At 43.6% G+C, this 115343-nt stretch carries 126 protein-coding genes and 1 pseudogene (2 of these 127 cut by a window edge); 115 read left to right on the forward strand and 12 right to left on the reverse strand.

Going from position 1 to position 115343, the window contains the following annotated elements; genetic code table 11:
- Positions 1 to 242, forward strand: partial view of a HesB/YadR/YfhF family protein gene (locus tag MHH92_RS11530; protein WP_036609218.1) — the 3' portion only. It extends 55 nt beyond the left edge of the window; 242 of the gene's 297 nt are visible here — the last part of the coding sequence; its start codon lies beyond the left edge, outside the window; it ends in the stop codon at positions 240 to 242.
- 56 nt (positions 243 to 298) lie between these two features.
- On the forward strand, positions 299 to 748 hold the full coding sequence (locus MHH92_RS11535) for an NUDIX domain-containing protein (RefSeq protein ID WP_036609216.1): 450 nt from the start codon (positions 299 to 301) through the stop codon (positions 746 to 748).
- 100 nt (positions 749 to 848) lie between these two features.
- On the opposite strand, the gene MHH92_RS11540 is transcribed toward MHH92_RS11535, so the two are convergent.
- The 3 genes from MHH92_RS11540 to MHH92_RS11550 form a co-directional block, all read right to left on the reverse strand.
- Entirely contained in the window at positions 849 to 1361 is a 513-nt protein-coding gene (locus tag MHH92_RS11540) for a hypothetical protein (protein ID WP_036609214.1), read from the reverse strand.
- A gap of 415 nt (positions 1362 to 1776) precedes the next feature.
- Entirely contained in the window at positions 1777 to 2220 is a 444-nt protein-coding gene (locus tag MHH92_RS11545; protein WP_036609212.1) for a DUF441 domain-containing protein, read from the reverse strand.
- 5 nt (positions 2221 to 2225) lie between these two features.
- Positions 2226 to 3224, reverse strand: a complete 999-nt coding sequence (locus MHH92_RS11550) for a YpdA family putative bacillithiol disulfide reductase (protein WP_076249782.1) — start codon at positions 3222 to 3224, stop codon at positions 2226 to 2228.
- 178 nt (positions 3225 to 3402) lie between these two features.
- Here MHH92_RS11550 and MHH92_RS11555 point away from each other — a divergent pair, with 178 nt between their 5' ends.
- The 6 genes from MHH92_RS11555 (at position 3403) to MHH92_RS11580 (ending at position 8696) form a co-directional block, all read left to right on the forward strand.
- Complete coding sequence (locus MHH92_RS11555) at positions 3403 to 3996, forward strand: DUF2087 domain-containing protein (RefSeq protein WP_340907663.1); 594 nt, start codon at positions 3403 to 3405, stop codon at positions 3994 to 3996.
- Positions 3997 to 4528: 532 nt separating this feature from the next.
- Complete coding sequence (rsgA, locus tag MHH92_RS11560) at positions 4529 to 5554, forward strand: ribosome small subunit-dependent GTPase A (RefSeq protein ID WP_442789457.1); 1026 nt, start codon at positions 4529 to 4531, stop codon at positions 5552 to 5554.
- A 56-nt stretch (positions 5555 to 5610) separates the two neighbouring features.
- The gene (locus tag MHH92_RS11565; RefSeq protein ID WP_253507579.1) at positions 5611 to 5949 is read left to right on the forward strand and encodes a L,D-transpeptidase; all 339 of its coding nucleotides are present in this window, start codon (positions 5611 to 5613) and stop codon (positions 5947 to 5949) included.
- Between the two features lie 163 nt (positions 5950 to 6112).
- Positions 6113 to 6652, forward strand: coding sequence for a GNAT family N-acetyltransferase (locus tag MHH92_RS11570; protein ID WP_340903785.1), 540 nt, complete (start codon positions 6113 to 6115; stop codon positions 6650 to 6652).
- A gap of 170 nt (positions 6653 to 6822) precedes the next feature.
- Positions 6823 to 8298, forward strand: a complete 1476-nt coding sequence (locus tag MHH92_RS11575) for an aldehyde dehydrogenase family protein (protein ID WP_340903787.1) — start codon at positions 6823 to 6825, stop codon at positions 8296 to 8298.
- 245 nt (positions 8299 to 8543) lie between these two features.
- The gene (locus MHH92_RS11580; RefSeq protein ID WP_164783094.1) at positions 8544 to 8696 is read left to right on the forward strand and encodes a hypothetical protein; all 153 of its coding nucleotides are present in this window, start codon (positions 8544 to 8546) and stop codon (positions 8694 to 8696) included.
- Positions 8697 to 8818: 122 nt separating this feature from the next.
- On the opposite strand, the gene MHH92_RS11585 is transcribed toward MHH92_RS11580, so the two are convergent.
- On the reverse strand, positions 8819 to 9058 hold the full coding sequence (locus MHH92_RS11585) for a hypothetical protein (RefSeq protein ID WP_074094612.1): 240 nt from the start codon (positions 9056 to 9058) through the stop codon (positions 8819 to 8821).
- A 422-nt stretch (positions 9059 to 9480) separates the two neighbouring features.
- On the opposite strand from MHH92_RS11585, the gene MHH92_RS11590 reads away from it, so the two are divergent.
- From MHH92_RS11590 to MHH92_RS11640, 11 genes are all read left to right on the forward strand, one after another.
- A complete protein-coding gene (locus MHH92_RS11590) occupies positions 9481 to 9801 on the forward strand; it encodes a hypothetical protein (RefSeq protein WP_074094613.1) in 321 nt (106 codons plus the stop codon).
- A gap of 54 nt (positions 9802 to 9855) precedes the next feature.
- Entirely contained in the window at positions 9856 to 13860 is a 4005-nt protein-coding gene (gene essC, locus MHH92_RS11595; protein WP_340903791.1) for a type VII secretion protein EssC, read from the forward strand.
- Between the two features lie 16 nt (positions 13861 to 13876).
- Complete coding sequence (locus tag MHH92_RS11600) at positions 13877 to 14707, forward strand: hypothetical protein (protein ID WP_047842537.1); 831 nt, start codon at positions 13877 to 13879, stop codon at positions 14705 to 14707.
- A 6-nt stretch (positions 14708 to 14713) separates the two neighbouring features.
- A complete protein-coding gene (locus tag MHH92_RS11605) occupies positions 14714 to 15262 on the forward strand; it encodes a WXG100 family type VII secretion target (RefSeq protein ID WP_017689072.1) in 549 nt (182 codons plus the stop codon).
- A gap of 186 nt (positions 15263 to 15448) precedes the next feature.
- A complete protein-coding gene (locus tag MHH92_RS11610; RefSeq protein ID WP_017689071.1) occupies positions 15449 to 15724 on the forward strand; it encodes a WXG100 family type VII secretion target in 276 nt (91 codons plus the stop codon).
- 158 nt (positions 15725 to 15882) lie between these two features.
- Positions 15883 to 17958 (forward strand): hypothetical protein, encoded by a 2076-nt coding sequence (locus tag MHH92_RS11615; protein WP_340903792.1) that lies wholly within the window; start codon positions 15883 to 15885, stop codon positions 17956 to 17958.
- Positions 17959 to 17990: 32 nt separating this feature from the next.
- On the forward strand, positions 17991 to 18743 hold the full coding sequence (locus MHH92_RS11620) for a vWA domain-containing protein (RefSeq protein WP_017689069.1): 753 nt from the start codon (positions 17991 to 17993) through the stop codon (positions 18741 to 18743).
- A gap of 10 nt (positions 18744 to 18753) precedes the next feature.
- Positions 18754 to 19596: a protein phosphatase 2C domain-containing protein gene (locus MHH92_RS11625; RefSeq protein ID WP_036609194.1), complete on the forward strand. Its 843-nt coding sequence runs from the start codon at positions 18754 to 18756 to the stop codon at positions 19594 to 19596.
- A gap of 189 nt (positions 19597 to 19785) precedes the next feature.
- Complete coding sequence (locus MHH92_RS11630) at positions 19786 to 20592, forward strand: SDR family oxidoreductase (RefSeq protein ID WP_017689067.1); 807 nt, start codon at positions 19786 to 19788, stop codon at positions 20590 to 20592.
- A gap of 153 nt (positions 20593 to 20745) precedes the next feature.
- Positions 20746 to 23265 carry an ATP-dependent helicase HrpB gene (gene hrpB / locus MHH92_RS11635; protein ID WP_340903795.1) on the forward strand — a complete coding sequence of 840 codons (2520 nt, stop codon included), beginning with the start codon at positions 20746 to 20748 and terminating at the stop codon, positions 23263 to 23265.
- An 860-nt stretch (positions 23266 to 24125) separates the two neighbouring features.
- Complete coding sequence (locus MHH92_RS11640) at positions 24126 to 24731, forward strand: general stress protein (protein ID WP_017689064.1); 606 nt, start codon at positions 24126 to 24128, stop codon at positions 24729 to 24731.
- A 177-nt stretch (positions 24732 to 24908) separates the two neighbouring features.
- On the opposite strand, the gene MHH92_RS11645 is transcribed toward MHH92_RS11640, so the two are convergent.
- On the reverse strand, positions 24909 to 25301 hold the full coding sequence (locus MHH92_RS11645) for a YidH family protein (protein WP_340903796.1): 393 nt from the start codon (positions 25299 to 25301) through the stop codon (positions 24909 to 24911).
- Between the two features lie 72 nt (positions 25302 to 25373).
- Here MHH92_RS11645 and MHH92_RS11650 point away from each other — a divergent pair, with 72 nt between their 5' ends.
- From MHH92_RS11650 to MHH92_RS11680, 7 genes are all read left to right on the forward strand, one after another.
- The gene (locus tag MHH92_RS11650) at positions 25374 to 26522 is read left to right on the forward strand and encodes an acyltransferase (RefSeq protein WP_340903799.1); all 1149 of its coding nucleotides are present in this window, start codon (positions 25374 to 25376) and stop codon (positions 26520 to 26522) included.
- Positions 26523 to 27036: 514 nt separating this feature from the next.
- Positions 27037 to 27411 carry a helix-turn-helix transcriptional regulator gene (locus tag MHH92_RS11655; protein ID WP_036609188.1) on the forward strand — a complete coding sequence of 125 codons (375 nt, stop codon included), beginning with the start codon at positions 27037 to 27039 and terminating at the stop codon, positions 27409 to 27411.
- 2 nt (positions 27412 to 27413) lie between these two features.
- Positions 27414 to 28421, forward strand: a complete 1008-nt coding sequence (locus tag MHH92_RS11660; protein ID WP_036670444.1) for a Gfo/Idh/MocA family protein — start codon at positions 27414 to 27416, stop codon at positions 28419 to 28421.
- Positions 28422 to 28688: 267 nt separating this feature from the next.
- Complete coding sequence (locus MHH92_RS11665; RefSeq protein ID WP_289392080.1) at positions 28689 to 29129, forward strand: ribonuclease; 441 nt, start codon at positions 28689 to 28691, stop codon at positions 29127 to 29129.
- Positions 29130 to 29143: 14 nt separating this feature from the next.
- The gene (locus MHH92_RS11670; protein WP_127543685.1) at positions 29144 to 29419 is read left to right on the forward strand and encodes a barstar family protein; all 276 of its coding nucleotides are present in this window, start codon (positions 29144 to 29146) and stop codon (positions 29417 to 29419) included.
- Positions 29420 to 29681: 262 nt separating this feature from the next.
- Complete coding sequence (locus tag MHH92_RS11675) at positions 29682 to 30971, forward strand: MFS transporter (RefSeq protein ID WP_340903805.1); 1290 nt, start codon at positions 29682 to 29684, stop codon at positions 30969 to 30971.
- 134 nt (positions 30972 to 31105) lie between these two features.
- Positions 31106 to 31798, forward strand: a complete 693-nt coding sequence (locus tag MHH92_RS11680; protein WP_340903807.1) for an ArsR/SmtB family transcription factor — start codon at positions 31106 to 31108, stop codon at positions 31796 to 31798.
- Positions 31799 to 31988: 190 nt separating this feature from the next.
- Here the strand turns inward: MHH92_RS11680 and MHH92_RS11685 are convergent, their stop codons facing one another.
- The gene (locus MHH92_RS11685) at positions 31989 to 32555 is read right to left on the reverse strand and encodes a TraR/DksA C4-type zinc finger protein (RefSeq protein ID WP_036609176.1); all 567 of its coding nucleotides are present in this window, start codon (positions 32553 to 32555) and stop codon (positions 31989 to 31991) included.
- Between the two features lie 198 nt (positions 32556 to 32753).
- On the opposite strand from MHH92_RS11685, the gene MHH92_RS11690 reads away from it, so the two are divergent.
- The 28 genes and pseudogenes from MHH92_RS11690 to MHH92_RS11825 all read left to right on the forward strand — a co-directional run bounded on the left by MHH92_RS11690 (position 32754) and on the right by MHH92_RS11825 (position 54644).
- Entirely contained in the window at positions 32754 to 33131 is a 378-nt protein-coding gene (locus MHH92_RS11690; protein WP_017689054.1) for a DivIVA domain-containing protein, read from the forward strand.
- A gap of 42 nt (positions 33132 to 33173) precedes the next feature.
- Positions 33174 to 33608 (forward strand): Rrf2 family transcriptional regulator, encoded by a 435-nt coding sequence (locus MHH92_RS11695; RefSeq protein ID WP_017689053.1) that lies wholly within the window; start codon positions 33174 to 33176, stop codon positions 33606 to 33608.
- A gap of 34 nt (positions 33609 to 33642) precedes the next feature.
- The gene (locus MHH92_RS11700) at positions 33643 to 34140 is read left to right on the forward strand and encodes a metallophosphoesterase family protein (protein ID WP_340903810.1); all 498 of its coding nucleotides are present in this window, start codon (positions 33643 to 33645) and stop codon (positions 34138 to 34140) included.
- A 341-nt stretch (positions 34141 to 34481) separates the two neighbouring features.
- Complete coding sequence (locus MHH92_RS11705; protein WP_340907664.1) at positions 34482 to 35396, forward strand: sugar phosphate isomerase/epimerase family protein; 915 nt, start codon at positions 34482 to 34484, stop codon at positions 35394 to 35396.
- Complete coding sequence (locus MHH92_RS11710; protein WP_036609172.1) at positions 35393 to 36565, forward strand: Gfo/Idh/MocA family protein; 1173 nt, start codon at positions 35393 to 35395, stop codon at positions 36563 to 36565. The genes MHH92_RS11705 and MHH92_RS11710 overlap by 4 nt, the downstream gene beginning before the upstream one ends.
- Positions 36566 to 36628: 63 nt before the next feature.
- The gene (locus tag MHH92_RS11715; protein ID WP_145318639.1) at positions 36629 to 37726 is read left to right on the forward strand and encodes a Gfo/Idh/MocA family protein; all 1098 of its coding nucleotides are present in this window, start codon (positions 36629 to 36631) and stop codon (positions 37724 to 37726) included.
- Between the two features lie 333 nt (positions 37727 to 38059).
- Positions 38060 to 38485 (forward strand): NUDIX hydrolase, encoded by a 426-nt coding sequence (locus MHH92_RS11720; RefSeq protein ID WP_145318621.1) that lies wholly within the window; start codon positions 38060 to 38062, stop codon positions 38483 to 38485.
- A gap of 247 nt (positions 38486 to 38732) precedes the next feature.
- The gene (locus MHH92_RS11725) at positions 38733 to 39587 is read left to right on the forward strand and encodes a Cthe_2314 family HEPN domain-containing protein (RefSeq protein ID WP_340903814.1); all 855 of its coding nucleotides are present in this window, start codon (positions 38733 to 38735) and stop codon (positions 39585 to 39587) included.
- Between the two features lie 153 nt (positions 39588 to 39740).
- Positions 39741 to 40238, forward strand: a complete 498-nt coding sequence (locus tag MHH92_RS11730; protein ID WP_340903815.1) for a DUF6933 domain-containing protein — start codon at positions 39741 to 39743, stop codon at positions 40236 to 40238.
- A gap of 170 nt (positions 40239 to 40408) precedes the next feature.
- Positions 40409 to 41200 carry a GNAT family N-acetyltransferase gene (locus MHH92_RS11735; RefSeq protein ID WP_083684238.1) on the forward strand — a complete coding sequence of 264 codons (792 nt, stop codon included), beginning with the start codon at positions 40409 to 40411 and terminating at the stop codon, positions 41198 to 41200.
- A gap of 173 nt (positions 41201 to 41373) precedes the next feature.
- On the forward strand, positions 41374 to 42093 hold the full coding sequence (locus tag MHH92_RS11740) for a ferritin-like domain-containing protein (protein WP_076249764.1): 720 nt from the start codon (positions 41374 to 41376) through the stop codon (positions 42091 to 42093).
- 239 nt (positions 42094 to 42332) lie between these two features.
- On the forward strand, positions 42333 to 42992 hold the full coding sequence (locus MHH92_RS11745; RefSeq protein ID WP_340903818.1) for an HAD hydrolase-like protein: 660 nt from the start codon (positions 42333 to 42335) through the stop codon (positions 42990 to 42992).
- A 399-nt stretch (positions 42993 to 43391) separates the two neighbouring features.
- Positions 43392 to 43832 (forward strand): hypothetical protein, encoded by a 441-nt coding sequence (locus tag MHH92_RS11750; RefSeq protein WP_340903819.1) that lies wholly within the window; start codon positions 43392 to 43394, stop codon positions 43830 to 43832.
- Positions 43833 to 44447: 615 nt separating this feature from the next.
- Positions 44448 to 44825, forward strand: coding sequence for a hypothetical protein (locus tag MHH92_RS11755; protein WP_338708527.1), 378 nt, complete (start codon positions 44448 to 44450; stop codon positions 44823 to 44825).
- 288 nt (positions 44826 to 45113) lie between these two features.
- Positions 45114 to 45260, forward strand: a complete 147-nt coding sequence (locus tag MHH92_RS11760; RefSeq protein WP_156946107.1) for a hypothetical protein — start codon at positions 45114 to 45116, stop codon at positions 45258 to 45260.
- Between the two features lie 98 nt (positions 45261 to 45358).
- Positions 45359 to 45550 (forward strand): hypothetical protein, encoded by a 192-nt coding sequence (locus MHH92_RS11765; RefSeq protein WP_340903823.1) that lies wholly within the window; start codon positions 45359 to 45361, stop codon positions 45548 to 45550.
- 389 nt (positions 45551 to 45939) lie between these two features.
- On the forward strand, positions 45940 to 46494 hold the full coding sequence (locus MHH92_RS11770) for a hypothetical protein (protein ID WP_340903824.1): 555 nt from the start codon (positions 45940 to 45942) through the stop codon (positions 46492 to 46494).
- A 286-nt stretch (positions 46495 to 46780) separates the two neighbouring features.
- The gene (locus tag MHH92_RS11775; protein ID WP_340903825.1) at positions 46781 to 47407 is read left to right on the forward strand and encodes a Type 1 glutamine amidotransferase-like domain-containing protein; all 627 of its coding nucleotides are present in this window, start codon (positions 46781 to 46783) and stop codon (positions 47405 to 47407) included.
- A 210-nt stretch (positions 47408 to 47617) separates the two neighbouring features.
- The gene (locus MHH92_RS11780) at positions 47618 to 48397 is read left to right on the forward strand and encodes a Cof-type HAD-IIB family hydrolase (RefSeq protein ID WP_340903828.1); all 780 of its coding nucleotides are present in this window, start codon (positions 47618 to 47620) and stop codon (positions 48395 to 48397) included.
- A 201-nt stretch (positions 48398 to 48598) separates the two neighbouring features.
- Entirely contained in the window at positions 48599 to 49366 is a 768-nt protein-coding gene (locus MHH92_RS11785; RefSeq protein WP_340903829.1) for a nucleotidyltransferase domain-containing protein, read from the forward strand.
- A 120-nt stretch (positions 49367 to 49486) separates the two neighbouring features.
- Positions 49487 to 49750: pseudogene (locus tag MHH92_RS11790) on the forward strand (hypothetical protein).
- A 177-nt stretch (positions 49751 to 49927) separates the two neighbouring features.
- Positions 49928 to 50560: a hypothetical protein gene (locus MHH92_RS11795; RefSeq protein ID WP_340903830.1), complete on the forward strand. Its 633-nt coding sequence runs from the start codon at positions 49928 to 49930 to the stop codon at positions 50558 to 50560.
- Between the two features lie 156 nt (positions 50561 to 50716).
- Positions 50717 to 51322, forward strand: a complete 606-nt coding sequence (locus MHH92_RS11800; RefSeq protein WP_340029842.1) for an inositol monophosphatase family protein — start codon at positions 50717 to 50719, stop codon at positions 51320 to 51322.
- Between the two features lie 34 nt (positions 51323 to 51356).
- The gene (locus tag MHH92_RS11805; RefSeq protein ID WP_340029841.1) at positions 51357 to 51515 is read left to right on the forward strand and encodes a hypothetical protein; all 159 of its coding nucleotides are present in this window, start codon (positions 51357 to 51359) and stop codon (positions 51513 to 51515) included.
- A 246-nt stretch (positions 51516 to 51761) separates the two neighbouring features.
- Entirely contained in the window at positions 51762 to 52223 is a 462-nt protein-coding gene (locus MHH92_RS11810; protein ID WP_047842557.1) for an NUDIX hydrolase, read from the forward strand.
- A 228-nt stretch (positions 52224 to 52451) separates the two neighbouring features.
- Entirely contained in the window at positions 52452 to 52994 is a 543-nt protein-coding gene (locus tag MHH92_RS11815) for a GrpB family protein (RefSeq protein ID WP_340903832.1), read from the forward strand.
- Between the two features lie 546 nt (positions 52995 to 53540).
- A complete protein-coding gene (locus MHH92_RS11820; RefSeq protein ID WP_340903835.1) occupies positions 53541 to 53798 on the forward strand; it encodes a hypothetical protein in 258 nt (85 codons plus the stop codon).
- 192 nt (positions 53799 to 53990) lie between these two features.
- Complete coding sequence (locus MHH92_RS11825) at positions 53991 to 54644, forward strand: lysozyme inhibitor LprI family protein (RefSeq protein ID WP_340903837.1); 654 nt, start codon at positions 53991 to 53993, stop codon at positions 54642 to 54644.
- A 239-nt stretch (positions 54645 to 54883) separates the two neighbouring features.
- Here MHH92_RS11825 and MHH92_RS11830 read toward each other — a convergent pair whose 3' ends face one another.
- Entirely contained in the window at positions 54884 to 55138 is a 255-nt protein-coding gene (locus MHH92_RS11830; protein WP_340907665.1) for a DUF6809 family protein, read from the reverse strand.
- 57 nt (positions 55139 to 55195) lie between these two features.
- On the opposite strand from MHH92_RS11830, the gene MHH92_RS11835 reads away from it, so the two are divergent.
- The 15 genes from MHH92_RS11835 to MHH92_RS11905 all read left to right on the forward strand — a co-directional run bounded on the left by MHH92_RS11835 (position 55196) and on the right by MHH92_RS11905 (position 65374).
- Positions 55196 to 55417: a helix-turn-helix domain-containing protein gene (locus MHH92_RS11835; protein ID WP_174806439.1), complete on the forward strand. Its 222-nt coding sequence runs from the start codon at positions 55196 to 55198 to the stop codon at positions 55415 to 55417.
- A gap of 185 nt (positions 55418 to 55602) precedes the next feature.
- Complete coding sequence (locus MHH92_RS11840) at positions 55603 to 56004, forward strand: GNAT family N-acetyltransferase (protein ID WP_340903838.1); 402 nt, start codon at positions 55603 to 55605, stop codon at positions 56002 to 56004.
- A 173-nt stretch (positions 56005 to 56177) separates the two neighbouring features.
- Positions 56178 to 56678 (forward strand): hypothetical protein, encoded by a 501-nt coding sequence (locus tag MHH92_RS11845; RefSeq protein WP_340903839.1) that lies wholly within the window; start codon positions 56178 to 56180, stop codon positions 56676 to 56678.
- 325 nt (positions 56679 to 57003) lie between these two features.
- On the forward strand, positions 57004 to 57216 hold the full coding sequence (locus MHH92_RS11850) for a helix-turn-helix domain-containing protein (RefSeq protein WP_017689032.1): 213 nt from the start codon (positions 57004 to 57006) through the stop codon (positions 57214 to 57216).
- 368 nt (positions 57217 to 57584) lie between these two features.
- The gene (locus MHH92_RS11855; protein WP_340903840.1) at positions 57585 to 58142 is read left to right on the forward strand and encodes an HAD-IIIA family hydrolase; all 558 of its coding nucleotides are present in this window, start codon (positions 57585 to 57587) and stop codon (positions 58140 to 58142) included.
- A gap of 57 nt (positions 58143 to 58199) precedes the next feature.
- Complete coding sequence (locus MHH92_RS11860; RefSeq protein ID WP_076216307.1) at positions 58200 to 58601, forward strand: NUDIX hydrolase; 402 nt, start codon at positions 58200 to 58202, stop codon at positions 58599 to 58601.
- 167 nt (positions 58602 to 58768) lie between these two features.
- Positions 58769 to 59752, forward strand: coding sequence for a phosphotransferase enzyme family protein (locus MHH92_RS11865; RefSeq protein ID WP_340903842.1), 984 nt, complete (start codon positions 58769 to 58771; stop codon positions 59750 to 59752).
- A gap of 432 nt (positions 59753 to 60184) precedes the next feature.
- Positions 60185 to 60712 carry a YfiT family bacillithiol transferase gene (locus tag MHH92_RS11870; RefSeq protein ID WP_340903843.1) on the forward strand — a complete coding sequence of 176 codons (528 nt, stop codon included), beginning with the start codon at positions 60185 to 60187 and terminating at the stop codon, positions 60710 to 60712.
- Between the two features lie 185 nt (positions 60713 to 60897).
- Positions 60898 to 61452: a helicase gene (locus tag MHH92_RS11875; protein WP_340903844.1), complete on the forward strand. Its 555-nt coding sequence runs from the start codon at positions 60898 to 60900 to the stop codon at positions 61450 to 61452.
- Between the two features lie 42 nt (positions 61453 to 61494).
- Positions 61495 to 62151, forward strand: coding sequence for a DUF4367 domain-containing protein (locus tag MHH92_RS11880; protein ID WP_340903845.1), 657 nt, complete (start codon positions 61495 to 61497; stop codon positions 62149 to 62151).
- A 30-nt stretch (positions 62152 to 62181) separates the two neighbouring features.
- Entirely contained in the window at positions 62182 to 62664 is a 483-nt protein-coding gene (locus MHH92_RS11885) for a DinB family protein (protein ID WP_340903847.1), read from the forward strand.
- 54 nt (positions 62665 to 62718) lie between these two features.
- On the forward strand, positions 62719 to 63228 hold the full coding sequence (locus MHH92_RS11890) for a phosphotransferase-like protein (RefSeq protein ID WP_340903849.1): 510 nt from the start codon (positions 62719 to 62721) through the stop codon (positions 63226 to 63228).
- Between the two features lie 17 nt (positions 63229 to 63245).
- Positions 63246 to 63722: a DUF5662 family protein gene (locus MHH92_RS11895; protein WP_047842568.1), complete on the forward strand. Its 477-nt coding sequence runs from the start codon at positions 63246 to 63248 to the stop codon at positions 63720 to 63722.
- A gap of 86 nt (positions 63723 to 63808) precedes the next feature.
- Positions 63809 to 64645, forward strand: coding sequence for an acetamidase/formamidase family protein (locus MHH92_RS11900; RefSeq protein WP_340903852.1), 837 nt, complete (start codon positions 63809 to 63811; stop codon positions 64643 to 64645).
- 147 nt (positions 64646 to 64792) lie between these two features.
- Entirely contained in the window at positions 64793 to 65374 is a 582-nt protein-coding gene (locus MHH92_RS11905) for an HAD-IA family hydrolase (protein ID WP_340903853.1), read from the forward strand.
- Positions 65375 to 65433: 59 nt separating this feature from the next.
- Here MHH92_RS11905 and MHH92_RS11910 read toward each other — a convergent pair whose 3' ends face one another.
- Positions 65434 to 65883, reverse strand: a complete 450-nt coding sequence (locus MHH92_RS11910) for a DUF1569 domain-containing protein (protein WP_340903856.1) — start codon at positions 65881 to 65883, stop codon at positions 65434 to 65436.
- A 157-nt stretch (positions 65884 to 66040) separates the two neighbouring features.
- Between MHH92_RS11910 and MHH92_RS11915 the strand changes: the two genes are divergently transcribed.
- The 8 genes from MHH92_RS11915 to MHH92_RS11950 all read left to right on the forward strand — a co-directional run bounded on the left by MHH92_RS11915 (position 66041) and on the right by MHH92_RS11950 (position 69935).
- The gene (locus MHH92_RS11915; RefSeq protein ID WP_340032716.1) at positions 66041 to 66214 is read left to right on the forward strand and encodes a hypothetical protein; all 174 of its coding nucleotides are present in this window, start codon (positions 66041 to 66043) and stop codon (positions 66212 to 66214) included.
- Positions 66211 to 66675, forward strand: coding sequence for a hypothetical protein (locus tag MHH92_RS11920; RefSeq protein WP_340903857.1), 465 nt, complete (start codon positions 66211 to 66213; stop codon positions 66673 to 66675). Before MHH92_RS11915 ends, MHH92_RS11920 begins: the two co-directional genes overlap by 4 nt.
- A gap of 13 nt (positions 66676 to 66688) precedes the next feature.
- Positions 66689 to 67546 carry a methyltransferase domain-containing protein gene (locus tag MHH92_RS11925; RefSeq protein ID WP_340907666.1) on the forward strand — a complete coding sequence of 286 codons (858 nt, stop codon included), beginning with the start codon at positions 66689 to 66691 and terminating at the stop codon, positions 67544 to 67546.
- 34 nt (positions 67547 to 67580) lie between these two features.
- Positions 67581 to 68519: a hypothetical protein gene (locus tag MHH92_RS11930; protein WP_340903858.1), complete on the forward strand. Its 939-nt coding sequence runs from the start codon at positions 67581 to 67583 to the stop codon at positions 68517 to 68519.
- 182 nt (positions 68520 to 68701) lie between these two features.
- Complete coding sequence (locus tag MHH92_RS11935) at positions 68702 to 68845, forward strand: hypothetical protein (protein WP_340903859.1); 144 nt, start codon at positions 68702 to 68704, stop codon at positions 68843 to 68845.
- Positions 68846 to 68853: 8 nt separating this feature from the next.
- Positions 68854 to 69003, forward strand: a complete 150-nt coding sequence (locus MHH92_RS11940; protein WP_340903861.1) for a hypothetical protein — start codon at positions 68854 to 68856, stop codon at positions 69001 to 69003.
- A 45-nt stretch (positions 69004 to 69048) separates the two neighbouring features.
- On the forward strand, positions 69049 to 69372 hold the full coding sequence (locus MHH92_RS11945; RefSeq protein ID WP_340903862.1) for a hypothetical protein: 324 nt from the start codon (positions 69049 to 69051) through the stop codon (positions 69370 to 69372).
- A 38-nt stretch (positions 69373 to 69410) separates the two neighbouring features.
- Entirely contained in the window at positions 69411 to 69935 is a 525-nt protein-coding gene (locus MHH92_RS11950; RefSeq protein WP_340903863.1) for a GNAT family N-acetyltransferase, read from the forward strand.
- A gap of 133 nt (positions 69936 to 70068) precedes the next feature.
- Here the strand turns inward: MHH92_RS11950 and MHH92_RS11955 are convergent, their stop codons facing one another.
- Genes MHH92_RS11955 through MHH92_RS11965 form a run of 3 tightly spaced genes read right to left on the reverse strand, consistent with a single transcriptional unit; the run spans position 70069 to position 74430 of the window.
- Positions 70069 to 71031, reverse strand: coding sequence for a sugar ABC transporter substrate-binding protein (locus MHH92_RS11955; protein ID WP_340903864.1), 963 nt, complete (start codon positions 71029 to 71031; stop codon positions 70069 to 70071).
- Entirely contained in the window at positions 71024 to 72613 is a 1590-nt protein-coding gene (locus MHH92_RS11960; RefSeq protein WP_315373352.1) for a response regulator, read from the reverse strand. Before MHH92_RS11960 ends, MHH92_RS11955 begins: the two co-directional genes overlap by 8 nt.
- 5 nt (positions 72614 to 72618) lie before the next feature.
- Complete coding sequence (locus MHH92_RS11965; RefSeq protein WP_340903866.1) at positions 72619 to 74430, reverse strand: cache domain-containing sensor histidine kinase; 1812 nt, start codon at positions 74428 to 74430, stop codon at positions 72619 to 72621.
- A gap of 243 nt (positions 74431 to 74673) precedes the next feature.
- On the opposite strand from MHH92_RS11965, the gene MHH92_RS11970 reads away from it, so the two are divergent.
- The 28 genes from MHH92_RS11970 (at position 74674) to bglB (ending at position 101004) form a co-directional block, all read left to right on the forward strand.
- Positions 74674 to 75696, forward strand: coding sequence for an ABC transporter substrate-binding protein (locus MHH92_RS11970; RefSeq protein WP_340903868.1), 1023 nt, complete (start codon positions 74674 to 74676; stop codon positions 75694 to 75696).
- An 85-nt stretch (positions 75697 to 75781) separates the two neighbouring features.
- On the forward strand, positions 75782 to 77293 hold the full coding sequence (locus MHH92_RS11975; protein ID WP_340903869.1) for a sugar ABC transporter ATP-binding protein: 1512 nt from the start codon (positions 75782 to 75784) through the stop codon (positions 77291 to 77293).
- 4 nt (positions 77294 to 77297) lie between these two features.
- Positions 77298 to 78341 carry an ABC transporter permease gene (locus MHH92_RS11980; protein ID WP_083657362.1) on the forward strand — a complete coding sequence of 348 codons (1044 nt, stop codon included), beginning with the start codon at positions 77298 to 77300 and terminating at the stop codon, positions 78339 to 78341.
- Positions 78331 to 79305, forward strand: coding sequence for a galactofuranose ABC transporter, permease protein YjfF (yjfF, locus tag MHH92_RS11985; protein WP_074094671.1), 975 nt, complete (start codon positions 78331 to 78333; stop codon positions 79303 to 79305). The genes MHH92_RS11980 and yjfF overlap by 11 nt, the downstream gene beginning before the upstream one ends.
- 108 nt (positions 79306 to 79413) lie before the next feature.
- Positions 79414 to 80466: an ABC transporter substrate-binding protein gene (locus tag MHH92_RS11990; protein ID WP_340903871.1), complete on the forward strand. Its 1053-nt coding sequence runs from the start codon at positions 79414 to 79416 to the stop codon at positions 80464 to 80466.
- A 218-nt stretch (positions 80467 to 80684) separates the two neighbouring features.
- The gene (locus tag MHH92_RS11995) at positions 80685 to 81749 is read left to right on the forward strand and encodes a polysaccharide deacetylase family protein (protein ID WP_340903873.1); all 1065 of its coding nucleotides are present in this window, start codon (positions 80685 to 80687) and stop codon (positions 81747 to 81749) included.
- A 191-nt stretch (positions 81750 to 81940) separates the two neighbouring features.
- On the forward strand, positions 81941 to 82471 hold the full coding sequence (locus MHH92_RS12000; RefSeq protein WP_340903874.1) for an AAA family ATPase: 531 nt from the start codon (positions 81941 to 81943) through the stop codon (positions 82469 to 82471).
- A 61-nt stretch (positions 82472 to 82532) separates the two neighbouring features.
- Positions 82533 to 82727 carry a DUF952 domain-containing protein gene (locus MHH92_RS30570; protein WP_354437437.1) on the forward strand — a complete coding sequence of 65 codons (195 nt, stop codon included), beginning with the start codon at positions 82533 to 82535 and terminating at the stop codon, positions 82725 to 82727.
- 74 nt (positions 82728 to 82801) lie between these two features.
- Positions 82802 to 83287 (forward strand): GNAT family N-acetyltransferase, encoded by a 486-nt coding sequence (locus tag MHH92_RS12005; RefSeq protein ID WP_340907668.1) that lies wholly within the window; start codon positions 82802 to 82804, stop codon positions 83285 to 83287.
- 12 nt (positions 83288 to 83299) lie between these two features.
- Positions 83300 to 83830: an AAA family ATPase gene (locus tag MHH92_RS12010; protein ID WP_340903875.1), complete on the forward strand. Its 531-nt coding sequence runs from the start codon at positions 83300 to 83302 to the stop codon at positions 83828 to 83830.
- Positions 83831 to 83878: 48 nt separating this feature from the next.
- Entirely contained in the window at positions 83879 to 84082 is a 204-nt protein-coding gene (locus MHH92_RS12015) for a DUF2691 family protein (RefSeq protein ID WP_340903876.1), read from the forward strand.
- Positions 84051 to 84347, forward strand: a complete 297-nt coding sequence (locus tag MHH92_RS12020; RefSeq protein WP_340903877.1) for a DUF2691 family protein — start codon at positions 84051 to 84053, stop codon at positions 84345 to 84347. Before MHH92_RS12015 ends, MHH92_RS12020 begins: the two co-directional genes overlap by 32 nt.
- A gap of 448 nt (positions 84348 to 84795) precedes the next feature.
- On the forward strand, positions 84796 to 85320 hold the full coding sequence (locus tag MHH92_RS12025; protein ID WP_340903878.1) for a GNAT family N-acetyltransferase: 525 nt from the start codon (positions 84796 to 84798) through the stop codon (positions 85318 to 85320).
- 2 nt (positions 85321 to 85322) lie between these two features.
- Positions 85323 to 85889, forward strand: a complete 567-nt coding sequence (locus MHH92_RS12030; protein ID WP_340903880.1) for a GNAT family N-acetyltransferase — start codon at positions 85323 to 85325, stop codon at positions 85887 to 85889.
- A 582-nt stretch (positions 85890 to 86471) separates the two neighbouring features.
- The gene (locus tag MHH92_RS12035; protein ID WP_340903881.1) at positions 86472 to 86930 is read left to right on the forward strand and encodes a GNAT family N-acetyltransferase; all 459 of its coding nucleotides are present in this window, start codon (positions 86472 to 86474) and stop codon (positions 86928 to 86930) included.
- Between the two features lie 610 nt (positions 86931 to 87540).
- A complete protein-coding gene (locus tag MHH92_RS12040) occupies positions 87541 to 88074 on the forward strand; it encodes a GNAT family N-acetyltransferase (RefSeq protein WP_340903882.1) in 534 nt (177 codons plus the stop codon).
- Positions 88075 to 88239: 165 nt separating this feature from the next.
- The gene (locus MHH92_RS12045) at positions 88240 to 89268 is read left to right on the forward strand and encodes an alpha/beta fold hydrolase (RefSeq protein ID WP_340903883.1); all 1029 of its coding nucleotides are present in this window, start codon (positions 88240 to 88242) and stop codon (positions 89266 to 89268) included.
- A 26-nt stretch (positions 89269 to 89294) separates the two neighbouring features.
- Positions 89295 to 89711: a hypothetical protein gene (locus MHH92_RS12050; RefSeq protein WP_253507730.1), complete on the forward strand. Its 417-nt coding sequence runs from the start codon at positions 89295 to 89297 to the stop codon at positions 89709 to 89711.
- A gap of 207 nt (positions 89712 to 89918) precedes the next feature.
- Positions 89919 to 91106 (forward strand): glycoside hydrolase family 5 protein, encoded by a 1188-nt coding sequence (locus MHH92_RS12055; RefSeq protein ID WP_340903885.1) that lies wholly within the window; start codon positions 89919 to 89921, stop codon positions 91104 to 91106.
- Between the two features lie 204 nt (positions 91107 to 91310).
- Positions 91311 to 91850, forward strand: a complete 540-nt coding sequence (locus MHH92_RS12060; RefSeq protein WP_340032731.1) for a GNAT family N-acetyltransferase — start codon at positions 91311 to 91313, stop codon at positions 91848 to 91850.
- A 166-nt stretch (positions 91851 to 92016) separates the two neighbouring features.
- Entirely contained in the window at positions 92017 to 92292 is a 276-nt protein-coding gene (locus tag MHH92_RS12065; protein WP_076249712.1) for a hypothetical protein, read from the forward strand.
- An 11-nt stretch (positions 92293 to 92303) separates the two neighbouring features.
- On the forward strand, positions 92304 to 93104 hold the full coding sequence (locus tag MHH92_RS12070; protein WP_076249711.1) for a phosphotransferase: 801 nt from the start codon (positions 92304 to 92306) through the stop codon (positions 93102 to 93104).
- A 236-nt stretch (positions 93105 to 93340) separates the two neighbouring features.
- Positions 93341 to 94222 (forward strand): AraC family transcriptional regulator, encoded by an 882-nt coding sequence (locus MHH92_RS12075; protein WP_036609061.1) that lies wholly within the window; start codon positions 93341 to 93343, stop codon positions 94220 to 94222.
- Between the two features lie 22 nt (positions 94223 to 94244).
- The gene (locus MHH92_RS12080) at positions 94245 to 95516 is read left to right on the forward strand and encodes an ABC transporter substrate-binding protein (protein WP_340903886.1); all 1272 of its coding nucleotides are present in this window, start codon (positions 94245 to 94247) and stop codon (positions 95514 to 95516) included.
- Between the two features lie 91 nt (positions 95517 to 95607).
- Positions 95608 to 96513, forward strand: a complete 906-nt coding sequence (locus MHH92_RS12085) for a carbohydrate ABC transporter permease (protein WP_340903887.1) — start codon at positions 95608 to 95610, stop codon at positions 96511 to 96513.
- On the forward strand, positions 96513 to 97337 hold the full coding sequence (locus tag MHH92_RS12090) for a carbohydrate ABC transporter permease (protein WP_036609056.1): 825 nt from the start codon (positions 96513 to 96515) through the stop codon (positions 97335 to 97337). The genes MHH92_RS12085 and MHH92_RS12090 overlap by 1 nt, the downstream gene beginning before the upstream one ends.
- Positions 97338 to 97342: 5 nt before the next feature.
- Positions 97343 to 99898: a hypothetical protein gene (locus tag MHH92_RS12095; protein ID WP_340903890.1), complete on the forward strand. Its 2556-nt coding sequence runs from the start codon at positions 97343 to 97345 to the stop codon at positions 99896 to 99898.
- Between the two features lie 35 nt (positions 99899 to 99933).
- Complete coding sequence (bglB, locus tag MHH92_RS12100) at positions 99934 to 101004, forward strand: beta-galactosidase BglB (RefSeq protein WP_340903892.1); 1071 nt, start codon at positions 99934 to 99936, stop codon at positions 101002 to 101004.
- Between the two features lie 59 nt (positions 101005 to 101063).
- On the opposite strand, the gene MHH92_RS12105 is transcribed toward bglB, so the two are convergent.
- Positions 101064 to 103313: an FAD-dependent oxidoreductase gene (locus tag MHH92_RS12105; protein ID WP_340903893.1), complete on the reverse strand. Its 2250-nt coding sequence runs from the start codon at positions 103311 to 103313 to the stop codon at positions 101064 to 101066.
- A gap of 146 nt (positions 103314 to 103459) precedes the next feature.
- Between MHH92_RS12105 and MHH92_RS12110 the strand changes: the two genes are divergently transcribed.
- From MHH92_RS12110 to MHH92_RS12155, 10 genes are all read left to right on the forward strand, one after another.
- Entirely contained in the window at positions 103460 to 104224 is a 765-nt protein-coding gene (locus MHH92_RS12110) for a helix-turn-helix domain-containing protein (RefSeq protein WP_036670526.1), read from the forward strand.
- Positions 104225 to 104587: 363 nt separating this feature from the next.
- Positions 104588 to 106921: an endo-1,4-beta-xylanase gene (locus MHH92_RS12115; RefSeq protein WP_340903894.1), complete on the forward strand. Its 2334-nt coding sequence runs from the start codon at positions 104588 to 104590 to the stop codon at positions 106919 to 106921.
- 198 nt (positions 106922 to 107119) lie between these two features.
- Entirely contained in the window at positions 107120 to 108940 is a 1821-nt protein-coding gene (locus MHH92_RS12120) for a cache domain-containing sensor histidine kinase (RefSeq protein WP_340903896.1), read from the forward strand.
- A 182-nt stretch (positions 108941 to 109122) separates the two neighbouring features.
- Complete coding sequence (locus MHH92_RS12125) at positions 109123 to 109974, forward strand: response regulator transcription factor (protein WP_340903898.1); 852 nt, start codon at positions 109123 to 109125, stop codon at positions 109972 to 109974.
- A gap of 168 nt (positions 109975 to 110142) precedes the next feature.
- Positions 110143 to 111459 (forward strand): ABC transporter substrate-binding protein, encoded by a 1317-nt coding sequence (locus MHH92_RS12130; RefSeq protein WP_340903899.1) that lies wholly within the window; start codon positions 110143 to 110145, stop codon positions 111457 to 111459.
- Between the two features lie 207 nt (positions 111460 to 111666).
- Complete coding sequence (locus MHH92_RS12135; RefSeq protein ID WP_036670532.1) at positions 111667 to 112548, forward strand: carbohydrate ABC transporter permease; 882 nt, start codon at positions 111667 to 111669, stop codon at positions 112546 to 112548.
- A 17-nt stretch (positions 112549 to 112565) separates the two neighbouring features.
- On the forward strand, positions 112566 to 113462 hold the full coding sequence (locus MHH92_RS12140) for a carbohydrate ABC transporter permease (RefSeq protein ID WP_373428229.1): 897 nt from the start codon (positions 112566 to 112568) through the stop codon (positions 113460 to 113462).
- Between the two features lie 179 nt (positions 113463 to 113641).
- Positions 113642 to 114112 carry a hypothetical protein gene (locus MHH92_RS12145; protein ID WP_340903902.1) on the forward strand — a complete coding sequence of 157 codons (471 nt, stop codon included), beginning with the start codon at positions 113642 to 113644 and terminating at the stop codon, positions 114110 to 114112.
- 140 nt (positions 114113 to 114252) lie between these two features.
- On the forward strand, positions 114253 to 114801 hold the full coding sequence (locus tag MHH92_RS12150) for a glutathione peroxidase (protein ID WP_036609037.1): 549 nt from the start codon (positions 114253 to 114255) through the stop codon (positions 114799 to 114801).
- A 65-nt stretch (positions 114802 to 114866) separates the two neighbouring features.
- Positions 114867 to 115343 carry the 5' portion of an AraC family transcriptional regulator gene (locus tag MHH92_RS12155; protein WP_223199924.1) on the forward strand. It continues 387 nt past the right edge of the window, so 477 of the gene's 864 nt are visible here — the first part of the coding sequence; the start codon lies at positions 114867 to 114869; the stop codon falls past the right edge of the window.

The raw sequence follows: 115343 nt of genomic DNA on the forward strand, positions 1-115343 counted from the left end.
ATTTGAACGAGGGAGACAGCATTCGATTTTTTGCCCGTTATAGCTCTGGCGGAGGTCTTCACCCTGGATTTTCGCTAGGTATTGCTGTGGAGAAACCAAGACATCCTGCGGATCAAACCGAAGTGTCGGGGATTCAATTCTTCATGGAAGATCACGATTATTGGTATCTGAAAGGGCACCAACTGCATGTGGATATTGTAGATGAAGGTCAAGATATCGAATATCGTTACACGGAAGTCTAAGCAATAGATGGATTACAGGTCGCCACCGGCTTCCGAGTAGGAGGAGGGGATAAGCAGTGAATCTGCCACCACGAGATTTGGCCCAGTATATCGCAAAACGCTCTCATATTGTTGTAAAAGCGGCGGTGCGGGCTGAGAACGAACAAGGTGAATTACTGCTGATTCAGCATGCTGAACATGGTCACTGGCGGTTGCCAGCAGGTGAGATGCGTCCGGGTGAGGCTATTGAAGATGCTGCACATCGGGAGTTATGGGAAGAGACAGGTTGGACTGCTGATACCATGACACTGGAAGGTCTCTATTCGGGGCCTGACCTTCGGTATCTGCATTCAAGCGGAGATGAAGAGTATTATGTCATTGCCCTGTTTCGGACAGTGATCATTCAGGATGACCTTGTGGAGTCGCGTGTAAATAGTGATGCAGGTCTGAAGTTTTTTGCGCTGGAGTCGTTACCACCTCTGAATCAGATTAGCCGAATCCTGTTAGCGCGGGATATTGCAGAATAAAATAAGTGTTGACCGCAAAAAAAATGACCTTGGCATGCACGATAAAGTGGATGCCAAGGTCATTTTTTTGAAAATCCGATTCTGGTGCTCAGAGCATGAATTACACCTGATCCAGTGGTTCATCATCCATCGCAAAATCAAAATCATCAATATCGAATACCTGTACAGGTGATTCAGACTCAATTATGCGTGCAATCAGTTCAACCTGATCGGTAAGAATCGGGATACTCAGGCGCTGAGATGTCAGTAGCAGTTCGGTCTCAATGGGATCGAAATACTCCCCGTACTGTGCCGTATCTATTGCATTGATAATGGCAATGGATACTTGGTCACCAAATAAAATGGAGGGGCTTTTGGCCCATGGAACAAGTAACGCACGCTCTATTTTTTTCTTATTCAGCGGTTCCTCGAAATAAGAAATCATTTCATTGATTTTGGATTTCACATGCTGATCATCTGCCGGGTTATCCATCATGGGATCAGGACTGGTCTGGAATTCATATAGCTCAAGGATGGTGGTATAAGGAACAATATATTCAACAGGCGCGGGCGGCGCTAGCAATTGACCGTAAATAGCCACCATCACGGCTTCTGTAATAAACTGACGTGACATGTTCCTTAATCCTCCTGCGCCATTAATAGTTGCAAAGTGAATCTATACGTTTATGCAACAGCATAACCATAATAGTACGTGTTCAAATAGGACGGTTTTCAGTACCGAGAAGATGGGATGAAGCTAGAAATGGAGTAGCGGAGCGTAGGGAAAACTACGTGAGCAACCGCAATGTTTCCAAAGGAAACATACTTCGTAAGCCTCCCGCTTATTTCGGCTGAATTCCATATTCGATGCTGAGGATGCCTTTAGGCATCCTTCGTAATCAAAAGCGGACTTTTTGAACAACCTCTAATATGCATTATTCTGCTGTAGACTCGTGTACATAATTTGCATGAATAGAAGTATATCACACAACGGTGGGAAATACAGCCAATCTGCATAGCATGTAAGGTCACAAGCTTCACAATTTGATTCAGGATTTGCCCAGCAGCAATGATAAAATTCCCGCCGCAATCAATGGACCCACAGGCACACCCTTGAATAGGGCAACCCCAAGTACCGTTCCGATTAACAGCCCTGCAACGACAGTTGGCTGTGTACCCATCAACGTAGCGCCACGTCCTCCGAGATATGCCACCAGTAATCCTACGCCAATGGCGAGCAGTGATTTCCAGTGCAGGAAAGACTCACCGATCGTCTGCAGACTCATCTTGCCACTGGCAAGAGGTGCCATCACGCCAATGGTCAGAATGATAATGCCCAGTGTAAGTCCGTATTTTTCAAGCCATGGAAATGCCTGATTCAGGTTCAGGACTCGTAACAACAACAGAAATACCATCGCTACGGTCACAGGTGTGTTGCTGCTGATAATCCCGAGAGCCGCAAATACGAGCAACAGCAGGGAAGTCATATCCATTGCTTTCATTTCCCTTCAGTCTGTCCACGTTGTTTGCTAACGATATGTTCCGCAATGTAACGTCCATGCCAGCGCCCGGATTCAATAAAGACTTCATTGGCATTACGCCCCGAAGCGATGACTCCGCCCACATATACACCAGGTACGCTGCTTTCCATCGTTTGTGCATCATATAGAGGTTTATCCATATCATCAGACATCTCCACACCTACCGACGTGAGTAGTTGACGATCTGGACGGAAACCGGTCATTGCCAGTACGAAGTCATTATCCAATTCCCGAGTGGAACCATCCGTGTGTATCAGACGAATCGAATCATCGAGTATTTCATTCACGCGTGATTCCAGGTGGAGTGTGATATGACCTTTTGTCACCATGCTCTCGAATAGCGGACGTACCCACGGTTTAATATGCTGGGACAGACCACTGCCGCGATAAACCATATCAATATGTGCTCCGACCCGAACCAGTTCCATGGCCGCATCCACGGCTGAGTTGCTTCCGCCAATAATGGCGACACGTGTACGGGTATAAGGGTGGGCTTCCCGGAAGTAGTGGGTCACCTTATCTTTATCTTCTCCAGGGATGCCCAGATAGTTAGGATGGTCAAAATAACCGGTAGCTACAACTACATTGCGTCCAACATGTACGATGGCTTCCCCGCGGCGATTGAGCGTATGTACCTCAAACGTACCATCATCCTTGCGTTTAATTTCACGGGCTTCCTCATAGTTATGAACACGCAGACCAAAATGTTCGGCTACCCTACGATAATAGGCAAGTGCTTCATAACGAAACGGTTTATCATTAGGTGTGCTGAACGGAACGTTTCCGATCTCAAGCAGCGGGGCTGTGCTGAAAAACTGCATATGGGTTGGATACAGATAAATAGATTGAACGATATTGTATTTCTCAACGATCACAGCGGACAGTCCCAGCCGCTCACATTCAATGGCAGCAGACAGACCGCATGGGCCTCCGCCGATAATAATGACATCTTCCATGTTCTTAATCCTCCTTATTTCAAGCAATATAATCCTACCGTAAATAACGAGCCAATGCCAGTTCAAGCGTGGAGTTTAATTAGACAAGCTTACTTGAAACCAAAGGAGTTGACGTGTAGAGAAGAAAAGACTAATATCAAATTAGATATATATCTAATTGAAAGCGAGATGAACGATGATGCAGCTGGAGAAAATTGTGGCTTATCATAAAGCGTTGGCTGACCCGACCCGGCTTCGCATGCTGCTGTTGTTGGCACAGGGTGAACTACACGGACAGGCACTTGCCGAGCGGCTGAATCTTTCACAGCCAACCGTGACACATCATGCATCCAAGCTGAGAGAGGCGGCGCTGATTAAGGAACGACGGGAGAAAAATACAGTGTATTTCACACTCAATCCTTCGTTTATCCGCGAGAATGCACAGGCTTCGGTTGATTTTATCTTTAATCGAGAGGAGGTTACGGATATGAGTGATGTGAACGAAACATTGAAAGCGTCGGTCATGAGGAATTTTTTCTCCAAAGATGGACGACTGCGTCAGATTCCGGCTCAATACAAGAAAAAACTGATTGTACTTGGTCATCTGGTCGGGCAGCTTGAATTTGGTCGGAAGTATACGGAAAAAGAAATCAATACATTTATAAAGCAATACCATGAAGACTTTGCCACGATTCGGCGGGAATTTATCATGCATCAGTTCATGTATCGGGAAGAGGAGATCTATGAATTGAATCCGAAGGAAATGTGGACACGCTGGGATCAGGTTAAATAGAGTAGCTGGTGGTAAAAAAAGTTTGGGCTTGACAACTGTTAAGCTCAGTGTGTAACATAATGGATAATTCTACAAGGGAGGCGATTGTTTATGACAAATTTAAATGCAGTATACGTTAATTTGAATATGAACAGCGTCTCCGGAACGGATCAAAGCATGTAATTTTGCGTTAGATGGATAGCAATATCCATTGTAACGTGAAGTATCGCATGCTCAGGTGAAGCCACGGGTGACGCACCCGTGGCTTTTTTGTTTGCCGATAAAAGGGTGTTCCTGAATGGTTTATATCGGAGGGTTAAGTATTCTATCCGGTAGATCTACAAGAAGGGATGATCTTTGATTCGGCTAACTACCTATTGCCACGGGTGTATTTCTACTCGTGGTTTTTTGTTTTGATCTGAACCGGAGATGATTGTTCACTCGGCTTGAACGAAGTAAACAACTTATTTTGGGAGGAATTTTTATTTTAGATAACCATATTGAGAAGTACGGCTGGTCAGCAAAGTGGCAGGAACTGTGGCAAGAGACAGGGATGGAAGAGCAGGAGAAAAAGCCAGCCAGAATTATCGCAGACCATGGACATCTGCTACGTTTGATTACAGAAGAGGGCGAATGCTGGGGAAGGATTTCGGGCCGAATGCGTCATGATAGTCTGGAGACCAGCTTGGCACCGGCGGTTGGAGATTGGGTGGCCATTACAGGTCAGTCGGGTGAAGAAGCAATTATTCACAATCTGGTGCCACGTCGGAGCAGGGTATCAAGGCAGGCGGCAGGTCCGGTGACCAAGGAACAATTAATCGCCGCAAACGTAGATACACTGTTAATCGTGGCAGCACTTAATCATGATTTCAACCTTAGAAGGCTCGAAAGATACGTGCTGATGGCTTGGAATGGTGGCGTAAGGCCAGTCATTGTTCTGAGCAAAAGTGATCTGTGCAACAATGTGGAAGAACAGATCCGAAGTGTAGAAGGGATTGCTCCAGGCGTTGAAGTGCTTGCGATATCTGCAGTGGAGGGTCAAGGTAAATCCTTACTGGAACGATATTTGCAGCCAGGGCTGACTGTTGCGCTCACAGGATCTTCTGGCAGTGGCAAGTCTACGCTGGTGAACTGGATGATGGGTGAGGATGTGCAGCTTACGCAATCCGTTCGCGAGGGAGACAGTCGGGGGAGACATACGACAACACACCGGGAGATGTTTGTACTTCCACAGGGAGCCGTATTGATCGATACTCCAGGAATGCGCGAGCTTAATCTCTGGGATGAGGGCAATGATGGGCTGTCGCATGCGTTTGGAGAAATTGAAGAACTTGCCGCCACGTGCCGATTTCTGGATTGCAGTCATACACGGGAAGCTGGATGTGCAGTGAAAGAAGCCATACAGGATGGTTCATTGGATGAAAAAAGACTGAATAATTATCTGAAAATGCAGAAGGAATTGCAATATCAGCAGCGCAAGGAAGAAGTGGCATCCAGAAGGCGTACCGCTTCCAGCAAACCGGCCAATAGTCGCAAACCCAAGCACTCCCGTAGTGTGAAAGAGTGGGAAGAAGCCTGAAATCAGGCGGGCATCATCCGGTATCTTGCATAAGATAGGTCAGGAGGGATGTCATTATGCCAGATTACAGGATTATTGTAGATCTGTCTGACCACATGTTATATCTTCTGGACGGCAATCAGGTGATTAAGGGCTATCCTGTGGCCACCGGCAAGATGCTCACGCAGACTCCAAACGGGGAGTTCACTATTGTTAACAAACAATCGAACCCAGGTGGGCCATTTGGCGTGCTCTGGATGGGGCTGTCTGCTCCCCATTATGGCATACACGGAACCAATGAGCCTTGGTCTATTGGCAAATCTGTCTCCCACGGTTGTATACGCATGTACAACTCGGATGTACTGGATCTGTCTTCCAAGGTATCTGTAGGCACTAGGGTAACGATCCGGCCGTAGGGCCGGATTTTACTTTTATAAGAGGCAGTTCAAAAAGTCCACTTTTGATTACGAATCCTGCCTAGCGGCATCAGGACTGAAGTGGATGAATTTGGAATTATAGAAAGAAGAACATATAATATGGTAAAGCTACGGCAGTTACGAGAGAAAGTGAGGGATAGCTATGCTGATCAGGCCAGCGCGTGAAGGGGATGCGCAGGGGATAGCTTATGTACATACTGAGAGTTGGAAAACTACGTATCGGGGAATTGTGCCTGACGATTTTTTGGATCATTTGACTATAGAATCAAGATTGTCTCAGTGGGAGAAGACTATTCGTTCTGACGAAAAGGATCAGATCCTGGTGGTAGCTGAACAGGATGATGGGAACATTGTCGGATTTGCTTGTGGGGGTAAGGAGCGTGAAGGCAAATTACCTTATGATGGAGAGTTGTATGCTATATATTTGCTGAAGGAAGTGCAACAAACGGGGATAGGTCAACAACTCGCGACACATGTCGTTCATCATCTGCAGACCCACAATATGAAACGTTTGATCATATGGGCTTTGGAGCGTAATTCAGCTTGTCGCTTCTATGAAAAGATGGGAGGCACTCCAGTCCAGACACAGTCCCTCCGCATTGGTGGTCAAGATCTGATCGAAGTTGGCTACGGATGGGAGGACTTGAGCCTCTTTGGAGAGAAGAGCCTGCCCGACTGTTGAAAGACGTCCAGATGCTGAGAGAATAGTGGGGGTTGTATTGTTTCCCTTAAGCTTAAAGAATGGAAGAGCTAATTCAGGTCTTCACGTTTGCGTAATTCTGAACAAGGTTAATGATGTATTACACCGTTGTGCAGGTGTGACATTTAATCTTGATCAGGAGGCGTATTCACATGACTTTAATGGACACTGAACATACAACATGGACGAAACAATATATTAATGGCAGCTGGGTAGATGGCTCCGGTGAGAAAACAATGGAGAATATCAATCCTTATACGGGAGAAGTTATTGCCACATGGCGCTCTTCCAATAAGAAAGACATAGATAAGGCTTATGAGTCAGCTCAGAAAAATTCGATTGAATGGGCGAAGTCTTTGCCCGCTGCGAAAGAAGAGGTGTTGCGTAAAGTTTCATCCCTGATGGCGGAGCGCAAAGAGGAGATCATTCAACTGTTGATCACGGAATCCGGGAGTACCCGGATCAAATCGGAGGCGGAGTTTGCAGCGGCTAAACGCATTGTGGATGAAGCAGCATCTTTTCCTTATCGTATGAAGGGTGAGATCATCCCGTCCAATACCCCTGGCAAAGAGAACCGTGTGGTTCGTGAGCCTAAGGGAGTGATTGGTGTTATCGGGCCATGGAACTTCCCTTTGCATCTATGCCTGCGATCTGTAGCTCCAGCGATTGCTCTTGGTAATGGTGTGGTTATTAAGCCAGCATCAGACACTCCGATTACGGCAGGTTGGCTCATTGCCGATTTGTTTGAACAAGCCGGTCTGCCTGAGGGCGTGCTGAATGTCGTTGCGGGAAGTGGCAGTGAAATCGGGGATTACTTTGTCGCTCATCCGGTTCCCAAAGTAATTTCATTCACGGGTTCCACAGAAGTTGGACAAGGGATCGGTAAACTGGCGGGGGAACATTTAAAAGTAACGGCACTGGAACTAGGTGGCAACAACGCGATGGTTGTGCTGGAAGATGCGGACATTGAACGTGCTAGCGAAGCGGCGGTCTTTGGCAAGTTTCTGCATCAGGGACAGATCTGCATGGCGCTGAATCGTATCATTGTGCATGCCGATATTTACGAACAATTCGTCGAATCATTTGTTGCCAAAACGAAGAATGTCCAGGCAGGTGATCCGGCGGATGCCAAAACACTCGTGGGTCCTCTCATCCGGGAAAAAGAGGTAGAACGATTGCTGGAGCTTGTGGACAAAACCAAGGCCGAAGGTGCACGGTTATTGCTCGGAGGGACCAGTAAAGGCAGTGTGCTGTCTCCTACTGTACTTGCCGATGTTAAACCTGAACAAGATATCGTGCAACAGGAATTGTTTGGCCCAGTAGCAGTGATCATGAAAGCTCATGATGAGCAGGAAGCTGTACGTTTGGCGAATGATACTCCTTATGGACTTAGTGGTTCCGTATTCACCCAAGATCTGAATCGAGGATATCAGGTTGCCCAGCGCATTGAATCGGGTATGGTGCATGTAAATGATCAGTCTGTGAACGATGAAGCGCATGTGATGTTTGGCGGTGAAAAAGCTTCAGGGATTGGACGTTTCGGTGGGGATTGGGCGATTGAGAAGTTTACACGTACTCGTTGGATCAGCATTCAGCACCAATATCGGGAATATCCGGGAGTGAAATAAGTCGAAAAAGAGTAAATTAGCAGGGGCATTTATGAATGATTAGAGTGGGTTACAAAAAGATCGACAAATCATGCGAAAGTCCGTCTCCAGCTTGGTGGGACGGGCTTTTTGCACAATATTACACCTTGGCAAAATACGGCTTAATATAAGAGTGGAAAAGCTGTTTGGGGCTGACGCTATCTGGTTATTTATGGATACACGGAAGAATCGATCCGTAAATCCAATGGCAAAGGGGCTTTAAATTCATGTCCATTGACCGCTTTATTCTGAGGAAACTGAATACCTGTCAGGAAGAACATACACGTGCCAATTTGGTTCGGCTGTTTGTCATTCGTATTCGTAAAGCCGAGATTGCGGAAGAACATGATGCCGCCTATGTCCTGAGCAAACTGCACTGAGCGATGGCTGATAATAATTGCGATCAGCTGTTAACGTGTATACAACTCAAAAAAGGAAGCTTGTCTATGACGACAGCTTCCTTTTTCATGTCTTGTAATGAATGTGTCTTGGTTGACTCCTTTTAATATAACGATAAAGCAAGGGAGTCGTTTTCACTTCGACTGTGGAGAATGGCTTCTCCATTAACAATCTCAATACTAATTAAAGAATGCAGACATTTTTGAATGGCGCGTTTACCGTTGCTAATTTTATGCTCAAGAGCACTGCTAAGCAATCTTAATGTCTTCTGCATAGGCTGTTTGTTTTCTTGATTAAAATATACAGGGATTGATTTGTTTTGAAAGGTTATTAGGGTTCTCACTTGAAATCACCTCACGGTTGTTATTTCATACAGCTAATATTAAATTCCAATGCTTAAAATTACCTTAAAATCAGCTTATGAAAACATAAAGGTGGGTAATGTTTGAAAAGTGTTCACAATTCAATTGTGAGCGAAGGAATAAAAGTCCTGAAAAACGTAACTTAATTACCATTTAAATGGAACAAAAAACGATGATTTTCGTATCCTCGCAATATTAAATTGCATAACTGCCACAAAAGTTCTGAGTCGAATGTACGATATTTTAATATATACGTGGGTCATATGTAACAAAATTACAGGTGGTACATTGCAAACAGGGTGTTTATGTAAGAAAATAGGGTTGATATAACGATTCATTCTCTTTTTTTTGATTTAATCTGACATTAGGACAATTTACATATGAGACCATGGGAGGGATTCGGATGATTCTAACCGTGTATTCCGGCCGCGAGGAAGGAGAATGGTTCGACATCGATGTTCCGGACGAATGTACCATTGAACATTTGAAGACATTACTCGGCGTTCGCATTTTTGGACAGGCACCGGGAGACGGCATTCAGTACATCCTTGAAGCCAAGTTTCCGGAAGGTCTGTGGTTCTCTCCGCAGAACGCACAGCAGTTAATGGAAACAGGGCTGCGACAGGGCAGTTGCGTACGTGTACAGCGGGCTTTTTCAACGACTTCGGAAGAAGCGCCTGTATATGGAAGACGTTCATTGTTTCAGCAGGACAGCAACGAATAGGGCTTTTGAACGTATACATTCATTATTGAACGAACTAAAGGAGGTCTTCTCTTCGTGAATGTGTTATATCAGCGTTCTCCAAGAATGACACCGGTTCTCAAGGAAGAGAGACTCGAAATACTCAGGCCTCCAACAGAACCGAGCAAACCCACGTTTTCCATGATATCCATTATTGTGCCGATCATGATGACCATGGTTAGCATTGGTTTCTACGTATATATCAATATGACCGGCAAAATGGGCAATAGCAATTATATGATGTTTCAGATGATGACGGTCATGATGATGCTTACTTCTTACACCATTCCATTCTTCGTGTATCTGAGCAACAAGAAATCATATCGCAAAAAATTGGAAGAACGAAAAATAATGTATCTTGCCCAATTGGACAAACACCGGGAAGAACTGAAAGAAGCTCAGGCGGAGCAAGTGAAGAGCCTGTACGAAATTCATGGTGATCCGGGTGTGTGTCTTCAAGTGGTGAAGAACCGGAACAGTTCCTTGTGGGAGCGTTCACCAGAGGATGATGATTTCCTTCAGGTGCGCATTGGTACGGGAGAGATTCCATTCCGAATCAAACTTCAGGTTCCGCGGATTGATGGTTACGAGAAGGATGAGCTGATTGAAGCGGCCCATGAACTTGCGGCTGAATTCCAGACGGTACCAGATGCTTCCATTACATTGCCTTTGTTCCAATCGAAGGTTATGGGACTTGTCGGTGATCGGGAGGAAGTGCTTGCTTCCCTGCGAGTCATCATCTCACAACTGACGGTACGCCATTCCCCGGATGAACTGAAGCTTGCTGCTTTCTATGAAGAAAAGGACAGCAAGGAATGGGACTGGCTTCGCTGGATGCCCCATATCTGGGATGAAGACCAAGGACAACGCTATATGGCCGACAGGCACAGCGGTGCGCATCAATTGGCGGACAGCTTGTTTTCCGTGTTGAATCGGCGTCGTAACAATAAGGAAGACCGCTACAAGAAAAGCGTACAAACGCCGTGCTACGTTGTAATTCTCTCCGATACGCAATTAATTGAAGAAGAACCGTTGCTTCCGCTGCTGCTGGAGTCGGCTCACGAGATTGATGTATGCACCATCATACTGGCTAATCGCAAGGAGTCTCTACCGATGCATTGTCAGTTGATCATGGATGCCTCCAAAGGCAAAGGGGTGTATATCAAAAAAACGGAAGATGCGGATGTTATTCAACAAACGTACAAGCCTGATGTGATCTCGAAGGAGATGGCAGAGGCGCTCTCCCGTTATATGTCACCGATCCGGTTAAAGCGGTCATCTGCTTCAGATATCCCGCAAGTGCTTCCGTTATTCGATATGCTGAGCATATCACGCGTGGAAGATCTGGATGTGGTGTCCAGGTGGGGACAGACGAGATATCCTGATACGCTGCCCGTACCAATGGGTGTACGCGCTGGCGGCAAAAAAATTGCGATAAACCTGCATGACAAAATTGAACGTCAGGGTCATGGTCCCCATGGTCTGATTGCAGGTACAACTGGTTCAGGTAAAAGTGAAGTCATCCAGTCCATCGTAGCTTCACTCGCTGCTGAATTCCATCCACATGATCTGGCCTTCATGCTGATTGACTATAAAGGTGGCGGGATGTCCAATACATTTGTTGATCTGCCTCATGTGGTAGGGACGATCACCAATCTGGATGGGAATCTGATCGAGCGGGCAAATATCTCACTTCGTGCCGAATTGGTCAGAAGGCAAAAAATATTAAATGATGCGGGAAACCTCCAGCATATTGATGAATATTACAAGATTCTGCGTTCCAGACATGAACAGCCACTGCCACATCTGGTTATTATCATTGACGAGTTTGCTCAATTGAAGAGGGACCAGCCGGAGTTCATGGATGAATTGATCAGTATCGCGGCGATTGGCCGGACACTTGGGGTTCATCTAATTCTGGCAACCCAAAAGCCAGCTGGTGTTGTGGACGATAAAATATGGAGTAATTCTCGTTTCCGGATCTGTCTTCGCGTACAGAGTGAGGGAGATAGCAGGGATATGATCAAGATTCCAAATGCTGCCTGGATTACAAAGCCTGGTCGTGGATATTTCCAGGTTGGTAGTGATGAAGTGTTTGAAGAAATGCAATTCGCCTGGAGTGGTGCACCTTATAACCAGCAGGAGGATTCAACAACGGTATTGCCTGTTATGGAAGTGCGCCTGAACGGTAAGCGGGAGCCTCTGTTAACTGGAGAGCGCAGAGCCGTTCTCAAAGGTGAAGATGTTCCGAAACAGCTTCAGGTATTTATTGATTATGTTGCGCAGTCTGCAGCTGATGCGGGTATCCGTCGTTTGCCAGGACCATGGTTGCCACCTTTACCAGAGACACTGGAATGGGAAGGTCTTCAGGACTGGCAGGAAGAAGAGAATCGGGATCTGCTGCTTGATGGCGGGGCGAATGGTCTGAAACCACTGGTTGGTTTACTGGATGATCTCCCTAATCAGCGCCAACAACCGCTCGCATTGCCTGTGGATCAAGGCCATCTGGTTGTGTACGGCATGCCGGGACTCGGAAAAACAACATTTGTTCAGACCTTGCTTATGTCTTTGGCCCGTTCCCATAGAACTGAACCTTGGCATGGTTACATTATTGATATGGGCCGCATGATGAAGGACTTTGCAGTACTACCTCAGATCGGTGGCGTGATGATGGCTGAAGAGGAAGACCGGATCAAGCGGTTATTCCGCTATATTCTCAAGCTGTCAGCACAACGCAAAGATATCATCTCGGAGGCGGGTGTTAAAACGATTTCGGCGTACCGCCGTTCAGCTCACGCGGCTGTCCCGCAGGTTGTGGTCGTTATCGATGGTTATCTTTCATTCCGAAATGCCTATCCGGAAGAGAATGAACTTCTGGAGACGATCCTGCGTGAAGGCGGAAGTCTGGGCATCACCTTTGTGCTCACCGCCAATCGGGTAACAGATGTATTTGAAAAATTCAGAAGTAATATTCCCAATGCGGTTTCATTTGAGTTATCCGATCCAAGCGATTATTATTATGCCGTGGGAAGACCTTCCAAGGCCCCAAGCCAACTTCCGCCAGGAAGAGGTCTGGTCAAAGGGCAAGTGCCTCCATTAATGTTCCAGGCGGCATTACCTTCTTCAGGGGCAGATGAGGGCAAGCGTTCATCGGCACTGCGCCGTACGATTGCTGAGATTCGCCAAGGCTGGACAGGGGAAGAAGCGCCGCAGATTGCTCCACTTCCGGAAGAGATCAAACTGAAGGATCTGCTCATTCGGACAGGATCATATGGTCAGGCTTGGGATACATCGTCTGTAACTGTCCCTGTGGGATTGCTTACGGATGATCTGGAACCATTCGAGCTTAATCTGCGTGAAGGTCCGCATTTCATGGTAACGAGTCCGATGGAAGGCGGCAAAACGACATTTTTATTGACATGGATGTTATCACTGGCTTATCATGCTTCTCCGGAAGATGTGCAAATATACACAGTAGATATGCGTTATGGCTCAGGTGGGCTGGGGGAAATCAGCAGTTTGCCCCATGTCCGTGGACATGTATCGCGAGAAGAACAGCTTGCACCTGTCATTCAACAGTTGTACGATGAAGTTCTGAAAAGAGGCGAGATTTCCGGTGGACCGGAACTTGTGCTCGTCATCGACGATGCGGACACCTTGTCCAAGCAGCTAAACGATTTTAATGTGAAAGATCAATTGGGAGCGATTGTTCGTCAAGGAAGGGATCGCGGTATACACGTGATTCTATCCGGAGTTCCGGCAGACTTCCCAACCTTTGGTTCTGACTGGGTAACGGATGTGAAGGCTTCCCAGAGTGGAATGCTGTTCGGGACTTTAGACCCTAACGATCTCTCGTTCTTCCGTATACCTTATTCCGAATCTGGAGGTAGTTCAGGTGGGCTGAAGGTACTGCCTCCGGGTCAAGGTTATTATGTAAAACGTAAATATTCCAGGGTTAAAGGTGCAGTTCCATGTGATGACAGCTGGAAAATGACCGATTGGATTTCTGAAATTCGTGACCGATGGCATGTTGTAGTTTGAGGGGAGGTGGCTCATAATGTTGACGGTTCATGATTCTAAGCAAAAGGTAGTCACGTTGCAAACAAAGGAACTTTTTTTCCTGGCTGGTATTCTCGGTTCAGACCGACTGCTTGGTGTGGAAGATCCGTTTCGCGGCTATATGGCTGAGGATATCGCGATGGAGTGGGAGCGTGTCAAAACCTCCTTGCTTGACAAAGGATATCTGATTCGGGATCAGGATACCGATGAGCTGATCATGACACCGACCGTTTTCTCCAGGGTAGCCATTGCCGGATTGTCCGACAGAGCTTGTTGGATTCGCTACACGATCAACGGCAAGTCGTATGAGAGTTATATCCATTGCACGGATGAACGGGTCGTTGAAGTTTCCCGTGTTGACGACGTACCGGACTCGTTCCGGCTCAGCGATCTGGGAAGTGTTCGTGAAGCCATTGATGTTCTGATAGAGCGGATGAAATGGAGCGGCCATTCTCCTGCGGAGAAACCGGCCCTAATGTGCTCCAAGAAAAAATTTTATGATGTCATGAATGAGCTCGAAAACAGCGGAGTACAGACCGTAGCAGCGGAACTCGAACAGGAGACAAGTGATCCTGAGGGCTCACTTGCACTGGCACGCTGTCTGGTGGGTAAGGAGTCAGACGGGGAGCTTAGGTTGCTTGTATGGAATGAAGACGGGTGGAAGTCGCAGTCGGCAGCATTTGCTGCAAGTGCGGTATCCAACTGGTTGTTCCGGATGAGCACTGCGGCTTCAGATGATTGGCTTGTTGCAGCACTAACGACTAGAGAACAGTTTCACGAGATGCTGCTGGACTGGCTTAAACAGCCTGCAGGGGAAGAGGAAAGGTGATGGTAAATGCGCATTCGTGTGGAACCGGATGTGCTTCGGGCACTGAGCAAGCAGATTCAGTATGCAGCGGAGCAAATACAGCAAAAGATGACAGTGTTGGATCAGGCGATTCATTCGCTGGAGTGGGAGGTTGAATCCCGCGCAGCGGTGATGAATGAATGGAATCACAGTAAACGACTGGGCGAGGATGCGCTGCGTCGATTAATGGACTTAAGCGTACAGCTGGGACGCAAAGCGTTGTTATTCCAGCAGGCAGACATGGAGTATCGTTCCGTGCTGAGTCATGTGAACACAGCCTATGGTAATGCGGTCAATATGCTGAATGTTCTTCAGAACAATCGTACAGGAGAAATCATGCCTGCACATTCTGCAACTGTAGCTGTAGTATCCGATCCCCTTTCCGCAATGGCGGCCGTATATCGTGTACAGGATGCCGCTCCGCCTGATGGCTCCCCGGCTACACTAGTGCAGGCTATGCAGCCTGAGCCTGTAGCATGGAGATTCACAGATCCTTCCTTTCGGGGAAGAAGAGGGACCGAGCCTGTTGTTTCCTGAACAGGATGAATAAAAGTAACAGCAGAAAGTGAATATTTTTTTGTAAATAGGCTGTTAGGAGAAGTTTCAAGTGCTGAAAATGGGGTAAATAGGATTAGGTCCTTCGGCTTTTGTCCGATCGATCCTGGTATAGTACAATTTGAACAAGTAAAAATTTAATTGCACAAACCAAGGAGGAATTTACAAATGGCAGGACGTATTTTAGTTACCCCAGAGCAGCTTGATCAGGTTTCCAACCAATTTAAACAAAGCGGTGAGCAAAGTCAGCAAATCGTATCTACATTGACTCAATCCATCACAAGCATGGAAGGACAATGGGAAGGTATGACAAAGCAACGCTTCTTCCAAGAGTTCCAAGAAGCTAGCAAACAAATGCAATCATTCGTTCAAACGCTGAACAGCATCAGCGCTGAACTTACAGCTATTGCTAACAAATTCCGTACAGCTGACCAAGCTCGTTAATCTGCTTTACATAGATCAGGCCGATGTGAAGTCTGAATTCGTCCTGAATTATAGGTGGATAGCAAGCTGAAGATGTACAACTACAGCAAAAACCGGGCGTTGTCACAACACCCGGTTTTTGCTGCAACTATGACACTAGGACAGAGAGAGGGATAAGCATGTCTTTTCAACCAAATCCCGGGGATGAAGTGGTGATTAACGACATTGCCTATACGATTGGGCAACATCCGGCAGCGCCGGGTCTGGCTTATGCCCAAGCCGGAAGGCAGGGGATTGTTTATCAGTTGTTACCCCGTAATGGTTCCATTCATGGGGCTAAAGCACTAAAAGTATTTTTTCCTAAATTCCGTATTCCGGCTATGGTATATCAGTCTGAGCATATGGAGTCTTATAGTGAACTGCCAGGTTTGCAGGTATGCAAGCGTGATGTGCTCACTCCGGAAAGAAACGGAGCGCTCATTGGAAAACATCCCGATCTTTTATATGCGGTGTTGATGCCATGGGTGCAAGGTCAGACCTGGTTCGATGTGATCAGTGATCAGAGACAGTTGACGGCTGAGGAGAGCCTGAAGCTGGCTAGAGCGCTTGCTGGAACAGGTTCGGCTATGGAACAACGTGGACTGGCTCATTGCGATATGTCCGCTCCCAATGTAATGATTCCGTTTTTTTCCGAAGTGGAGAACCTGGGGAAGATGTCTGCAGTAGAACTTGTGGATGTCGAGCAGATGTACGGTTCCAAGATGGATCGTCCGGATGCCCTGCTTGCCGGGTCACCTGGTTATGCAGCCCATCGAACAGTGCACAGCGGTTTGTGGAGTTCATATGCTGACCGATTTGCCGGAGCTGTTATCATTGCTGAAATGTTAAGCTGGTCCGACCCTGTGATTGTAGAGAAAGCGTGGGGCGAAAGTTATTTTGATCAGCATGAAATGCAAACGGTGAGTGAACGGTATTATGCGATGCGGGAGTCCCTTGAGAAGCGTTGGGGTTCCAAACTGTCCGATCTGTTTATTCGAGCTTGGGAAAGTCACGATCTGAGCAGCTGTCCGACGTTTGGTGAGTGGTATGTTGCATTGGCTGCGGTAGACGTGGATCAGGCCAATGCGGCGGCTGCTGTGACAGCGGAAGAAGAAGCTGCCAATTCGTCCGAAGCTGATGTGAATCTGAAAAAGAGCTCAGAACCAGTAAGTGAACCGGTGAATACGCAAGACGGGAACCGTCCTCAAACTCCGCACTCTCCCGATCAGGAAGCGGTTGTGAACCGTCTGTTCCTGCAAGCAAGAGCCTTGGAGGATGAAGATAAACCGGCTGCAGCACTGGAAGTGTACCGGTCGCTTTATCATTTTATTCCTCATAACAGCGCGATGCAGATGGAAGTCGAGGCTGCAATTAAGGAACTGGATGCAAAGCTTAATCCAAAAGAAGACACAGACAAGCCTGTGCCTGTACCATTCTACAGATCCAAAAAGTTCATGATTTCCTCCGCTGTGCTTATTGTATTGCTGGCAGGTGGTGTGCCAACGGTCAAAATACTCGCCGATCAGGCAGAAGTGAAGCAGAAAGAACAGCAGGAAGCCACACGACTGGCAGAGGTCAAAGCTGCGGAAGAGGCTGAAGCTGCGAAGGCTGCTGCGCTCAAACAACAGGAAGAACAAGAGAAGCAAAAGGCCGTAGATGCTGCAAAACTGGACGCAGAGGAAAAGAAAAAGCTTGCTGAAGCCAAGCAGAAGGCAGCTGAAGCAAAGAAAAAAGAAGAAGAACGTAAGGCGTTACAGGCCAAGTACGACAAACAGGCGAAATATGAGGCCTTTCTGGTGAAGCAGGAACAGCAGAAGAAAGAAGCTGCTAAGAGAGCGCAGCAGGAGAAGTATGATAAACAGGCAAAATATGAAGCTTATCTGGTCTGGAAAAAAGAGAATGATGCCAAGCTTGCAAAACAGGAAGCGGAGCGTAAAGCGGCAGCTGAAGTTAAACGTCAACAGGAGATTGCTCAGAAAGCAGCTCTGAAGAAAAAACGTGCCCAAAATGTGGTCACGCTGATTGCTCATTACAATAAAACGTATAACGCGCAAAAAGGCAGAAAAATTGAAAATGCGGAATCGTATGCCCGTGATTTCAAAAATCTTTACAATACCGATGCTTCCTATTTCAAAGGTGTTGGCAAAGTAGCCGCTCGAATGAGTGCCATTAACAAATTTCTGAGCAACAACAGTTACAAGTTGCCCAACTTATAAATAACGTGAATGATGGAGGTGACTCACCCTAGATGAACTACACGATTCAAGCATCACAGCGTACACCTGCACTTATTATATATTTAATTGATATTAGCGCCTCCATGAACATGGTTCTGGAAAATCGTCGACGGATTGACGTCGTCTATGATGCCTTATCTCTCGCGATCCGCCAAATGGTGTTTCGGTCTACCAAGGGAAATCGTCTGACACCTCGCTATCGTATAGCCATATTGGCTTACAGTGATGATGTATATGACTTGTTGAACGGAATCAAAGGGATTGACGAGATTGCTGCCGTTGGTTCTTTGCCTGACCTGACACCGAGACGGTTTTCAGATTCTGCGAAGGCTTTCCTGCAGGCGGAAAAGATTCTACAGGCCGAAATTCCGAATATGCAGGACTGTCCTGCGCCACTTGTATGCCACATGACTGATGGGGTAGCCACAGGTGAAGATCCCGAGCCTATCGCGAAAAGAATCATGGGTATGAGTGTACCTGACGGCAATGTGCTGGTGGAGAATATTTTTATATCTGATCATCTGCTTGAAGGACCAATTGCTGAACCTAGAAGATGGAAGGGAATCTCTTCGGAAACGAATCTACAGGATGAGCATGGAGAGAAGCTGCGGAATATGTCATCCGTCCTGCCCGAAAGTTATCGGGAAATGCTTGTTGAAGCTGATTATTTGCTTGCACCCGGTGCACTCATGATGCTGCCAGGTACATGTGCAGAATTGGTATCAATCGGGTTCCAGATGTCCGCTGCTACGCCTGTGAGATAGGAGGGGAATCATGAGAGCGATGCGTTTGGCAACATTGTCTGCTGGAGATAAGGGGGGCCATGCCGAGCAACGGCATGGCAACTTTCGCTATGTGAGTGTACAGACCGGGGAACAGCCGCTAACTCGCTATCAAGGCACATTCAAGTGCAGATATGGTTATGGCAGAGCGGCTGAGACGGTACATCAGGGAGATACCGGACAGGACTTTGCTGCGGTACGTATGAAAGGGAATATCTGCAATTTTGTTTTGTGTGATGGCGTAGGCATGAGTTACCTGGGCGATTTTGCAGCGCGTTTTCTAGGGAATGCTTTGCTGGATTGGTTGGAAACGACGCAACACACAACGGTAGAGGGTGTTGAGCGTCTTCTCCATGATCTTACCCTTCCCGCATCGGAGCAATTGGAGAAATTACAGCCACTGGAAAGTTCCCCTTTGTTGCTGCGTGAAGTGTTGATGGAAAAGCGAAGTCGGGGCAGTCAGGCCATGTATGTCTGTGGGCGGATTGAGCTCACGGGAGGCGGCCGCAAAAGTCGGGTGTGGCTTGCGTGGCAAGGAGATTCCCGTATTCGCCTGTGGCGTAATGGTCAGGAACAGTCTGAATTATTTCAGACTCACTGCAAGACAAATGAGCGTTGGTCTACCCTTGAAGGACCTGTTGGTGGTAAGCCGCACATCTGCGAGATGAAAGGGTCCGCAGGAGATTCACTGCGTCTTCAGTTATATACGGATGGACTGAACGACCTGGATGCCATTCAAGCCTATGTCCCGGATGAACACATTCAGGTACTGCTGGATGCGACACATACCGGCGGTCTTGAAGATGATGCCGCTTTCATTGAGCTGGAATGGTGAGTGCCGGATATCAAGATGTGGATCGATCCTGATGAAGCTGTGACAGCGGCGAAGATCAAATGTGAAAAAACTTGCTGGTGTTGATTTAAAAGACACTCTTTTTGGGTAATCTTGTGAAGAATTGGCTTTCACGATGAGTATGAACGTACATTCTTACATAATTGCTAAAATGAAGGAGTGGAATGGATAATGACACAACATAACGGCAAGTCACGGTTCCAGGGTAAGGTTGCGATTATTACCGGAGCAGGATCCGGGATTGGGAAAGCCACTGCGGTCAAGCTGGCTAAAGAGGGTGCACATGTTGCATTGTTTGATCTGGTGAATGATCGGATCTCGGAAACGGAAGCAGAGATTAATGCGCTGCACCCCGGTGCGGCAAGAGCATTTGATGTAGACATTTCCGACCCGGCACGTGTGGAAAAGGCTGTACTGGAAACCGTTGAGTTATTCGGCGGTTTGGATATTGTTTTTGCCAATGCGGGCATTAACGGTGTATCGGCACCGATTGAGGAAATTCAGGTTGAAGATTGGCAACAGATTATTACAACCAACCTGAATGGTACGTTTTTCACGATTAAATATGCATTGCCTCACGTGAAAAAACGGGGTGGCGGCAGTATTATCATCACGAGTTCGATTAATGGCAATCAACGCTTCTCAAGCTTTGGCATGTCGGCATACAGCACGTCCAAGGCAGGACAGGTTGCTTTTGCCAAGATGGCTGCGCTTGAGCTGGCGAAGTTCAAGATACGTGTGAACGTGATCTGTCCAGGAGCGATTGCAACAAATATCGATCAAAGTACGGTCAAAACGGATGATCTACAGCAGATCATTATTCCGATGGAGTTCCCGGAAGGACAGCAGCCGCTGGCGGACGGGCCGGGCCAGCCGGAACATGTTGCCGATCTGGTAAGTTTCCTCGCATCGTCCGAATCCAGACATATTACCGGAGCAGAGATCGTTATTGATGGTGCCGAATCATTGCTCAGCTAAGTGAGTATTCTGGATAAATTTCATTTTTGCTAAGGCGTGTCTTAGGGTGTGTCTGCGATAGTCGTTCCTCTGGAACGGCTTTTTTTGTTATAATGCTAACATTCGAATAGAGATACTGAAGAGCAGTAGGGTACATTCATTAGGAGCGATTATATGCATATAGAGTTACCGATACAAGAGGTTATTCCTGAGTTAAGACAATTATTTCGGGATCAAGATACAGGTGTGTTAATTGCAGAGCCAGGGGCGGGAAAAACGACTGTTGTACTGCTGGCTTTGCTGGAGGAGCCGTGGATTGCTGGACGGAAAATCATTATGCTGGAACCCCGAAGGCTGGCTGCGCGTTCGGCTGCATCGAGACTGGCGGCTACGCTTGGAGAAAAAGCGGGTCAGACTGTAGGATATCGTGTACGCATGGATACCCGGGTGAGTCAGGCGACACGCATTGAAGTTGTGACGGAAGGGGTATTGACCCGGATGTTGCAGCAGGATCAGGGTCTTGAGGACACGGCAATGATTATATTTGATGAATTCCATGAGCGTCACTTACACGGAGACTTGGGCTTGGCTCTGGCATTGGAATCGCGAGCGATGTTACGTCCAGATCTGAAATTGCTGGTGATGTCGGCGACCCTTGATCCTGTTCCCGTCTGTGTATTGCTTGGCGAAGGTACAAAATCAATTCACTGTCCCGGACGCACGTTTCCGGTGGAAACTCGATATGTACCGAGACCAACAGCCATGCCACTGGAACAATTCACCGCTCAGATGGTGACGAGGGCATTAGCCGAACAGGAGGGGGACGTGCTTGTTTTTCTTCCTGGCGCAAGAGAGATACACCGTACAGAGCGGGAGTTATTAAACGGTTCTCTTCCTGGACATGTGAAAGTTCATTCCCTGTATGGCAGTATGCCGGTGGAACAACAGGATGAGGCCATACGGCCGGCGGCTGAGGGGTCGCGCAAAGTTGTGCTGTCCACTTCCATTGCGGAATCCAGTCTCACACTTGCTGGAGTTAAGATTGTGGTGGATGCAGGGCTGAGTCGTGCATCGGCATTCTCGCCGCGCACGGGCATGAGCCGACTTGTCACCCTGCCGGTGTCCAAGGCGTCAGCCGATCAACGGCGGGGTCGTGCAGGGCGAATTGCCCCGGGGGTGTGTTACCGGCTATGGAGCGAAGAGGTTCACGGGGGACTGCCTGAGGCAGCTCGCCCGGAGATCACCTCCGCGGATCTTGCGCCGCTGGCGCTGGAGCTTGCCGTCTGGGGTGTCCAGTCCCCAGCAGAGCTGCAATGGCTGGACACCCCGCCTGACGCCGCCTACGGCCAGGCTCAGGCGCTGCTGCGCCAGCTGGGCGGCCTGGACGACGCAGGCCGCATCACGCCCTTCGGGCGGCGGATGAACACGCTTGGCGTGCATCCGCGACTGGCCAGCATGTTGCTCCGCGCAGCGGAGCTTGGGCTGGCCAGCTACGCCAGCATGCTGGCGGCACTGCTGCAAGAGCCTGCCGGCCTCCGCAGCAGTGGCAGTGCAGGCGCGGGCACGGACCTCCGCCCGCGCGTAGAAGCGCTGCTGACCGCGGACAGCAGCGGCATGCCGCAAGCGGCAGCGGCTGTCGCAGACGGCGCGGCCGTGCGGCGCATGCTCCAGGAGAGCCGCCAGCTGCGCTCGGCGCTCGGCCCGGCGGCCGATCCGGTAAGGCCGGATGAGGACAGCTGCGGATTGCTGCTGTCCTTCGCCTATCCGGACCGGATCGGGCAACGCCGGGAGGACGGCCGCTATCTGCTGAGCAGCGGCCGCGGCGTACGGCTCGCAGCGACAGAATCGCTGAGCCGTGCAGCGTATCTGGTCGCAGCCGAGGCAGACGACCAGGGCGCAGATGCGCGCATCCTGCTGGCTGCGCCGTTGCAGGAGCAGACATTGGTGCAGGCAGGTCAGCACTTGCTGCACAATGAAGTGCAAGTGGCCTGGGATTCCAACACTCGCAGCGTGCGCGCACATAAGAGACTTCGTATTGGAGCCCTTGTGATTAAAGAGAGCAGTATTGCACAGCCGCCTGAAGATCAGGTGCTGGAAGCACTATTATCCGGGATACGGATGGAAGGGCTGGATTGTCTGCCCTGGACAAAAACATCCAGACAACTTGCGGACAGGCTACGGTTCCTGCATCTCCATTTACCTGAGTGGCCTGACCTGATCGAAGATGATCTGACCGAAGAGTTGGCAGAACATCTTACCCCTTATCTGACAGGCATGCGATCGGCAGCCGACCTGAAGAGATTGTCAATGCAGGATGTATTACTGGGTGGATTGAGCTGGGCGCAACGACAACAACTGGACGATGAAGCGCCGACGCATATACAGGTGCCCAGTGGCTCACGTATTCCTGTGGACTACAGTCGTCCAGAGGACCCGGCGCTGGCAGTAAGATTACAGGAGATGTTTGGACAACAGGAGACACCGCTTATAGCGGGTGGGCGAGTCCCGTTGACCATCCACTTGTTATCACCGGCTCAGCGACCTGTACAGGTCACACGAGACTTGGCGAATTTCTGGCGAGAGACGTACTTTGACGTCAAAAAAGATCTGAAAGGTCGTTATCCGAAGCACTACTGGCCGGATAATCCACTTGAAGCGGTCGCCACAAATCGGGCCAAACCACGGGGGAAATAGATGAATTATTTCGTTTTTTCAAATATCAACGATTTGGCTCCCAAAGGGCGCTCTTCATCAGGCTTAGACTGTGCTGGAACAACGGTAGGTTTTGTAGCTGATCGAATCATTCTCTGTCTTAAAGAATCACCCTTTAACCAGGACGTGTCTCCAAACTCGCTAACGTACATCTTCTACTAGCTTTTCGCTTCATGTTACGTCACTTTGCCTTTTCGTCCCATGCTGCGTTACCTTCCCTTGAAGTGCCCCGGCACGCCTGCTGAAAACTTTCGGCATGGAACGAGAATTCAGCAAAATCTGCTTTTTTAGAGGTTGAAGGCACACCCCAGAGCGTATCTTCAAACCTGCCGAAGCCGAAGCGTAACTGCACGTGCCTGGGGAGCAGAACATGGAGCGGAGCGCTAACGAACTTGTGACGTCTTATTCAGCGATTTGAAGCGCCCACAGTAATCTAAGGAATCTGAAACATCTTATATCTGAATAACCAGCTGTTTACAACGGGTTTGTCAGGTGATTTTGGTAAATAACGTGTCTCATGTTCCTTACAAAATAAAATGAGGACCCGAAGGCTAAATAAGACGTCCTCGGTTCCTTAGAAAATTGTCTGGGACAATCCGCCAGGATCAGCCAGCCTAAACTTCAAGATGTTTTGGACCCCACGTCCTTCAACGTAGAGCATGCCTGACAACAACGTATCACATACCTGGGTTTGACGGCACACCCTGATGAGGAGTAAAAAGGAATGAACCTTAGCAATTTTTTACTATCAACACATAGTATATTGACTTGCAAACGTTTAAAAGAAACTTAGGCGGGTAATAACATAGCGAACCACTCAATAATATGAGGAGGGATTCACTATGCAGAAGAAAATCGTAGGTGTGTTTAATACAGAACGTGAAGCATCGCAGGCTATCGAGGGTTTGAAAGCACAAGGATTCACTTCAGATGAAATCTCCGTTGTTACACAAGATCGGGATGAACTGAAGGCAATTCGGGAAGAGACAGGTACCAAAGCCCCTGAGGGCGTGGCTGCTGGTGCAGCAACAGGTGGTGTCCTTGGTGGCGTAGCCGGTCTGCTCGCAGGTATCGGTGCACTAGCCATACCCGGCATAGGACCGATTCTGGCCGCAGGCCCTATTGCGGCAGCATTTACCGGTGCAGCTGTGGGTGCAGGAGCTGGCGGATTGGTGGGTGGACTTGTGGGTCTTGGTATTCCGGAAGAGGACGCTAAACAGTATGAGGAGTATGTACAGAATGGTAAAATCCTGCTGCTCGTAGATTCTACGGATCGGGACTCCGATGTGTACGATGTGTTCAGTGGCAACAGCCAGCTTAACCGAGACAGAGCCGAAGCAGCTCATCGCGGAGATGTGCCAGCCGAACGTCCGGATCTGGATATGGAAGAACGCAGATTGGAAGCCCAAAACAAGGCAGCGCGATTCGGTAACAATACATTCCTGTAATCTTGCCGCGAATTTAATCAATATGAAATAAAACCCAATGACTTATTATCTGTAAAATGGAATGACATATATGATCCACCAAATGGTCATTAGCCGGTTTCCTTAAGGGAAGCCGGCTTTTGTCCCTGTGCTGCATATGGGTGGGTGTCAATAATGTCGGATGGTGTTTTTACCAAGTCAAGCAGGGAATAACAATACATATAACAGTACAGCCAAAGCGAGTCCAATCACCAGTAGCAACATGGTAAGAAACCGGATTAATCCGGTCGATGCCTGAAACGTCTGTTCATTGATTTGTGTACGCTTCCGATGATACGCTGCTGCCGAATACACAATGATGGATATGCCGCCAATCAGAGAAGTGATACCCGTAATAATCGCCGCAATATGTGCAAGCCGATCATACGCCGACGAGTTGAAACCAAATCCGGCAGCAAGAAATCCGATGCCCGCCATGGCAATACCGGTGCGTACCCAGGCCAGAAACGTTCGCTCGTTAGCCAGATGTTGCTGGACATACTTGGAATCGGTAGTGGTTACGTCTTTGTCTGTTAAAGAAATGTGAATCAACTCCGTTCATTAAATATACGGCTTCATTGTACTTTGTTTTTATCGCAAAACCAAGAAAGGATGGCTGAATGTATGCCTCGCAAAGAACGAATTATAGAAATAGAGAGCTTAAGGGGAATTGCCTTTGGAGCGGTGGTTCTCCAGCATTCCATCGCACATTACTCATTAGTCCCGGAAACGAGACTGGAGGATGGCGTGTTACTGGCCATACTGCTGATGCTCTCCAAATTTGCAGTTCCTTTATTCATATTCATAACAGGTATGGTGCTTTTTTATAACACGGGAGACAAGCTGCATTACGGCAAGTTTATGAGAAAAAGAGTAAACGACATGATCGTGCCTTACCTGATCTGGTCACTCATTTATTTTACACTTGCACCGCGGGGCTGGACCGGATTTGGATGGAATGACATCCCAGACCTAGGCCTGAAGTTGCTTACGGGCAAAACGACTTCACACTTTTGGTATATCATTATGTTGATTCAGTTTTATCTGTTATTTCCGCTCTTTTTGCGAGCCATTCGTTATGTATATAACCGATATGAGGCCAAGGGGCGCTTGATCGCATTATTGATTTCTGGTGTGGTGTATCTTGTACTTGCGGATCAATTAAGAAACATCGCCAAGTTCATGGAACAGGTGAATATTCCGGTGCTGACAGATGCTTTTACAACGTATGCAGACCGTAATTTCCTCTATTTCTTTATTTATTTTGTACTTGGTGCAGCAGCGGGGTTATCTGTCCAGCACTGGAATGAATGGATTCATCGATTGCGCTGGATATACTGGACAGTGTTTATTGTTCTGGGTCTGCGGTTTACTTATTTATTAATGCTGGAGTTTCAAAAGCTGGAGGGAATCAAAATTACGTTCTACACAGTCAGCTTGATCCGCCCTGATATGGCACTCTTTCTGATCGCTTCCATTATGGTCATGTACCAGCTGGCCGGAAAACTTCACAACCTCAGGGCTACACGATTGCTGGGATGGATTGGTGGTGTATCGTATGGCGGTTATCTGATGCATATGTTGATGCTGCGGTATAGCTACATTCCGGATGAGTTGTTTTACGTTGCTATGGGTTGGAACCCTGTCGTCCGAATGATTATCACCTGGTTGTTGGCTCTTACATTATCCTGTGTAGTGACATGGCTTATCTCGCGTGTAAGCTGGGGCAAATGGATTGTGGGAACCGTACCGAAGTCTGTCCGCGATAAATGAATCCATCAACATATGAAAAATTCACAATAGATCACCACAGCCGCACAGAAGTGTACGGGAGTACGAAAGTATACGAACACAAGATACAGAGCACAGGTATTACAGCTTTTACAGCTTTTGCACAGACTTTCTTGTCATTAAAATTCGATCTCACGACACCCTGAGCCCTGAAATAAACAACTTTTGAATCAATTTCATAACTCACTAAAAATGGATTTCTGTAACTGGATATAGACAAATTGAACCGTTTCGATCTATATCCAGCCTTGATTGAAGCAGCTAAAGGTATTATGAAATTGATTCTTTTGAATATAAATTAAAATTTCATTACATGAAAAATTCACAAAAGCAAACCTTTTTCCGTGCTTCCCCCAGGTCAACGCGTATTCACACGATTTCTTGCTCGCCCTCCTTGAAGATAGATAAAAGGAAGGCAAAGCGGAGAAAGATGGCAGAACCCGAACATAAGTTTTATAATACTAGATATATAGGTTCTGACAGGAGGGGAAAGAACGTGGCTTTTATGATTGCACAGCGGGCATTTATCAAGCTGTATCTGATTACGATGGTTGAACAGCACAGGGGGTATGGTTACGAGATGCTGGAGGCGATGAAGCAGGAATTCAAAGACTACGGTTATGTACCACCCCAGAGCGAGGTATATCGGGCATTACATGAATTGGTACAACAGGGTGTGTTTTATCGCACAAAGAAGCTGAAGGGCAATGATCCAAAGGTCGATTTTCAGGAAATCGTTTTATATCATTTTACGGATGATGGTGCGGAAAAAGCTGAGTTATACAAGAAACAGGTCAAAACGGATCTGGATCGTTGTCTCGGCATGTTACACAAGGCAGAAGAGGACAATTACGGTACGAAAGGAAGATGAGCATGAACAGACAGTTACAGTGGGGTGTACTCGGTACGTCAACCATTGCCAAAAATGCAGTCATTCCGGCGATCCAGCAGTCTGAACGTGGTGAGGTGTTGGCGATTGCCAGCCGCAGCAAAGAAAAAGCGGAAACCCTTGCCGAAGAACTCGGCATTGCCAGATCGTATGGCAGTTATGAAGAGCTCATCGCTGATCCGGACATTGAAGCCGTCTATATTCCTTTGCCTAACCATATGCACAAAGAATGGACCATCAAAGCGGCACAGGCTGGCAAACACGTGTTGTGTGAGAAACCTGCTGCACTGAATGCAGATGAATCGGCAGAAATGATTGAGGTATGTCATCAGCAAGGTGTTCTTTTTGCAGAAGCGATTATGTATCGATATCATCCTAAGCACAGACGTGTGCAAGAGATTATAGCTAGTGGAGAGATTGGCATCGTCAGAGCCATCCATGGTAACTTTACCTGTAATACCGCTGATGACAAGGAGAATGTAAGGTTCAAAAGAGAGATGGGCGGCGGATCATTATTCGATCTTGGCGTGTATCCGATCTCGGCAGCCCGGATGTATCTGGGACAGGAACCGGAAGCGGTGACAGTTCACGCTCTATTCTCGGACGAGCATGATGGCGTGGATATGATGGCGTCGGGACTGGTAGAGTTTCCGAATTCGGTAGCTTTAACTTTTGACTGTGGTATGTGGGCTTCAGGTCGAGCGGAGATGGAGATTCTCGGGACGGAAGGGCGGATTGAACTGCCAAAAGTATTTGGCTGGGAGAACAGCGATATTCCACCTCAGATTATTGTGCACACCGATTCGGTCAGCCGTGAGGAACGTGTATCCGTGTCGAATTCCTATGTGCTTCAGGTGGAGACGTTTGCAACGGCTGTGCTTGAAGGAGAGGCCTTACCTTTCAGTCCGGAAAATACCATTCAAAACATGCGCGTTATTGATGCATGCCTGGAATCGGCTCGAACTCGTCAACGTGTGCAATTGATCGATTAGATTAGGTCAAATCAGTTTAAACATACTAGAAAAGTAGACTCCATCTTCAGAGATGAGAGTTTTTTTCTGTCTTAAAATGTTACAATTATAATATTTTACAATTTAAACGTCTTTATTTGATATTTCTACCAAAATGATGTGATATAAATAGTCATGAGATGACTTGTTTACTATAATCTAGCAGAACATACAACTAGACCGTTACAGCTTACTGAACGCATATCGTGACCACGTTCATCTACTTTGAAGGATCGGGAGGCCGGATTGATGAAAAAGTTGATATCAACCGCATTACTGGCATTGTTGTTAACGTTTGTTTTCCTCACAGGTTCACAGTTCACTCCAGTCGCACAGCAGAAGGCATCTGCTGCAACATGTACCATCATCAATACGTTTACAGGTGTAGCAAATTATTTGAGTGCAAATGGAACGTTGCCATGTAACTTTATTACCAAATCACAGGCAACAGGACTTGGCTGGGTAGCGTCAAAAGGAAACTTGGCTGTAGTGGCTCCTGGGAAAAGCATCGGTGGAGACGTATTTGGCAATCGGGAGGGGCTTCTGCCTTCGGCCAGCGGACGTACATGGCGCGAAGCGGATATTAACTATACTTCCGGCTTCCGTAATTCGGATCGAATTGTGTACTCTAATGATGGACTCATCTACAAAACGACAGATCACTATGCATCATTTACACGTTTGAAGTAGAGGAAGGAGCAGCCATGAATACCGTGATTCTGGATGGAGAAGACTTTGCTAGTAGCGTTGAACTTCATCAACAATTAAGGGTTAAGCTTAAACTGCCGGATTTTTATGGCGGTAATCTCGACGCTCTGTGGGATTGCCTGACGGGTACAATTGAACTTCCACTAGAGTTAAAATGGACCAACTACCAAATCAGCGAAGAACGACTGGGGAATGAAGCAGGCCGGGTACGTGATTTGATGTTGGAGGTACAGGCTGAACAGGCTGGATTTCAATTGCTTGTTGAGAAGTAGGTAGCAAATAAAGACAGTTCAAATACAATACGTCCAGCCGAGCAGACCACATGTGGTCTGTTTTTTTTGTGTTATAGGAGGTTGTTCAAAAAGGTTGTCCCAAAAGTCCCTGTGTTGATTACGAATTCTCTGAAAGTAGAGCGAGATGTTACTTTACTTACTTATCGTTAAAATTATTTTCACGATGGTATTGATTTCTGCATAACTTACGTTAAAATAAAATTAACATGAAAAATATTTTAACGTTAGGGAGTGGAAAGTCATGAACGATAACACAGCAGTTGGCAAGCAAGGTATGGGTGAGTTAATACGAATCAGACCGTACATGCAATTTATGCTTAGTAAAGTTGTATCCAGATTTGGTGATTCGATTGACTCGATTGCCTACAGTTGGATGGTGTACATTCTGACCGGGTCAAAAGTGCTGATGGGTACATTGCTGGCGGTAAATTTCTTGCCCAGTATCTTTCTGGGTCTGTTTGCCGGGGCTTTGGTAGATCGCATGTCTCTCAAAAAAGTGATTGTAATCACCAATACCGGCCGGGGGTTGTTCGTGGGTATTACAGCTCTGCTGTTTGGATTGGGCCAACTTGAAGTCTGGCATCTGTTTGTCATTACAATTCTGAATTCTTTGCTGGAATGCTTCACTACTCCTGCGGAAGTGTCCAGTGTTCCCCGATTGCTTCCCCAATCGATGCTGCTTTCGGGGAATGCCATGTCCTCTTCCGCAACCCGAGTGGCCGAACTCGCAGGACTTGCAGTAGCTGGTGCCCTTATTGCTTCAATAGGAATTGCCTGGACGATCCTGATTGATGCGGGGTTGTTTGCGCTTAGTGCTTTAATAATGAGTCGAGTTGGCTACCCTGAAGGTTCAACATCTGCTAACAATGAAGATAAGACATCATCTGATATGAATTCTGTTCCATCCGAAAAACGTAGTATATTCTCCGAAATGGCGGAAGCTTTTTATTTTCTCCGTAAACATGCCTTATTATTAATTGTCTCCATCTTGTTTGCCTTCGTTAATTTCTGCCTGATGCCGTTCAATGTGCTCCGTACACCCTATGTGATTGAAACGTTGCATGCTGGCGCCGGGGGATTAAGTCTGCTCAGTGGACTGATGGTAGGAGGCATGGTGCTTGGTGGGGTGTGGATGACGCAAAGGGGTGCCAATTATCGTAAAAGTGTTCTGGTCATCAGTGGTGTTGTTATGTTGGGTCTCAGTTATGCCATGACGGCACTCCCGGCTTATATGACGTCCTTCCAACTGCCTGTTGCAGCAGTCTTTTGTCTTCTGATGGGATTGGGTATTCCACTGGCTACGACCCCGCTGGCGACGTATCTGATGGAAGTTACCCCTTCCGAAATGCTGGGCAGAGTGTATGCTCTACAGAGTATGCTCGTCGTGAGTGTCGCCCCCCTTGGAAGCCTGGCTTCGGGAGCACTTGCAGATTGGATGAGCATGCCTGTTCTGTTTATCGTCTTCGGTATTATGCTTGCCATGTCCGCAGGTATGCTGTTATTTAGCAAAAGTTTTCGAAGTGCTCTGTGAAGTATATTCAGAAGCAATCATTAGCCGATTTTCTGTATCCATTCATTTCCGGCTCGTTTTGACCGAAGCCCAGACGGAGCGGTATAATAGAGACATTGATGGACAACAGGTACCCCGGAAATGAGGATACAGGAATGGAGCACAAGGTTCTTTCAACCATTGAAGAAATTAAAATCTACTCCGATCCGTATCGGATACAGATTATGAATATGTTTAACAGGCAGGGCAGACCATCCACGGTCAAAGAAATCGCCGACCAGATGGGTGAGGTGCCAGCCAAAGTTCACTATCATGTAAAAAAGCTGGAGAAAATTGGTCTGCTGACGATCGTTTCCACGCGTGAGATTAATGGCATTATCGCAAAATATTATGAACCATTCACCGGAGAGATCCATCTCCGTCATGAAGATGAAGACAAGGAAAACTCACCATTGAAACAGGTGTTTCGGTCCGAGACGCTCAAATTATTAAATGAAATGTTCGAACAGAGTCGTCAGCGATTCATGCATCAGGCGGAAAACGAAGATCGGATGTTCCTCTCGGACATCACGCTGTATGCAACCCGTGAGGAAGTAGAGCAATTGTATAAAAACATCATAAAACTCTGTGAACCCTATACTACAAAAGAGAATCGACAAGGGGAACATGAGGTCTTTCAGTTATTCTCTGCTCTCTCCAAACCTATAGTGAAAATACCTGCTTCTAAGACAAATGCAAAAGAGAAAAAGAAAGCTACTTCTGATAAGGACAAAGCAACTACGGAAAAGTCTCGATCTGTGTCTAAGCGGCAGGAATCTTCATCATCTGGTAGTGAGTCGGAAGAATAAACGAACGGAATATATGGGTTCAGCCTTATCGCTGGAAGCAAGTAATGGCAAATGTGAGAGACTGCTTTGGAGAAAACTAGAAAAAGCCGCCCAATGGCGGCTTTTTAATGCGTGATAAGGAAGGCTAATGGTGGAGCGCTTATTGAATTCATTTCAATTTTGACGCTTACCATTTCAGCTCATAACGAAGTTACATGTTCTCATCGTAACCCTTCACATCACGTTTGGCTGCGGTTGCGGGGGAGTTGGATGTGCCATATTCTTCGACCGCTTCCCAGGCATCTGCGTTGTCGAACTTGCCGGCCCGCTGCTGTCTTCCTTCCCCAGCACCACTCGGAGGCATGGTCATTACTTCTTCTTCAACGGGCCGATCGTTGCTGATCTCCCGGTTAGGTGTGTCGTCAATACAGTAAGCGGTGTAGGGAATAGCCTCAAGTCGTTCGAAGGGAATATCTTCGCCGCACGTTACACAGGTTCCATATGTACCTTGCTCCATACGTTCCAATGCGTCGTTCACTTGATTGAATTCGTCTGTTAATGTATCGTCAATCGCCAGATCACGGCTACGTTCAAATGTTTCTGTACCAGCATCTGCCGGATGATTATCATAGGAGGACAGCTCACCGGTTGAATCTTTCAGCGACTCGACTGGAGCACCGTCTTCCATGCTGGATTCAAAATGACGCTGCAAGTTTTCACGTTGCTCCAAAAGGGCGTTTTTCAGTATTTGATGTTGATCTTTAGTTAATGTACTCATAAGGACATGCTCCTTTCCCGTTGTGGGGTGTAGTGAGTCTTTACCCGAATTGGATGAAAAGCAATCATTTTCGTGAGGAATAGGGCTGTATCGTTTTATATCTGACGGATTATGTGTTATAAAAAATAGAGAGAGAAAATGCCGTATGTTATTCACAGGAAATGAAACACGGCTTGGCTTATAATGGAGGTTGTCAATATGGATGAACATATGAAACGAAGATTGGATAAACAAAGACAATTGTTCAAACAATTGGGTGTGCAGCTAGATGCGTTATCGATACATGAAAAACAATTTAATTATAAACTTCGTGGTTATGATCCGGATGAGGTAGATGCTTATCTTGATCTGGTCATCAAAGATTACGAACGTTTCTATGCCAATATTGCAGATCTGATGGACAAATGGCAAGAACAGCAGTTAACGATCCGCGATCTCAAGTCGTCCGCGAAACCGGTGGAAGATCCAACCAAGATTGATCGCAAACAACTGGATGATATTGTGAAACAACTGGAATACAGTGTGCGACAGCTCAAGATCAGAGCACGTCCCGAAAAGGATCTGTTCTCTGAATAAGGTCGGCATGTCCTGGATTATATTAAATAAAGGTGGTTAATCATGAGTACTCATTTTTCGGTCAGTGTGCATTGTTTGTTGTTATTGTCACTCAGCGCGCCTGAACGAATCACGTCTGCACACATTGCAGGTAGCGTGAATACCAACCCTGTCGTCGTCAGACGTATTCTGGGCGGGCTGAAAAAGGCGGGATTGGTGAACTCCTCTCCTGGAACAAGAGGTTTTTACTTAGCGAAGCCATCAAGTGAAATCACATTAGCCATGATCTATCAGGCTGCCAAGGACGAAGGTCCATTGTTCCCGATTCATGGCAATTGTAACCCGGATTGTGAAGTGGGCTTGCATATAGACAGCTTGCTGACCAATCTGTATCAGGTTGCCGAGGCGAAGGTGGAGCAGTTCTTTGCATCCATTACACTCGAAGATATGGAACGTTCCTGTACTCAGATGCAAGCTGTTCCATCACAGACAGAATAGATTGCAACAAGACGAAGGAAAGGTGGGTTGTTATATGAAAATTGTAGTCATCTCTGACACACATTTATCACGTAAATCACGGAAGTTACCGGCTAGTCTCTTGGATGTATTGCCGAGTGCAGATCTCATTCTTCATGCCGGTGACTGGTCGGATTGGAGTGTATACCCATTGCTTAGTGAGTATGCACCAGTTGAAGGTGTAGCGGGTAATACGGACCCGTCCGAAATCGCTGAAAAACTGGGATATTCCCGTATTGTTGAAGTGGAAGGGCTTCGTCTGGGTCTTGTGCACGGTCATCTGGGATCAAAGGGTACGGAACAGAATGCAATTCATACCTTTGCAGGCCAGCATGTGGATGCTGTGATCTACGGACACTCACATATCCCGGTGATGCATACCGTGGACAACACACTGGTATTTAATCCGGGGTCGCCTACGGATCGGCGTTTTCAGAAACAATACTCATTTGGCATCATGACAATAGATCAGGGGAAAATACAGGCTGAACATGTGTTCTTTGATCGGGAGTAGAGAGATATGCGCTGGTTGCAAGTTGGACGAGTGCAAGAACCAGAACCAGCTACTGAAGTCTCGAATGGATAACGGACAGGGAACCTTTTCCTTAAATTTCATCTTATATATATGATTATTGTACAAGGCATCTTTGAGCAGATTTCAAATCTGTTCCAGGGATGTCTTTTTTGATTTTTGATCACATCATTCTCTTGGAAGTTATCTCTGAATGGGGAATGTGCTCTGTTCGTTATCTGTCATTCATCTGTTGGCGTTTTCCCCTATGGTGACGTTCAGTGGAGTGATACAATGCCTTTACGACATGAAATGAATACGTTTACATAAGGAGATGGATCATGATGAAACTGTCTGTATTCACGGTGGCCACCCCTGATCTGAATGCAGAAGAACTGGCATCGGCTACGGCAGCAGCGGGAATTGATGGAATTGAGTGGAGATTCCGTGGAATTCCTGAAGATGCTATATCTGAAGAGCCTTCTTACTGGAGAAATAATCGATGCTCGGTAGATCCGAGCCGCTGGGAGGAACAGGTCCCTGTTTTTCGTGAAGCAGCGTTAGGGCAGGGTAGAAAATCCATCGCACTTGTACCTTATCTGAACTGTGGAGATCTTTCTGCCACCGAACAGGCGTTTCAGGCTGCGGCTGGGTTAGGAGCTTCAATGATGCGTGTGGGCGTTCCTGGATATGATCGCAAGACCAGTTATCCTGAGTTGTATCGTAAAGCCGTTGATTACCTGAGTGAAGTACAGGATTTGGCCAAACAGTACAACATCAAGGCGATTGTAGAGACACATCACCAGACGATTGCACCGACGGCATCGCTGGCCTATCGGCTTGTGCAATCGCTCGACCCGCAGCATGTTGGTGTATTGTACGATCCAGGCAATATGGTGCATGAAGGATATGAGAATCATCGAATGGGACTTGAGTTGCTGGGCCCTTATCTGGCTCATGTACATGTAAAAAATGCCGGGTGGTTTGAAACAGATGGGAAAGATTCACAAAAGGCTAATGTGACTGAGAAGAGCAGCGGAGTGGCTCTGAATACAGCCTGGAAATGTCACTGGACGCCGCTGACTGAAGGCATGGTCGATTGGGTACAGATGGTGCGGGATCTTCGTGCCGTTGGGTATGACGGATACTACGGAATTGAGGACTTTAGTGGCGCCTTGGAATCCAAGGCGATGTTACAGCATTTTGCAGACGTTTTCGCCGAAATTGAGCGTCGTGTGGACGAGGAGGAGCAGTCATGAGTATCGTACGAGTAGCGGTGATTGGTATAGGAAACATGGGAGCAGCACATGCCAGAACGTTGGTGGCTGGAGAAGTACCCGGTGCAGAACTGGTTGCCGTATGTGATGTAAGAAGAGAGATGGAGAGCTGGGTATCCAGTCATCTTCCGGCAACGGTAACCTATTGGCAGGATGCTGAGCAGATGATGGCTTCGGGTACGATTGATGCAGTCATTATTGCAACGCCGCATTATGATCATCCGGAACAAGCCATTCAGGCTTTCCAGCATGGCTTGCATGTCATGATCGAGAAGCCGGCCGGTGTATATACGAAACAGGTACGCAAGATGAATGAAGCGGCCGCAGCCAGCGGTAAAGTCTTTTCCATGATGTACAACCAGCGTACCAATCCACTCTATATTAAACTGAGAGACTTGATTGCTTCAGGGGAACTGGGAGAGGTACGGCGTACCAACTGGATTATTACGAACTGGTATCGATCCCAAAGTTACTATGATTCAGGCGGCTGGCGGGCAACATGGGCAGGTGAAGGGGGCGGTGTACTGATTAACCAGGACCCGCATCAACTGGATCTGTGGCAGTGGACCATCGGCATGATGCCGGTGCGCATGCGTGCTTTCTGTTCGTTTGGCAAGTATCGGAACATTGAAGTGGAAGATGATGTAACGGCTTATGTGGAGTATGAAAATGGAGCAACAGGTGTCTTCGTAACGACTACTGGCGAAGCACCGGGTACCAATCGATTCGAGGTCAACGGAGACCGGGGTAAAATCGTGATCGAAGATGGAAAACTTACGTTCTGGCGACTTCGGGAATCTGAGCCTGAATTCAATCAGCGGTTTACCGGAGGTTTTGGACAGCCAGAATGCTGGAAATGTGAAATCCCGATTACAGGTGTGGAAACGGGGCACCCGGGTCTGATTCGTAACTGGGTTGATGCGATTCGTACAGGCGTACCACTTATTGCTCCCGGTGAGGATGGTATACACGGATTGACGTTATCGAACGCTATGTTGCTGTCCACCTGGACGGATAACTGGGTGGATCTGCCGATCGATGAGGATCTGTTCTATGAGCATCTGCAGGAACGCATTGCTGGCTCAACGACGAAGAAAGACAAGGCATTCAGTGGCAGTCAACCTGCTGATTTGAGTCAGACGTTTAAATGAAGACGATTTGTTATGTAAGACGAGTTCATTGTAATCAACATTTTATAAAAAGGATGGGATGACATGGCTAAAGACGGGATGTTTTATGCACCAAAAAGTGTTACAAAAGAGGTCGTATGTGGTCCGGGTGAGTTCACGATTGCTGCTGTAGCGCTGGATCATGGACACATCTACGGCATGGTTGGGGGATTGTTGGAGGCTGGAGCTACTCTCAAGTGGGTATATGATCCGGACCCGGCGAAGGTAGCGGCATTTCAGAAGCAGTTCCCACAGGCTCAAGTTGCTGGATCTGAAGCAGAGGTGCTTGCAGATGATGAGGTGTTATTGGTGGCAAGTGCAGCGATCACTTCAGATCGTGCACCGCTTGGCATGAGAGTTCTGGCCGCAGGCAAGGATTATTTTACAGACAAAGCCCCATTTACCACGCTGGAGCAATTAAAGCTTGCACGAGAAGAAGTGAAGCGAACGGGCAAAAAGTACATGGTGTATTACAGTGAACGACTGCATGTAGAAAGTGCGATCTATGCGGGGCAACTCATTGAACAAGGGGCAATCGGCAAAGTAGTGCAAGTTATGGGTACAGGCCCGCATCGCCTGAATGCTGGAGGAAGACCCGACTGGTTCTTCAAGCATGAGCAGTATGGCGGTATTCTCTGTGATATCGGGAGTCACCAGATCGAACAATTCCTGACGTTTGCATCATGTACGGACGCTGAGGTAGGGTTCAGTCGTGTGCATAACTTCAATCACCCACAGTTCCCGGAACTGGAAGACTTCGGCGAAGCTTCTCTGATCGGGGACAACGGAGCGTCTGGTTACTTCCGAGTGGACTGGTTCACACCGGATGGTCTTGGCACATGGGGGGATGGGCGTACAGTTATTCTGGGAACGGACGGTTATATTGAGCTGCGGAAGTATATCGACATCGCAAGGGAACCTCAGGGGGATCAGGTGTACCTGGTCAATCATGAAGGGGAGTACCGTTACAATGTAAAAGGCAAGGTCGGCTACCCGTTCTTCGGTCAACTGATTCGCGATTGTCTGGACCGGACCGAGACAGCCATGACACAAGAACATGCATTCAAAGCGGCAGAACTCTGTCTGATTGCACAACATAAAGCGATGAGCGAGCGTGTGGTGTGGAGTAGCGGAGCGAAGTAAATGTTTTAGGTGAAGGGGAGCAAAGGTTGATCACTAAAGGTTATCCGTAATTCTTCTATTGTTGAGTGAAGAAAGAGCAGCCCAAATGTTAAACTGGATCCAAAAGGTTAGTCTTTTCTAACAAATGGAGCAGTTCGCACTGGGGCTGCTTTTTTGAGTACGTTCGTGACTTCGCAGATGGATTAATATGGGTTATATTATATGTAGTTCGGATATTGTTTGAAAAGAGAAGTATTTACGAAGTTCGTAGATATAATGTTATAGGAAATCAACGCAATATGTTAAAAATCAACTAGAACACAATATTAAATGTCTCTAAAAGGGGGATCAATAGTGCAAGGGTATAATGTGCTCATGATTTACAGCAAAGATATGGATAAATTACTTATGTGCAAGCGATCAAGGAATCCATATAAGGGTTTAAGTAATCTTGTTGGCGGTAAAATTGAACACGGAGAATCCGGCATAATGGCGGCATATAGAGAATTATTTGAAGAGACTGGCATATCTAACAAAGATATTATTCTACATCATTTAATGGACTTCAAATACTATATTCAAGAATGTTACGTGGAAGTTTATTTTGGCAAGTTAAATTATCATGTAGACGTCTACGGGGATGAAAATGAATTATACTGGTCCGATTTAAATAAGGATTTTTTCGATATGTCATTGTTTGCAGGTGAGGGTAATATTGGGCATATGATTGAACAAGTTAAGATGAGTAAGGATAAGATTCTTAAAGAAATTACTCTATAAGTTAACAAGGAATAAAAGACCTTTTGCATGTGAATCGAAGAAGGCGCTGACATCCTATAACACAAGTTTCACGCAGCGGACATTCGTCCTTGTTTGGAAGATGTGAATACAATAGAAGTAAATCACCAACACAGACTTCATCCTAAGATAAGAGCTATCTAAGGTTGAAGCCCGTCGTGAACCTTTGAACGTTAGGCGAAACTCTCGAAAGATTAAAAAACATACAAAGCCCAAGCAGGAGGTATAAATGGAAGATCAAGAAGATTTAAAAAAATATTACGAATCAATAAAAATTCATAATATTGAAATCGATGAGATGAAAAAAAAGATAGCAATGTTAAATGATTTTCCACTTTTTAAAGATGGAATAGTTCAATTTTACTCACCAACAGATGTTCAACATGCTGGATTCAATATATTTCGACGGCTGACCGATGCAAATTCTTGGATTAGTAAGGCAACAGATTTATTTAATTTTATCAGATATAGTGTAATGTCTTCATTTTCTCACTTGGATAAATGCGAGAATATATTCACCCCTTTTAGAGTAACTGAAGAATATAAACTCGTATTTTATTATACTGAGAATGCGACGTTTCGATTATTCATGGCATGGGATGTTTTAGGGCATATGTACAATCATTTCTACGAAATGGGGATTGGAATAGATAGGGTAGATTATAATAAAATTTTCAAAAAGTCTAATTGCGATTTTATGGATGAAAGACTAAATAAAGTTATTGGACATCAAGAAGCAATAAATTTCGTGAAAGAAGAATATATGTTAGTTAGAGAACACATATCTACTGAATATGAGTACACTAATGGCTTAACTAGAGGTCACCACAAATACCTAAAATCTATACGTAACATGGCGATTCACAGAGAGGATCCACATAATTTTTCAATATTAAATTCTTCGAATAGAAAGACATCACTTGTTGATGCTCCTCAGTATGAATTAATGAACATTGTAGAAGACGCGTTTAAATTATATCAATATATTTCGACGCTTATTAAGCTTTATTATTTTGAGTTCAGAGGATATGGTCTTGATTTGGGAGAACTTCAAGTAATAAGGTTTGATGAAAGTCAGGAATAAGTTAGATAATCCAGGAAGTCGAGAGCATCGCCTAACATAATATTCACGCTGCGGACATTCGTCCTGGGTCCGGCATACGCCGGACACTCGACATGCGTCGAGTCGTGAATACAGGAACGTTAGACGAAATAGACTGTGAAAGGACATATATATATGATAACAATCTCATGTACCAAGAAGCTATTTGATGCTAGTTCTTTTGTCGAAGAACCAGACAACGAATTAGAGGACGAACTCTACAAGTGGCATGCCAATGTATTTCGAATGGCTAAAAAGAATAATTTAATTATTATGAATAATAAGACAAGGTATTGCTTTATTTTGTTTGGAATAAGAAAAGAGCACTATAAAAACTTTAAAGAGATATTTCTCCATGCACTGATAGAAAATTTAAAAGCAGAAGGAATCTCTGGACTTTTAATTAACAACTATATCAGTCATGCAAACAGCATTAAGTTCATCAAAACGTATGATAGAAGCGTCATTGGATCAATGATAGACATGGTTAAAATGACTGAATTCATGATTGAAGACTATTTACCCATACAAGAAATGAACATCATCGAATTAAATAAAATGAACAACGCGACTCCCTTAGTAAAGCTAAAAAAATTTCCAAACCAATTTATGAGGGAGGCTCTTAGTATGTGAGCCTACAGTCTACTTCGTCTAACATAATATTCACGCTGCGGACATACGTCCTTGGTCCGGCATTCGCCGGACACCCAGCATATGCTGGGTCGTGAATACAGGAACGTTAGGCGAAACCACCCAGAAGTAATTGTATAATTGTATGCGGATCAAGGAAGGGGATAAATTGAATGATATTGAATTTGGAACTAGCGGATATTTTAGAAAAATCTGAAATTAATTATATGGTTGATCGAATGACTGCAATCAGAGAACGAGAAGGAAACCCTGAGGGAATTGAAATAAAACGATTCGGGGAGAGCACGGCGTTTTATAGTAAAACCATGCCATGGGGTCTTTTTAATAATGTAAAGGGAAGGATTTCTGAAGATGTCATTGAAGATATCTTAGACTTTTATAATGAGCGGGAAAGGAATTTTGAGATTCAAGTCATCCCGGGTAATATAAATCAAGAAGTCATGAAAAAACTCCATAATATAGGCTTTTATCAATCAGGATTTCATACAACGCTTTTTTGTGAACCTGGAAATCTAAATTCGTTTGATCATCATAAACTGGAAATTCGTGAACTACTTGAAGATGAGTTCGATACATATGCAGAAATTCATTGTTTAGGTACAGGATTATCTCTTGATGGGAAAGAACACGTAGCTGCAAATAACCGAGTACTGTTTTCCCGTCCTGGATGGCACTATTATTTGGGGTTGGATCAGGGCTATCCAGTTGCAGTAGCTGTAATGTATATAGAGAACAATGTTGCTTCATTAACATTTGCGACAACACTACCTGAATATCGAAATAAAGGATTTCAAACAAATTTATTACTTAGACGAATTCATGATACCTACAACAATTGTAATCTCGTTGTTAGTCAGTGCTCATTTGGCTCGCAAAGCCATCGGAATATGGAAAGAGTGGGTATGAGAATTGGATATACCCGGGCAACATGGACAAGGAATTAATTGTGAGGGGAAATTTAGGCTGGCATCGCCTAACATAATATTCAAGCAGCGGCCCTTCGGAGCCTGGTCTGCGAGGTGGATTTCGAAGAGGGATTTCAGCAGCCGACCCCTTCAGGGTTCATGAATACAGAAACGTTATCTGACATAAACCTATTACATTTTAGGAGCAAATAATGAATATCACTTTCTCGAAATGGGTGCAATATTATCGAAGAAATAATCAAAATCTCAAATATATTCATTGGGATGACAACTATAAATTAACAACTAATGAAAGAGAAATAATCATTAAGTCAATTCAACAGTTTCAATTAGGAGAAAACTCTGAAGGTAAATATCTAATTAAACGTGCACAAGAATATGTACATCAGACACAAGATCAGGATTACTATGAAGCGCTTATAGAGTTCATTAAAGAAGAACAAAGGCACGCTAGAGATCTAGGCAGATTTATGAAGGTACAGGGAATCCCACTCCTTCGTAGACATTGGGTGGACAATGTATTTAGAAGATTACGTCGATATGCGAGTTTAGAACAATCAGTCATTGTTCTATTAACTGCTGAGATCATTGCTAAGTTGTACTATAAAGCTTTGCAAAAATCTACAAAGTCAGAAGTATTAATAGATTTATGTAATCAGATTTTAAGTGATGAGGAGAAACATGTTCAGTTTCAATCTGAAACACTTCATAAATTTGCTCAAAATAGAAGCGTTCTCTTTAACAGAATAGTTTATATCCTTCGTAGAATCCTTTTTGAAGGAACGCTAATTATAGTGTGGTATCAACATAAGCCTGTATTTAAATCTGGGGGATATAAACTCAAAAGTTATTACTATGAATGCCGTCATGAGTTTAACTTAACAAAGAAGATTATAGCTAATTCACAGTAGAGGTTTACGTCAGGTAACATTATATCCAAGCTTTGGGTCCTGACGCTCCCTCGGTCAGCCCGAAGGGAATTGGCAGGGAAGTGGAATCTGGCGGACACATCCGCACCGACTAACCGCATCGCGGCCGTCTTTTGACGGAGCCTTAATTCGGTGGGACGTCGTGAATACAGAACTTTATAGGTGATCAGCGTAAAAACAGTATAACAATTCATTATTTTATTTTGAATAGGAGTGAAATCATGCTGGAAGCGGTTATTTTCGATATGGATGGTACACTATTTCAAACAAACAAAATCTTAGAGCTATCGTTAGAAGAAACATTTACTATCTTGAGGTCTCTAAATGAATGGTCGAGTGAGACTCCAACTCAAAAATATCGTGAAATAATGGGTGTTGCTCTACCAGTAGTTTGGGAAACGTTATTGCCGAACCATTCAAATGAAATCAGACGAATTGTGGACGAGATCTTCCTAGAGAAGCTAATTGCAAATATTAATAATGGCAATGGCGCCCTGTATCCGCATGTCAAAGAAATTTTTAATTACTTGAAACATGAAGGCTATTTCATTTTTATTGCAAGTAATGGACTAAACGAATACCTTAATGCCATCGTTAACTGCTACAAATTAGATAAGTGGGTGGCAGAAACTTATAGCATCCAACAAATAGGAACTCAAAATAAGGATGACTTAGTCGGTCATATTCTTAAAAAACATCACATCAGCAATGCAACTGTAGTTGGGGACAGGATTTCTGATTTCAATGCCGCAAAAAACAATGGGTTGAAGGCTATTGGTTGTCGATTTGATTTTGCCCAAGAAGGGGAGCTTGCACAAGCGGATTTTATTATTGACGACTTACTTGAATTAAAAAATATATTTAAACATCAGGGAAAATAGAATGCTTTTGTAATTATATCGAAGAAGACGCTGAAATCATATAACACCATATTTAAGCTGCGGTTACCCCTTGGTCACAATGATGTTTTTGGCAGGGGAGTTGATTCATGTGACAACTTGCTGCGCAAGTTCGTGAATACAGAACGTTATACGCAACCCCTTAAGAATGTTAAATCATGCAACCAATTAATAACAAATAATAAATATAGGTGAAAGAATACATTTACAACGTAGCAGTTGAAAACCAGGATGAACGGAATATTAGAAGGTGTACCATATAACAATAAATTTCCACATCGTTAGTTATGCTCCTTGGTCATCAAGAGGAATACCAGTGAAGCGGATTCATAATAAAGTGCAAACTAAAGAATATTTCTATTATGCGAAAGAGAGGATCGAATGAATTATCATTTTGGTTTTTCATGGAAGGGTCTGATCATCTTTTTATTGCCAATGATACCAAATATATTTTATTTTTTAATTCCTGCGTCAGATATATCAGGAAACAATGCAAATAGCTATTTGATTTTAGATGTTTTGGAGCACGGAAGTCAGGCGATATTTTTCTTTCTTCTGATATTCGTTGTAAGAAAACAAGCATCTGAAATGCGATGTCCGTATATAATTGGTATGGTAATAATGTTGATTTTTTATTATGGGCTATGGATATTGTATTTTACAGGCAACGCAAACTCGATTATTTTTTTGGGGATGGCCGTTCTCCCGGTAGTATATTTTATATTAGCTGAGATTTGGCTTCAAAATTATCTGGCTATTATACCAACAGTACTTTTTGGTATTGTGCATGTCATTAATACATATTTGTCTATTGCGAATTAAAGGGAGGACAACAATCCTCTTGCGTTCAGCATCCATTCTATATCAAGGATTAAGTCTCGAATGGTGAGGTTAGAAGTAAGCCATAGCTTAAGGCAGGGGTGTCCAACGTGAGCAGGAATCTGAATGAAGTCATCGACAAATCTCCGATCCAATGAACACGAGCCTCTTATAAGGCTAGCGTTCATTGGATGAAGTTACTACACAAACCAAAGTTGATACTGCTGAAGGCGTACGAGAGTAAATGAGGGGATCTTTCCTATGCGGAAACGGATTTGATAGGAGCAAAAGATAGAACCAAAAGATAGAACCAAAAGATAAAACACGTAAAGACATATTAAATACATAAAACACACAAGACATATAAGGATGTGGAATCGAAGAAAAAGGGGCAGCGTATAACAATGCATTTTTGCTTCGTCGCTGACGCTCCTCGGTCTTCAAGAGGGATTTCGGACACATCCAACCAGCTAAGTGGCAAAGCCACCCGGACCTCCGGTCCTTAAGCCGTTTGGACGTCAGAAATGCGCAACGTTATACGCAATACCCTAAAATTAAGAAGAAACTAAAGAACAATAAAAGAAGAAACATAATAAAACTTAATTGAAGGTGATAATTATGAAAGAATGGGACTACAGTAAGCCTTGGTTTCATGGCTCGCCATTATTTCTAAATGAATTACTAGTCGGAAGCACAATAACCCAAGATCGAGAGTTAGCAAGAATCTTTTCGCAGAAACCATCTATTGTTTCTTTTGATGAGAATGGCGCAAGATTTCATAATGGTAAGTTATGTGGATACATTTACATAATTGATGAGGAAATTATAAGTGAGGATGTATATCCACATCCAGCAACTACCATGAAACCTGGTGAAGAATGGCTCATAAAAAGAGGATTAAAAGTACGAAAGATAGATGAAACAAAAACAAGAGCGGAAGAACAACTTTCAGAGGAAGAGGAGGTAGAATTATTGGAAAAGCTAAATAACAGATAGCCCATAGCTTAGTCACAGAAGAGGGCACTGCGTATAACAATATATTCACGCCTCAGGCCATTCGGCCCTGGGTCAGGCAGGGGAATTGGGAGCAGCCGGACAACCCTGCACTAGCTAAGTCCGTCAGACCCGGCTGTAGCCCTTAAGCCAGTGAGGGTTCGTGAATACAAGAACGTTATCTGTAAGATTGAAAAATGATTAAAACTGTAAAAAGAAAAAGTATATATTATCTAATTATAGAGTTAATTCAATTGCAACGTTCTGTTGCTAGAGGGGGAAGTGATCAAGGTGCTAATTTTGATCCTGCTTATAATTATTGTTATGGGAGTAGCAATTATAGATGGGAGATTAAAAAAGAAACTTGAAAATGATAAAAGAATTATTGAAAGATTAGATGTGTTAATTAATGAAGTGAGAGATATCCGTAAAAAATAGAGAAATAATAATCACACAAGAAAATAAAGGTTTATTGTTAATTGTAAATCGCTAAAACTATCAAATTCAAATCAGATGGAAAATAGGATTAAGTGGACTTGTTTACAAAAGGCACAAACGATCTCTTTTTTTTATCAGGGATGCATTTTAACGGACAACTGATTAGTAGTAATGAAGAAAGTATAGAACTTCAATTCTTTAATCCTGATGAAATGCCTGATTTATTTAATCAGCAACATACTGATGCTTTTAATGATTTCATGACTAAAAGAGTAGAAGTATTTAGATAGAATTAGAATAAAGTCTTAGGAGTGAAGGCAGATTCGAAGACGACTGATCCATAACATAACATAACATTCACGCTACGGGCGTCAGCCCTTGGCCCGGCATCCGCCGTACACTCGACATGTGTCGAGTCGTGAATACAGGAACGTAAGGTGAAATTCAGCAGAATGCTAAAAACTTTATCAAATCGAAGGAATAGATAACAACACCTGAATGGAAATAAAAGTGATATAGATCAGTTAAGGAGATCGTTTGGTTGGTTCCAGTTCCCAAATGTCTAAACTTTTCTTCAAAGCAAGTTTTTGTATGATGCCGACCCATTTCCTCCAGGTTACCTTGTAACAATCAGAAATGGCTTCATTAAAGCACTGAAGCGAAAGGAATATATATAAACATGAACAATTCCCTCCTGAAACTTCGAAAGAAATTTATCTTGATAATAGTGATAATAGATATAATTTGGTTATTTTCATCTATTATCAATTATGATATTACTATATTCAAAAAAAGTAACGTTGTAATTCCTATCGTACTACACATCATTTTATTTCTTTGGTTGGGCTATAAAAGTAAAGGAAAAAAGCTAATTCTGTTTGTTGTTTTGGTTGTTTTTTCTTCTCTTCTTTTGATTAAGTATTCACTTGCTCCAGTATTTGATCCATACCGATACGAACATCTGCATATCCCTGGCCCTGGACATTATAGTGAAGTTATAGTTGAACATCGAGCTAATCTGCTGGATCAAGGCATTACACAGTATCGTGTCTACCAAACGAAGTTTTGGGGTTTATTCTTAACGGAGTTAACAACTAAGGAAGTTGTGATAGAAGAACCACATGACTTATATCTTTCCCAAAAAGATATTTTTGATTACTCTGCTCCAGAATGGACGAGCGGGACAGTTAGCTTTGATACCTATAAAGGAAAACTTACTCTAAAGTTCAAATGACTGAACATAAAACCCAAAATATTTATGAATTGGATTTACTTCAAGAAGGTGCTATGGAAAGGCATTAGGATAGGGATCTAAGGGCGATTTTAAATGAGAACTCAAAGAAGCGCGCCGACATCACTTAACATAATATTCATGCTGCGGACAGTCGTCCTTCGTCCGGCATTTGACGGACACTCAGCATACGCCGCGTCCTGAATACAGGGACGTTAGCAGAAACCAAGGGAATGCTTAACTAAATTATTAAGATTAGATAAATTATTATTAAAGGACGGGGATTTCAATGAGTAGCTTGTTACTAACCTCTTGTGGTTTTTATACTGAAGATATTAAAAATCAATTTCTGGATTTTATTGATGGAGATATTTCTCAATTAAAAGTCTCAATTATTACAACAGCATCCCCTAGAAAAGAAACTAATAGATATGCACTAAGAGCGATGCAAGAGTTTAAGGACATGGGATTTCAGCATATCAATTTTGTAGATATTGAATTTGATGACCCGCAAATTCTCTTACATAGAGATGTTATATATATCAATGGTGGAAATCCATTTACATTACTGTATTACGCTAAGAAAAGTGGTGCTGATGAAATTATCAAAACACTGGCGGCACAGAATGTAATTATAGTTGGAGTAAGTGCAGGAACGTTATTACTGGGGCCGAATATTAACATTGTCGATTTATTTACTCCACAGATGAACACAATGAATTTAACGGATTTTAAGGCATTAGGTGTAACTGACAAGCTTATTTTTCCTCACTATGATCGAGAGGACATATTTAAAGATAGTACTAATAAAACAATTGAAGAGAGAATAGTAGAATTTGAATGCAATGAGAAATGTAAGGTGACAAGGCTTAAAGATGAAGAATATATCTCAATCTTAATGAACCAAGCACATTGAATCGAAGAAGCCCCTGAAATCTTGCTCACACCGGATTCACGCTGGGGCTACGCCCCTTGGTCTGCCAGTGGGGTTCGAGGAAGTAGTATCCAGCAGACAACTCCTGTGAGGATAAGTCTTCGACCCAGTCGCTCCTTTAAGTCTCTCGGGTTCGTGAATACAACAACGGTAGATAAAATAACGAAGAAGTTTATATCGGGAGTTGATTCATTGAAGTATTCAACGGTAGTTCTTGACTTGGACGGAACATTATTAAATTCAAAAAAAGAAGTATCTAAAAGAAACGTAGATGCGGTCTTATCCTGTTATCAGAAAGGAATGAGAATAATATTTGCAACAGCTCGACCGCCCAGGGCGGTTAATTGGTTGCTTCCACAAGGATTAGTAGATATCGGGGCTTTTGTATATTACAACGGAGCTCAAGTGATATGTAAGGAAACCAAGATAGAAATTAATGAATCAATCCCTGCTCATGTAACTACAGAAATTCTTGATTACTGTTTGAAGTGTGACTCTCAAATTGAGCTGACTATGGAAGTGAAGGATGAGTGGTTTAGTTTAAGAGAGCTTGATTATATGAGCTCAATGAACACACAATCAAACCCCATAGTAAAACCCTTAAAAGAATTAAAGCAATATGATGCTACGAAGATACTTCTGACTGGCAATAATCACAATTCTGGATTGTTTGAAAAATTCGAGGGTAGAGTGAATATACTAATTACGGATAATAATAAATTAGTACAAATCATGCCTCTTCTGGCATCTAAGGAAATGGCAATTACTAAACTCTGTGAATTATATAATGTAGAATTGGATTCCGTTATTGTATTTGGTGATGATCATAATGATGTAGGCCTCTTTAAGATGGCGGGATATTCTATTGCTATGGGAAATGCGATTAGGGAATTGAAGGAAATCGCTGATGAAATAACCGTTAATAATGATGAAAACGGTGTTGCTGTAAGTCTAGAAAGATTTTGTGGGTAACTCAAGGTTACTTTATCTAACAGTACATTCATACACCGTCGCACTTGCTCCTCGGTCGCCAAGAAGGATATCGGAGAAGTTGATTAAGGCGACACATTCAATCAGCTAAGTCTATTAACTCGTTCCCTACGGTAAGCTGCTTGAACGTCAGGAATACAACAACGTTAGCTGAAAGAAGTTCTTATTTTAGGAGGAGTCTATATGATATTAGAAAAAGTTATAAATAAAATTACCATACAAAGTGAATATAAGGATTTGGTTGATAAGTATGTGGATCATATTCTTAACGAATTCAAAGATAAGATTCATAGCATTTATATGTGTGGCTCGATTCCAAAAGGAACAGCTAAACCTTTTAAGTCCGATGCAGACTTTACTATTGTATGTGCAAATCCCGAAGATATTGATTACGAAAGATTGTCAATGATTAAAGACAGGCTTTTGGAAGAATATCCATTCGTCACTAAGATGGATACGATCATTTGCTCAATTGATGATGTATTAAGTAGACCGAATGATTGGGGTTTTTGGATTAAGATCATTTGTGTTTGCATACATGGGGAGGACATTGGTGAAAAAGTACCTCCGATCATAATTTCTCCAGAATTCATTGTAGACTTAAATACAGATACCAAGGAGGAAGTGGATCGTGTACATCGTTCACTTTCTAATGTTAATGATCATTCAATGAAAACTAGATATATTAAAGGTTACTCTAAGAGATTAATTCGTGCATTATACTCTTTGGTTTTAGAAGATACAGGGGTATGGGAAGATGAAATCATTAAGATGAAGAATGCCATATTAAACTATTGCGATATTGACTCCGCTTTAGTTGAGTATCTGTATGCTTGTTACTTGGATAGCGATGTATCTGCTGAAGAGTTTCTGGAAATCGCAGATGAAGTATATAGCTATTTTGAGAACGCTTTAAATACAATGGCTGCTTCCAGAAATTCATTTGGCTAACAATATATTAACGATCTTAATCACCTTGAGAAGCGAGTGACCACATCCAGCCCCAAATCCCGTCGGGACATCGCCAATACAAAACGTTATCTGAAACTGGCAAGATTGAAAGGAGAAAACATGATACTTGGGTTATATGAAGCACATTTACCAGTGAGTAACTTACATCAATCAATCGAATTTTATTCTAAATTAGGATTAGAGCTGGCCTGGAGAGATGAAGATACAGCTTTCTTCTGGATTGAAAAAGATAAGAGTTGAGATGATCCAGATGGAAATAGTTTAGAATTAATGTGTTTTGTAAGTATCCCTGAAAACTTAAAGAATATATCAAATAAATTATCAATCGAAGAATGGGAAGATCTTTTGAAAGCTAAAAACTAAAGAATGTATTGGGGTATTTAAAAGAAGTATCAGCATCAGATAACATAATATTCACGCTGCGGCTCCTATGGAGCCTTGGTCTTGTAGATGGAAGCGCTTCAGCAGACACATTGAACTACGTTGGACGATGAATATAGAAACGTTAAGCGACATAATTGCTAGTGGAAGGAGATTTAAATGCATATTAGAGGAATAATTCTTGAAGGATACTCAAATGCCGGGAAGACTTCAGTATTAAAAGCAATTAAACGTTATCAATCACAAGAAGAATCCTCAGAACGGAGCGTAGTTATTCTTGGAGAACATTATTCTCAAATTTTGAATAATAAACATGGAGAATATGTAAGTCTAACCCGAGAAGGACACATTGAGTTACTTAAAGAGCGGGTTGAAATGCTAAAGAAACTTAACGAATGGGCAATTCAACTTGGTCCTGCATCTAGAGGATCTAGGGGACTATTTTATGTTCTGGAAAGGTTTCACTTAAATCATAGAGCTGCATTTGTAGATTCGGATTTGGATGAGATAAATAAAATAGAAGAACAGCTTGAGTCTTTAGGTGCCAGGTGTATTCTGCTTACAATCTCGTCCGAAGTCGTAGAAGAAAGAATTAAAAGTAGACAACCAGAAGAATGGATCTATAAAACAGAAGAAGAAGTAAGATCGTCGGTAAGTGAATTATTAAAAATCCAAAATGTATTAAGACATCAAGCTCAAATCTCAAGAGTGCCAACAATAGATATCAATACAGATGGTAAGGATTGGGATCAGTATGTAAGGGTAATCATGGAGGGCAACGACATCGCCTAACCAGATGTTCAAGCATCGTCGCTACTGCTCCTTGGTCGGATAGAAGCTATAAGCAGAAGAATGTATTTAGCCAGACGTATCAGGCATTCCCCGGTCGTCGTGAACACAAAATGTTAGATGAAATCAGTTAAAATCAATATCAATATGAGGTGCGTAATGGATCGTAAGATTATTCAAACCGCAAAAGAGATTGCAATAAGAATTATTCGCAAAGCAGGTTTAATCTCTAAAGAGAAGTTTGATAACTTTGTTGAACTGAGGTCTAAAGATGAATTTGGGGATGTGGTTACTGAAGTAGATCATATCTGTGAAGAAATCATCATCAAACAAATACAAGACGTATTTCCAAATCATCAGATACACAGTGAAGAGGCAGGGCTTATCGGAACTAAGCACGATTGGTTATGGTTAATTGATCCTTTAGACGGAACTAATAATTTTGCGATTGGTTTACCTGTTTTTACGATATCAATTACCTTAATGTACAAAAGAGAGCCTGTGCTTGGAGTGGTCTATGAACCTCTAACAGAACGTTTATTTGTATCTGTTATTGGTGAAGGGACAAGCTGCAATAATCGACAAATACAAATTAAGAGTAACCCGAATATTTTCAAAGGAAATATAGGTTGGATTCAAGGTCACAGAGTACAAAACGACCCACAAGCAGTAAAACTAAGACAATACATTGATAATAGATTTAAACGAATGTTAAGATTGTGGGCTCCAACGCTTCAATGGTGTATGTTGGCCAGAAGATATTGATGGAATTGTTCTGTACAATTCTGAAGGTGATGACTTGTATTCAGGTATCTTAATGGTTAAGGAAGCAGGGGGGCTTGTTATAGATTTTGAAGGAAATAAGTTTAATGGAATGAAAGAAGAACCTTATTTAATTGCATGTCACCCAGACCACAAAGAAGAACTATTGCAAATTGTAAGAGAAGGATTGAGCTAACACCTAGAAGCAACTGACTTCAGCTAACATTATATCCACGTTTGGGAGCCTGACAGTTCCTCTGTCCACGAGAAGCAATCGGCAGGGAAGAGAATCAGCGGACACATCCGCCCTGACTAACCGTTTCATGGCCGGACTATTGAGGGTCCTTAAGTCGGTTGGACGTCGTGGATACAGGAACTTTATACGACAAACTCTAATTATATTTATGTGGGCTAATTGCATAGAAGCAGGGAGGACATATTAATGATTAGAACAGTTTCACTTTGTGTTATCCGAAGAGGGGATGAACTACTGTTAGAAGAGTTTTTTGATGAGGCTGTAGGCATAACTTATTATCGACCTATAGGGGGAACCGTTGAATATGGAGAAAGTAGTAAAATCACCGTAATTCGTGAAGTCAAAGAAGAAATTGATGCAGATATTTCAGAACCTATCTTGATTGGTGTAATTGAGAATATATTCAACTATCGGGATCAAATTGGACACGAAAATGATTTTATTTATGAGGCTGAACTTATGAATAGATCACTTTACGATTTGGAAGAAATAGATGGAATAGAAGGAAGTAAACCCTATAAAGCAGTATGGAAACCACTTCATTATTTTAAGGGGAACTTGACAGTAAAACTGGTACCAGATGGGTTACTAGAGTTGCTTCAAGACGGAACAGATGGAAGATATATTAAACACTTAAGTAAACGATAGCTTGAGGGATTTGAAGAAGATGGGGCTTATAACAACGTATTCACTCTGCGTGCTAACACCTTAGGCCCGGCCGAAGTTATGGCAGGGAAGTGAAAACAGCCTGACAACCCTGTGAGCATAAGTCTGGCGACCCGTTCGCTTCGGTCACTTAAGACTCTCGGGTTCGTAGATACAGTAATGTTATCTGAAATATTCGTAAATACTTTATTTTTGGGGGGCATCTCAAGGATGAGTAAAAAAACAATAATTATTGAAAATTACAACAATGAATGGCCTGAAATGTTTTCTGATTTAAAATCCATCATAGAACAAAGACTCGGGGATCTAGTACTTAGAATTGAGCACGTTGGTAGTACCGCAGCACCTGGACTAGCGGCAAAACCTATTATAGATATTGATGTAGTAATTGATTCTATGGACTTGCTTCCAGATGTAATTCAAGGATTAGAAAGTTTAGGTTACTATCATGAAGGGAATTTGGGTGTGGAGAACAGAGAAGCTTTCGCAAGAAAAGATGCAAATGTTCCTTATAGTATAGTAAAAATACAGAAACCTGAACATCATTTATATGTTTGTAATAAAGAGAGCAAAGAGTTATTAAGACATATATCGTTCAGAGATGCATTAATTAGCAATCCCGAATTTGTAGTCGAATATGCCAATCTAAAGAAAGAACTTGCTATTAAATATGGAGAAAATCGTCAGTCTTATACGGATGGGAAGACCGAATTTGTAAATAAAGTACTTAATGAATATGGAAAGAATCTGTAGGTTGCTCAATGGAACTAAGACATCCGATAGCAAATTATTCACGCTGTGGGGTTAACGCCCCTTGGTCTGCCAGAGATATTTCGAGGAAGTCGTATCAGACAGACAACTCCTATGATGCTAGATCTTCGACCCAATCGCTGGTGCTCTTTAAGCTCTCGGGTTTGTGAATAAAACAACGTTTTCGAAAATCTCACAAAGGATATGAAAACGTGAATACTAAAGATTTTATAAAGCTAATTAGGGTGTATTTTGTTCCAAAACTACATGAGGTTGGGTTTATGGGAACCGATCATCATTTTGTTAAGAAAACTGATAATCACTTTATTTACACTCTGGTGATTTAGGCATATAAATCCGGTGGATCTTGTGTTATGGAGATGGGGGTGTATCTAGATTTTCTCCCTAATTCTATTGGTGAATTTAAGTCTTCAAATGAAATCACGACCTATGATTGTGAATTCAGAAAACGTCTTAATAAAAAAGCAAATTGGCTGAAGAGATTTTTTACTATGGAGCGTGAAAGATGGTTTCAATACGGAGTTATTTTTGGATCAAGGAATGAGTTATTTTTCTCAATTTAATGATCCTAGGATGATTACATCAATTTCATTGGCCGAGATAATAGCTAGATCTAAGAAGATTGAAGATTTTGGAGCTCCACTTGATTTAAGGCTGGTTTTGTTAATTGCAAGAACACATAAATTTCAAGGTAATAATAGGAATGCGAAAGAATATGCTCAATGGGGACTAAATAATATTGGGAAAGCAACAGGACTCATTAAGGACTTTGAGGGCATAAGTTGAGGGAGTTTCTAACATTATATCCGTGCTTCGGCGCCTAAAAGCTCCTCGGTCTGCAAGAAGCAATCGGCAGGGAAGAGAATCAGCGGACACATCCGTACGACTAGCCGCATCGCGGCCGCTCCAATTGGTCGCTTAAGTTGGTGGGAGGGTCGTGGATACAGGAACATTATGCGCCATTAAAGGAGATAATTTATGAAAGGTAAGATACTCTTATTAGTTTTTATTACAATAGTGTTTTCATCTTGCCAAAATAGTAGTCAATCGACTACCTTGAACAGCGAAACTAAATCAAAAATGAATTCTGAACTGCCTCCTGATGAAGTGAGTACAGGTAATGGAACAGAACCGAAAGAAATAACTGAAGGTCGATCAGATGCTTCTAACAATGAAGTGTTATCCATGAGCATTGGGAACTATGAATTGAAAGGAGAATTTTATGATGAAATGCTTCGAAATCCTATAGATCATGATTATGAAGTGGAATTTAATGAGGCTCAAAATTCAAAAGAGATTATTACAACAATGGAATGGGGGGCGTTGGAAAGCAAATATACAGAGATTTGGGATAAAGAGTTGAATCAAATATATAAAAAGCTTCGTTCTAAGTTGGATAGAGAACCAAGAGAAGCACTAATCGAATCTCAGAAAGAATGGTTACAGTATCACTTAAAGGAAACAAAATTTGTAGAGAAGACATTTATTAATAATGGTTACCTTGGATCAAAAGGATCGGTAAGCCTAGGCACGGTTATACGGGAGAGAATTAGGGAAAGAACAATGCAATTATTTGAATATCGATATTTGTTAGATGGTGAAGTTGAGTTTTTATACCAAAGTAAAAAATAGAGTTGGAATCTGGATCAAAGGTTTTTAGGTGATGCTTCGAAGCAGTAACGGCACATAACAATGTATTCAAGCTGTAGGGATACCACCCTTCGGTTGTAAGATGTATAATCATGGAAGAACTCTCAGAAAACACGACTCAGCCTAAGATAAGAGCTATCTAAGGCTGGGTATTTTCGTGAACGTGCAGGACGTTATACGACAGCATCAAAAACAATAGAAAAAGAGGGTCATATAACCCTCTAAATACTAGAATTCTGCAATTCACTAAATAGTTGTAGGGCATCTTTGAAACCTTGTATGTAGATACTTCTTTCTAGGATGGATTGGAGTGAGATTTGTGCGTCTTCGTAAAGAAAAACTGTATGTTGAAGTTGATCGGGCAAAGCATCACGAAGTGTTTTAAAATATTCATCTGTCTCAGCAGAAAGTTGAGTGTACTCTCTATGACACTCCAGAAGCTTAGTATAGAGCAAATCTAAACGTATTCTTATCAGTGGTTCTGTTGATGATTGCTAATATGAAAGATAAGATAGAATTACGGAGGGGAAAAGATGAACATAATCAAGTGTAATATACGAGAACTCATGGCAGAACATCGAATAGATGATATAACAGAATTGATGGCAAAATCGGGCTTAAGCCGGAATTCGATCAATAAACTCTATAGGGAAACAAATATAGAAACAACAAAGCTGGAAACCTTATTCAAGCTATGCGATACATTTAATTGTAAATTATCTGATTTGATTGAATACGTACCAGGAGCAAAATAAATAGTGAAGGTCGATTTGAGAAACGATTCCGTCCTATAACATAATATTCATGCATTGCTCCTTCGGAGCCTGGGACTGCGGATGGATTTCGAGAAGAGTTTCAGCAAACATCCCCTTTGGGGTTCATGAATATAGAAACGTTGTCCAATACTTCCAATCAAAACAACAACCATAGGAGCAATATTATGACAATCATTTTCAAAGAAATAAAAGACATTGATACACACGCAATTCAAGAACTGTTTCACTCGGTGGACTGGAAATCAGGAGATTTCCCAGAAGATCTGAGACAAGCAATATACAACTCGCATACGGTTATAACAGCATGGGATGATACCAAATTAGTTGGCTTAATAAATGCATTGTCTGACGGAGTGATGACAGTATATTTTCATTACATGTTAGTACACAAAGAATATCAATCATTAGGAATTGGTAAGAGAATGATGGAACAAATGCTTAGTCGATATTCTAATATCAAAACAAAAGTGCTTATATCTTATGATAGTGCAGAAAAATTCTATGGATTATTTGGATTTAAGCCAGAAGAAGGAACTAAAGCCATGTTTATTTCAGATATGGTATAGCAGTTTAAGTTTATCAAAGAAGTTGGTAGAATCAGATGAAAACACGTTAATACGTAGGGGCGTCGGCCCCTTGGTCCGAAGGAAGTTATATGCTCCTTTAAGGTGGTGGGACGTCATGAACACAACAACGTTATGTAAAATCACATAAAACTTTATAGAATGGATGAATTTAAATGGATAATTTAGCGCTAAAAGGCTGGATTGATACACACAAAATCATAGACCGAACCTTGAAAGGTTTTTGGGTAGCATTTAATAACTACATAAAAGAATCCCCTGAAGAAATTGATTTGTTTTTTAATGAATTCAATATAAAAGATATTAAAGCTTCAATAGATACGATAGAGCATAAAACCATTTTTCATCCTGATTATCAGATTGCAGATAGCCTCTATTCTCAGCAAGTTATATCTACATTAGATATTTACTACATCAATGAAAGAATAGGCTATTATAGAATGTTCTTTCATACCAATGGGGAATATTTTGACGATAGCCTAGTGACAGAATGGACAGGCTGGTACATCACTTTAAAACTTGAAGCACTAACTGAACTTCAAAAGGAAATTAAAACTGAACTAGTGAAGAATAGAGTTGAAGAAGACAAGATCGAAAAAATTTACGATTTAATAAGTAAACAAATTTCTGAAATCAAAGATCAAATCCATAAATAATTGCAGATAAAAAAGAAGAAGTAGCATCACATAACATAATATTCACGTTTCTATCCACCTAGCTCTCAATTGGATGATATATTTAATTCATTATGTAATTGAAGAGTATCCTTAACACCTGTAAATAGATTTCACGTTCTAATATTGTATGAACAAAAAGGTCTGCGTCATCATAAAGAAATAGAGTTCTACGCATGTCCTGAGGTAAAAGCTCATGTAACCTTTTGAAATAAAGATTCCGATCAAATGAGAATTGATTATTGATGGAGTTGTTTTTGAGAAGGTCGCTATATAAAGCTTCAATTCGGATATGAAGGGATACCAGATGATAAGTTATAAACCATTTCAAAAATTATTGATTGACAGGGAGATTAAGAAGCAGGATTTATTGAAAATGACGGGGATTTCATCGGCAACGATGGCAAAACTTAATACGAATGAGTATGTATCGTTAGAAGTAATCGATAAATTATGTACGGCATTGGGATGTCAGCCTGGAGATCTATTGGAGCATATAGCAGATTCGAAACTAAGTTGAAGAAGAAAATAATATGTTAGTCAAATCAGAGAATCGATTCCGCCGTATAACATTATATTTATGCTGTGGCTCCTAAAGGAGCCATAGTCTACTGGAAATGTATTTTATGGAAGCGCTCCAGATTACATATTTAAAAATGAACGTCGTGAGTACGGGAACGTTTTGTGAGATTATCGCTAATGTTAGAAGCAGGGAGGAATAACAGTGGCTTGAAGACAAACTTTAGCTAGATTTAGAATGAATTCTTAGATGTTTTCCAAGAGATAACCCGAATGTTGGTTTCGAGTGGTGATTACAGAAACGTTATCGGAAAGTCTAGTGAAGATGTATTTATAAATGATCAAAATCCGATAATTTGGAGGTTAATTATGAGAGCGTTCAATGTAGAAGCAGTTTTTATTGATCGTGATGGAACGATCGGTGGATCAGATGAAGTCCTTTATCCAGGGGAATTTGAATTGTTTCCATACACTAAAAAATCTCTGGAAAAATTAAAAACACTTGGAATTAAACTGTATGGATTTACGAATCAGCCCGGTATTTCAAGAGGTGAAGCTACAAAAGAAGCATTTGTAAGAGAAATGATAGAATTTGGCTTTGATAATGTTTTTATATGTCCGCATCAACATACTGAGAGATGTGAATGCCGCAAACCGAACCCAGGAATGTTACTTGACGCTGCTAAGAAAAACAATTTAGATTTAAGTAAATGTATTGTAATTGGGGATCGATGGTCTGATATTTTAGCAGGTCATCATGCTGGATGCAAAAAGATATTAGTTTTGACTGGAGCAGGGAATGAAGCTTTAAATAAATACAGACATAAATGGTCAAACACAGAAGCGGATTTTATTGCAAGTAATTTCGAAGAAGCAGTTAATTATATTATTAGTCTGGAAGAAACGATTGAAGCGGACCTAAGATAGGAACTATCTAAGATAAGATATATTTTAAAAAAAATAAATATAACAGGAGGAATTGGCATGAAATTTATTGTTTCTGCTAGTGTAATCGTTCTCAATGAACATAATGAGATTTTACTCATGAAAGGTCGAAGAGGTTGGGAAATGCCTCAAGGTTGTGTTGAAGAAGGAGAGACTATTAGGCAGGCAGCAGTTCGAGAAGTGAAAGAGGAAACAGGGATTGACATCGAATTAATTAAATTTTGTGGTTTGTATCAGAACATAACGCGAGGCGTATGCAACAATATATTTACTGGAAAACCGATTGGAGGAGCTTTAACTACCAGTGATGAAAGTGAAGAGGTGGGCTACTTTACTTTAGAAGAAGCTGGGCAAATGATAACATGGGGAAATTTCTATAACAGAATTCATAATGCATTAGATGAGAAAAGCCATCCTTTTTTGATTGAATTTTCAGAATAAGGACATCTATCAGATCACAATATATTCACGTATCGGACATTCGTCCTTGGTCCGGCATTCTCTGGACACCCTGCGTAAGCTGGTTAGTGAATACAGGAACGTTCGATGAAACACTCCGAAACTCACACTTGAATGAAATAACATTGAAGTAGAAAAGGAGAATCATTTTGGTTGGTAATGAAATACTTTCTCAAGCAGCTAATTCATTTGGATTTGATACTAATACGTTAAAGTTCGTAAGCAACTCTTGTAATGAAGTATACAGGTTTAATAAAGGGAATAAGGAATATTTCTTACGTTTATCTGAAAAACCAGTTGAATTTGAGCTTAATATTAAGGCAGAAGTCCATTGGGTACGGTATTTAGTTGAAAGAGGCATTCATGCAGCTTTGCCAATCCAGACTATAGAAGGTGAATTAACTGCTGTATGTAAGGACTGTGAAAAGTGCTATATTGCGACTGTGTTCGAAGGAGCTCCTGGCCTTTTTTTCGATAGCGATCCACAATTATGGGGACAGAGCTTGTTTAAAACATGGGGCGAAACAATGGGGTCAATGCATCGGTTGACAAAATCTTATGATCCTGGCGATTTGAAAAACAAAAGGATGGAATGGAATGTAGCGGAAATAAACAATTCACATTTACATTTTGGTAATTATCAAATACTCCTCAATAAACTCAGAACAATTGAAAAGGAAATGAAAAACCTGCCTAAAAACAAAGAATCATACGGTCTGATTCATTATGACTTTCATCCTTATAATTTTCTTATCGATCAAGGGAAGATAACTGTTTTTGATTTTGATGATTCATTGTATGGGTGGTTTGCACTTGATATTGGAATCGCAGCTACTCACGCTGTTTGGTGGGGTTCACATTATAAGGCTTGGAGATCGGAACATGAATTTGCAAAGCACTTCTTAAATGAATTTCTAGAAGGTTATATCAAGCAGAATAGCATAGAACAAGAATGGATCCATAGGATACCTTTGTTTATGGAATATAGAAATATTAGTTCCTTCTTTTGGTGGCTTAACAATTGGAATGGGAATGAAGAGAATCTTACTGATTTTCAAAAGAATGCTATTATTGAAACGGTAAAACTGATTGAAAGTGGCAAACCTCTTGATGGATGTGATATCAAATTATAGGATGTTGAGGGCTGACCTAAAGGAGTAGATGAGGGACGTCTAACAATACATTAACACATCGGACTTACTTCCTCGGTCCGCAGACGAGATCTCGATAAATTGGAGAGAAGAATACTCCTTACGACACTCCACAAGTTTTGCATTATGGTAGACTCCACCTTAAAGTTGCTCCTATCTTGGTTGGTGATGTTCTAGACAAACACCATTCGACCCAAGATCGGGGCGCTTTTTATAGGATTGTACCTTCGTAACTCAGGTTTAATTGCGCTAGTTCTCTAATCCAAATACAGATATGAGAGTAGTTTAATATAAGGAGCAGCCCGAGAATACAGGTTGCTTCTTTTTTTGCTTTTACACTTCGCAAATGGAACATTGTGGGTTATATTGGATATGATTTGGTTCTATAGTAGAGAAATGGAGAGGTGGTCAACCTTGGATGAAAATGTACGCTTTCCGATAGGACACTTTGAGCCAAGTCTTAAATTCTCTAATGAGGACCGAATCCACATCATTGGTCAAATTCCCGGAATTACGAAGACCTTAAGAGAGATTACACAACATCTCAATGATGATCAACTTTGTACTCCTTATCGTGATGGCGGTTGGACGATCACACAGATTGTGCACCACCTTGCGGACAATGACATGAACGCTTATATCAGATTTAAGAGAGCCTTGACTGAAGATGAACCGATGGCAAGCTCATATCGAGAAGATTTATGGGCATCATTACATGATTACAGGAATACGCCCATCGAAGATTCAAGTTTGTTGATGGAGATACTGCACAAGCGATTTCTCAATCTGCTGCTTGGTTTACATCCCGATCAGTTTAGACGAACACTCCGAACAGAAGTGTTAGGTACAATTACATTGGATATCGCGATTCAAAGATTTGTATGGCACGGGCAGCATCATATTGCTCAAATTAAATCTTGTATAACATCGCAAGGGTGGTAGGGTCTTATACATCTCAAGTGTGGAGGTAACATATGGGGAAAAGTGAATTGAGTTTCTAATTAGAAGCCTTGGCCTGCTGCTACCACTTACTGAGCATTTGTATGTAAACGAATTCAGAACTAGATGAGTGACTACGTTTTAAATATAAATTCAAATAGAAGTAATCTTGATTTAGGGGGATACAAATGTTGATTGAAGATGAAAAAGTATACCCTGATTGCGCAGTTGAAATTAGAATAGTAGACGTTGGCGGTTTAACAAAGCCACAGCTTATTCAGAAACTGGACCAATACTCTATTTCATTGAATAAATATGGAGAACAGTTGTTAAATGATGAGAGATTTATAGTTTCCAGTACAAAGCGAAGCTTGCAAACGGTTGAGTTGACCGTCAGACAACTTGGATTTTCGGATGGTGCTACGACTTTTCAGCTCTTTCGAAGAGCAAATGATCTTGGGTTGGAATGTTGTCCGGTTGAGTTAGGTCCTTATCTAAGAATGCAATATTTAGATCAGCCCGAGATATGTTCTACCAATATTTCAGAGGGTAACAAAGCTCCGTCCGGCTCCATTACGATAGCATCTGCAGCCCTTACGGAGGATAATGAATTTCCAAAAGGTTTTTATCTCAGACGAATAAACGACAAGTTATGGTTACGAGGATATCTTGCCGACGATTTGCATATTTGGAGTCCTCATGATCGTTTTATCTTCTGTAGGTCTCAGCTTTCTATAGCATGAAGTTCAGAAAGGTATTTTTGAAAACAAAGGAGTGAAAGACCAATGGATATCAAAAACAAAAGCGGAGATGTGCTTGGAAAAATTCAAATTGAATCCTTACGCAATGATCATGCGATTGACCGGATAGTCATTGACTTAAAGCCTGGTGACGGGAAGGCGATTTACACCGCAGATGTTATAGAGAATCAATTCACGCAACAGACCAATTATGCAGCCATTCCATGGGAAGATGGTCTGGAGCTATTGCAACGGCATTACTCTCCATGGCAGCCGAAATTTCCGATTGATTCTGATATAGATGCCATTCATGTGTTTTATGGATTTGATAATTTAACTCTGCAAGAAATCGATGAAATGATTGAAGAAAATAACAGGTCAGGCAGAAATGTAGTGATAAGAGACCTGAAGCCCAATAAGAAGGTTGTGGGCATCAGCATCACATATAAAGAATACGGTGGTTATAAACTTAATATTTTCGGGACAACAAAGAGCCGGATCGCATTGCCTGATCATGATGGTACTAAGGTTAAACAGGTAGCCATACGTGGCGTCGAAGCATTTTATATTTTCAATAACGAAACTTCCCAATTGATATGGATCGAAGAGGATGTGCATGGGAAGGCGCTACAATACGAGATCATTGGTAGAAACATGTCAGAAGATCTTGTGATGAAGATTGCGAAGTCAATGAACGGATAAATTTTATATTAATCTGAGTGAGGTGCAGCGATGAGTTACAAAGCTATTCTCATAGACCAATTAAACGCCTGTTATCATGACAAGAGCTGGTTTATTCCGCTTCATGATATTTTGACAGACCTCAATGCGGCGGAGGCCGCTTTTGTAAAGAATAAGGGAGAGCATTCCATTTGGGCGATCGTCAATCATCTTATTTTCTGGAATGAGAAGTGGCTTGAGAGATATATTGCCGAACAGGTCAACGGGCAGAATTCAGTGAATAATGAGGATACATTCGACATAGATACGTCTAACCTGAATGATGTGGAGTGGCGCAAGACATTACATAGACTGAAAACCGTGTTTAGTGATTGGAACAGGGCACTCGAAGATAGTGATGAACATAAATTGACCCGTGAAATCCCTTCCTATTTCAACGCGCCATGGTGGGGAGTTGTATCAAATCTAAGTATTCATAATGCCTATCATATTGGCCAAATCATGCTGCTCAAAAAATCAATGAAACACACGTAGAACACGCTGTATTACATTTATAAAACTATACTTAAGCAAAGGAAGATGACTATCATGGAAAAAGGAAAAATTATATTTTTGAACGGTGTAACCAGCTCTGGTAAAACTTCAATTGTAGAGGCGCTGCAATCATACGATGATCCGTTTTTCTATGTTGTGGCTAATGATTTATTTGAAAATACGATCGGTGATAAACATCTACAGACGGATTACTGGAAGTATCTGAGTGAAGCAATTGTAATGATGTATCATACGGCAAAAGTATTTTCAGACCATGGAAAGCATGTTCTGATTGATGGCATTCTTGTGGAAAGACCGGAGCTCGCGCCGCATTATGAACAAGTCAAACAGATTTTTGAAGGGTATCCACTGGATATCGTTGAGTTATATTGCCCCCTCGACATCTGCCGTCAGCGGAACATCGAACGTGGTGATCGCAGAGAAGAGCAATCGGATGAGCAACATCAAATCATGGCTAAACACATCAACTATAGCTATTCGATTGATACAAGTATGAACACACCGGAAGAATGTGCAGAGAAGATTATTGCAGCGCTGTTCTAAACACAACGTTATGGGAGATGGTGACCATTCGTTCCGCATACTGGAGGTATTTTCTATATGTTGTTGAGCATAAATTGAACGTGCTGATCGAATGTTGGCAAGAAGGTCTGTATGTGCAAGGTTTAATTCATGATATATCCAAGTTCTTTCCGCAAGAATTTATTCCCTATGCAATTCATTTTTATTCAGAACAGAAGGATGAAGACACCCATCTAAGATGGAAGAACGCATGGCTACATCACCAAAATCATAACAAACATCATTGGGAGTATTGGATTGTAAATAGGAATACAAAAGAAGCTCTGCCCATGCCTACGAAATATTTGATAGAAATGGTATGTGATTGGAGGTCTTTTTCAAGAAAATGGGGACGTAAAGTGAAAGATTCTAATCTGGTAGAACGAATGATAAATTCACAAGATATTATTTTACATCCAGTGACGAGAGAAGAGCTTGAACAGTTATTTATTAGAAAGGATGAGAAGTTCATATGATCATGGAAGCGGATCGTTATTGCAAATAAAGATACTCGATACCGTGATAATTAAGCAAAAAGCTGAATTCCGAAACTGTGGAGGTTATGATGACCATTCATACGATTGAATTAACTCAGGAAAATCTGATCGGTTCATTTACTAATGAGGTAACCCCCATTTTGAGCGTGAAATCTGGTGACTCTATTCGTTTTCAGACGCTGGATGCGGGCTGGGGAACGGGTGTGAGTTATGTGGAACGCATGAAACCTTTTGATCGTCAAGGTGAAAAAGATGGAGGTCATGCCTTAATCGGTCCGATCTATATCGATGAGGCGAAGCAAGGACAGACGTTGGAGATTATTTTCAATGAGATCGTACCCGGGACTTACGGGTTTACTTCCGCTGGCGGATATCCCAACTGGCAGAACCAGAAGTTACATCTAACAGAGGTTGAAGAACTGTCGCTGAATTGGGCACTTGATCGTCAAACGATGAGTGGAACCTGTGAAATACACGGGAAATCCTTTACGGTGTCTCTCTCGCCGTTTATGGGAGTAGTGGGAATGCCACCAGAGTCACGAGGGATTCATACGACTTGGCCGCCTCGCTATTGTGGAGGGAACATCGACTGCAAGGAACTGGTGCAGGGAAGTAAATTATATTTACCTATCCCCGTAGACGGGGGTTATCTCGCGATTGGTGATGGTCATGCACGGCAGGGAGACGGTGAAGTCAGCTGTCAGGCCATTGAATGTCCGATGAAAGTGGTGGATGTCACGCTTAATGTGATTGATGATATGATTTTGACCAATCCTCGTGCACATACGCCATCCGGCTGGATTACCTTCGGTTTTCATGAAGATCTGAATGAGGCTACGGTTCAAGCATTAGACGGGATGCTCAATCTGATGGGTGAGTTGTACGGACTAGATCGAGTGTAAGCGATTGCACTTGGAAGCGCGGTAATTGACCTGCGTATCATCCAAATTGTGAATGGCGTTAAGGGTGTGCATGCTGTCCTTCCGCATGACGCTTTTAAGTGACTTGAGGACTGTTATGCGTCGTATTAGAACTTGGGGGTCGATAAAATGAAAGGCAGACCACAGATCGTTTTAGATATCGCAGGGGTTTTGTTAAGTAATATGTCGTTGACGTGCTGGAAAGATATGAGTGAGGAAACCAACCTATCGGCAGAATCTTTGAAAGTACATTTTGCAGGAATCAAACGAAAGCTCTGGACAGGAATGATGAGGGAAGAAGAGTTCTGGCAATCGTTGAAGGAGATGTATCCTGAATTATCAATAAGCCGAGCGAAGGACATCTTATACAATTCGATTGTTCCCTTACCAGCCGCTCAATACCTTGAGCGATGGAGTGAGTTCGCAGATATCCATCTATTCAGCAATCATTGTAAGGAATGGATTGAGCCGAATCTGAGCCGTTTATTCTCATTTACCAAAAGTGTAACCATCTCTAATCAAGTGGGTTTATGCAAACCTGAGATTGAGATATACCAACGGGTCAAAACCCTCCTGGCAGCTGGAGAAGAGGTTCTATTTATAGATGATCAAGAGAAAAATTTACATTCTGCTAAACTACTTGGTTGGAGGACTTTACTGGCTGACGAAGAAGGAGATTGGGTTAATGAAGTTGAGTCATTGCTAATTTAGAATGTAATCCAGAAACAGTAATAGAACAGCATGCATAAATGGCACACCGTGAATAACCGCTAAACTCCAAATTGCTTTAGATGATGATCTAAATGCTTGTATATGCCTTTACCCCATTGCTCGGCTGTTAATTTTCCGAAGAAGGGATGGGGGTGGCGGGAGAATTTATCTGAAGCACCTTGTTGAAAGATATTAATCTGCTGCTCAAGCTTTTCTTTTTCTGCCATAAACTGTCGTTGGTCATCAATAATGATTGTCGGGATCGTAGACATATTATGGGGCAAGGGCTTGTCATTATAAAACATTGGTTTTGCGAACCGTCCTATAAGTCTCCCAAGTAATCCTCTAGGTGGAAAAGCATTTCCTAAGGGGATATCATGAAATGCTGAACAGTGAGCCAGCATTTGAGAGACCTGCATCGTGCCCCATTCAGGGATGGAATTTTCACTAAGTTGAGCCATGCGCTCTGTAATTTCAGCAGCATTGATCGTATCAAATATACTTTTCACAAGAACACCTCAGTCCTCTAGGATATAAAATTTGAACTTAAACTATCATCATTCTCTTATTGAAAGGTTTATCCTCTTACTATCAAGAATAATAAGATATGGTAAGTTTAGTCAATGTATTATAGGAAAACCACAATTGAAATCGTAGGATGCGAACTTGGAAAATAAGGAAACGTTTAATCTCGTAGCAGATGAATATGAACGATATAGACCCGTCTATCCGAGTGAAATGTTTGATGATATTTTTACATATCTGAATCTTAATAAAGAGGATTCCATTCTTGAGATTGGCTGCGGAACGGGGCACGCCAAGGAAAGCGATTTCAATTGATTGTGTCTGGAACGGCCTTTCACTTCATTGATCCGAAAGTTGGTTACCACCGGGTTTGGGAATTGCTAGAGAATACAGGCGGCATTGGACTTTTCTGGACGATTCATATACCGGTCTATGACCAGCTACACAATGAAATTCGTTCCCACTACATAGCATTAGCCCCTCATCTGGATGATTCTCAATATCCTTCGCCAGATGAAGTTATCCAGGAGCGTAAAGAAATAACAGAAAAATCTGGCATGTTCACGGATATTGAGGTTAAGGAGTATAACTGGATACAGTCCTGTTCCAGCGAAGAGTATGTCACGCTGTTAAATACCAATTCCAAACATCAGCAGCTTTCTATTGATGTTCGGCGTTCACTTCTAGAGCGAATCAAACATTCCATTGATGCTGCAGGTGGAACGATAGAGAAACAACATAAGGTTGCCCTTTTTCTAGGGAAGAAAAAGGTCTAAGGATATATGTTTTATTTTTCCACAGAAGAACAGGAGGGAATATATGAGTAATCCGCGTTCAACATACAGTATCCAAACGGCAGTGTTAAGTTTACAAGAGGAATTAGAGAGGTTAAAGATGCAGGCGATAATGGGGTGGTCCAAAGAATTTCGAAATCTAGAGTGGTATGGTTTGAAAAATGGAATGCGTGTATTGGAGGTCGGAAGCGGACCAGGTTACATTACAGAGCAACTATTGAACAATCTGCCGGACAGCGAGCTTACCTCACTTGAGATTGATCGTTCACTGCAAGCACAAGCCAAAGAACGGCTGAAAGCTATTCCTTCCAAGCGATTACAATTTGTAGAGTCTTCCATCTACCAGATGGATCTGCCTGATGATTCTTTTGATTTTGTCGTGGCAAGACTGATCTTTCTTCATTTGAACAATCCTGACGAAGCTGCAAAAGAGATATATCGTGTGCTGAAGCCTGGTGGCCGTCTTGCTATTATTGATGTGGATGACGGCGTTTTTGGAGCAGTGAATCCTGATGTTCCTGCTTTGCATAAGGTATTAATGAAAATTTCGGACTATGTAGCACAACACGGCGGTAATCGCTTAATTGGCAGAAGTCTGCCGCGTCTCCTTTCTGAGAGCGGATACATCGATGTTGACATTGATTCTGTCCTTCAACATAGTGATCTGTTAGGCATAGAAGGGTTTAAGCACCAGTTTAATCTTAATCGTTTTGTACATTTTGCTGAAAAAGGTGTGATCAGTTCGGAGGAATTTGCTCAGCTGCAACAAGCATCTGAAGCGATAAATCATTCGCCGGAAGCCTATGCCATGATGAATTTCATTACAGCTTGCGGGACGAAGCCATTGACATAGCTGGGTTGAAACTAATTAGGGACGGAGGATGGGGATGAATATCGTTCAATCTTTTCAGGAATTAGTAGTTCGAGTGGATCATCAGGGTATGATTGAGTTACTGAAAAACTTCGAACAATCCAGGGAATTGTCTGTCCATGAACAAGGCTGGGTCTACTGGAATGTTTCAGATGGTTATGCCTTATTAAGAGAGCCGGAACCGCTTTATGCCAATCACCGGGAATTCTTCGAATGGGGGAAAGAAAATCTCGCTTCGGAGCAGTTACACTGGATTGTTTCGGACTCGACACAAGCGTTGTCATTATCTCTAGGGAACTATTTTAATCATTGGATGGATTGGTACCAATATACTTGTGATCATGCCCCGAAGGTGGATACCAACCGAGGTGTTCGATTCGAGAGCCATCGGGCTTTGGGTGGTTCGCTTTGGGTTTTGAAGAGATACAGTGAAATGGACAGTGTGCTTGAAAATATGAACCAGCTTATACAAGAAGATGAGACATGGTCCAATATTCTTTTTGCCCGAATTACATACAACAAACAGCGTCTGGCCTATCTGCATCATGTTGGGGAGGTTGCGGGAGTCGAAGCTCTTGTGAACGAAACGATGGACTGGATTGATGAAATCAATGATGGAGCACTAAGCATTTCAAGAAAAGATGAAGTGGTCGGCAGCTGGGAGGATATTAATGTCTCCAGAAATTCGCAGAGAGATATCAATATTGCGTTAAACAATTTGGCCTGCATATTAACGGATATCGAAAGGTATGAGGAAAGTGTGAAATTGTTTATGCAGATACAGGAACGTGGTCACCACATGAATGCATATGGTTTTTCCAAATGTATATATTCGATCTGGAAGACAAGAGGGGCTGAGGCAGTTAAAGATGCATTAGCAGATAATGCATCTTATGAAATAGCGGACCTTGTGAAACATACTCCTAAATTATCAGAAATCAAAGGTTTAGCATGAGGTGATTTAAGTCGCAAGAGGCCTGCACAACAACATGAAAGGAGTGATGTGATATGAGAAACAATACAAATTCGAGTAGAAGAAATGAAGTTGCCAGAGGTGTTTTTGTCTAGCGCAGAGGACCTAAAGAAGGGTTCCGAGGGATTCCTCTGTGTAATTTTCACTAGGAGGAATTTCAATTTATGATTCATTTAAAACATGTGTCGGTGGATAATTGGTATGCATGTACTCAACTGAATGTAACGGAAGAACAGAAAAAAAGTTTTCCCGCGCCGGTTGTATATTGGATTGCAGAGGTTATGGAAGAGAAGCGCTTAGGAAGTTGATTGATCTAATGAAAGAATCGCTGAATTGCAAACGCATCATGATTGGACACAGGCCGGAAAATGGTATCGCCGGAAATCTGTATGAATCACTTGGTTTTCAGAGCGTAAGTGAAGGGCTGATTGATGGCGAAGTCGTTCGGCTTCTAAGATGCAAGTAGTGCCAAATTACAAGCGATTTGGATTGTAAAGGAGGTAATTTGTCTTTGAAGCGTGTACACATTATTTTCTCATTACTCTTTATCATGTTAGGAATTGTGATTATTACAATCTCGAAAATGATTGAAGAGGTAATTCCCAAGCTAGGGTATACAGCATTCCAGTCAGCAGCAGCTGGCAGTTATGATTCGAGTGCTTATCAAGTGAATTTTGAACTGAATTATTGGATAGGCGCGATATGTATTTTGGGTGGAGTTATCTGTTTAATTAGTACAATGAATGTTGTCAGAAACTACATTCGTGAAATGAATATAAGAAACAGAGCGTCTGATGAAACTCATAATTATGACGACACAAGAGAACTGAAATAGGTTATGATATGACATAAAAAAAGAAGGGGCGGATACACATGATTACATTGCAATACTTTGAACCGGAAGATTTTGATCAACTGATCGAATGGAGTGGGGATGAAGCATTTTTGCTCCAGTGGGCCGGCCCTCAGTTCCAATATCCACTTTCCAGAGAGCAGCTATCGGATTATTTACATGGTGCCAATGATAAGAACACTTCAAATAAGTTCATTTATAAAGTGATGGATGAATCGACTCAGGAGATTGTAGGTCATATTGCTCTTGGCGGTATCGATCGATATAATCGTTCAGGGCGTATCGGTAAGGTGCTACTTGGCAAGCCATATCAGGGTAAAGGTTATGGAAAGCAAATGATCGATGAGGCACTTCGAATTGGATTTGAAGAGGAGAAGTTACACCGGATCAGTCTGGGCGTATTTGATTTTAATGTCACAGCCATCCGATGTTATGAAAAAGCAGGCTTTGTGCAAGAAGGACTTATTCGTGATGCGAGAAGATATGAAGATACATTCTGGAATCTAATCGAAATGAGCATATTAGAAAACGAATGGAAAAAATGACTTCTCAAAAGGATCATCATACTTGAGAATCATCTTTCTTGAGAAACACTTCCATGAACGGATGTAATAACTACGTGTACGAAAATTTAATTGGGGAGGTCCTACTGTCATCAGAATGACAGTAGGACCTCCCTTAATTACTACCCTGGTTTATTTCAATGATCCCCGTATCAATAAATTCCTCCACGGGCACACCGTCGCTAGAGAGTAACAGGGTCTCCATCATTTTGGCACCCCAGACTCCTTCATTCTGCGAAATAACGGCAGACAATTGACCGTTGAGCAACCCGTTTTCACTGGTCGGGCTATCACCGAACGCGATTAAATGCCGGTTAAGGCCTTTTGCTTTCCAGATCAGGGTAGAGGCAGAGACAGAAACAAAATCGAGCCCGATAATCGCATTGAAGTGAGGGTGAGCTTGAATCATGTTCTCCATATCGGACATGGCTTGATCTTCATTCCCTTGATGATAACGAACTTCCAAGATTTCGATGTCTGTTTCACTGCGGATATAATCAATGAATCCATTAAGCCGCTGCTGCAAACCTTGCATCTCCTCCAAGCCATTCTCGACAAGAATCATGCCTTGATTATGCAGGAGTCGTGTAGTCGTCATCGCGAACTGCTGGCCAGTGCGATAGTTATCGGCGCCAACATAAGCGATTCGATGACTGGATGGGACATCTGACTCAAATGTAATGACAGGAATACCCGCAGCTTGGGCTGTATCAATAACCGGTGTAAGTGCAGCAGCATCCACAGGAGATATAGCTATCCCGTCCACATGCTGTTTGATCATATTCTCCATGATACGGATCTGTTGTTCGGTATTGGCTTCATCAGGTGCGTTTACAATTAACGTAATATTGTGTTTCCCTGCATACTCCGTTGCATCCTTCGTGATCATCTCATAGGTTGGATACGTCATTGGATAGATAATACCAAAAGTTTTGCTCGCTGCAGATTTCTCTACAGGTGAAGTCGCAGGAAGTGCTGTAGCCATCTGCTGTGGGCGAATGTGTGCCGAACCGGATGAAACGATCATCGGGAACAGAAGGCTTAGTGTAAGTAAAAGTGCAAATCTGGCTTTATTCATACATTGACTCTTTTCTCATATCTGATGGTCTGGCCTGCGATTCCTCAGTTCCTTGAGTTCGGTATTCTCTTGGCGTAAAACCTGTTGTTTTCTTGAATATATTAGAAAAATAGTGAGAGTCATTGTAACCAACTTTGTAAGCAATCTCAAAGGTTTTGTTGTTGGTTGTTTTCAGCAGCTCCTTGGCTTTGCCGATTCGAATCTGGGTTAGATACTCCGTTATCGTTTGACCGGTTTCCTGACTGAAAATCTTGCTTAGATGACTTGGACTGATTCTGACGTGTGCAGAAATCATCTTCAACGAGACCTGTTCGTTATTGTATTCACGGGATACATAAGCTTTCACCTGATCAATGACATCACTGTATTTTCCAGAGCACGCTGCTCTTCTCTGCCATAACAGGTTAAGCAGGGAACACAGATATTGGGTACAATCCTCCCAGCACGTAATCTTCCGAATCGTCTGTTGTAGGGAAGTAATGTTCTCATCCGAATGGTCACTCATGCGGAACAACTGATTCGCGAGCCGAAACGACTCCAGCGTAAGATCATTCAACAGATAGAAGCCATACGAGGAGGACTTCCAGTCGAAGGACTGTAATGGAGCGGCAAACTCTTGCACAAAATGGTCACGCAGATTGGGGCTGCCGATTTTGAGAAATTCAAGAAACGAATTCCTGTCGAGAAAAAGAGTCGTTTGCTCATCCAGGTTAATGTCATGTAGAGAAGCTCTGTTCTGAAGGGTGAGTCGATTAATATATTTATCCTCCTCCGCTTCCAGATACGAGACATGAATTCCTTGTAGCCGCTCCTGTTGACTGCCAATGCCCAGAATAATATTACATTTGAACGTATGCTCAAGTTCCATACGAACCCGCCCGCGAAGCTGCTCCAGATATACGGATATGCTGTCATCGGAGTGATACTTGAGCAGAAGCACCAACTCGGTCCGGCTTCGAATATAAGGAAGAAGTTCGACGTGGGGATCACGAGTTTCCTCCAGTATGGGAAGCAGCTTCTTCATCAGGGATTCCGGGTCCCGGGAGTCATCTGTTAATCGAACGTCGATAATGACAATTGTATAATACCGGGCCGAGAGTGGAAGTGAGAGTTGTTTGGCTGATTCAATCGCATCGGTTGTACCGATGAGTCCTCCGCACAGATCGGCCAGCAGTTTTTCTTTGGTGATCGTTCGGTTTGTCATGCGTTGATGTTCTTCATCCATTTGTTTGCTGACCTTATGAAGCATTTGGATTAGCTCTGCTGCACTAATGGGCTTTAGACAGTACTCGGTCACACCAAGTCGGATAGCCTCCTGGGCATAACTGAATTCATCATGACCGCTCATGATAATGATTTTGATATCAGGTTGTTGAGTGCGAACGATGGAGGTCAGTTCCAATCCGTTCATAAATGGCATTTTGATATCCGTAATCAGAATATCCGGAGCCCATTCATGAATTAAAGGTAACGCAAGCTCGCCGTCGGGTGCATCCCCGCAATAGTGAAAACCTTCCTTTTCCCAATCGATGCAGCTCCGTATATTCTCCCGAATTCCAATTTCGTCATCCACAATCATCACCTTTTTCAACGATTAACCTCCTTGCTTTTGGGGATACGAATCATAAATGTGCTGCCTTCCATATAGGTACTTTCCATTTCAACGCCATAAGCTGGTCCAAAATAGAGTCGAATCCGGTGATGTACATTGAGCAGACCGAATCCGCCTTCCTGCTCGCCATCTTGGGGTGAACGGGAACCGGCCGGCTTCTCCAGCTCTTCACGTAATTGTGCCAATCGATCCGCAGACATGCCAATTCCGTTGTCCTGTACGGTGAGAATGATGCTATTGTCCTCTACATATCCGTGTATGGATATCAGCCCTTGACCGCGTTTGTTCTTGATCCCATGGTAGAGCGCGTTTTCAATCAGGGGCTGCAGCGTCATCTTCAAAATGGGATAATCCTGAAGCTCACGATCAACGCTGATCTCGTAAGTGAGAATATCGTGGTACCTCATCTGTTGAATAACCAAGTAACTCCGCGCATGTTCAAGCTCGGTTTGAATGGATACCCAGTCGAATCCTTTGTTCAGACTCAAACGAAAGAACTTCGAGAGGGCCTGCACAAGTTTGATTACATTTTCTTTTTTCTCTGCTTCAGCCATCCATAGAATAGATTCCAACGTGTTATACAGGAAATGAGGGTTGATCTGAGCTTGCAGCGTACGTAGTTCAGCTATTTTCACCTGTTCATTCTCTCGAATGCTCTTTTCAATTAGCATTTTGAGCTTATCCAGCATCACATTGAAGCTTTTGCCCAGATCAGAAATTTCGTCCGAGCCGTGTGGTGTGACTTTGGCTTCCAAGTAACCGTTTGCAGCTTTACGCATCTTGTTCATCAGAATCCGGATGGGAAGAATCAGTCGGTTATTCAGGAAAAAATATAACGATATCGCAAAGAAAGCACTTAACAAAACCGTAATGATGATCAATTGGCGAATGCTATTGGCCTCTGCAATGATTTCCTGATAAGGAGCTACCCCGATCATTTTCCATCCGGTCTGTTTTGAGGTGCTGTATACAACAAACTGGGGCTTGGATCCTGCAGACAGGATAAAGCTGTCGTGCTGTAGATGTAAAGGGACCGATCGGATCTGATCCATCATGGTTATGGATGCCGGGGTGACATCTGGCCTAAAGAGTGTATTTCCGTATTGATCACTAATATAGAAAAAACCGGAATCCTTAATGGGGGTATTCGTCAAAAAATCATCAATGAATGAATCATTCAAATCAATCACGATGAACCCGATGACCTCATGCGTAATTCGCTCTTTGACCGTGGTTATAATTGAAAGCGCATTCTGTTTGGGGTAAGCAAACCCATCCAGCCTGTTATATTCGGCATAGGCTGCAGAATGAGGGATGCGCAGAATGGCATCCGGATACTGTATTAGATACTTGAAGTACGGGTTACGCAGCGGATTTCGTTCCAGCTTGAACACGCCTTTTCGTTCACTTATGCCTTTTCCATAAAAATTCACGAATGAGATATTAAGTACCTTGTCATACTTGTAGGTTTCCCGATAAAGATTGTATGTCTGAAGGATGACTTTGGCTTCTGGGTAGGACTCCGATTGAGAATACAAGTATTGAAGCACTTGCGGGTTCTTGCCCAGTTCGAGCAGCCGTTCCGTATCCTCAAACAAGATGTCAATGTTCCTTGCAAGCTGGTCGGCAACCAGCTGTGTCGAGGCCTTGTTATGATTGGATACGACCGTATAGGATTTGTGGTAAGAAATCAATCCAACCACGATCAGTGGCACTGAACTGAGGATAATAAACATGCTGAGTAATTTAAGCCTGAGGCTTGAAGCAATCCATTGAATGAGTTTCAACGTATTCCACTCCATCTGAAGGGATCAAAAATGTATCATTAGTATAACATGATTTTCTAATATGTAAGAGAATCGCTAAATACTACACAATTAAACAAAGAAATTACACTTTTTAAACTCCATTTTTTGAAATTACTAAATTATTACATAAATAAAGTATGAGACTCCATATAAGCTCGGAATGAAAGCGTTCTATAATGTGGTCACACCACAAGGTGAAACGAAAAAAGGGAGGATCACAACATGCGAACCAAAAAAAAGTGGGGACTTGCCATAACATTGGCTATGGTGATGCTGGTCAGCACGGCATGTAGCAGTACCAATGGAGGAGCAGGCTCCGATAATGAAACTTCAACGAGTGGGAATGGCAGTACACCTGCCAGCGCCAAAACAATTACGCTTGGTTTTTCGCAGGTTGGTGCAGAGAGTGGCTGGCGTTCGGCGAATACCAAGTCGATTCAGGATTCAGCCAAAGAAGCAGGTTATGATTTGAAATTCTCCGATGCGCAGCAGAAGCAGGAAAATCAAATTAAAGCTTTGCGATCCTTCATACAACAGAAGGTGACGGTGATTGCTTTTTCCCCTGTTGTAGAATCCGGTTGGGATACCGTATTGAAGGAAGCGAAGGATGCAGACATTCCCGTGATACTGACGGACCGTGCTGTGGATTCGCCGGATAAAACCCTCTACAAAACCTTTATTGGCTCCGACTTTGTAGAAGAAGGACGCAAAGCAGGTCAGTGGCTTAGTGACCAATACAAAGACACACAAGACGAGATCAACATTGTTGAGCTGCAGGGTACAACAGGCTCCGCACCAGCGAATGACCGTCAAGAGGGCTTTATGGAATTGATTGCTTCCAATTCGAAGCTTAAAGTGATTGCTTCACAATCGGGTGACTTTACACGTGCCAAAGGCAAAGAAGTCATGCAAGCTTTCCTCAAAGCACATAAAAAAATAGATGTTCTCTATGCACATAATGACGATATGGCACTTGGGGCAATTCAGGCCATTGAAGCGGCAGGATTGAAACCAGGCGTAGATATTACAATTATCTCTGTGGATGCCGTGAAGGATGGGATGCAGGCTGCTGCTGATGGCAAAATCAACTTTATCGTTGAATGTAATCCGTTGTTAGGACCTCAATTAATGGAAGCGGTTCAATCGGTAGTGGACGGGAAAGACATCGAACCCCGAATCGTTACGGATGAGACGACCTTCACATCGGAGCAAGCCAAAGAAGCATTGCCAACACGTGAATATTAAAAGCAGATTCGTATAACACCGAAAAGTCATTTTTCGACCAGGCTGTCGCTAAATGACTTTTTTCCATAACAAAGGAGAGGGTTATATGGCCGAGCAAGCACCCATTTTGCAAATGACAGGCATCACCAAACAATTTCCCGGGGTTAAAGCGCTATCCAGCGTCAGCTTTCGCTTGTTTCCGGGCGAGATTCATGCCTTGATGGGTGAGAATGGAGCGGGGAAGTCGACGCTTATTAAAGTTCTGACTGGCGTTTATTCCATTGATGAAGGAACGGTAACCATGGATAACCGGCATCTTTCGATCTCCGGTCCGCTTGAAGCGCAAAAGGCGGGAATCAGTACCGTTTATCAAGAGGTCAATCTCTGTCCAAACTTAACGGTCGCTGAGAATATTTTCATCGGGCGGGAGCCGATGCGATTTGGCAAAATCAATTGGAAGCAAATGAACAAAGATGCGGAGAACATTCTGCGAGACAGATTACATCTGTCCATCGACGTTAAGGCTCCTTTACAGACCTACTCGGTCGCGATGCAACAACTGATTGCAATTGCAAGAGCACTCAGCATCTCGGCAAAAGTGCTCATATTGGATGAACCCACATCCAGTCTGGACAAAAACGAGGTTCAGCAACTGTTTCGTATTATGCACAAATTAAAGAGTGAAGGTCTCGCAATTCTTTTTGTTACTCATTTTCTTGATCAGGTATACGAAATGTCGGATCGTCTAACGGTGCTCCGTAACGGGGAATTGGAAGGAGAGTACATAGCCGCAGAACTTCCACGCATGGAACTGGTTCTCAAGATGATCGGCAAGGAACTCGAGGTGCTTGAGGAGCTTCCGAAGGAAGCGGATGCTGCCCAGGCGGAGTCGGGAGAACTGTTAATTACCGCTAAGGCACTTGGACGCAAAGGAGCAATTGAGCCATTTGATCTGGACATTCGCAAAGGAGAAGTCGTGGGCTTGGCTGGGTTATTGGGGTCTGGTCGTACCGAGATCGCTCGCCTTTTCTTTGGTGCAGATCGTTCAGATGTAGGCAAACTGCTCGTTGTAGACACAGGAAGTACGGTCAAGTCGCCGCGTCATGCAATTGATCAGAATATTGCTTTTTGCTCCGAGAACCGTAAAACCGAAGGCATAATCGATGATTTGACCATTCGGGAGAACATTATTCTGGCTTTACAAGCGACACGAGGCTGGTCCAAACCCATCTCACGTAAGAAACAGGATGAGATCGCCGAAAAGTACATCAACCTGTTAAATATCCATCCGAAAAACCCGGAGCATTTAATTAAAAATCTGAGCGGCGGTAATCAGCAAAAGGTGTTGCTTGCACGGTGGTTGCTGATGAACCCCGATCTGTTGATTCTCGATGAACCTACGCGTGGAATTGATATCGGTGCCAAGACTGAAATACAGAAGCTGGTGCTCTCTCTGTCGAAGCAGGGCATGGCCGTGCTGTTCATTTCGTCCGAGCTGGAAGAAGTGATTCGTGTCAGCCACCGGATTGCCGTAATCCGGGACCGCAAAAAAGTGCAAGAACTTAGCGGGCATCAGATCCATCAACAGCAAATCATGAAAGCAATGGCAGGAGGTTAAAGAGATGGCGGGCAAGATGCGTAAACATCATTTGTTTTGGCCGTTATGTATGCTTGGTTTACTTTTAATCTTTAATTTGCTGTACTCTCCGGATTTCTTCTCCCTCGTCATGCGTGAAGGGAATCTGTATGGCAGCTTGATTGATATTCTCAATTTTGGAGCGCCTTTAATTCTGGTATCGATCGGCATGACACTGGTGATTGCAACCGGAGGTATCGATTTGTCCGTGGGCTCTATTGTAGCGATCTCCGGTGCCGTGGCTTGTATGAGCATCAGCAGAGGAGTGGATCAGAGTTCGCTCTGGCTTGTGTTGGGTGCACTTGGATTATCTATAGGTCTCTCACTGATCTTGGGCATATGGAACGGGGCGCTGGTTTCGGTTGCCCGAATCCAGCCCATTATTGCAACGCTTATACTGATGGTAGCCGGACGTGGGATTGCGCAATTGATTACGAGTGGACAGATTATTACTGTATCCAACGCGAACTACGCCTATATCGGTGCAGGTTCGCTTGCAGCATTGCCTTTTTCCATCTTCATCGTATTAACTGTGCTACTAGTTGCCTCATTGTTGACGAGAAAAACGGCACTGGGACTGTTTATTGAATCGGTTGGAAGTAACGCAAACGCGAGCCAACTGGCAGGTATTCGTTCAAAAACGGTTATTCTCACGGTATATGTCTTCTGTGGTCTGTGTGCCGGCATTGCCGGGCTTATTCTCAGCTCGAATGTATCCAGTGCGGATGGCAATAACGCAGGTCTGTGGTATGAACTTGATGCCATTCTTGCTGTAGTCATCGGGGGTACTTCGCTCAATGGTGGTCGTTTCTATCTAATGGGTACCGTCGTTGGAGCACTCATTATCCAAACCTTAACAACGACGATCTATATGATTGGAGTCCCGCCAGAAGTTACGCTGGTTGTCAAAGCCTTTGTTGTACTGGCCGTTTGTTTGATTCAATCCGATTCATTCCGCAATTCCATGGTGATCCGTTGGAAAAAACGGAAGTTTCCAGCCGAACAGGGGGTTAACCGCCATGTTTCTTAATCGTAAGTATCTCCCGGTCTTTGTCACCTTCGGTTTGCTGGCCGTGATGTTTGCCATAGGCTCTTTCCGGTATACGGGGTTCTTTTCCACACAGGTACTGCTTAATCTTCTCATTGATAACGCATTTCTGATTATCACGGCAATTGGCATGACTTTTGTGATTGTATCGGGAGGAATCGACCTGTCGGTAGGATCTGTCATTGCGCTGACGACCATCATTAGCGCAAGTCTGGTCGAGAAGCAAGGATGGTCGCCTGCGATCGTTATACCTATGGTGCTTGTCATGGGTGCGTTGTTTGGCACAGTCATGGGGGCGATCATCCACTATTTTAAAATTCAGCCTTTCATCGTGACACTGGCAGGCATGTTTTTGGCGCGGGGGCTGTGTTATGTCATCAGTCTCGACACCATTACCATTACGAATCCATTTTACACACAGGTTGCGCAGGCGAAGATTTCCCTGCCAGGGGGCAGCTTTGTCTCCATTAATGTGATTATTGCTCTGGTCATTGTACTACTCGCGATCTTCCTGGCACATTACACCCGGTTTGGGCGCAACGTTTACGCCATCGGCGGAAGCGAGCAATCCGCGCTGCTTATGGGACTGCCGGTTGCACGTACCAAAATCCTGGTGTACACGTTCAGCGGTTTGTGCTCCGCGCTTGCCGGTGTTGTCTTTACCTTCTATATGTTATCCGGTTATGGATTACACGCCATGGGTCTTGAACTCGATACCATCGCGGCTGTTGTGATTGGAGGCACCTTGTTAACAGGTGGTGTAGGGTATGTGGCGGGAACCTTTATTGGTGTATTGATCCAGGGGGCTATCCAAACTATAATTAGCTTCGAAGGTACGCTCAGCTCATGGTGGACCAAGATTGTGATTGGCCTGATGCTGTTTGTTTTTATTTTGTTCCAGCGACTTCTTAGCGGGCGGCGAGTATCCTCGAAATCACTGCATTAAGTTGATCGAATTAAATGATATTGAATACGGATACCGACACAATGATATAACAATATGCGCTCTGCATTGCTGAATGCTGAGCGTAACATGGAGATGGGGGATACGTGAGTGAGAAGACATGTGAACTGGTTGTGTTTGTTCATTCTACTGCTGCTTGTCGGCTGCACAACCCCTGAGTCTGAATCTGTTCCTCCTCCCATCTCGTCTAACAACTTAGAAACTCTTCCCTCCGTTGAGGAATGGATGGAATCAGCGGTAGCAAGGGATACCTCTACGAAACCGATTGTCTTGGGTTTTTCACAACTGGGCAGAGAGAGTGCCTGGCGTCTGGCAAACTCCACGTCTATTCGGAATGCTGCGGCTGAATCGGGAATCTCCCTTGTAATAAAAAATGCAGAACAGTCTCAGACGAAACAGTTCGAGGCTGTTCGGTCGTTCATCAGGCAAAAGGTGGATGTCATTGCCATTGCACCGGTCGTGGAATCGGGCTGGGATGGTATTCTTCAGGAGGCAAGGGATGCAGGTATACCCGTAATTATCGTAGACCGGTCAGTTGATGTCAAAGACACTTCACTTTTTGTGACAACGATTGGATCGGACTTTTATGAGGAAGGTGTGAAGGCCGGGAAGTACGTTCAGGATCGGATGCGAAATCATCCGGGTTTGATACGGATTGCCGAACTGCAAGGCACGAGTGGTTCTACACCCTCTATCCAGCGTGGCGAGGGCTTTAGAAGCATTTTCGAAACCAGAGCAGATATCATTTTCTCACAAAGTGCTCCTGCCGATTTTACGGAGGACAATGGGAAACAAGTCATGAAAGAATTCCTTCAGGTCCCGGAAGACAAACGGCCGCAGGTTCTTTTTGCCCATAATGATGAAATGGCTTTTGGCGCTATACAAGCGATAGAAGAAGTTGGGCTGAAGCCGGGAGAAGACATTATCATTGTCTCGGTGGACGGTTCCCGCAAAGCACTTGAAATTCTGGCGAGTGGGAAAATCAACGCTGTGGTGGAATGTAACCCGCTGCTTGGTCCCCAGCTTATGCAGGCTACAAAAGAAATTATTGCAGGGCGTACACTGCCGAAGCGCATGGTGCCTCCGGAGGATATTTTTACACAGGAGAGTGCTAAACGGGAGATGTACAACAGGCGATTCTAGAATAAGTGAATAAATAGAACATTTTGGATAAAATTCAATTTACTTTAAATAAACTTATCGTTTATACTGAACTCACCTTGAACTAAAAGCTCTTCTCTATGAGAAAGGACGTAGCGGATTACATACTTTTGAAAGCGCTTTTTTCGAGGGGAGCGTTCGATAAAGAGAGGGAGTGTAGAAGGTAGTATGCTGTGAATATATTATAAGGAGGTAATTTTATGTTCAAAGTTAAGCTGGCAAAAGCGGTAATATCTCTCGCACTTTTCGGTACCTTGTTTTCTATTCCGGGGGTGCCTGATGCTCGTGCTGCAGATGCAAGTTGTCCGAATGGTTATGTAGGTCTGACCTTTGATGATGGCCCATCTGGAAATACAACAAACATGCTTAACGCGTTGAAGCAGGCTGGCTTACGGGCAACGATGTTCAATGTTGGACAAAATGCACAAAATAATAAATCTCTGGTTACTGCACAAGTAGCAGCTGGTATGTGGATTGGCAATCATTCCTACACACATCCAAACATGACTACATTAAACAGTTCTCAGATGTCGTCAGAGATTACTCGGACACAACAGACGATCCAGTCTATTACCGGAAGTTCACCTAAACTGTTCAGACCTCCTTACGGTGCGACAAATGCGACCTTGAAATCCGTTGTGAGCCAAAACGGTCTGAAGGAAGTACTGTGGAACGTAGATTCCCAAGAATGGAATGGTGCCAGCGCAACCCAGATTGTAGCAGCTGTGAATACGATGAAAAGTGGTGACGTTATACTAATGCATGATCAGAACCAGACGACACTTCAGGCCATTCCGCAGATTGCACAAAATCTGAAGAATCGCGGCCTTTGCTCCGGGATGATCTCATCAACTACCGGTCGGGCAGTCGCACCCGATAATAGCACTACTAATCCCCCGAGTAACGGAACAAAAGTGGAAGCTGAGAACATGACCAAAGGTGGACAATACACCGGCAATATCAGTTCTCCTTTCAATGGTGTGGTCCTTTATGCCAACAATGATTTGGTTAAATACACTCAGAATTTTGCAACGAGCACTCATAATTTCTCGCTTCGTGGAGCTTCAAACAATGCCAACATGGCTAGAGTTGATTTGAAGATTGGCGGACAGACGAAGGGAACCTTTTACTTTGGCGGAAGCGCTCCAGCGGTTTATACCCTTAATAATATCAGTCATGGGACGGGAAATCAGGTCATTGAGTTGGTTGTAACAGCCGATGACGGGACATGGGACATATATATCGATTACTTGGAAATACATTAACAAGCTCAAGGTTGATTGAAAAATAATGCACTATGATGAAATCCCGTTGGGTTGACCCAATGGGTTATCATCATGTCTTTTGCCATTTTGTAACACAAAAGTGGAAGGAAAACATTTATAATGGATGAAATTGTATATGAGAAGAATTGTTTCTATTGAAAAATTTCATTGAATGGGAGTGAAAGGATCAAATGATCATCATGATTAATGGAGCGTTTGGTTCGGGAAAAACTTCTGCAGCAGAAGCACTTCAGCCCTTAATTGCAAACAGCATGATCTACGATCCTGAAGAAATAGGTTATATGCTGAGAAAACTTCTTCCGGAGAATTGTAGAGAGGAAAGGGAACGTACGGATGATTTTCAAGATATCGATCTATGGAAAATTCTAACCGTAAAGACGGCTAAAGAAGTAAAGCAGAAATACAACAAACACTTAATTATCCCCATGACCATCTATAAAGAGGAAAACTTTCATTACATTTATAACGGGTTGAAAGAGATCGATCAGGACATTCATCATTTTTGCTTAACGGCTACACAAGAGACGATTTATCATCGTTTGGCTAAACGAGGGGATGAATATGGAGGCTGGCAATATCAACAAGCACCAAAGTGTGTTGAAGCTTTCAAGGATGAACAATTTCAAACTCGCATTATTACCGATCATCTGGTGACTAGTGAAATCATAGAACTCATATTGAAAAAGGTCCTATCCAAATAATTATCATTTTTTAATAGGAGGGTTTTATGATGATGATTGTACATTTGCTCTCGAGAAAAGAGTGGGAAGCCGCGTTGATCAATGGGATTCTAAAATAAAATCAGAAGTTATATGGGAAGATCTGTATAATGAAGGCAGGGAATATCCTCATATTTACGGTGAATTAAATCTAGACGCGGTACTTCATACATATGATTTTGAGCCTAATACAGAAGGGCGATTTTCGCTACCTCCTGATTTAGAGAACATGCGGTGATGTCGGATTTCTTAGATAGACAATGGTATTGTTGAAGAAAATGAACAGATGAGGGTGGATCTTAATTGACTACAGTGACTTTTGAAGAGGTAACCGAACAGCATCTCCCTGAAATTAGAGTGATTTATAACTATTATGTAATGAATACAACGATTTCGTTTCATACGGAGGAATTAGATCTTGATCAGATTAAATCCACTGTGATGAACGAGGATACGCGGTATAAAACTTACGTAATTCTTGAAAACAATCAAATGATGGGCTATGTTCTGATCACCCAATATAAGAGTAAACAGGCATATGACATTTGCGGTGAAGTCACAATATATTTAAAGCCCGATATTTTGGGAAAAGGCTTGGGGAAACAAGCACTACGTTTTATTGAGAAGATTGCAAAAGAACAAGGATTCCATACCTTAATTGCGACGATTTGCATGGAGAATACAAGAAGTAAATCATTATTCGAGAGAAATGGTTATGAACAATGTGCTCTGTTTAAAGAGATTGGATATAAATTCGATAGAAAGCTGGATATCGGAAGTTTCCAAAAGATATTGTAAGGAGAATAGAGAATGAGTAGAAACCTATATATTATATCTGGCCCCCCTGGAGTAGGGAAATCTACAACTTCCAAGCTGCTGGTTCAGACTTTAGATAAAAGTGCCTACATTTCTGGAGATGCGGTTAGTCACTTTCCGGTCAAAGGGCGAGGTAAACCCTGGCTTGATAAGGATACAAACGACTTAACTTGGAAAAATATATCTAGTCTAGTGAAAAACTTATTGGATTATAAATACGATGTAGTGCTGGACTATGTGGCCTTTCCGGAGGACATTGATGGATTAATGACAGAATTGGCAGACTATGATGTTCGCATAATCTATGTTGTATTAATGGTTGATCGTCAAACCATTATTCGTAGAGACCGTCTAAGAGCAGAGGAGTATCAAATGAAAGAAAGAAGTATAATTCTGCTGGCTGACTTTGAAAATCATCCGGATCTGAGAGTAGATAACGAGCTGTATACTAATCATTTTACAGAAGAACAACTACCTGAAATAGTAAGTGAAATTATAAATAATGAGAAGTATCGATTGAAATAACTGTACTGTTATTATGCTTCGAATTGAAAATGATAAGAGGGTGAGCAGATGAACAGAGGAGTACGTTTTGAAATACCAAATGCCTATGGTCGCTTTCTTGGGGAGATTTTAAAACCAATGGAGGTATCTAATTTCGATTGGTTTATTGGTGAGGAGGAGTCCTATTTCGTTGTTGATGATACGTTAGGGGATAGTCTTTTTCCAAATATTGATTATTGGTATGAATGGAGAAGAATTACAGAAGATTATTGATAACAACGAGTATTATTTAATATTTGCGAATTTAAAAGCATTTCCAAAAGGCACACAAGTAACAGATGTAATCACCTATGAAGATTATGTGGAGAGTGAGTGTCAGATGGTTCTTCTTGTGATTGATAGTATCTACGTCACGGTTTATTGTAAAGATCTAGAAAAAGTCGAGGAATTATATAATCATATAAATAGACAGGGATTTGAATCTCTCGCATATTTAACGGATGAGAATGATACGAGGACAATACTATCGGTCTGGTGATAAAGAAACTTGGGATTAACTGCTAACGTTTGATAGACCATCCCATGCATACGTTGATATCCAGTAACATAGCGATTAGTTTAGGTTTTAAGCGCTAACAAACCTGATACGTCTTATTCGGGAATTTGAAACGCCCTCCGAAATCTAAGGAATCTGAGACACGCTATACCAGAAAAAATAGCCTTTTGTAGCGTTTTTGTCAGATGATTTTGAGAAATAAGATGTCTCATGTTCCTTACAATTTTAAAAGAGGACGTGAAGGCCGAATAAGATGTCCTGTGTTCCTTAGAAAATCGCCCGGCCATTCGCCAGCATCAGTCACTCTGAACTTCAGCAATTTTCGGACGGTAAGCTGGCACCCATCACTGTTTACTTGCCTGAGTTTGAAGACACACTCTAGTCCGTTTCCCCATGATATTTGAATGTTTATGAATACGATTACATCTTTATGAATGAAGAAGGAGTTGAGAGGAAGATGGAGACAGAACGACTTATATTTCGGAAATATACCAAAAATGATTTTGATTTACTTTTTGAGATGACATGTGAGCCAAATATGATGAAATTTATAAGACATGGAGGACCCTGGACGAAGGAAGAAACCATGCAAAGCCTGGAAAAGTTCATCAACTGGAATAAAGACGATAAGGGGTTGTTCCTCGCATTCAATAAAGAGGATAACCAGTTAGTTGGAACCTCTGGACTGATCCCTCAAATCATTGAAGGCACTGATGAGCTTGAAGTTGGTTACTGGGTTATAGAGCAATACTGGGGAATGGGTTACGGATATGAACAAGCAAAAGCGTGGAAAGAATATGGCATGGATCACTTGAAGCAGAAAAGATTAATATCGTTAATTCAACATGGCAATGTGGGTTCTATGAAAGTCGCGCAAAAGAATGGCATGAAACACGAGAAGGACGTAGACATAATAGGGAAAAATGTAGCAGTGTACTCGATTGAGGTGAAGTGAATATGACTCCTTTTCCTGAACTTGAAAACAAAGGACTGCTGTTAAGAGAGATTAAACAGAGTGATTCCCAAGACATATTTCATATTTTTTCTTCAGATGAAGTTACAAGATTCTACGATGTAGAAAGTTTTAAGAATACAAAACAAGCAGAAGAACTCATACAAAGATGGACTGAACAATTCGAGAATGGTCAGGTTATCCGCTGGGGAATTGCTTTGAAATCGGACAACAGAATTATTGGAACATGCGGATTTCATGGTTGGATGAAACAACATCATAAAGCTGTGATGGGATATGAGTTAGCACCGGAGTTCTGGCGGCAGGGTTACATGACCGAGGTAACTCAGAAAATCGTTGAATATGGATTCAAGAACCTTGAATTAAACAGAATTGAAGCATTTGTAGAGCCAGAGAACGCGGGATCAAGAAAGTTGCTTGAGAAAGTTGGTTTCAGTGAAGAAGGAATATTGAAAGAATATTATTATTGGAAAAATCGATTTGTTGATAATGTTATCTATGCATTTTTGAAGAAAGAATATGAGTCCAACGGATGTAAGCTAACAGACTGATGAACAAAGACGACAGATCGCCAGGAGAATGTATGAGAATACGAATTATTGGATCTTGCGGTAGTGGGAAATCAACATTAGCCAAAGAATTGTCGGATAAATACGGTAATCCTTCCTATGAATTAGACAATCTCATATGGGACAGAAGCGCCGAAAATCTGAGATATCCTGAAAGTGTTAGGGATGACTCGATCCAATCTATTATCAGTTCAGAGGCTTGGATTATAGAAGGAGTGCAGTGCAAAGATTGGACCATTAAGTCCATCCAGGAAGCGGATTTGATTTTTGTATTAGCTCCAAATGTTTTCATTAGAGATTATCGGATTATAAAAAGGTTTGTATTGTCCAGACTGGGTTTGCAACCGTGGAATTACAAGCAGTCTAGATGATTGTGAAATGGAACCATCAATATAATATAGAAGAAGTTATATGTACAATTAACAAAAACCATAAGACTGCAACAATCACGAAGAATAAAAAACAAGCGATACAGTTGATTGAACATCATTTGGAAGTGGTTGTAAGTGAAATTGAAAAGAACTTTAGAATCAAACAAGGATTGTCGAAAGAGGAGATGCAGTGGTGAATATAAGAATACAACCAGTCACCCGAGAGAATTGGGAAGAGGCGCTGAAGATCTCTTTGTATGAACACCAATTGTCATTAGTTCCATCCGTTATTGAGGGGATCGCTTACGCTTATATAAAACCGTGGGATGAAGCATTTGATCCTTACGTACTTGAGATCGATGGTAAGATATTTGGTTTCTTTTATCTGAGTTATACGCCAGATAGTACAGATAATTACTGGATTGGTGGTTTTCAAATCGATAAATCCTATCAAGGAAAAGGAATGGGAAAGCGCGCTATAAGAGCCATTCTAGATTACATTACAAAACAGCATCCGTTGTGCAAGGTTATTTCATTAACGGTTGAACGTGATAACGAAATAGCACAGCATTTGTATAAGAGCATGTCCTTCATTAGTGAGAACAGAACCAATTCATATGATGAAGTGATCTACAGGTTGGCAATAGAATGATAGACCCAGCATTTCAGAGGGCAATATATCTTTGTTAACCAAAAGCGAGGATTGGTTGCGGTATTCACAACGATTATATCCGATGATAGCTTGTTACCACTTCAATGGTTTAACAATTATATATTGAAAGAATAGTTGTTTATGGGAGAGATAACATGAGCCACTGGTTTGATCTAGATGAACTTGATCCGGAGTTAATCAAATTTGCAGTTGTGATCGCTATGAGTTACCTGAAATTAAAATAAGCTAGTTTTAGTTGGAGGAACTCTGTTTTGAAACTAAAGGAGATGAAAAGAACTAGTGAATAAGAATAAGGGACTCATCATGTCACTATTACTTTTATTGATTTTAATTTTGTTATGGAATTCCTTTCGAACTTCAATTTTTGAAGCAGTTACTGTTCAAAAGATTAATGAAAATGAAATGACTGTAATTAATTTTAATAATCTTGAAAGAACAATAGCCGTTCCAATGGATATGTCAAAACTAATTGAAGAGAACAAGGAATACACTATTTTGTACGATAAAAGGGTCTTTGATAAATACAGACTTCGATCAATAAAGCCATAGGATCTTAGAAATAACATGGGGAAGGAGAGATGCAACAATCATGATAACGTATAGAACGTTGACCCTTGATGATATGAATCAGCTGCAGGAAATAGATCGCTCGGAACATATTGATCTCATTTATGAAATGAGAGAGAACCGATTGGTTGAACTTGAACAAAATCATGAATGCTCAAACTGGGATGAGATGCTTTTGAAGGAGATTCAAAATCGATATGTGTATGAATTAGAACAAGGTGGCATGGCATATGGCGCGTTTGCTGACGATCAATTAATCGGATTTGGTGTGCTGGCACATCAATATAGAGGAAAAGAACGAAATCAATTACAAGTTGACTTGATGTATGTCTCACGCGGGTACAGAAGACAAGGTATTGGAAAACGTATTCTAAATGAGTTAGGTGAAGAGGCTAAGAAACGTGGTGCACAGTATCTGTATATCTCCTCCACAGAGACGAAATCAGCGGTATCCTTTTATAGAAGTCAGGGCAGTCAGATTGCAAGTGAGATTGATCAAGAACTCTATGACAAAGAGCCGAAAGATATACATATTATAAAGGAGCTGGGCACATGACAACGGTTGGGATACTTGGAACCATTCATACGTATCGTAGGAGCCGATCACAATTACATATTCCAAGAAGAGCTGGTGAAAGAACCCGTTGAATTGTTATATCCGTTACGATAAAGGAACCGTTGGTAGAATTACAAATGAAACTTATTATTTAAGGAGCATTACATGCGCAAAAAAATACGTAAAACACTCAAATACAGCATACTTAGTATTATTTTAATAGTTATAGTAGCTCTGATATTTCCCACATGGACACCCAAAATTAAAGGTGAAAACAGCATCAGCATGTTAGAGCAGGTCGAAATTAACGGTACAGGACATGAAGTCATGATCAGGGGTGTTGATCGGACTAACCCTATCCTGATTTTTGTGCATGGCGGGCCGGGATGCTCGGAGATTCCATACGTAAGGAAGTATCAGAAAGAGCTTGAGCAACACTTCACGGTGGTGCATTACGATCAACGTGGGAGTGGAAAGTCCTATCACTTTTTTGAAGATTACTCGAATCTCACAACAGATGTATTAGTAGATGATTTGTTAGCGTTAAGGGATTATGTATCTAAGGAGTTAGGTCAAGAGAAGGTTATATTAATCGGTCATTCATTTGGTACATACATCGGGATGAAAGCGGCGGCTAAAGCACCTGCTCAGTTTCACGCTTATATAGGGATTGGACAGATGGCTAATACACTTCAGAGCGAACTGGAAAGTTTGGAGTACACGTACGAGCAAGCGAAACAAGCCGGTAATGAAGATGATGTTAAAAAACTGGAGCTAATCCGTAGCTCCATCGAGCAAGGAAAGGAACTTACGCCTAGAATTTTCTTGCAAAAGTACGGTGGTGCAGCCAGACTAATCAACGAGAATAGAGATTATATTTCAGGATTCCTTTTAAATCCCGAATATAATGGGCTGGATATGATTCGCTTTTATTCAGGGATGTTCAGTTCACAAGACATCTTACTGAGGGAAGCATTTGATCAAAATTTACCTGATATTGTTGATCATCTGGAGATTCCTACCTATTTTGTAACGGGTAAATATGATTATATGACCACTGCAAATGCAGCACGTGATTATTTTGACGTATTGGATGCACCGATCAAAGACTTCATTGTATTCAACGAGTCGGCGCATTACCCACAGTTTGAAGAGAAAGAAAAATTCGTAAAGTGGTTAAATGAGCTATTTTAATATGCATTGAGAGGAGCAAGATCATATTGTTAAATGAATTCATTGAGCTTGAAGAAGAGAGTGATGAGAGTTACCGGTGTTACACTCTGCAAAATACTGTGCAAATATTTAAACATTGCATACAGGATGAGGATTTAAATGACTTTCGAATATATGTGTCCACTAATACACCGTTAGATTCAATTGTTCATAAAATAGAAGATTACATTAAGTGGTTTTCAACTTGTGAGACTGTCTTTCGAGATTATTATGAGAATGAACTTCAGGAAAAAGTACATCAGAATTGGTTTAATGAGATTGAAGTCTATCGTGTGGATATCACATTTAACAGTATAGCCGATTACGGCGCAACAATATCTTGCGGAGATCATATTTTGCGCGATCACATTATGATTATTGATTTTGATAGAGAACAAATCCAAGCAATCCACTTAAACGGATAGATGGATTATTTTGTAGTAAATAGTCACAAAAAACAATAAATATATCGCTTTATTTTCCATAAATGTGTTATTATGTTGGTGTTGGACGAAGAATTCATTTGTTTGATCGATAGAGAGAGGAGGCACGTATTCTCGAATCATTCAATCTGTATGCATAGATTAACTGCACTGCTTGTTAAAAATAATAGAATAAGCGGAGGTATGGTTATGTTCAAAAAATGGAAGAAATTTGGCATCAGCAGCTTGGCACTGGTATTGGTGGCTGCGGTAGCCTTTACGGGATGGAGCGCTAAAGCATCAGCAGCGGACGCTTCGCAAATAGTGTCTGAGATGGGTGCAGGATGGAATCTCGGCAATCAGCTGGAAGCAGCGGTGAACGGTACACCGAATGAGACAGCTTGGGGCAATCCTACGGTAACTCCAGAGTTAATCAAAAAGGTAAAAGCGGCAGGCTTCAAATCCATTCGTATTCCCGTTTCCTATTTGAGTAACATTGGAAGCGCTCCCAATTATACAATCAATACGGCATGGCTGAATCGAATTCAGCAAGTCGTGGATTATGCGTACAATGAAGGTCTGTATGTGATCATCAATATTCATGGTGATGGGTTTAATTCCGTACAGGGTGGATGGCTACTCGTGAATGGTGGTGATCAGACTGCCATTAAGGAAAAATATAAGAAAGTGTGGCAGCAGATTGCCACCAAGTTTAGCAACTACAATGACCGCCTTATTTTTGAATCCATGAACGAAGTATTCGATGGTAACTATGGCAATCCAAACTCGGCGTATTACGCCAATCTGAACGCATACAATCAAATCTTCGTGGATACGGTTCGTCAGACTGGAGGTAACAACAATGCCAGATGGTTGCTGATTCCAGGATGGAATACCAATATTGACTACACTGTTGGTAATTATGGCTTTGCTCTTCCAACAGATAATTACAGATCCTCAGCTATTCCTAGTTCGCAGAAGAGAATCATGATCTCAGCACACTATTACTCTCCGTGGGATTTTGCAGGTGAGGAAAACGGTAATATCACACAGTGGGGTGCAACTTCTACGAACCCTGCCAAGAAGTCTACTTGGGGCCAAGAGGATTATCTTGAATCGCAGTTTAAGTCCATGTACGACAAATTTGTAACTCAGGGCTATCCTGTAGTGATTGGTGAGTTCGGTTCTATTGATAAAACGTCCTACGATTCCAGCAACAATGTATATCGTGCTGCATACGCCAAAGCAGTTACCGCAAAAGCTAAAAAATACAAAATGGTTCCTGTTTATTGGGATAACGGGCATAACGGTCAACATGGATTCGCCTTGTTTAACCGTTCAAACAAAACCGTGACGCAGCAAAATATCATTAATGCCATCATGCAAGGTATGCAATAAATTACTGTCTGGCTGTATCCGTGTAAACGGCGTGTTCCTGTAAAAGGGACATGCCGTTTTTTTGTGCTACCGGAGATGAAGATGAACAACATTTACCAATGCATTTTACATAAGCCACATACAGAATTCATTAAATCCCACAATAGCTTTTATATACTTAATTTGCTTGATATAGCGGACTAAAAGGACTAGGTGGTAGACAGAATGTTAAAAAAACGTGATTTGCAGGAATGCCTTTCACTGTACAGCTTAATGATGGACCCCGCAGTTTCTCCTTACGTTCGTTATCAATGCCAATCGTATGAAGAATATCTATTCCTGACCAAACAATTGATGGTCGAAGAAGAGCAAAAGACAGTGATTTCCCGAACGATTTTGAATGAAACAGGGCAGCCTATTGGAACCATTGATCTATATCATATTGAGCATCAAACCGGTTTTTTAGCCACATGGATTGGTTCACCGTTTTTTGGAAATGGGTATAGCCAAAGAGCCAAATCAGCCTTTTTTGTTGAATTGTTTCTGGAACATGGGATTGAAACGGTATTTATGAAGATTCGCAAGCAGAATATAAGATCCAGAAAAGCAGTACAAAAACTGCCTTATGTGAAGTTAGCCAATGATGTGTATCCAGATGTATATCAACGGATTAATTTGAATGAACAGATGTATGATCTGTATTATGTTGAACGGTCAGCCTTTTTCGAAAATAGTATGGATCTGCACCAAGTGGTAGCTACGTAACTTATTCAGAGAGCGTCAACAGCGGCGTCAGTGATGACGCCGCTATTTGATATAATGATATAGGAACGGACCGTTAATATAACATGCAGGAATATAGACTAGAGAATCGAAAGACATTAAGTAGATAACCTCATAAAAAGTGGACGGTTAATCAAGGAGGCATGAAATGAATAATATTAACAAGATTTTGGGTGTAGTCCTCATGCTTGGCAGTGTGTTTATTTCAACGATGGACAGAATTTCAATACGAGTCTCTGTCGCTATAGTAGAAGCAGGATATGCGTCAGGAGGGACGAACGTACCCCAGTTTGCTCAGATGAACGAGCATCCAACAGGTTTACTCGTATACTTCATGTTTTTTGTTGGATTCATACTATTGGTGGCGGGATTCCCGGGGAGTTATAAGAAAAATCGTAATCATGGGTATAACAAGGAAGTTTAGCTTGAGGAGGGATGAAAGTGGCCCAACAGGAGGAAGTGTTATCAGGAGGTAATGTGAATCAGGTCGTCAGAATAGGTGAGACGGTTCGCCGGCATGTGAAGCCAAATCCATATGTGGTTGAACTGCTTTTACATCTCGAAAAAGTTGGTTATGATCATGCCCCTCGATTTCTGGGAATAGATGAACAGGGGAGAGAAACGCTCTCTTACCTCGAAGGCATCGTTCCAGGCAATGACTACCCTGATCTAGAAGAGTATATGTGGTCAGACGAATCTTTGATTGAAGTAGCAAAACTGTTGAGAAGTTACCATGATGCGACCATTGGATTTACAACAACATCAGTATCAACGAACAGATATCCAGGCATAACAGAAGATGAAGTTGTATGTCATAACGATTTTGCGCCGTATAATGTGGTGTACAAGGATGGCCGTCCTCAAGGCATTATTGATTTTGATATGGCGGGTCCGGGTCCGCGAATGTGGGATATCGCCTATGTCTTGTATACGTCCGTTCCACTCGCAAATTTCTCACCAGAGATGGACGGAAAGGGTGTAATGCCATACGTCAGCCAGGCACACGGAACTGTTCGAAAAGAACGGATTGCCTTATTCATGGCTACGTACGGGCTGAGTGTTCCAGCAGATTTGAAGGATTGGGTCATATCACGTATCCGTTTCATGTGTAAAACACTGACTGATCGTGCGGCTGATGGAGATGTCGCTTTTATGAAGATGGTCGAAGAGGGGCATCTGGCCCACTATGAGAAAGAAGTCATTTTTCTTGAAAACCATTGGGATGAATGGGTTTGAAAGGTAATGCTAATGGACCGCGTGATAGCCTACGGGCTGGACAGCGGTTTTTTTGTTTTCATCTTTCAAATCCCTATAAATTCCTTTCTAATCATTTTCAACAATTGTGATCAACAATACAGCAATATAGTTCAGATTAGATCGAAATAACTGTGATACAATTCATTGTAAAGCGCTATCATTGTAAATTATTAAACTATATTGCTTTTTATATTCTGGGAAGGGAGATCTTACTGATGCTAACCATACACACCCCGACGAATATTGCTTTGCAGGAAAATGAAGTTTATGTGCGATCAGAAGCAGATAATTTTCAGGATGAATGGCCTGTTCATACGCATAATGGGTATGAGATACATTATTTTATTCAAGGAGATGCAACCTTTTTAATCGGTGACCGAATATATAAGCCGCTGCCTGGAGATATGTTTATATTCAGAGGCGGTGTGCCCCACCGAATCAATCCTTCAAGAGAAATGGTGTACAAGCGAAGTTTTGTCAATTTCACGGAATTATTGCTTTTGGACATGCTTGCTGTCAGTCAGTTGGAGAATCTGATGTCCATATTCCGTCATCCCAATGGGTTATTGGTGCATTGGCCTCCGGAGGAGCGTGAGTATATCACAGCTATATTTAAGGGAATCAAGGAGGAGATGGGGGCAGGAAATACAGGGTACAAAACAATGGTCAAATTAAGTCTTACCCAATTGCTACTGCGGATTTACCGGAAAACAACCAGTGAGCAATCCGCCAATCCTATCTTATGTTCTTCCCAGAAGCAAACAAGCGTAAGCCGGGTTCTTCATTATTTAAACCAGAACTACACGGAGAATGTTTCATTGGATGAACTGTCCAAAACGCTCCATTTGAATAAATACTACATTTGTCATTCTTTCAAAGAGACGACGGGATATACCATAAGCAACTATGTTATACGGAAAAGAGTTGCAGAGGCCAAAAAATTGTTGCTGTCTACGGATGCACCGATTTTGTCCATATCTGAGACGCTAGGTTTTAACACACCTGTATATTTTAGCAGGGCCTTTAAACAATATGTGGGTGTATCACCACAGTTATTCCGTAAAAGTGAATTGCTCAACGAAGCCAAAATTCATTAGAACCTTCCAAGGAGATGTTGATATGACAAGAAGAACAACGTTTAAGCTCATCACTAGCATGGTATTGGTCATGTTACTCATCGTATTGACTGCTTGCGGAAATTCAGGTACCAATGCTAATCCAAAACAAACAACCCTGGATTTCCTGTGGTTCTCTGACGGAAAAGAAGGAGAAGTCATCAAGGAAATCATTAAAGATTATGAGCAGACCAATACCAAGGTTAAAATCAACCTGATTGAAGTTGGCTTCAAGGATATCCAAACCAAATTAAAAACAATGTTATCCGGTGGAAAGCCACCTGCCCTGAGCCGGGTCACGGATACCGGATCATTTGCTAATCAGGCGGTTGATCTGACACCTTACGTGGACAATGCGGACCAATTCGAGGATCAATTTATTGACTCACTTAAACCTTATTATGTTATTAATGACAAGCTGGTAGCGGCGCCTATGGATGTTACAGCAAATGGGCTTATTTATAACAAAACCTTATTTGATAAAGCGGGCGTCAAAGTACCGACCTCTCCTGACCAGGTATGGACGTGGGATGAATACACAGCTGCGTTAAAAGAGGTTATGGACAAAGGCGGAGCACGTTATGGCATGGTATGGGATGTCACACCGCATAGATGGTCCACTCTTTTGTATCAGAATGGCGGAAGCATCTTAACAGAGGATGGCACTGTAGCAGCGATTAACAGTGAAGCCGGAATCCGTAGCATGGAGCAGTTCAAGCAGCTTCATCAAGAAGGGATCATGCCCGAATCCGTATGGCTCGGAGGGGAAAATCCGAACAACCTGTTCCGTTCCGGGACGGTGGCTACCCACTGGGCTGGCAACTGGATGATCAGCAATTACAAGGATATCACCGATTTTGAATGGGGAGTCACCTATATGCCAAAAGGAACACAACGTTCTTCAGTACCAGGCGGGAAGTTTCTGATGGCTTTCAAAGGCAGCGGATATGAGCAGGAGGCGGCAGAATTTATTGAATACTTAACGTCCAAAGAAGTGAATTCAAAATATAACCAAGAATCATTGTTTATGAGTCCGCGGAAGGACAGCTCTGTATTGAATTATGAATTCGGCAAGGAGATGTTTGAAATTTTCGCGGATGAACTGAAGAACAGTTCGCCTCTTGCAGCTAATGACTGGTCCAGACAGACCATTATATCCAAAATTTCAACGGACCTGAAAAATAATATTGTTGAGGTTTTATCCGATAAGGCAACTCCGCAGGAGGCATTGGATCGAACAGCCAAGCTGATTAACGAGGCTATTGGCAGTCAATAAACGTAAAGCGCTTTGGTTAATTCGTATACGGGGGCTTACCGATTCCTGTGAAGCCTCCCTTTCGAATAACGCATAAGGAAGGGGCAAGCAGATGAGTGAAGGACAACGATTAAACAAAAATACGCTGGCAAAACAGAATAGGAAGCTCGTTATTGCTCCTTATCTGTTTATACTACCCAACCTCCTGATCTTTGGAACTTTTATCGTATTTCCCTCTTTATTGGGCCTCTATTATTCCTTTCATGTCTATGATGGATTGAACCCAATGAAGTTCAACGGGCTGGATAATTATATCAAAATTATAGGGGATCGGGAATTTTGGTCGACCATCGGACGAACGGGGATTTATGCAGCGATTGTTGTCCCGCTAATATATGCAGCAGCGTTAGGAATTGCTTTGTTGCTTGCGCGCGAGATTAGAATGCGCGGGTTCTTCAGGGCTGTATTTTACTGGCCGACCATGATTTCCTACATTATCGTAGGATTGACCTGGAAGTGGATTTTCGGAGATTCATTTGGCATTTTGAATCATCTGTTAACCGTGGTTGGTGTGGAACCTGTCGGCTTTTTAACCTCTTCCTTTTGGGCAAATACGGCTGTAATCATCGCGACGGTATGGTCACGTGCAGGCTTTTTCATGGTCATTTTTATCGCGGGTTTGCAGGCTATACCTACGGATTATTATGAGGCTGCCCACTTGGACGGGGCAACGGGAATGAAGGTGTTCCGCTATATCACGCTCCCGCTCTTGAAGCCTACAAGCTTGCTTGTTGTTATGCTGACTCTGATTGACGCGTTCAAAGCATTTCCACTTATGTTTGCGCTTACAGGTGGTGGGCCGGGCAAAGATACCACCTATATTGTTCAATATATTTATGAGATTGGCTTTAACAGACAGGAGCTCGGTCTGGCCAGTGCCATGTCGGTGATACTGTTTATCCTTATTGGTGGATTCTCGGCTCTGCAATTCCGTCTATCGAAAGGAGGGGCTACGTAATGGTAATGAAGCCTATGGTCAAAATCTTCATCTACAGTCTGTTAAGTGTTGCCGCAGTGGTGTGGCTCCTGCCTGTCCTGTGGGTCGTGATTTCTTCTCTAAAAACGAATAGCGATCTGTACAGCTTCCCTCCCAAGTTATGGCCGCAGCCAATCACCTTCGAGCATTTCAAGGAGGCATTCAGTAAAGGCGATTTTGGCTTGTATTTTATGAATAGTACGATCGTAACTGTAAGCTCAACGCTGCTACTGTTATTGATTAACTCCATGGCAGGTTTTGCATTGGCGAAATATCGCTTCCGCGGAAGCGCGATCATATTAATTGCTTTTGTCTCAACACTCATGATTCCGATTGAGGTAATTATGATCCCTATATTCAAAGTGCTGAGTGCACTGGGGTTGTATAATAGCCTACTCGCGATTATTATCCCGCCAGCAGCAACCCCAACAGGTGTGTTCCTTATGCGGCAGTATTTGTTGTCCGTACCGGACGAGCTGTTGGAAGCTGCCCGGATGGATGGAGCGGGCGAATGGAAAATTTACTGGAGCATTATTCTTCCGATAGCGAAGCCGATTCTTGCGGTGCTTGCAATCTTCTCCTTCATGTGGAGATGGGATGATTTTGTATGGCCGTTAATTGCGATTAGTGATCCATCGAAATATACGATTCAGCTTGCACTCTCTAATTTTATTGGTGAATACAACGTGGATTGGGGAAGTTTGCTTGCGATGTCCGTCATCACGATGCTTCCGGTACTGATTGTTTTTATGGTTTTCCAGCGGTATTTTGTCAGCGGTATGATTACTTCAGGAATGAAAGGATGAGTTGAATGTCAGATACCACCCGGAGTGGGATGGATACCTTGAATTATAAACCTATGAAATTAGGTCACAATCAGGTCATTAATCATTGGATGATCAGCGGCATATATACAAAGCCTGTTGCCTTTGTTCCAACAACGATGGAGGGAGATATTAATGATTGGCTTATCGATGGTTTTGCCATTCATGAGAATCCATGCAGAAAGGAATTTGTAGAACATAGGAGAACGCAGCCTGTGAACAGATTTTTTGATCAATGGAGCGAGTTTCCTAGCCCGGGAGACGATTTCGTTGGAGAAGAGAACGGAATGCCTTGGGCACTGTATTCTCCTTGGAATAATCCACGTGTGGAGCAATCAGGATTTTGGTTTGTACCGACACATCTGCGCAGTTACGCGGCTACAAGACTCATTTCTCCGACTGCTCATACCGCTTCTTTGCGGATTAAGACCTATGGCAGTCTGACGTTGTGGGTGAATGGGGAAATGGTAACGGATTTTGCGCCACTCATGCGTAACAAGGAGCAGGAAATCGTAATTAAAGCTGAACTTTTAGCTGGAATTAATGAGATCTATGCCTGCTGGGAGGATCTGGCTGAGCGGGATACCATGTATGCTTTTGCGTTGGAATATCTGGGAGACGAGGAATTGGTGATTTCCCTGCCTATTGCTCCTCATTTGGCTGAGTCTGTAAAATCCGCAGAGCAAGCCCTCGAACAGGCTTATTTTCCTTCGGATCTCTTCAGAGGTGAGCAGATTAAGCTCAAGCTGCCGCTTCCCTTGCCGGATATCGTTAGAGAGGTTGATATTCAGTATGGCAATTTTTTTGACGGTACCGAAAACAAGACGATACACATCGCCGAAAAGGAAACGGATTTGGTCCTGGCACATACGAATCAACTCGGTCATCATTACGTATATTTCACGCTGGCTATTTCAGTTTCAAATGTTGTACTAACCAAGAAGTTTGGCTGCCAATCCTATGATACGAGCTATGATGAGGCTGCTCAGCAAGCTGCGGATATTGAAGCCCGCAAATCCCTGGCTCTGCGATGCATTGCCGAGAAGGGCAGTTCCAATATTCATAAGGCCATCGCCATGCTCAAAACAGGAGGTAATCTGCAAGAAGCGGAGAACATTTTGCTTGAGGGTGTGGAAGGGATTGAGCAACGGAAGGATTGCAGTGACTTCTATCTGGTGGGACTGTTCCGTCTTTGGAGAGATGAGCGAAATAGCGGTCTGTTCAGTGAATCGTTCTGGGATCGGGTAAAAGCAAGCATTCTGGGCTATCGGTATTGGATAGATGAACCTGGCGATGATGTAATGTGGTTCTTCAGTGAGAACCATGCCTTGTTGTTCCATACGAATGAACTGTTAGCCGGACAGCTGTTTGGGGATGAAGTGTTCAGCAACAGTGGTGAATCCGGTGAAGTACACCGTCAAAAAGCAGAGCAGAGGCTTGCATTATGGTTTGAGCGCTTTTTGGATGAAGGATTGGCAGAATGGAATTCAAGTGCATACATTCCAATTGATGCGGTTGGGTTATTGCATATCTATGAATTTGCCCATAATGAACAGCTCAGACAGCAAGCCAAAAAGGCAATGGACCTGTTATTCTATTATATTACCGTTCAGATGCATCAAGGAGTCTTGTCCACAACGTTTGGGCGCAGCTATGAGAAGGAACTGCTGGGTGGTTATGCAGCGGGAACCACTTCAATGTGCTGGATCGCTTATGGCGTTGGCAATGTAAACAATTATTCAATAAGCAATGTTGCCTTGAGTTTATCCGATTACAGTCCTCCAGCAGAATATCAGGAGCATCTGTTGCTCGGGGACAATCAGCAGTTGGTGTTCGCTAATCAGCAGGGCAAGGGAGGTTATGCCAAGCTTTATCATTGTCGGACCAGGGAATACTCCTTATCCTCAATCATTCGCTTTCGTCCAGGCAAGCCAGGTTATCAGGAGCATGTCCAGCATTTATCTCTGTCACCTGAGGCGCTGATCTGGGTGAATCATCCGGCAGAAATATACAAGCATGGGGATGGTCGACCTTGCTTCTGGGCTGGGAATGGGATATTGCCCGATGTTGTTCAGCATGAGGGGATCGCTTTGATGATGTTTGATATTCCTGCGGATCACAACTCTGACTGGACACATGCTTATTTTCCTACTCACTCCTTCACGGAATGGGTAAGGCATGAGAACTGGCATTTTGCTCGTTTGGATAAGGGTTATGCAGCTATATATGCGGCCAATGGGACGAGTATGGAGAGCAGCGGGGTGACAAGAGAACGTGAGCTTATTTCACCTGGCTTGCGTAACGCCTGGATTATAAGAGCAGGAAGCGAACAGCAATTCGGGTCATTTGACGCTTTTATCAACCAAGTTCGTTCTGCAACCCCGCAATTCGATAATCAAGCTTTAACTCTCACTCTAACAGACCCGGTATATGGTCCAATTCAATGGGGAATGAACAAGCCTTTTCTTATTAAAGAAGAGGAAATTATACACGAAGGTTATGGAGTGAAGGGACAACTGAAGTTACTGGACATGGAGCGCTGAATCGTGTGTAAGAAACCAAGGGAGTGATAACCAACATGCTGAATCAAATGGTGCTGCAGGAGAGAATAAGCAAGGTATCCCAAGCGATGGAGTCTATGAAAAACACAAGCATCAATGAACAGTTTCCCATCGGACTAATCGACATACATCTATGGGAATGGCCGCAAGGTGTCGGTCTGTATGGCTTGCTTCAGCTCCATGAGGCAACGAAAGATCCTAAAGTGCTGGAATTTCTCGAATCATGGTACAATGCAAGGCTGATGGAAGGATTACCGGAAAAAAATGTGAACACCTGCGCTCCGCTCCTTACTTTGATCTCATTATGCGAGCTGACCGGAAACAAGGAGTACGAACAGGTCTGTGAGGAGTGGAGCAGTTGGATCATGGATGGACTGCTGCGAACCGGAGATGGTGCGTTTCAACATATGATCACGGGAGATGCCAATGATGGTCAAATTCTGATTGATACCCTGTTTATGACGGTGCTATTTTTGGCCAAGGCAGGGGTATACTTCAAGAAACCCGACATGGTGGAAGAAGCTAAACGACAATTCCTTGTGCATATCAAATATCTATACAACAAGAAAACCGGATTGTTCTATCATGGCTGGGATTTCAATGAAAATCATAACTATGGTGCTGTTCATTGGGGAAGAGGCAATGCATGGTATACGGCGGGAGTTATGGATTTCCTGAATATCATTCCGATTGAAGACGGGCTAAAAGCCTATCTATTGGATACAGCAACCGCTCAAGTCAGAGCACTGAGCAAGCTTCAGGGTGAGGATGGCATGTGGCACACTGTGCTGGATGATCCAACCTCTTACAAAGAAACCTCGGCAACAGCAGCGATTGGATACGGCATTCTTAAGGGAATCCGGTATGGATACCTGGATGAATCCTATCGCCAGAATGGCTTGAGTGCGCTTGAAGCGGTGTTGAAACATATTGATGATCACGGAGTTGTACAGCAGGTGTCCTATGGTACACCTGTGGGGCAGGATGCTCAGTTTTATAAAGATATAGCGATCAGTCCGATGGGTTATGGACAAGCACTTACGTTGTTTATCCTGATTGAGGGATTGCGGGTTCCAACCGCTGAATAGAAGAAGGCATACTTGTACGGAGGATGGGGGATACAGTTTCCTGTATCCTCCTTTTTGTTTTAGTAAGCTCGAATCTCGATTAATTCGGCATATCTGCTGCCATTTGTGGCATCAATTATGATTCTCAGAGCCTGAGCTAACACAGGGACATCCAGGGAATGAATAACTTTTCTTTTGTGATTTTCTTGGACACTTGCGACTTGTGTCCATTCGCCAGCCGGAGTCAGTACCTCCACGTGATAATCACGCACCAGCTCAGGCATCACACGGAATGTTGTGTGATGGTGATGTAAATTAACCAGATCCTCGTTCACATCATCATTAAACGTCAAGTGCAATTCAGCCAAGGTTTGTGGCTCTTCCCATGTCAGTTGTACCCATTCTGGCTTCCCAGACTGCACCGGCTGCGACATCCACTGCTGTGGCCCACCGTAAGGGCGATGATAACCGTTGATCGTGTTGTCCGCTGAATAGGCCGAAGTCTCAGAGAGGGTACGACAGCAGAATGGCTGACGCGCCAACCCCTGCATGGACCATAATACAACAGGCTGATCCGTGGCATGATCCTCCAGATTTTTGGACACGTGGTTTTCTTCTGTTTTGAAGAAGATCAGCACCCCGCTGTGTGCTTCTGTCGAATGATAGAGTGAGACGGCTTTATTGGAGCGGATGATTATAAAAGCATTCTGTGGTTCTTCCGGTCGCCATTCGAGCGGCAGCTTCACCCACTGCGCAGTTCCTGCTGTAACGTTAACAGTCGCCGTAACTTGTAACGAATGCGGGACGTAGTTCTCCTTACGCCCCGTATCCCACAGCTCTACCGTCAGCGCGGTATCGCTGGATGCATCCAGCAGCAGCTCCAGGCCGCTGAGCATTGGATGCACAGGCAGCAGCAGGGCAACATCCGTACCCAGCGGGTACGTCTCGCCAGGCTGCTCAAGAGCGATGCCCATCAGCGTGCTGGAGGCTGTAGCCTTGGCACGCCGGGCCAGATCCAGCTCATCGTGGCTGCGCACCCCGATGATGGAAGCGTCCTGCCGCAGTAACGTCTGCTGCAGTACCGCCAGATGCCTCGCGTGCAGCTCGCGCGGCGACACCCCCATGGACGCGCAGAGCGCCGCGCCCGTACCCGCGGCTTCGCCGATGACCGCGCATGTTGCCATGACGCGCGTTGTGCCGAAGGCGACATGTGATGCACTGATGTCTCGCCCGGCCATGAGCATATTCCGCACATTTGCGGAATACAACGAGCGGAACGGCACGTGATATACGCCATCGGCATGCATATGCTTCGAGCCACTCGCTTCGGCGTACATGCCCTGCGGGGGATGCAGGTCAATGGACCAGCCGCCAAAGGCAACGGCATCCGGGAACTCCCGCTGGCTGATAATATCATTCTGGGTGAGCACATAGTCACCCGTGAAGCGACGGTACTCCCTTTTGCCAGGCAGAGAACCAATCCACTCCAGCGTCATATGATCTGCATCAAACTTGCCGGAGTTCTTGATATAGTCCCAGATCCCGTAGATCACGGACCACAGTTCATCACGGATCAGCTCATTGTCATGAACGGTGTCATGTTCACCGCCCCATTCAATCCACCAATAATGACAACCGGAATCCCCGCTGCGAATGACCCGGCGAATCGGAATGCTGGTCTGTGTAATATCCTTGGCAAAAGAAGGCGGGATATAACGGACAGGCGCACCAGCATCCTTGGTATAAAAGAGGAGTGTACTGCCCAGCGTGATCTGATCAGCCACCTCTGGTGCCCACTCTTCGCCATACTCGCTGCGGGCTTCCCGGCCGAGTGCAAACTTGGCTCCAGCCAGAAAGCCTACCAATCCATCACCCGTACAGTCCAGATAGATCTGACTTTCGAATCGGATTTTGCGCTCAGAACCCATCATCCAGCCAGTGACAGAGGTGATCTTTCGTTCATCCCCATCGCCAGTAGCCTCGACTTCATGTACATCCGTGTTCAGGTACAGGCTGATGTTGGATTCAGCTCGAACGGCTTCCAGAATGATTAAGTCCCAGAGATAGGGATTGCCCTCCGGATTACGATACTGATTCTCTACAAACAATTCCCCCATAATACCCGTTTCCCGGGCATAACGGTTAATCCCGTGGGCGGTGGCACCGCACACCCAGACCCGAACCTCGCTGCTGGAATTGCCGCCAAGCACGGGGCGGTTCTGCACCAGCGCAACCTGCTGCCCCATGCGGGCAGCGGCTATCGCGGCGCATACACCAGCAAGTCCTCCGCCGATGACGGTGATGTCGTATTGTACATGCTCTTGTTTCATATCTGTGACCTCCTTAACTGAAGTTAGATCCACCTTGACTGCAACTACATATCTATAATTTCATCTTAGATTTATATATTCACTTTTTAAATGCACTATACTATCATCAAACATATACTTTATTTCACAGAAAGGGTGGTCAAGTCATGGAGCTGCTTAACCACATCTACTGGAAGCAAAAAGGGGAATTTGCTCTTACGGAAGATATCTATACGACTTGGGTGGCTTTTGCCGTCGAAGAGGGAATATTCCATTATGAGATTGGGGGTCAGATCGGAGAAGCGAGTTTTGGCGATCTGGTGCTGTGCCCCCCGGCGGTTCCTTTTCGGCGGACAGTCATTACCCCGCTGACATTTCACTATTTACAGTTTAGCAGTAGCCTGGAGGAGGAGGAGTTTCTGCCACCAGCCGGAAAATCGCTGATTAATGACACGAAGCGGTTAGCCTCGACGTACGCTTATTTACGCCAGGACAGTGAGGAGAATAAGGGGGAAGTTGCCCGTTGGAAGACACATTTTATGATGGATTTGTGGCAGTTGTATCAGGTGGAACGCAGACAGAATCGCTTAAAGGAGCGGAGATTTACCGAAGACGCACGAATGGCTGAAGCGGCAGCGCTGCTGGAGGAGCGGGCGGAAGAGGAGATCAGCCTTCAGGAATTGGCACAGCGACTGGCCTTGAGTCCGGTGCAGTTGACAAGGCGTTTCCGGGAAGCTTTTCAGGAGACGCCATCAGGCTATCTCAAACGGGTCCGTCTGAAAAAAGCGCAGAACCTCTTGGCTGACAGCAGCCTGACCCTTAACCAAATTGCCGAGCGATGCGGATATGAGAACGGTTTTTATCTAAGTAGAGTGTTCTCCAAAACGTTGGGCATAAGTCCATCTGAGTATCGCAGGAGACACAGGGTGTAGGCTGAAAGAAGTAAGCAGAAAGCTTTGAAGACCACTTTAAAGACAACTTTTGAAGCCAGCGGAGCACCAGGTATACACCTTCGTTAAGGGTTGTCAGATTATGGAGGAGCTGGTGTGAATGAGTGCAGAAGCAATGGATACTGCATTTCTAACCGAAATTAGAGGGGGGAAGTACATTTCAGTTGTAGATCATAGACAATTTATACTATAATTTACCATATGGAGTCCTTATCCGAACGTATGCCCCCCGTATCCGTTTGAATGAGGACTCTGATTTTATAACTAAAACCAAGGAGGTGGATATGGCCTTAGCCTTTGGAATAAGGAATTCATCCTAATATTCGATAAAGGAGAATGGAAGCGATGAGAAAAATGATATTTTTGAAAGCGCTTAAATTTGTTTTGATGATAACTTTGTTAGTTCCTTTGTATTGGGCAGCTCCATCTGTTCATGCGGCAGAAGAGGAGAATACCTTGATTCTGAGTCATGATTTTGAAGATGGCACGGTCCAGAGCTGGAGCGGACGCGGTGAAGTAGAAACACTTCATGCAAGCGCCGTTGCAGCTCGTACCGGAGATTATGGACTGGAAGTGAGCGGGCGTGCTATGACATGGCATGGGCCAGCGCTGGATGTGACAGAACTTTTGGAGGTGGGACAGACGTATGTGTTCACTGGCTGGGTGAAGCTTCCGGCGGGAGCGTCCAGCACAAACCTCAATATGTCTTTACAGCGTACCCTGCCAGATACAACACATTATGAAAATTTAACATTCGGTACCGCATCCGCAGGCGGATGGACCAAGCTTACTGCACAGTTTAAAATGCTGGAACCAGCGAATCAGTTATCGGTTTATTTTGAAGTGCCAGACCGTGCCACAGCTTCTTTTTATGTGGATGATTTCCGATTGGAGAAGTTGCCGGATCTCGGACCCATTGTGATCGAAGAAGACATTCCTTCCCTACAGGATGCTTTTGCGGGCAAGTTTCGAATTGGGACGGCCTTCACGAACAATGAACTGCTGACCGAACCTGACAAGCAGCTGCTTACGAAGCATTTTGATAGTCTGACACCAGGCAATGTTCTGAAATGGGACAGTACCGAGCCGCAAGAGGGTATGTATAATTTCAGCGGGTCGGATGCCGCAGTCGCTTTTGCAGCAGCGAACGGACAAGAGATACGTGGGCATACCCTCGTTTGGCATACACAAACTCCGGATTGGGTATTCCACGATGCCAACGGCAATCTGGTGAGCAAAACGGTGCTGTATGAACGGATGCAGCAGCATATTGAGACGGTAATGGAGCGTTATCAAGGCCAGATCTACGCTTGGGACGTTGTGAATGAAGTCATTGATGCCTCCGAGCCGGATGGCCTGCGGCGCAGTCTGTGGTACCTGATTGCCGGGGAAGAATATATTGAGAAAGCATTTGAATTCGCCCATGCAGCCGACCCGGATGCGAAGCTGTTCATTAATGATTACAATACCCATGAGCCGGCCAAAAGCCAGGCCCTCTACAATTTGATCACTCGCCTTCAAGCCAAGGGTGTGCCTATTGACGGAGTCGGCCATCAAACACACATCAGCCTCTTTTATCCAACCCTTTCGGAAATTGAGAGTTCCATTGTCAAATTTAAGGCGCTGGGCCTCGAAACACATATTACTGAGCTTGATGTAAGTGTATATTCCAATGATTCGCAATCTTATGATATCTTCCCGGAAGAACTGAAGACACAGCAGGCGGCGCTGTACAAGTCCCTGTTCCAGATCTTCCTGAGGCATACGGACACAGTCAAAAATGTTACCCTGTGGGGCAAGGATGATGCCAATACCTGGCTACGAACCTTCCCGGTCGCTCGCAACAACTGGCCGCTGCTTTTCGACGAGCGACTCCAGTCCAAGCCAGCCTATTGGTCCGTATTAGAGACGGTCCAGGTCGAGGCAGTACCTGCCGCTCCGCAGAATCTGACCGCCACTGCGGTTAGCGACAACAGCATCAATCTAAGCTGGAGTGCATCTGCAAGTGCGACCTCCTATACGGTAAACAGGTCGCTGACAGCAGCCGGACCGTATACATCTGTGGCCGCTGTATCGGGAACAAGCTATAAGGATATGGCGGTATCTGCTGGAACCACCTACTACTATGTGGTGAATGCGGTTAACAGCGTTGGGAAGAGTGTGAACTCCGTTCAAGCTTCCGCAAAGGTCCAGGGTGGAGGGCCGCCAGAGCCTGCTGGTAATCTGACTCTAGCCTATCGTGCAGGGGATACAAATCTGCTCGATAACCAAATGAAACCGCAGTTTGTCATTCACAACAACGGTACCTCCGCAGTTAGCCTGAATGAACTGACAATTCGTTACTGGTATACAGTGGACGGGGAGAAACAACAATCCTTTTTCTGTGATTATGCACAGCTTGGAGGCAGTCAGATCAGCGGCAGCATAGTGAAACTGCCTGCACCTGTTCCTGGAGCGGACCATTATCTGGAACTGAAGTTCGGTACCGGAGCAGGCGTGATCCCGGTCGGAGGAACCTCTGGGGAGATACATACCCGGTTGCACAAAGCAGACTGGTCCAATTACAGCGAAGGGGATGATTATTCCTTTAACCCGCTGCAGACCTCTTTTGCCGATTGGACCAAGGTAACTCTTTACCGGAACGGCGAGCTTGTCTGGGGAGTGGAGCCTATATCCTAATTTGCTAAGTCGTTATATCTAGCCTAGCCGGAGATCCCAGATCTCCGGTTTTTTTAATGCAATAGAACAAATCTGTGTATCCGTATCCCGTCCCTGGCAACTGGTATCACATATCCATGCGAATGAGCCCGGCCCCGGCCGAAGCGGGGGAACTGATGGTATAATGATCTCAATAATTGCAGGGGGAGCGCTGAGGGGATGACAAAGCCCGACTGGAAGACCTTTTTGCCGCATAAGCTCAGGTATCGGCTGTTTGGTGCGTTTGTGGTGTTGATTCTGCTACCATTCAGCGTACTTAATGTCTACAACTATGGACAGATCGAATCTCTGGTTGAGCAAAAAATCAGCGAACAGAGCCACGAGCAACTGGTGCAGATGTATGGTTCTCTGGAGGACCAGATGAGTATTGCATTTAAAACCCTGATTTTTCTGGAACAGGATTCAGCCGTAAGAAACGCCCTGACTTCTCCAGACAATCGTTCTCCGCTTGAGAATAAGTCGTTGGTGGAAGAGAAGTTCAAGATGATCAACAACAGCTTTTTTCTATATAATCCTTCCGTGTACTTCACGCTGTTAGATTTTCATGATAACGTTTACACTTCGTATTTGCCCAAAAAAGCTCTGGCCTATGGCCCTTATCGGGAACAATTTCGCAAGCATCTTGGAGAAATGACCTTCATCAAGGGCAACACTGATTCAAACTCGCTTCCATCAGAAGAGTTACTCTACCGCTGGGATGCCCGGGATACCAACCATGTCCTGCGGGAGCTATCCTCCAGCCCGTATCTGTTGTCCCTCTATGCGTATATGAAGGACAGTGGCGGCAAAAGGTACGGAATGGCACGGATCAGCATCGATTATTCGTACTGGTTTCAGTCTATGCTGAAGGATTCGCAGAGCAATCAGGAGTATTTCCTGATTACTGGCAATGGGGAAACGATTGCCCGCTCGTCCGAAAAAGCGGTACTTTCCCCAGACGTGACCCGGGAAATTGCACTTCATCCGGCAGAGGCCTATCTGACGGATAATGATTCAGATACGCTGATTAACTACGTATACATCGAGTCACTGGACTGGTACATGGTAAATCGTATTCCACTAGCTGTGTTGTTTACGGAGATATCGGGGCTTAAGCAGCGCTATTTTTTAACGTTTTTTGGCTTCACAGCAGCATTTGTGCTCATGGCCTTTATGATCTCGGCGACGTTCACTCGGCCTTTATCACATCTGCAGAACCAGATGAAGGAGGTAGTACGCAAAAACCTCAAGGTCCGTATCCCTGAAGGCCGCAGCCGCGGAGAAGTGCTGGAACTGACCCGTACGTTCAATACGATGCTGGATGATGCCAATCAGATGATCAACAGACTCAAGGCGGAGGAACGCCAGAAGGAAGCGGTACATTTTCATATGCTCCTGGCCCAGATGAATCCGCACTTTCTCCTGAATACATTGAATACAATGAAATGGAGTGCGATCCGCAGCGGGAATGAAGAGATCTCCGAGATGTGTGTTTCCTTGGGTAAATTACTGGAGGTCAGCCTGAATTCACAGGTCGAATTGGTATACCTGAAGGATGAGATCGAGTTGGTTCAAGCCTACCTTCATATCCAGCGGATTCGTTACCGTGATAGCTTTGAGGTGACTTGTGAATTTGACGAAAAACTTGAGTATGCGCTCGTGCCCAAGCTGAGCTTGCAGCCACTGGTGGAGAATGCCATTCACCACGGTGTCGGGCCACTGGAGCAGCTTGGTCAGATCCGCATCGGAATTTACAGGCAAGACACAGGAAAACTGATGCTGGAGGTGGCAGACAACGGAATTGGCATGGAGGAATCCCGGCGTCAGCAGATGACCCGCACACGTCCGGGGATCGGCCTGTCTAACCTTAAGGAAAGATTGCGATTATTGTTCAAAGGCCAAAGTGAACTTGAAGTGATTGATACCAAACCGGGGACATTAGTGAGGTTCAGCATTCCTTTTTTATTGTCGACGCCTTACTTACAGAAGCGGTCAGACTAGGGCGTGTCTGAAAACTCCGAAGGAAGCAGATTTTGCTGAATTTTCGTTCCGAGCAAGGAAGTTTTCCGCAGGCGTGCCGAGGCACGTCAAGGGAAAGTGACGAAGCATGGGGCGAAAAGGCGGTAAAAGATGCACTTCGCGAGTTTTGAGAAACGCCCTACGACTGGAGAGGGGAATCTGGCATGTGGAAAGTATTACTTGTAGAGGATGAGGTATTCGTACGAGAGTCGGTGAGAGAGATTATTTCCTGGGAAGAGCTGGGCTTCACGGTCATCGGGGAATCCGGTAACGGGACCGAAGCGCTGGCGATGATTATACAGGATACACCGGATCTGGTACTGACCGATATTGTCATGCCGGGTATGGATGGTCTGGAATTACTCAAACAGACCCGTCAGGCCGGGTTAAAAACCAAGTTTGTCATGCTCACCTGTATGGGGGAGTTCGAATATGTACGCTGTGCAATGGAATACGGGGCTTCCAATTATATTCTGAAACTGTCCATGAGTGTGAATTCACTGCGTGATACACTCCGTAAAGTAAGTGCAGAACTGGGAGCTTCGACTGAAGCCCGGACGGAGACAGATCATCATGAAGTGCCACCTTCCACACCGGTTCTCACATCAACGCCTGATTTGCCTAATTCTCTTACGGTCTCTTCTACGTCCTCGCCTGAAACTGATCTTCCATTTACACCTGTTCGTGAGCCGATTGTGAAGCACCCGGAGATTAGCAAAATAATTCAGTACATCGGACAGCATTACGACCAGGACATTACCGTCAAATCCATGTCACGATATGTGATGATGGGCGAGAATTATGTGAGTGCTCTGTTCAAAAAGAAAACCGGCCATACCCTGATTCATTACTTGCATGGGGTACGGATGGAGAAAGCGGCTGAATATTTGCGTGAGACGGACCTTCCCGTACAGGAGATTGGTTACCGGGTAGGGTTCGGAAGTGATAATTATTTCATTAAAATATTCAAGCGTTGGACCGGTTGCACGCCCAGCCAGTATCGCCATCGTTCGTGACTCACAGGATGAGTAGAAGGAATATGTGTACCGAGTGCTCAGGCAAGCACAAGTAAATCCGTATTTTTGTTCAATCCGAATCATGGATATGTATCTTATGAACCCAGCAAGGTCCCTGCTACGATGTAACGGAAGGTACACTTCAATTCAGGGAGGTCATGTGACCAGATGAGAATCAAAAAAGGATTAACGGGATTAATCGTAGGTGCGCTGATGCTGGGCTTGCTTTCCGGCTGTGTAGGTAAAAATGAGACGAACGGTGGAGATAACGGAGGTGGAGCGGCAGGGGGAAAAGTGAGGCTCACCATGTGGGGCGCGGTGCCGCCCGAGAATGGTCCACAGGAAGTCGTGGATACCTGGAATGCGGAGCATCCTGATATTCAGGTGGAATATGTGCGGTTTGTGAATGACGATGATGGCAACCTGAAGCTGGATACGGCGCTGTCCACCGGGCAAAACGTTGATCTGTATGTCAACTATACCCTCACGAATCTGGATAAACGCATCAAGGGCGGTACAGCACTGGATCTGGGCGAGTTCACCGACTACAACATTGATGAGAAAATGGGTGAAGATGCGGCTTCCTGGAAAGTGGACGGCAAATATTACGGGATGCCAACCAAGAAAAACGCTGCCTTCTTCGCTTTAAATATGAAAGCGCTTGATCAGGCCGGACTGAGTGTACCAAAAGCCTGGACATGGGATGAAGCTCGTGAATATGCACTCAAACTGAAGGCTGCTGGCTTCAAGTACGGATTGGTGCAGCATACCGCTTCCTATGTAGATCCGCTCGATTCCGTTCTGGTGAAGAACGGCTATGTTAAGGCAGACGGTACGTCCAACCTCGATGATCCACTCGTTACCAAATGGCTGGAGACGTTGAACGGAATGATGAAGGAGGATGCAACCACTCCTCCGCTCGGAGAGCAGCTGACTTCCAAAATGCCGGTGGAAAACATGTTCCTTGGTGGTGAGTCTGCCATGATCAACATCGGCGAATGGCTGATCCGCACATCAAACAATATGACCGAATTCCCTCGGGATTGGAAAATCGCCTTTGCCCCTGTACCGAGACTGGCTGCACAAGAAGCAGATATGGTGAAAAGTGGAGGACTTGGTGACTTTATTGCGATCAATTCCAAGTCAAAAAATAAAGAAGCCGCATGGGAGTTCCTGAAATGGTACGCCGATGGGGGAATGATGCCGATGGCTGCGGGTGGGCGTTTACCTTCCTCGAATGCGGTCGATCAGCAGACTGCCATTGATCATTTGCTTGGCGATTATGCCGATTCTTATGATAAAGAGTCACTGGAATTTGTGTTGTACGGTGACGAGACACCTACGTTTGTCCGCAGCATTGCGCAGGAAGTGGTTGATCTGCGTGCACAGGAGTATGAAAAGTTCTTCCTCGGTAACCAGACTGCCGAAGTTACGGTACAGAACATGGTCAAACGCCATAATGACTGGCTGAAGCAGAATCAATAGGTTGCAAAAGCAATGAGTCCAAAGGCCGTCCCAATGGGGCGGTTTTTTCTATATAAGCAATAGAACAATTCCATGTTGTTTCTCTCCCGAAAGGCACTGCCGAAATACATATATCTGTGATATCAGGTACAGGGTTATGTTCCTTAAATGTTAGAGGACATCTTGTTATGCTTAATTCCAGAACAGATGTTAAGGAGTGGGGAGCATATGCATAAATCCTGGATGAAACGGCAGAGCAGACTCGGGTATCTGTTTATTGGGCCCAATATGATTGGCGTGCTGTTGTTTTTTATTATACCGGCTGTTTATTCGTTCTATCTCATGTTCACTGATTACAAATTCATGAGCCCGGAGACGAATTTCGTAGGGCTGGACAATATCCGTCGGATGTTGAATGATGATCTGTTTGGCGTGGCGCTGCGAAATACATTTGTATTTCTGTTAGCGGTTCCGGTATCGATGGGGTTGGCTTTTATCGTGGCGGTGGCGCTGAACAAGTCGGTGTATTGGCAAAAAACGCTGCGTGCCCTCTATTTTATGCCCTATATCACCAGCGGTGTTGCCATCGCTTTTGTCTGGATGCTGCTGTTCCAGCCAACATCGGGGCCCATTAATGGCTTCTTGCGGGGAATCGGTATTACGAATCCACCCGGCTGGTTATCAACAACCGAGTGGTCCATGTATGCGATTGATATCATCTGGATTTGGTTCATGTTGGGTTACAACATGATTATATATCTGGCCGCATTGCAGGAAATTCCGGAGGAATTGGTTGAGGCAGCACGAATTGATGGAGCCCGTCCTTGGCAGACGATACGCCAAGTGATCTGGCCGCTTGTGAGTCCAACGACCTTTTTGCTACTGATTACGGGGCTGATTATGACGATCAAAAACTTTGGTATCATTCAAGCGATTACCCAGGGTGGGCCGGGGAACAGCACAACCGTCCTGTCACTTTTTATCTACCAGAATGCCTTCCGATATTACGAGATGGGATACGCTGCCGCCATAAGCTGGGCACTCTTTGCCATCATCATGATATTCACTGTTTTGCAGTGGCTCGGTCAGAAACGTTGGGTTCACTATTAAGGAGGGGAGGGATCGTTATGGAGAAACAAATTGCCGCGAATGCGAAGCCCACAGCTCCACATTCACCTAAAGTTAAAGTCCGCATGGAGTCCTTGAGCCAGATTCGAAAAATCATATTGACACTTCTGATGTCCGGGTTTGCTTTGCTGATGATTATGCCGTTTATCTGGATGATCAGCACGTCGTTCAAATCTCCTGCGGACGTATTCACCTATCCCATCCAGTGGATACCCTCCAGCCTGAACTGGGAGCATCACATTAAGGTTTGGAGTGGAGCGGATACCTTTGCGACGTATTATCTGAACTCGTTGAAAATATCGCTAATTAGCACGATCGGAGCTGTATTTCTCTCGGCTTTTGCAGCCTATGGCTTCGCACGTATTCAATTCAAAGGTCGGGAGACATTGTTTCTGATCTATCTCTCGATGATGATGGTGCCACCGCAGGTACTATTTGTGCCCAAGTTCCTGATGTTTGAATGGGTCGGCATATATAATACGCATTGGGCATTGATCCTGCCCGGAATGTTCACGATCTTTGGGGTGTTTATGCTGCGGCAATTCTTCCTGTCCGTGCCTTCAGAGATCTCGGAAGCGGCGTTCATCGACGGTGCCGGTCACCTGCGCATATTCTTCAGGCTGATTCTGCCCTTGGCGAAGCCAGCGCTGGCTACACTGGCCATTATTGATTTCTCCTGGCACTGGAATGACTATGAGAATGCGCTTGTGTTCCTGATCGACAAAGACCTGTACACCGTGCCACTGGGTCTGCAGAACTTTATTCTGGAGAACAATGTAGACTACAACGGCATGATGGCCGCTGCCACGGCAGGCATTATTCCGATGATCATCGTTTTCCTGGTAGGTCAGCATTATATTATCCAGGGCGTGGCCGGAAGTGCCGTGAAGGGCTGAAGCTGCTGTCACTGTGATCCCATATAATAACCCTTTTGCTGAACGAAGAGATTTTCGCGGCAGAAGGGTTTTCTGTTGAAAGGGAGAATTAATCCATGATCTGAGTTTATCCATTGGAGGCGATTCTTTATCGGGATTCATGGGACATATTTAAATGAAGGAAGAGGATGTTGTTGAAGATGAGTATAATCATATTTATTGTTTTTATATTGGTTGGTGTTTCTTCGTTCTTTCTAACCTTTTTTCCTAGTTGGATCTTTTTAAATTTGATTGGAGCAGCCATGGCATTATTTACACTTGGTATGGGGTTGTTTCATGGCATGAAGCAGATAAAAAACATCGTAAAACGAATATCTTTCAAGTGCTGTTGCATCATTTTTGGTATCGGCTTGATATTACTTTTTGCTCCTAAGATAGTGTCGGGTATTCAGGATATAGGTCCTTATCTCTCCCAAGATTACGAAACAGTAACAGGTAAACCGAACTACATAGGATCCATGGGCAAGAAATGGAGGGAACAAACCATCGAAATAAATCAAATGGAATTGATTAACACTCGGGATATCGCCTGGGAAAATCGAGATAAAACACTGGAAATAAAGTATCTGCCCAGAACGAAATATGTTATGAGTATTAGAGCAGTTGAGTAATCGATATATTTTCAAATATCTCTGAGTCTAATCTGAACGATCAATATCTTCTCCAATACAATAGTTCAAACTTCGTATATAATTAACATTGACATATGATGCTGTATGACTACATAACTATCGCGAGGTGCACTAGACTTATGCCAACCATCTACGACTTTACCGTAACCAGAACCAGTGGAGAGCGTTTCCCACTCTATCAATATGAAGGAAAACCTGTGCTCATCGTAAACACGGCAAGTAAATGTAAATATACGCACCAGTTTGATGACATGCAGAAGCTGTATGACCAGTACAAGGATCAAGGACTTCAGATTATTGGTTTCCCGTGTAACCAGTTTGCAGAGCAAGAGCCTGGAAGCAGTTCGGAAGCGGAGTCCTTTTGCCAGATTAACTATGGTGTGAAATTTCCGATGTTCTCCAAACTGGATGTGAATGGAGAAGCGGCGCACCCGCTCTACGACTTTTTGAAAAGATCAGGGCCTTTTGCAGGCTTTGATGAAACAGATATACAGGCAAAATTATTGAAATTAATGGTGGCTGAGAAGGCACCAGAATGGTTACACGGCGATGCAATCAAATGGAATTTCACAAAATTCCTGATTGATGCAGAGGGTCGTGTGGTCAGACGCTTCGAACCTGTCGACTCCATCGACGAGATTCAAGAGAGTATTAAACAGCTTCTATAATTTCACTTTCATATATCCTACAGGGGCATGATACAAATCGTTTCCCTCTTCCGAACAGGAGGTGCATGAATGTGCCGAGCATGATGCAATTTAGCGCTTCACTGGAGTATAGTTACCGATCCACCAGCACGTTTAACCCAGGCAAGTCAGATGGATTCCATTCACATCCACATTATGAGATTTATTATTTTCATGATGGAGAATGTACCTATATCATAGGAGACCGGGTATATAACCTGGAGCCGGGTGATCTGGTGTTAATGCATGGCCTGACTCTTCATCGACCACATCCGAAGCCAGGCAGTGCTTATGAGCGAAGCACACTGCATTTTGATCCGTCTGCAATTCGCAGCAGCCTGCATCCGGACCGTATGGTTGAGGTCTTGAGACCATTTGAAGAACTCAGAAACTGTCGGGTCAATCTGAAGGGAGATAACCGCTCTGAATTCGAAGCTCTATTGCATGATCTTCATCGTCTGTCTCAAAGTCAGAGCAATTTCAGGCAAGAGCGAATGAATGTCAGACTGTGTGATCTGTTGTAT

The sequence above is a fragment of the Paenibacillus sp. FSL M7-1414 genome, from assembly GCF_038003195.1.
GTDB lineage: Bacteria > Bacillota > Bacilli > Paenibacillales > Paenibacillaceae > Paenibacillus > Paenibacillus amylolyticus.

What these genes read in the sequence shown, in the direction of transcription:
- MHH92_RS12015 (WP_340903876.1), top strand. Translation starts at nt 83,879, where the DNA reads ATGAACAGAGGAGTACGTTTTGAAATACCAAATGCCTATGGTCGCTTT.
- MHH92_RS11555 (WP_340907663.1), top strand. Translation starts at nt 3,403, where the DNA reads ATGCAGCTGGAGAAAATTGTGGCTTATCATAAAGCGTTGGCTGACCCG.
- MHH92_RS11800 (WP_340029842.1), top strand. Translation starts at nt 50,717, where the DNA reads ATGGATCGTAAGATTATTCAAACCGCAAAAGAGATTGCAATAAGAATT.
- MHH92_RS11750 (WP_340903819.1), top strand. Translation starts at nt 43,392, where the DNA reads ATGAATTATCATTTTGGTTTTTCATGGAAGGGTCTGATCATCTTTTTA.
- MHH92_RS12030 (WP_340903880.1), top strand. Translation starts at nt 85,323, where the DNA reads ATGACTCCTTTTCCTGAACTTGAAAACAAAGGACTGCTGTTAAGAGAG.
- MHH92_RS11725 (WP_340903814.1), top strand. Translation starts at nt 38,733, where the DNA reads ATGGAAGATCAAGAAGATTTAAAAAAATATTACGAATCAATAAAAATT.
- MHH92_RS11605 (WP_017689072.1), top strand. Translation starts at nt 14,714, where the DNA reads ATGCGCATTCGTGTGGAACCGGATGTGCTTCGGGCACTGAGCAAGCAG.
- MHH92_RS11955 (WP_340903864.1), bottom strand. Translation starts at nt 71,031, where the DNA reads ATGAATAAAGCCAGATTTGCACTTTTACTTACACTAAGCCTTCTGTTC.
- MHH92_RS12070 (WP_076249711.1), top strand. Translation starts at nt 92,304, where the DNA reads ATGAAAGTGGCCCAACAGGAGGAAGTGTTATCAGGAGGTAATGTGAAT.
- MHH92_RS12060 (WP_340032731.1), top strand. Translation starts at nt 91,311, where the DNA reads ATGTTAAAAAAACGTGATTTGCAGGAATGCCTTTCACTGTACAGCTTA.
- MHH92_RS11660 (WP_036670444.1), top strand. Translation starts at nt 27,414, where the DNA reads ATGAACAGACAGTTACAGTGGGGTGTACTCGGTACGTCAACCATTGCC.
- MHH92_RS11900 (WP_340903852.1), top strand. Translation starts at nt 63,809, where the DNA reads ATGATGACCATTCATACGATTGAATTAACTCAGGAAAATCTGATCGGT.
- MHH92_RS11690 (WP_017689054.1), top strand. Translation starts at nt 32,754, where the DNA reads ATGGATGAACATATGAAACGAAGATTGGATAAACAAAGACAATTGTTC.
- MHH92_RS12080 (WP_340903886.1), top strand. Translation starts at nt 94,245, where the DNA reads ATGACAAGAAGAACAACGTTTAAGCTCATCACTAGCATGGTATTGGTC.
- bglB (WP_340903892.1), top strand. Translation starts at nt 99,934, where the DNA reads ATGCTGAATCAAATGGTGCTGCAGGAGAGAATAAGCAAGGTATCCCAA.
- MHH92_RS11630 (WP_017689067.1), top strand. Translation starts at nt 19,786, where the DNA reads ATGACACAACATAACGGCAAGTCACGGTTCCAGGGTAAGGTTGCGATT.
- MHH92_RS11610 (WP_017689071.1), top strand. Translation starts at nt 15,449, where the DNA reads ATGGCAGGACGTATTTTAGTTACCCCAGAGCAGCTTGATCAGGTTTCC.
- MHH92_RS11840 (WP_340903838.1), top strand. Translation starts at nt 55,603, where the DNA reads ATGACAATCATTTTCAAAGAAATAAAAGACATTGATACACACGCAATT.
- rsgA (WP_442789457.1), top strand. Translation starts at nt 4,529, where the DNA reads ATGGAAGAGCAGGAGAAAAAGCCAGCCAGAATTATCGCAGACCATGGA.
- MHH92_RS11620 (WP_017689069.1), top strand. Translation starts at nt 17,991, where the DNA reads ATGAACTACACGATTCAAGCATCACAGCGTACACCTGCACTTATTATA.
- MHH92_RS12010 (WP_340903875.1), top strand. Translation starts at nt 83,300, where the DNA reads ATGAGTAGAAACCTATATATTATATCTGGCCCCCCTGGAGTAGGGAAA.
- MHH92_RS11715 (WP_145318639.1), top strand. Translation starts at nt 36,629, where the DNA reads ATGGCTAAAGACGGGATGTTTTATGCACCAAAAAGTGTTACAAAAGAG.
- MHH92_RS12140 (WP_373428229.1), top strand. Translation starts at nt 112,566, where the DNA reads ATGGAGAAACAAATTGCCGCGAATGCGAAGCCCACAGCTCCACATTCA.
- MHH92_RS11825 (WP_340903837.1), top strand. Translation starts at nt 53,991, where the DNA reads ATGAAAGGTAAGATACTCTTATTAGTTTTTATTACAATAGTGTTTTCA.
- MHH92_RS11875 (WP_340903844.1), top strand. Translation starts at nt 60,898, where the DNA reads ATGTTGATTGAAGATGAAAAAGTATACCCTGATTGCGCAGTTGAAATT.
- MHH92_RS12105 (WP_340903893.1), bottom strand. Translation starts at nt 103,313, where the DNA reads ATGAAACAAGAGCATGTACAATACGACATCACCGTCATCGGCGGAGGA.
- MHH92_RS12040 (WP_340903882.1), top strand. Translation starts at nt 87,541, where the DNA reads ATGATAACGTATAGAACGTTGACCCTTGATGATATGAATCAGCTGCAG.
- MHH92_RS11970 (WP_340903868.1), top strand. Translation starts at nt 74,674, where the DNA reads ATGCGAACCAAAAAAAAGTGGGGACTTGCCATAACATTGGCTATGGTG.
- MHH92_RS11695 (WP_017689053.1), top strand. Translation starts at nt 33,174, where the DNA reads ATGAGTACTCATTTTTCGGTCAGTGTGCATTGTTTGTTGTTATTGTCA.
- MHH92_RS11755 (WP_338708527.1), top strand. Translation starts at nt 44,448, where the DNA reads ATGAAAGAATGGGACTACAGTAAGCCTTGGTTTCATGGCTCGCCATTA.
- MHH92_RS11700 (WP_340903810.1), top strand. Translation starts at nt 33,643, where the DNA reads ATGAAAATTGTAGTCATCTCTGACACACATTTATCACGTAAATCACGG.
- MHH92_RS11895 (WP_047842568.1), top strand. Translation starts at nt 63,246, where the DNA reads ATGGTGACCATTCGTTCCGCATACTGGAGGTATTTTCTATATGTTGTT.
- MHH92_RS11815 (WP_340903832.1), top strand. Translation starts at nt 52,452, where the DNA reads ATGAGTAAAAAAACAATAATTATTGAAAATTACAACAATGAATGGCCT.
- MHH92_RS12120 (WP_340903896.1), top strand. Translation starts at nt 107,120, where the DNA reads ATGACAAAGCCCGACTGGAAGACCTTTTTGCCGCATAAGCTCAGGTAT.
- MHH92_RS11745 (WP_340903818.1), top strand. Translation starts at nt 42,333, where the DNA reads ATGCTGGAAGCGGTTATTTTCGATATGGATGGTACACTATTTCAAACA.
- MHH92_RS11785 (WP_340903829.1), top strand. Translation starts at nt 48,599, where the DNA reads ATGATATTAGAAAAAGTTATAAATAAAATTACCATACAAAGTGAATAT.
- MHH92_RS11795 (WP_340903830.1), top strand. Translation starts at nt 49,928, where the DNA reads ATGCATATTAGAGGAATAATTCTTGAAGGATACTCAAATGCCGGGAAG.
- MHH92_RS11930 (WP_340903858.1), top strand. Translation starts at nt 67,581, where the DNA reads ATGAATATCGTTCAATCTTTTCAGGAATTAGTAGTTCGAGTGGATCAT.
- MHH92_RS11905 (WP_340903853.1), top strand. Translation starts at nt 64,793, where the DNA reads ATGAAAGGCAGACCACAGATCGTTTTAGATATCGCAGGGGTTTTGTTA.
- MHH92_RS11600 (WP_047842537.1), top strand. Translation starts at nt 13,877, where the DNA reads ATGTTGACGGTTCATGATTCTAAGCAAAAGGTAGTCACGTTGCAAACA.
- MHH92_RS11770 (WP_340903824.1), top strand. Translation starts at nt 45,940, where the DNA reads ATGAACAATTCCCTCCTGAAACTTCGAAAGAAATTTATCTTGATAATA.
- MHH92_RS11730 (WP_340903815.1), top strand. Translation starts at nt 39,741, where the DNA reads ATGATAACAATCTCATGTACCAAGAAGCTATTTGATGCTAGTTCTTTT.
- MHH92_RS12115 (WP_340903894.1), top strand. Translation starts at nt 104,588, where the DNA reads ATGAGAAAAATGATATTTTTGAAAGCGCTTAAATTTGTTTTGATGATA.
- MHH92_RS11615 (WP_340903792.1), top strand. Translation starts at nt 15,883, where the DNA reads ATGTCTTTTCAACCAAATCCCGGGGATGAAGTGGTGATTAACGACATT.
- MHH92_RS11940 (WP_340903861.1), top strand. Translation starts at nt 68,854, where the DNA reads ATGAAAGAATCGCTGAATTGCAAACGCATCATGATTGGACACAGGCCG.
- MHH92_RS12075 (WP_036609061.1), top strand. Translation starts at nt 93,341, where the DNA reads ATGCTAACCATACACACCCCGACGAATATTGCTTTGCAGGAAAATGAA.
- MHH92_RS12085 (WP_340903887.1), top strand. Translation starts at nt 95,608, where the DNA reads ATGAGTGAAGGACAACGATTAAACAAAAATACGCTGGCAAAACAGAAT.
- MHH92_RS11590 (WP_074094613.1), top strand. Translation starts at nt 9,481, where the DNA reads ATGATTCTAACCGTGTATTCCGGCCGCGAGGAAGGAGAATGGTTCGAC.
- MHH92_RS11565 (WP_253507579.1), top strand. Translation starts at nt 5,611, where the DNA reads ATGCCAGATTACAGGATTATTGTAGATCTGTCTGACCACATGTTATAT.
- MHH92_RS11650 (WP_340903799.1), top strand. Translation starts at nt 25,374, where the DNA reads ATGCCTCGCAAAGAACGAATTATAGAAATAGAGAGCTTAAGGGGAATT.
- MHH92_RS12045 (WP_340903883.1), top strand. Translation starts at nt 88,240, where the DNA reads ATGCGCAAAAAAATACGTAAAACACTCAAATACAGCATACTTAGTATT.
- MHH92_RS12150 (WP_036609037.1), top strand. Translation starts at nt 114,253, where the DNA reads ATGCCAACCATCTACGACTTTACCGTAACCAGAACCAGTGGAGAGCGT.
- MHH92_RS11995 (WP_340903873.1), top strand. Translation starts at nt 80,685, where the DNA reads ATGTTCAAAGTTAAGCTGGCAAAAGCGGTAATATCTCTCGCACTTTTC.
- MHH92_RS11935 (WP_340903859.1), top strand. Translation starts at nt 68,702, where the DNA reads ATGATTCATTTAAAACATGTGTCGGTGGATAATTGGTATGCATGTACT.
- MHH92_RS12055 (WP_340903885.1), top strand. Translation starts at nt 89,919, where the DNA reads ATGTTCAAAAAATGGAAGAAATTTGGCATCAGCAGCTTGGCACTGGTA.
- MHH92_RS11890 (WP_340903849.1), top strand. Translation starts at nt 62,719, where the DNA reads ATGGAAAAAGGAAAAATTATATTTTTGAACGGTGTAACCAGCTCTGGT.
- MHH92_RS11540 (WP_036609214.1), bottom strand. Translation starts at nt 1,361, where the DNA reads ATGTCACGTCAGTTTATTACAGAAGCCGTGATGGTGGCTATTTACGGT.
- hrpB (WP_340903795.1), top strand. Translation starts at nt 20,746, where the DNA reads ATGCATATAGAGTTACCGATACAAGAGGTTATTCCTGAGTTAAGACAA.
- MHH92_RS12135 (WP_036670532.1), top strand. Translation starts at nt 111,667, where the DNA reads ATGCATAAATCCTGGATGAAACGGCAGAGCAGACTCGGGTATCTGTTT.
- MHH92_RS11575 (WP_340903787.1), top strand. Translation starts at nt 6,823, where the DNA reads ATGACTTTAATGGACACTGAACATACAACATGGACGAAACAATATATT.
- MHH92_RS12125 (WP_340903898.1), top strand. Translation starts at nt 109,123, where the DNA reads ATGTGGAAAGTATTACTTGTAGAGGATGAGGTATTCGTACGAGAGTCG.
- MHH92_RS11950 (WP_340903863.1), top strand. Translation starts at nt 69,411, where the DNA reads ATGATTACATTGCAATACTTTGAACCGGAAGATTTTGATCAACTGATC.
- MHH92_RS11735 (WP_083684238.1), top strand. Translation starts at nt 40,409, where the DNA reads ATGATATTGAATTTGGAACTAGCGGATATTTTAGAAAAATCTGAAATT.
- MHH92_RS11625 (WP_036609194.1), top strand. Translation starts at nt 18,754, where the DNA reads ATGAGAGCGATGCGTTTGGCAACATTGTCTGCTGGAGATAAGGGGGGC.
- MHH92_RS12090 (WP_036609056.1), top strand. Translation starts at nt 96,513, where the DNA reads ATGGTAATGAAGCCTATGGTCAAAATCTTCATCTACAGTCTGTTAAGT.
- MHH92_RS11550 (WP_076249782.1), bottom strand. Translation starts at nt 3,224, where the DNA reads ATGGAAGATGTCATTATTATCGGCGGAGGCCCATGCGGTCTGTCTGCT.
- MHH92_RS11680 (WP_340903807.1), top strand. Translation starts at nt 31,106, where the DNA reads ATGGAGCACAAGGTTCTTTCAACCATTGAAGAAATTAAAATCTACTCC.
- MHH92_RS11740 (WP_076249764.1), top strand. Translation starts at nt 41,374, where the DNA reads ATGAATATCACTTTCTCGAAATGGGTGCAATATTATCGAAGAAATAAT.
- MHH92_RS11845 (WP_340903839.1), top strand. Translation starts at nt 56,178, where the DNA reads ATGGATAATTTAGCGCTAAAAGGCTGGATTGATACACACAAAATCATA.
- MHH92_RS12130 (WP_340903899.1), top strand. Translation starts at nt 110,143, where the DNA reads ATGAGAATCAAAAAAGGATTAACGGGATTAATCGTAGGTGCGCTGATG.
- MHH92_RS12020 (WP_340903877.1), top strand. Translation starts at nt 84,051, where the DNA reads ATGAATGGAGAAGAATTACAGAAGATTATTGATAACAACGAGTATTAT.
- MHH92_RS11775 (WP_340903825.1), top strand. Translation starts at nt 46,781, where the DNA reads ATGAGTAGCTTGTTACTAACCTCTTGTGGTTTTTATACTGAAGATATT.
- MHH92_RS11580 (WP_164783094.1), top strand. Translation starts at nt 8,544, where the DNA reads ATGTCCATTGACCGCTTTATTCTGAGGAAACTGAATACCTGTCAGGAA.
- MHH92_RS11975 (WP_340903869.1), top strand. Translation starts at nt 75,782, where the DNA reads ATGGCCGAGCAAGCACCCATTTTGCAAATGACAGGCATCACCAAACAA.
- MHH92_RS12095 (WP_340903890.1), top strand. Translation starts at nt 97,343, where the DNA reads ATGTCAGATACCACCCGGAGTGGGATGGATACCTTGAATTATAAACCT.
- MHH92_RS11850 (WP_017689032.1), top strand. Translation starts at nt 57,004, where the DNA reads ATGATAAGTTATAAACCATTTCAAAAATTATTGATTGACAGGGAGATT.
- MHH92_RS12000 (WP_340903874.1), top strand. Translation starts at nt 81,941, where the DNA reads ATGATCATCATGATTAATGGAGCGTTTGGTTCGGGAAAAACTTCTGCA.
- MHH92_RS11675 (WP_340903805.1), top strand. Translation starts at nt 29,682, where the DNA reads ATGAACGATAACACAGCAGTTGGCAAGCAAGGTATGGGTGAGTTAATA.
- MHH92_RS11860 (WP_076216307.1), top strand. Translation starts at nt 58,200, where the DNA reads ATGAAATTTATTGTTTCTGCTAGTGTAATCGTTCTCAATGAACATAAT.
- MHH92_RS11705 (WP_340907664.1), top strand. Translation starts at nt 34,482, where the DNA reads ATGAAACTGTCTGTATTCACGGTGGCCACCCCTGATCTGAATGCAGAA.
- MHH92_RS11855 (WP_340903840.1), top strand. Translation starts at nt 57,585, where the DNA reads ATGAGAGCGTTCAATGTAGAAGCAGTTTTTATTGATCGTGATGGAACG.
- MHH92_RS11665 (WP_289392080.1), top strand. Translation starts at nt 28,689, where the DNA reads ATGAAAAAGTTGATATCAACCGCATTACTGGCATTGTTGTTAACGTTT.
- MHH92_RS12145 (WP_340903902.1), top strand. Translation starts at nt 113,642, where the DNA reads ATGAGTATAATCATATTTATTGTTTTTATATTGGTTGGTGTTTCTTCG.
- MHH92_RS12025 (WP_340903878.1), top strand. Translation starts at nt 84,796, where the DNA reads ATGAATGAAGAAGGAGTTGAGAGGAAGATGGAGACAGAACGACTTATA.
- MHH92_RS11685 (WP_036609176.1), bottom strand. Translation starts at nt 32,555, where the DNA reads ATGAGTACATTAACTAAAGATCAACATCAAATACTGAAAAACGCCCTT.
- MHH92_RS11640 (WP_017689064.1), top strand. Translation starts at nt 24,126, where the DNA reads ATGCAGAAGAAAATCGTAGGTGTGTTTAATACAGAACGTGAAGCATCG.
- MHH92_RS12110 (WP_036670526.1), top strand. Translation starts at nt 103,460, where the DNA reads ATGGAGCTGCTTAACCACATCTACTGGAAGCAAAAAGGGGAATTTGCT.
- MHH92_RS11710 (WP_036609172.1), top strand. Translation starts at nt 35,393, where the DNA reads ATGAGTATCGTACGAGTAGCGGTGATTGGTATAGGAAACATGGGAGCA.
- MHH92_RS11545 (WP_036609212.1), bottom strand. Translation starts at nt 2,220, where the DNA reads ATGGATATGACTTCCCTGCTGTTGCTCGTATTTGCGGCTCTCGGGATT.
- MHH92_RS11810 (WP_047842557.1), top strand. Translation starts at nt 51,762, where the DNA reads ATGATTAGAACAGTTTCACTTTGTGTTATCCGAAGAGGGGATGAACTA.
- MHH92_RS11570 (WP_340903785.1), top strand. Translation starts at nt 6,113, where the DNA reads ATGCTGATCAGGCCAGCGCGTGAAGGGGATGCGCAGGGGATAGCTTAT.
- MHH92_RS12065 (WP_076249712.1), top strand. Translation starts at nt 92,017, where the DNA reads ATGAATAATATTAACAAGATTTTGGGTGTAGTCCTCATGCTTGGCAGT.
- MHH92_RS11835 (WP_174806439.1), top strand. Translation starts at nt 55,196, where the DNA reads ATGAACATAATCAAGTGTAATATACGAGAACTCATGGCAGAACATCGA.
- MHH92_RS11670 (WP_127543685.1), top strand. Translation starts at nt 29,144, where the DNA reads ATGAATACCGTGATTCTGGATGGAGAAGACTTTGCTAGTAGCGTTGAA.
- MHH92_RS11980 (WP_083657362.1), top strand. Translation starts at nt 77,298, where the DNA reads ATGGCGGGCAAGATGCGTAAACATCATTTGTTTTGGCCGTTATGTATG.
- MHH92_RS11885 (WP_340903847.1), top strand. Translation starts at nt 62,182, where the DNA reads ATGAGTTACAAAGCTATTCTCATAGACCAATTAAACGCCTGTTATCAT.
- yjfF (WP_074094671.1), top strand. Translation starts at nt 78,331, where the DNA reads ATGTTTCTTAATCGTAAGTATCTCCCGGTCTTTGTCACCTTCGGTTTG.
- MHH92_RS11880 (WP_340903845.1), top strand. Translation starts at nt 61,495, where the DNA reads ATGGATATCAAAAACAAAAGCGGAGATGTGCTTGGAAAAATTCAAATT.